Annotated in this window: 94 protein-coding genes and 24 pseudogenes (2 of these 118 cut by a window edge); 75 read left to right on the top strand and 43 right to left on the bottom strand. The window is 65.2% G+C overall.

Features of this window, described 5'->3' with window-relative positions; translation table 11 throughout:
- Positions 1 to 1,035: the 3' portion of an L-glutamate gamma-semialdehyde dehydrogenase gene (gene pruA, locus M5I08_RS19885; protein ID WP_219069932.1), read on the top strand. It extends 597 nt beyond the left edge of the window; only the last 1,035 of its 1,632 coding nucleotides appear in the window; its start codon lies off the left edge, out of view; the stop codon is at positions 1,033 to 1,035.
- Positions 1,032 to 1,997, top strand: a pseudogene (locus tag M5I08_RS19880) (proline dehydrogenase family protein); the annotation flags it as partial. The gene pruA and the pseudogene M5I08_RS19880, both read left to right, overlap by 4 nt.
- A gap of 111 nt (positions 1,998 to 2,108) precedes the next feature.
- Here the strand turns inward: M5I08_RS19880 and M5I08_RS19875 are convergent.
- Complete coding sequence (locus tag M5I08_RS19875) at positions 2,109 to 2,489, bottom strand: type II toxin-antitoxin system VapC family toxin (protein WP_219069929.1); 381 nt, start codon at positions 2,487 to 2,489, stop codon at positions 2,109 to 2,111.
- Positions 2,486 to 2,683: a type II toxin-antitoxin system VapB family antitoxin gene (locus M5I08_RS19870; RefSeq protein ID WP_219069927.1), complete on the bottom strand. Its 198-nt coding sequence runs from the start codon at positions 2,681 to 2,683 to the stop codon at positions 2,486 to 2,488. The genes M5I08_RS19875 and M5I08_RS19870 overlap by 4 nt, the downstream gene beginning before the upstream one ends.
- A gap of 364 nt (positions 2,684 to 3,047) precedes the next feature.
- On the opposite strand from M5I08_RS19870, the gene M5I08_RS19865 reads away from it, so the two are divergent.
- On the top strand, positions 3,048 to 3,479 hold the full coding sequence (locus tag M5I08_RS19865) for a hypothetical protein (RefSeq protein ID WP_249762923.1): 432 nt from the start codon (positions 3,048 to 3,050) through the stop codon (positions 3,477 to 3,479).
- 144 nt (positions 3,480 to 3,623) lie between these two features.
- Here M5I08_RS19865 and M5I08_RS19860 read toward each other — a convergent pair whose 3' ends face one another.
- From M5I08_RS19860 to M5I08_RS19850, 3 genes are read right to left on the bottom strand one after another with little or no spacing between them, the layout of a single operon-like run.
- Positions 3,624 to 4,436, bottom strand: a complete 813-nt coding sequence (locus M5I08_RS19860) for a universal stress protein (RefSeq protein WP_219069923.1) — start codon at positions 4,434 to 4,436, stop codon at positions 3,624 to 3,626.
- Positions 4,433 to 5,617, bottom strand: a complete 1,185-nt coding sequence (locus M5I08_RS19855) for a site-2 protease family protein (protein WP_219069921.1) — start codon at positions 5,615 to 5,617, stop codon at positions 4,433 to 4,435. The genes M5I08_RS19860 and M5I08_RS19855 overlap by 4 nt, the downstream gene beginning before the upstream one ends.
- Before the next feature lie 48 nt (positions 5,618 to 5,665).
- The gene (locus M5I08_RS19850) at positions 5,666 to 6,565 is read right to left on the bottom strand and encodes a universal stress protein (RefSeq protein WP_219069919.1); all 900 of its coding nucleotides are present in this window, start codon (positions 6,563 to 6,565) and stop codon (positions 5,666 to 5,668) included.
- 204 nt (positions 6,566 to 6,769) lie between these two features.
- Between M5I08_RS19850 and M5I08_RS19845 the strand changes: the two genes are divergently transcribed.
- From M5I08_RS19845 to M5I08_RS27340, 4 genes are all read left to right on the top strand, one after another.
- Positions 6,770 to 7,201 (top strand): Hsp20/alpha crystallin family protein, encoded by a 432-nt coding sequence (locus M5I08_RS19845; RefSeq protein WP_219069917.1) that lies wholly within the window; start codon positions 6,770 to 6,772, stop codon positions 7,199 to 7,201.
- A 97-nt stretch (positions 7,202 to 7,298) separates the two neighbouring features.
- Positions 7,299 to 9,335 (top strand): erythromycin esterase family protein, encoded by a 2,037-nt coding sequence (locus M5I08_RS19840; protein ID WP_219069915.1) that lies wholly within the window; start codon positions 7,299 to 7,301, stop codon positions 9,333 to 9,335.
- A gap of 390 nt (positions 9,336 to 9,725) precedes the next feature.
- Positions 9,726 to 10,187: a universal stress protein gene (locus tag M5I08_RS27345; RefSeq protein ID WP_440271466.1), complete on the top strand. Its 462-nt coding sequence runs from the start codon at positions 9,726 to 9,728 to the stop codon at positions 10,185 to 10,187.
- 41 nt (positions 10,188 to 10,228) lie between these two features.
- Positions 10,229 to 10,459 carry a universal stress protein gene (locus tag M5I08_RS27340; protein ID WP_440271465.1) on the top strand — a complete coding sequence of 77 codons (231 nt, stop codon included), beginning with the start codon at positions 10,229 to 10,231 and terminating at the stop codon, positions 10,457 to 10,459.
- Positions 10,460 to 10,679: 220 nt separating this feature from the next.
- On the opposite strand, the gene M5I08_RS19830 is transcribed toward M5I08_RS27340, so the two are convergent.
- Entirely contained in the window at positions 10,680 to 12,170 is a 1,491-nt protein-coding gene (locus M5I08_RS19830; RefSeq protein ID WP_219069913.1) for a bifunctional aminoglycoside phosphotransferase/ATP-binding protein, read from the bottom strand.
- 196 nt (positions 12,171 to 12,366) lie between these two features.
- Here M5I08_RS19830 and M5I08_RS19825 point away from each other — a divergent pair, with 196 nt between their 5' ends.
- A complete protein-coding gene (locus tag M5I08_RS19825) occupies positions 12,367 to 13,347 on the top strand; it encodes an Acg family FMN-binding oxidoreductase (protein WP_219069911.1) in 981 nt (326 codons plus the stop codon).
- Here M5I08_RS19825 and M5I08_RS19820 read toward each other — a convergent pair.
- Positions 13,229 to 14,401 (bottom strand): ISL3 family transposase, encoded by a 1,173-nt coding sequence (locus M5I08_RS19820; RefSeq protein ID WP_249762922.1) that lies wholly within the window; start codon positions 14,399 to 14,401, stop codon positions 13,229 to 13,231. The genes M5I08_RS19825 and M5I08_RS19820 overlap by 119 nt on opposite strands.
- A 146-nt stretch (positions 14,402 to 14,547) precedes the next feature.
- Between M5I08_RS19820 and otsB the strand changes: the two genes are divergently transcribed.
- The 3 genes from otsB to M5I08_RS19805 all read left to right on the top strand — a co-directional run bounded on the left by otsB (position 14,548) and on the right by M5I08_RS19805 (position 22,764).
- Positions 14,548 to 18,177 carry a trehalose-phosphatase gene (gene otsB / locus M5I08_RS19815; RefSeq protein WP_249763409.1) on the top strand — a complete coding sequence of 1,210 codons (3,630 nt, stop codon included), beginning with the start codon at positions 14,548 to 14,550 and terminating at the stop codon, positions 18,175 to 18,177.
- 750 nt (positions 18,178 to 18,927) lie between these two features.
- The gene (gene ppsA, locus M5I08_RS19810; protein ID WP_219070116.1) at positions 18,928 to 21,336 is read left to right on the top strand and encodes a phosphoenolpyruvate synthase; all 2,409 of its coding nucleotides are present in this window, start codon (positions 18,928 to 18,930) and stop codon (positions 21,334 to 21,336) included.
- Between the two features lie 96 nt (positions 21,337 to 21,432).
- Positions 21,433 to 22,764 carry an alpha/beta family hydrolase gene (locus M5I08_RS19805; protein WP_219070115.1) on the top strand — a complete coding sequence of 444 codons (1,332 nt, stop codon included), beginning with the start codon at positions 21,433 to 21,435 and terminating at the stop codon, positions 22,762 to 22,764.
- Between the two features lie 871 nt (positions 22,765 to 23,635).
- Here the strand turns inward: M5I08_RS19805 and M5I08_RS19800 are convergent.
- Positions 23,636 to 24,091: a DUF5709 domain-containing protein gene (locus M5I08_RS19800; protein ID WP_219070113.1), complete on the bottom strand. Its 456-nt coding sequence runs from the start codon at positions 24,089 to 24,091 to the stop codon at positions 23,636 to 23,638.
- A 531-nt stretch (positions 24,092 to 24,622) separates the two neighbouring features.
- On the opposite strand from M5I08_RS19800, the gene M5I08_RS19795 reads away from it, so the two are divergent.
- Positions 24,623 to 25,501, top strand: coding sequence for a CBS domain-containing protein (locus M5I08_RS19795; protein ID WP_219070111.1), 879 nt, complete (start codon positions 24,623 to 24,625; stop codon positions 25,499 to 25,501).
- A gap of 69 nt (positions 25,502 to 25,570) precedes the next feature.
- Here the strand turns inward: M5I08_RS19795 and M5I08_RS19790 are convergent, their stop codons facing one another.
- Both M5I08_RS19790 and M5I08_RS19785 read right to left on the bottom strand, forming a co-directional pair.
- Positions 25,571 to 26,005 (bottom strand): pyridoxamine 5'-phosphate oxidase family protein, encoded by a 435-nt coding sequence (locus M5I08_RS19790; RefSeq protein WP_219070120.1) that lies wholly within the window; start codon positions 26,003 to 26,005, stop codon positions 25,571 to 25,573.
- Positions 26,006 to 26,343: 338 nt separating this feature from the next.
- Complete coding sequence (locus tag M5I08_RS19785; protein WP_219070109.1) at positions 26,344 to 26,550, bottom strand: hypothetical protein; 207 nt, start codon at positions 26,548 to 26,550, stop codon at positions 26,344 to 26,346.
- A 132-nt stretch (positions 26,551 to 26,682) separates the two neighbouring features.
- Here M5I08_RS19785 and M5I08_RS19780 point away from each other — a divergent pair.
- A pseudogene (locus tag M5I08_RS19780) lies at positions 26,683 to 27,214 on the top strand (serine hydrolase domain-containing protein); the annotation flags it as partial.
- Between the two features lie 26 nt (positions 27,215 to 27,240).
- Here the strand turns inward: M5I08_RS19780 and M5I08_RS19775 are convergent.
- Together M5I08_RS19775 and M5I08_RS19770 are read right to left on the bottom strand one after the other, a co-directional pair.
- Positions 27,241 to 29,145: a pyruvate kinase gene (locus tag M5I08_RS19775; protein ID WP_219070107.1), complete on the bottom strand. Its 1,905-nt coding sequence runs from the start codon at positions 29,143 to 29,145 to the stop codon at positions 27,241 to 27,243.
- Positions 29,146 to 29,279: 134 nt separating this feature from the next.
- A complete protein-coding gene (locus M5I08_RS19770) occupies positions 29,280 to 29,546 on the bottom strand; it encodes a hypothetical protein (protein WP_219070105.1) in 267 nt (88 codons plus the stop codon).
- A gap of 584 nt (positions 29,547 to 30,130) precedes the next feature.
- Between M5I08_RS19770 and M5I08_RS19765 the strand changes: the two genes are divergently transcribed.
- From M5I08_RS19765 to M5I08_RS19750, 5 genes and pseudogenes are all read left to right on the top strand, one after another.
- Positions 30,131 to 31,357, top strand: coding sequence for an IS110 family RNA-guided transposase (locus M5I08_RS19765; protein WP_249763288.1), 1,227 nt, complete (start codon positions 30,131 to 30,133; stop codon positions 31,355 to 31,357).
- Positions 31,358 to 31,467: 110 nt separating this feature from the next.
- Positions 31,468 to 32,409 carry a universal stress protein gene (locus M5I08_RS19760; RefSeq protein WP_219070839.1) on the top strand — a complete coding sequence of 314 codons (942 nt, stop codon included), beginning with the start codon at positions 31,468 to 31,470 and terminating at the stop codon, positions 32,407 to 32,409.
- 357 nt (positions 32,410 to 32,766) lie between these two features.
- Positions 32,767 to 33,189, top strand: coding sequence for a DUF4277 domain-containing protein (locus M5I08_RS19755; RefSeq protein WP_219070841.1), 423 nt, complete (start codon positions 32,767 to 32,769; stop codon positions 33,187 to 33,189).
- Positions 33,190 to 33,777: 588 nt separating this feature from the next.
- Positions 33,778 to 33,975: pseudogene (locus tag M5I08_RS27045) on the top strand (ISAs1-like element ISMul1 family transposase); the annotation flags it as partial.
- Positions 33,976 to 34,004: 29 nt separating this feature from the next.
- Positions 34,005 to 34,541, top strand: coding sequence for an ISAs1 family transposase (locus M5I08_RS19750; protein ID WP_249762921.1), 537 nt, complete (start codon positions 34,005 to 34,007; stop codon positions 34,539 to 34,541).
- Here the strand turns inward: M5I08_RS19750 and M5I08_RS19745 are convergent, their stop codons facing one another.
- From M5I08_RS19745 to M5I08_RS19735, 3 genes are read right to left on the bottom strand one after another with little or no spacing between them, the layout of a single operon-like run.
- On the bottom strand, positions 34,542 to 35,531 hold the full coding sequence (locus M5I08_RS19745) for a tyrosine-type recombinase/integrase (RefSeq protein WP_219070835.1): 990 nt from the start codon (positions 35,529 to 35,531) through the stop codon (positions 34,542 to 34,544). It abuts the gene before it with no gap.
- The gene (locus M5I08_RS19740; protein WP_249762920.1) at positions 35,528 to 36,460 is read right to left on the bottom strand and encodes a tyrosine-type recombinase/integrase; all 933 of its coding nucleotides are present in this window, start codon (positions 36,458 to 36,460) and stop codon (positions 35,528 to 35,530) included. The genes M5I08_RS19745 and M5I08_RS19740 overlap by 4 nt, the downstream gene beginning before the upstream one ends.
- Positions 36,457 to 37,659, bottom strand: a complete 1,203-nt coding sequence (locus M5I08_RS19735; RefSeq protein WP_219070837.1) for a site-specific integrase — start codon at positions 37,657 to 37,659, stop codon at positions 36,457 to 36,459. The genes M5I08_RS19740 and M5I08_RS19735 overlap by 4 nt, the downstream gene beginning before the upstream one ends.
- Before the next feature lie 213 nt (positions 37,660 to 37,872).
- Here M5I08_RS19735 and M5I08_RS19730 point away from each other — a divergent pair, with 213 nt between their 5' ends.
- A complete protein-coding gene (locus tag M5I08_RS19730; RefSeq protein WP_370328660.1) occupies positions 37,873 to 38,259 on the top strand; it encodes an ISAs1 family transposase in 387 nt (128 codons plus the stop codon).
- A gap of 36 nt (positions 38,260 to 38,295) precedes the next feature.
- On the opposite strand, the gene M5I08_RS19725 is transcribed toward M5I08_RS19730, so the two are convergent.
- From M5I08_RS19725 to M5I08_RS19715, 3 genes and pseudogenes are all read right to left on the bottom strand, one after another.
- Positions 38,296 to 39,345, bottom strand: a complete 1,050-nt coding sequence (locus M5I08_RS19725) for a tyrosine-type recombinase/integrase (protein WP_219070888.1) — start codon at positions 39,343 to 39,345, stop codon at positions 38,296 to 38,298.
- Positions 39,346 to 39,420: 75 nt separating this feature from the next.
- A complete protein-coding gene (locus M5I08_RS19720) occupies positions 39,421 to 40,668 on the bottom strand; it encodes an ISL3 family transposase (protein ID WP_249762783.1) in 1,248 nt (415 codons plus the stop codon).
- Between the two features lie 111 nt (positions 40,669 to 40,779).
- Positions 40,780 to 42,024, bottom strand: a pseudogene (locus tag M5I08_RS19715) (IS256 family transposase); the annotation flags it as partial.
- Positions 42,025 to 42,270: 246 nt separating this feature from the next.
- Between M5I08_RS19715 and M5I08_RS19710 the strand changes: the two are divergent.
- From M5I08_RS19710 to M5I08_RS19680, 7 genes and pseudogenes are all read left to right on the top strand, one after another.
- The gene (locus tag M5I08_RS19710; RefSeq protein WP_249762919.1) at positions 42,271 to 42,510 is read left to right on the top strand and encodes a transposase family protein; all 240 of its coding nucleotides are present in this window, start codon (positions 42,271 to 42,273) and stop codon (positions 42,508 to 42,510) included.
- A pseudogene (locus M5I08_RS19705) lies at positions 42,510 to 42,863 on the top strand (ATP dependent DNA ligase); the annotation flags it as partial. The gene M5I08_RS19710 and the pseudogene M5I08_RS19705, both read left to right, overlap by 1 nt.
- 164 nt (positions 42,864 to 43,027) lie before the next feature.
- Positions 43,028 to 43,534 carry a site-specific integrase gene (locus M5I08_RS19700; protein ID WP_249762917.1) on the top strand — a complete coding sequence of 169 codons (507 nt, stop codon included), beginning with the start codon at positions 43,028 to 43,030 and terminating at the stop codon, positions 43,532 to 43,534.
- 4 nt (positions 43,535 to 43,538) lie between these two features.
- On the top strand, positions 43,539 to 44,243 hold the full coding sequence (locus M5I08_RS19695) for a tyrosine-type recombinase/integrase (RefSeq protein ID WP_249762916.1): 705 nt from the start codon (positions 43,539 to 43,541) through the stop codon (positions 44,241 to 44,243).
- Positions 44,240 to 45,757 carry a hypothetical protein gene (locus tag M5I08_RS19690; protein ID WP_249762915.1) on the top strand — a complete coding sequence of 506 codons (1,518 nt, stop codon included), beginning with the start codon at positions 44,240 to 44,242 and terminating at the stop codon, positions 45,755 to 45,757. Before M5I08_RS19695 ends, M5I08_RS19690 begins: the two co-directional genes overlap by 4 nt.
- Positions 45,758 to 45,939: 182 nt before the next feature.
- On the top strand, positions 45,940 to 47,187 hold the full coding sequence (locus tag M5I08_RS19685; RefSeq protein ID WP_249762783.1) for an ISL3 family transposase: 1,248 nt from the start codon (positions 45,940 to 45,942) through the stop codon (positions 47,185 to 47,187).
- A 187-nt stretch (positions 47,188 to 47,374) separates the two neighbouring features.
- Positions 47,375 to 48,187, top strand: a complete 813-nt coding sequence (locus M5I08_RS19680; RefSeq protein ID WP_219070829.1) for a universal stress protein — start codon at positions 47,375 to 47,377, stop codon at positions 48,185 to 48,187.
- 161 nt (positions 48,188 to 48,348) lie between these two features.
- Here M5I08_RS19680 and M5I08_RS27040 read toward each other — a convergent pair whose 3' ends face one another.
- From M5I08_RS27040 to M5I08_RS27330, 3 genes and pseudogenes are all read right to left on the bottom strand, one after another.
- The gene (locus tag M5I08_RS27040) at positions 48,349 to 48,588 is read right to left on the bottom strand and encodes a hypothetical protein (RefSeq protein WP_370328513.1); all 240 of its coding nucleotides are present in this window, start codon (positions 48,586 to 48,588) and stop codon (positions 48,349 to 48,351) included.
- Positions 48,589 to 48,602: 14 nt separating this feature from the next.
- Entirely contained in the window at positions 48,603 to 48,827 is a 225-nt protein-coding gene (locus M5I08_RS27335) for a P-loop nucleotide/nucleoside kinase family protein (protein ID WP_440271464.1), read from the bottom strand.
- Positions 48,828 to 48,838: 11 nt separating this feature from the next.
- Positions 48,839 to 49,171 (bottom strand): annotated as a pseudogene (locus tag M5I08_RS27330) (hypothetical protein); the annotation flags it as partial.
- A gap of 209 nt (positions 49,172 to 49,380) precedes the next feature.
- Between M5I08_RS27330 and M5I08_RS19670 the strand changes: the two are divergent.
- Both M5I08_RS19670 and M5I08_RS19665 read left to right on the top strand, forming a co-directional pair.
- A complete protein-coding gene (locus M5I08_RS19670) occupies positions 49,381 to 50,370 on the top strand; it encodes an Acg family FMN-binding oxidoreductase (RefSeq protein WP_219070828.1) in 990 nt (329 codons plus the stop codon).
- 374 nt (positions 50,371 to 50,744) lie between these two features.
- Positions 50,745 to 51,992, top strand: coding sequence for an ISL3 family transposase (locus tag M5I08_RS19665; protein ID WP_249762783.1), 1,248 nt, complete (start codon positions 50,745 to 50,747; stop codon positions 51,990 to 51,992).
- A 116-nt stretch (positions 51,993 to 52,108) separates the two neighbouring features.
- Here the strand turns inward: M5I08_RS19665 and M5I08_RS19660 are convergent, their stop codons facing one another.
- Positions 52,109 to 53,233: a wax ester/triacylglycerol synthase domain-containing protein gene (locus M5I08_RS19660; protein WP_219068905.1), complete on the bottom strand. Its 1,125-nt coding sequence runs from the start codon at positions 53,231 to 53,233 to the stop codon at positions 52,109 to 52,111.
- Between the two features lie 21 nt (positions 53,234 to 53,254).
- Here M5I08_RS19660 and nifJ point away from each other — a divergent pair.
- The 3 genes and pseudogenes from nifJ to M5I08_RS19640 all read left to right on the top strand — a co-directional run bounded on the left by nifJ (position 53,255) and on the right by M5I08_RS19640 (position 58,233).
- A pseudogene (nifJ, locus tag M5I08_RS19655) lies at positions 53,255 to 56,628 on the top strand (pyruvate:ferredoxin (flavodoxin) oxidoreductase).
- A pseudogene (locus tag M5I08_RS19645) lies at positions 56,628 to 57,633 on the top strand (dihydroorotate dehydrogenase-like protein). The pseudogenes nifJ and M5I08_RS19645 overlap by 1 nt, the downstream one beginning before the upstream one ends.
- Before the next feature lie 165 nt (positions 57,634 to 57,798).
- The gene (locus M5I08_RS19640; RefSeq protein ID WP_219068934.1) at positions 57,799 to 58,233 is read left to right on the top strand and encodes a pyridoxamine 5'-phosphate oxidase family protein; all 435 of its coding nucleotides are present in this window, start codon (positions 57,799 to 57,801) and stop codon (positions 58,231 to 58,233) included.
- Position 58,234: 1 nt separating this feature from the next.
- Here the strand turns inward: M5I08_RS19640 and M5I08_RS19635 are convergent, their stop codons facing one another.
- Positions 58,235 to 60,634 carry an HAD-IC family P-type ATPase gene (locus M5I08_RS19635; protein ID WP_219068906.1) on the bottom strand — a complete coding sequence of 800 codons (2,400 nt, stop codon included), beginning with the start codon at positions 60,632 to 60,634 and terminating at the stop codon, positions 58,235 to 58,237.
- A 120-nt stretch (positions 60,635 to 60,754) separates the two neighbouring features.
- Between M5I08_RS19635 and M5I08_RS19630 the strand changes: the two genes are divergently transcribed.
- Entirely contained in the window at positions 60,755 to 63,607 is a 2,853-nt protein-coding gene (locus tag M5I08_RS19630; protein WP_219068907.1) for a cation-translocating P-type ATPase, read from the top strand.
- A 521-nt stretch (positions 63,608 to 64,128) separates the two neighbouring features.
- Here the strand turns inward: M5I08_RS19630 and M5I08_RS19625 are convergent.
- Positions 64,129 to 64,716 carry a GNAT family N-acetyltransferase gene (locus M5I08_RS19625; protein ID WP_219068908.1) on the bottom strand — a complete coding sequence of 196 codons (588 nt, stop codon included), beginning with the start codon at positions 64,714 to 64,716 and terminating at the stop codon, positions 64,129 to 64,131.
- A 395-nt stretch (positions 64,717 to 65,111) separates the two neighbouring features.
- Between M5I08_RS19625 and fdxA the strand changes: the two genes are divergently transcribed.
- The 3 genes and pseudogenes from fdxA to M5I08_RS26240 form a co-directional block, all read left to right on the top strand.
- Complete coding sequence (gene fdxA, locus M5I08_RS19620; protein WP_219068909.1) at positions 65,112 to 65,480, top strand: ferredoxin; 369 nt, start codon at positions 65,112 to 65,114, stop codon at positions 65,478 to 65,480.
- Positions 65,481 to 65,600: 120 nt separating this feature from the next.
- Positions 65,601 to 65,738: pseudogene (locus M5I08_RS26245) on the top strand (universal stress protein); the annotation flags it as partial.
- Positions 65,739 to 65,812: 74 nt separating this feature from the next.
- Positions 65,813 to 65,980, top strand: a pseudogene (locus M5I08_RS26240) (universal stress protein); the annotation flags it as partial.
- 11 nt (positions 65,981 to 65,991) lie between these two features.
- Here the strand turns inward: M5I08_RS26240 and M5I08_RS19610 are convergent.
- Positions 65,992 to 66,168 (bottom strand): hypothetical protein, encoded by a 177-nt coding sequence (locus M5I08_RS19610; RefSeq protein ID WP_219068910.1) that lies wholly within the window; start codon positions 66,166 to 66,168, stop codon positions 65,992 to 65,994.
- A 76-nt stretch (positions 66,169 to 66,244) separates the two neighbouring features.
- Between M5I08_RS19610 and M5I08_RS19605 the strand changes: the two genes are divergently transcribed.
- Positions 66,245 to 66,490, top strand: a complete 246-nt coding sequence (locus M5I08_RS19605) for a hypothetical protein (RefSeq protein WP_219068911.1) — start codon at positions 66,245 to 66,247, stop codon at positions 66,488 to 66,490.
- 243 nt (positions 66,491 to 66,733) lie between these two features.
- Positions 66,734 to 67,424, top strand: a pseudogene (locus tag M5I08_RS19600) (peroxiredoxin).
- A gap of 237 nt (positions 67,425 to 67,661) precedes the next feature.
- Here M5I08_RS19600 and arsM read toward each other — a convergent pair.
- The gene (gene arsM, locus M5I08_RS19595) at positions 67,662 to 68,483 is read right to left on the bottom strand and encodes an arsenite methyltransferase (protein ID WP_219068912.1); all 822 of its coding nucleotides are present in this window, start codon (positions 68,481 to 68,483) and stop codon (positions 67,662 to 67,664) included.
- A gap of 84 nt (positions 68,484 to 68,567) precedes the next feature.
- Between arsM and M5I08_RS19590 the strand changes: the two genes are divergently transcribed.
- The gene (locus M5I08_RS19590) at positions 68,568 to 68,951 is read left to right on the top strand and encodes an ArsR/SmtB family transcription factor (protein ID WP_219068938.1); all 384 of its coding nucleotides are present in this window, start codon (positions 68,568 to 68,570) and stop codon (positions 68,949 to 68,951) included.
- A 67-nt stretch (positions 68,952 to 69,018) separates the two neighbouring features.
- On the opposite strand, the gene M5I08_RS19585 is transcribed toward M5I08_RS19590, so the two are convergent.
- Positions 69,019 to 70,251 carry a S1C family serine protease gene (locus tag M5I08_RS19585; protein ID WP_219068913.1) on the bottom strand — a complete coding sequence of 411 codons (1,233 nt, stop codon included), beginning with the start codon at positions 70,249 to 70,251 and terminating at the stop codon, positions 69,019 to 69,021.
- 223 nt (positions 70,252 to 70,474) lie between these two features.
- Here M5I08_RS19585 and M5I08_RS19580 point away from each other — a divergent pair, with 223 nt between their 5' ends.
- From M5I08_RS19580 to M5I08_RS19570, 3 genes and pseudogenes are all read left to right on the top strand, one after another.
- A complete protein-coding gene (locus tag M5I08_RS19580) occupies positions 70,475 to 70,909 on the top strand; it encodes an Hsp20/alpha crystallin family protein (protein ID WP_219068940.1) in 435 nt (144 codons plus the stop codon).
- A gap of 191 nt (positions 70,910 to 71,100) precedes the next feature.
- Positions 71,101 to 71,484: pseudogene (locus M5I08_RS19575) on the top strand (phosphoribosyltransferase family protein); the annotation flags it as partial.
- Between the two features lie 51 nt (positions 71,485 to 71,535).
- Entirely contained in the window at positions 71,536 to 72,504 is a 969-nt protein-coding gene (locus M5I08_RS19570; RefSeq protein ID WP_219068915.1) for a 1-phosphofructokinase family hexose kinase, read from the top strand.
- 419 nt (positions 72,505 to 72,923) lie between these two features.
- Here M5I08_RS19570 and M5I08_RS19565 read toward each other — a convergent pair whose 3' ends face one another.
- The 5 genes and pseudogenes from M5I08_RS19565 to M5I08_RS19545 all read right to left on the bottom strand — a co-directional run.
- Positions 72,924 to 73,379, bottom strand: coding sequence for a hydrogenase maturation protease (locus tag M5I08_RS19565; RefSeq protein ID WP_219068916.1), 456 nt, complete (start codon positions 73,377 to 73,379; stop codon positions 72,924 to 72,926).
- Positions 73,376 to 74,668: pseudogene (locus tag M5I08_RS19560) on the bottom strand (Ni/Fe hydrogenase subunit alpha). The gene M5I08_RS19565 and the pseudogene M5I08_RS19560 overlap by 4 nt, the downstream one beginning before the upstream one ends.
- Complete coding sequence (locus M5I08_RS19555; protein ID WP_219068917.1) at positions 74,665 to 75,423, bottom strand: NADH-quinone oxidoreductase subunit B family protein; 759 nt, start codon at positions 75,421 to 75,423, stop codon at positions 74,665 to 74,667. Before M5I08_RS19555 ends, M5I08_RS19560 begins: the two are co-directional and overlap by 4 nt.
- Positions 75,424 to 76,164, bottom strand: a complete 741-nt coding sequence (locus tag M5I08_RS19550) for an FAD/NAD(P)-binding protein (RefSeq protein ID WP_219068918.1) — start codon at positions 76,162 to 76,164, stop codon at positions 75,424 to 75,426.
- Positions 76,157 to 76,603, bottom strand: a pseudogene (locus tag M5I08_RS19545) (4Fe-4S dicluster domain-containing protein); the annotation flags it as partial. The gene M5I08_RS19550 and the pseudogene M5I08_RS19545, both read right to left, overlap by 8 nt.
- 214 nt (positions 76,604 to 76,817) lie before the next feature.
- Here M5I08_RS19545 and dosR point away from each other — a divergent pair.
- Entirely contained in the window at positions 76,818 to 77,468 is a 651-nt protein-coding gene (gene dosR, locus M5I08_RS19540; RefSeq protein WP_219068920.1) for a hypoxia response regulator transcription factor DosR/DevR, read from the top strand.
- Between the two features lie 34 nt (positions 77,469 to 77,502).
- Positions 77,503 to 79,215 (top strand): GAF domain-containing sensor histidine kinase, encoded by a 1,713-nt coding sequence (locus M5I08_RS19535; RefSeq protein ID WP_219068922.1) that lies wholly within the window; start codon positions 77,503 to 77,505, stop codon positions 79,213 to 79,215.
- A 390-nt stretch (positions 79,216 to 79,605) separates the two neighbouring features.
- Here the strand turns inward: M5I08_RS19535 and M5I08_RS19530 are convergent, their stop codons facing one another.
- The 4 genes from M5I08_RS19530 to M5I08_RS19515 all read right to left on the bottom strand — a co-directional run bounded on the left by M5I08_RS19530 (position 79,606) and on the right by M5I08_RS19515 (position 82,950).
- Complete coding sequence (locus M5I08_RS19530; RefSeq protein ID WP_219068923.1) at positions 79,606 to 80,358, bottom strand: universal stress protein; 753 nt, start codon at positions 80,356 to 80,358, stop codon at positions 79,606 to 79,608.
- A gap of 28 nt (positions 80,359 to 80,386) precedes the next feature.
- Positions 80,387 to 81,205 (bottom strand): ATP-binding protein, encoded by an 819-nt coding sequence (locus M5I08_RS19525; protein WP_219068925.1) that lies wholly within the window; start codon positions 81,203 to 81,205, stop codon positions 80,387 to 80,389.
- Positions 81,165 to 82,691, bottom strand: a complete 1,527-nt coding sequence (locus tag M5I08_RS19520) for a Mu transposase domain-containing protein (RefSeq protein WP_219068927.1) — start codon at positions 82,689 to 82,691, stop codon at positions 81,165 to 81,167. The genes M5I08_RS19525 and M5I08_RS19520 overlap by 41 nt, the downstream gene beginning before the upstream one ends.
- Positions 82,692 to 82,809: 118 nt before the next feature.
- Entirely contained in the window at positions 82,810 to 82,950 is a 141-nt protein-coding gene (locus M5I08_RS19515; protein WP_219068929.1) for a hypothetical protein, read from the bottom strand.
- Between the two features lie 164 nt (positions 82,951 to 83,114).
- On the opposite strand from M5I08_RS19515, the gene M5I08_RS19510 reads away from it, so the two are divergent.
- Positions 83,115 to 83,711 (top strand): Rv1733c family protein, encoded by a 597-nt coding sequence (locus tag M5I08_RS19510; RefSeq protein ID WP_219068930.1) that lies wholly within the window; start codon positions 83,115 to 83,117, stop codon positions 83,709 to 83,711.
- 36 nt (positions 83,712 to 83,747) lie between these two features.
- A complete protein-coding gene (locus M5I08_RS19505; RefSeq protein ID WP_219068932.1) occupies positions 83,748 to 84,635 on the top strand; it encodes a universal stress protein in 888 nt (295 codons plus the stop codon).
- A 36-nt stretch (positions 84,636 to 84,671) separates the two neighbouring features.
- On the opposite strand, the gene M5I08_RS19500 is transcribed toward M5I08_RS19505, so the two are convergent.
- A protein-coding gene (locus tag M5I08_RS19500; protein ID WP_370328484.1) for an IS3 family transposase occupies positions 84,672 to 86,107 on the bottom strand; the annotation gives its coding sequence in 2 pieces (ribosomal slippage) (positions 84,672 to 85,747 and positions 85,747 to 86,107; 1,437 coding nt in all).
- Positions 86,108 to 86,360: 253 nt separating this feature from the next.
- Between M5I08_RS19500 and M5I08_RS19490 the strand changes: the two genes are divergently transcribed.
- Both M5I08_RS19490 and M5I08_RS19480 read left to right on the top strand, forming a co-directional pair.
- Positions 86,361 to 87,341, top strand: a complete 981-nt coding sequence (locus tag M5I08_RS19490) for an Acg family FMN-binding oxidoreductase (RefSeq protein WP_219070827.1) — start codon at positions 86,361 to 86,363, stop codon at positions 87,339 to 87,341.
- Between the two features lie 87 nt (positions 87,342 to 87,428).
- Positions 87,429 to 88,174: pseudogene (locus M5I08_RS19480) on the top strand (catalase).
- A 164-nt stretch (positions 88,175 to 88,338) separates the two neighbouring features.
- On the opposite strand, the pseudogene M5I08_RS27030 reads toward M5I08_RS19480, so the two are convergent.
- Positions 88,339 to 88,485, bottom strand: a pseudogene (locus M5I08_RS27030) (catalase); the annotation flags it as partial.
- Between M5I08_RS27030 and M5I08_RS27025 the strand changes: the two are divergent.
- The 4 genes and pseudogenes from M5I08_RS27025 to M5I08_RS19450 form a co-directional block, all read left to right on the top strand.
- Positions 88,483 to 89,252, top strand: a pseudogene (locus M5I08_RS27025) (catalase-related domain-containing protein); the annotation flags it as partial. The pseudogenes M5I08_RS27030 and M5I08_RS27025 sit on opposite strands and share 3 nt — an antisense overlap.
- Positions 89,253 to 89,825: 573 nt before the next feature.
- A complete protein-coding gene (gene tnpC / locus M5I08_RS19460) occupies positions 89,826 to 91,322 on the top strand; it encodes an IS66 family transposase (protein ID WP_249762911.1) in 1,497 nt (498 codons plus the stop codon).
- Positions 91,323 to 91,478: 156 nt separating this feature from the next.
- Positions 91,479 to 91,925, top strand: a complete 447-nt coding sequence (locus M5I08_RS19455; protein ID WP_219070949.1) for an anti-sigma factor antagonist — start codon at positions 91,479 to 91,481, stop codon at positions 91,923 to 91,925.
- 96 nt (positions 91,926 to 92,021) lie between these two features.
- Complete coding sequence (locus tag M5I08_RS19450; RefSeq protein WP_249762910.1) at positions 92,022 to 92,822, top strand: transposase family protein; 801 nt, start codon at positions 92,022 to 92,024, stop codon at positions 92,820 to 92,822.
- Positions 92,823 to 92,963: 141 nt separating this feature from the next.
- Here M5I08_RS19450 and M5I08_RS19445 read toward each other — a convergent pair whose 3' ends face one another.
- The gene (locus tag M5I08_RS19445) at positions 92,964 to 94,352 is read right to left on the bottom strand and encodes an ISL3 family transposase (protein ID WP_249763296.1); all 1,389 of its coding nucleotides are present in this window, start codon (positions 94,350 to 94,352) and stop codon (positions 92,964 to 92,966) included.
- A 61-nt stretch (positions 94,353 to 94,413) separates the two neighbouring features.
- Here M5I08_RS19445 and M5I08_RS19440 point away from each other — a divergent pair, with 61 nt between their 5' ends.
- From M5I08_RS19440 to M5I08_RS19430, 3 genes are all read left to right on the top strand, one after another.
- A complete protein-coding gene (locus M5I08_RS19440) occupies positions 94,414 to 95,361 on the top strand; it encodes an esterase family protein (protein WP_219065556.1) in 948 nt (315 codons plus the stop codon).
- 205 nt (positions 95,362 to 95,566) lie between these two features.
- Entirely contained in the window at positions 95,567 to 96,316 is a 750-nt protein-coding gene (locus tag M5I08_RS19435) for a cutinase family protein (RefSeq protein ID WP_219065555.1), read from the top strand.
- Between the two features lie 8 nt (positions 96,317 to 96,324).
- The gene (locus tag M5I08_RS19430) at positions 96,325 to 97,023 is read left to right on the top strand and encodes a PhoU domain-containing protein (protein ID WP_219065554.1); all 699 of its coding nucleotides are present in this window, start codon (positions 96,325 to 96,327) and stop codon (positions 97,021 to 97,023) included.
- A gap of 231 nt (positions 97,024 to 97,254) precedes the next feature.
- On the opposite strand, the pseudogene M5I08_RS27020 reads toward M5I08_RS19430, so the two are convergent.
- Positions 97,255 to 97,320, bottom strand: a pseudogene (locus M5I08_RS27020) (hypothetical protein); the annotation flags it as partial.
- 369 nt (positions 97,321 to 97,689) lie between these two features.
- Here M5I08_RS27020 and M5I08_RS19420 point away from each other — a divergent pair.
- Both M5I08_RS19420 and M5I08_RS19415 read left to right on the top strand, forming a co-directional pair.
- Positions 97,690 to 98,229, top strand: a complete 540-nt coding sequence (locus tag M5I08_RS19420; protein ID WP_249762909.1) for an MPT63 family protein — start codon at positions 97,690 to 97,692, stop codon at positions 98,227 to 98,229.
- 109 nt (positions 98,230 to 98,338) lie between these two features.
- A pseudogene (locus tag M5I08_RS19415) lies at positions 98,339 to 99,048 on the top strand (lysophospholipid acyltransferase family protein).
- Positions 99,049 to 99,128: 80 nt separating this feature from the next.
- Here M5I08_RS19415 and M5I08_RS19410 read toward each other — a convergent pair.
- A complete protein-coding gene (locus M5I08_RS19410; protein ID WP_219065551.1) occupies positions 99,129 to 99,374 on the bottom strand; it encodes a CsbD family protein in 246 nt (81 codons plus the stop codon).
- A 122-nt stretch (positions 99,375 to 99,496) separates the two neighbouring features.
- Between M5I08_RS19410 and M5I08_RS19405 the strand changes: the two are divergent.
- The 14 genes and pseudogenes from M5I08_RS19405 to M5I08_RS19340 all read left to right on the top strand — a co-directional run.
- A pseudogene (locus M5I08_RS19405) lies at positions 99,497 to 100,543 on the top strand (NAD(P)/FAD-dependent oxidoreductase); the annotation flags it as partial.
- A pseudogene (locus M5I08_RS26370) lies at positions 100,540 to 100,932 on the top strand (carbamoyltransferase N-terminal domain-containing protein); the annotation flags it as partial. The pseudogenes M5I08_RS19405 and M5I08_RS26370, both read left to right, overlap by 4 nt.
- A 39-nt stretch (positions 100,933 to 100,971) precedes the next feature.
- Positions 100,972 to 101,145: an HAD hydrolase-like protein gene (locus M5I08_RS26365; RefSeq protein WP_305883656.1), complete on the top strand. Its 174-nt coding sequence runs from the start codon at positions 100,972 to 100,974 to the stop codon at positions 101,143 to 101,145.
- A 96-nt stretch (positions 101,146 to 101,241) separates the two neighbouring features.
- A pseudogene (locus M5I08_RS19390) lies at positions 101,242 to 101,532 on the top strand (SIS domain-containing protein); the annotation flags it as partial.
- Positions 101,529 to 101,699: a hypothetical protein gene (locus M5I08_RS19385; protein ID WP_249762907.1), complete on the top strand. Its 171-nt coding sequence runs from the start codon at positions 101,529 to 101,531 to the stop codon at positions 101,697 to 101,699. The pseudogene M5I08_RS19390 and the gene M5I08_RS19385, both read left to right, overlap by 4 nt.
- Before the next feature lie 54 nt (positions 101,700 to 101,753).
- Positions 101,754 to 102,242, top strand: coding sequence for a PfkB family carbohydrate kinase (locus M5I08_RS19380; protein ID WP_249763407.1), 489 nt, complete (start codon positions 101,754 to 101,756; stop codon positions 102,240 to 102,242).
- A pseudogene (locus M5I08_RS19375) lies at positions 102,233 to 102,955 on the top strand (nucleotide sugar dehydrogenase); the annotation flags it as partial. The gene M5I08_RS19380 and the pseudogene M5I08_RS19375, both read left to right, overlap by 10 nt.
- A 40-nt stretch (positions 102,956 to 102,995) precedes the next feature.
- Complete coding sequence (locus tag M5I08_RS19370; RefSeq protein WP_249762906.1) at positions 102,996 to 103,394, top strand: UDP binding domain-containing protein; 399 nt, start codon at positions 102,996 to 102,998, stop codon at positions 103,392 to 103,394.
- A 129-nt stretch (positions 103,395 to 103,523) separates the two neighbouring features.
- On the top strand, positions 103,524 to 104,315 hold the full coding sequence (pyrH, locus tag M5I08_RS19365) for a UMP kinase (protein ID WP_219065548.1): 792 nt from the start codon (positions 103,524 to 103,526) through the stop codon (positions 104,313 to 104,315).
- Positions 104,316 to 104,386: 71 nt separating this feature from the next.
- Positions 104,387 to 104,944, top strand: a complete 558-nt coding sequence (frr, locus tag M5I08_RS19360; RefSeq protein ID WP_219065547.1) for a ribosome recycling factor — start codon at positions 104,387 to 104,389, stop codon at positions 104,942 to 104,944.
- A gap of 22 nt (positions 104,945 to 104,966) precedes the next feature.
- Positions 104,967 to 105,887, top strand: a complete 921-nt coding sequence (locus M5I08_RS19355) for a phosphatidate cytidylyltransferase (RefSeq protein WP_219065546.1) — start codon at positions 104,967 to 104,969, stop codon at positions 105,885 to 105,887.
- A 208-nt stretch (positions 105,888 to 106,095) separates the two neighbouring features.
- Positions 106,096 to 107,247 (top strand): dual-specificity RNA methyltransferase RlmN, encoded by a 1,152-nt coding sequence (rlmN, locus tag M5I08_RS19350; protein WP_219065545.1) that lies wholly within the window; start codon positions 106,096 to 106,098, stop codon positions 107,245 to 107,247.
- Complete coding sequence (gene dsbE / locus M5I08_RS19345; RefSeq protein ID WP_219065544.1) at positions 107,244 to 107,753, top strand: disulfide bond-forming protein DsbE; 510 nt, start codon at positions 107,244 to 107,246, stop codon at positions 107,751 to 107,753. Before rlmN ends, dsbE begins: the two co-directional genes overlap by 4 nt.
- Before the next feature lie 15 nt (positions 107,754 to 107,768).
- On the top strand, positions 107,769 to 108,626 hold the full coding sequence (locus M5I08_RS19340) for a cytochrome c biogenesis CcdA family protein (protein ID WP_219065583.1): 858 nt from the start codon (positions 107,769 to 107,771) through the stop codon (positions 108,624 to 108,626).
- Here the strand turns inward: M5I08_RS19340 and M5I08_RS19335 are convergent.
- The gene (locus M5I08_RS19335; RefSeq protein ID WP_219065543.1) at positions 108,619 to 108,876 is read right to left on the bottom strand and encodes a DUF2631 domain-containing protein; all 258 of its coding nucleotides are present in this window, start codon (positions 108,874 to 108,876) and stop codon (positions 108,619 to 108,621) included. The genes M5I08_RS19340 and M5I08_RS19335 overlap by 8 nt on opposite strands.
- 92 nt (positions 108,877 to 108,968) lie before the next feature.
- Between M5I08_RS19335 and dxr the strand changes: the two genes are divergently transcribed.
- Genes dxr through M5I08_RS19315 form a run of 4 tightly spaced genes read left to right on the top strand, consistent with a single transcriptional unit; the run spans position 108,969 to position 113,389 of the window.
- Positions 108,969 to 110,138 carry a 1-deoxy-D-xylulose-5-phosphate reductoisomerase gene (dxr, locus tag M5I08_RS19330; protein ID WP_219065542.1) on the top strand — a complete coding sequence of 390 codons (1,170 nt, stop codon included), beginning with the start codon at positions 108,969 to 108,971 and terminating at the stop codon, positions 110,136 to 110,138.
- A complete protein-coding gene (locus M5I08_RS19325) occupies positions 110,138 to 111,331 on the top strand; it encodes a M50 family metallopeptidase (RefSeq protein ID WP_219065541.1) in 1,194 nt (397 codons plus the stop codon). The genes dxr and M5I08_RS19325 overlap by 1 nt, the downstream gene beginning before the upstream one ends.
- Entirely contained in the window at positions 111,328 to 112,485 is a 1,158-nt protein-coding gene (gene ispG / locus M5I08_RS19320; protein ID WP_219065540.1) for a flavodoxin-dependent (E)-4-hydroxy-3-methylbut-2-enyl-diphosphate synthase, read from the top strand. Before M5I08_RS19325 ends, ispG begins: the two co-directional genes overlap by 4 nt.
- 49 nt (positions 112,486 to 112,534) lie before the next feature.
- Entirely contained in the window at positions 112,535 to 113,389 is an 855-nt protein-coding gene (locus M5I08_RS19315; RefSeq protein ID WP_219065539.1) for a GNAT family N-acetyltransferase, read from the top strand.
- Between the two features lie 13 nt (positions 113,390 to 113,402).
- On the opposite strand, the pseudogene vapC reads toward M5I08_RS19315, so the two are convergent.
- Positions 113,403 to 113,799, bottom strand: a pseudogene (vapC, locus tag M5I08_RS19310) (type II toxin-antitoxin system VapC family toxin).
- A gap of 244 nt (positions 113,800 to 114,043) precedes the next feature.
- On the opposite strand from vapC, the gene M5I08_RS19305 reads away from it, so the two are divergent.
- On the top strand, positions 114,044 to 115,343 hold the 5' portion of the coding sequence (locus M5I08_RS19305) for a penicillin-binding transpeptidase domain-containing protein (RefSeq protein WP_219065538.1). It continues 512 nt past the right edge of the window; only the first 1,300 of its 1,812 coding nucleotides appear in the window; it begins with the start codon at positions 114,044 to 114,046; the stop codon falls past the right edge of the window.

Below are 115,343 nucleotides of genomic sequence, written 5' to 3'. Positions count from 1 at the left end.
ACCGCGCCGGCGTTGATGGGCAACACGGTGGTGTGGAAGCCGTCGATCACGCAGACATTCGCCGCATACCTGACCATGCAACTGCTGGAGGCGGCCGGGTTGCCGCCTGGCGTGATCAACCTGGTTGCCGGCGACGGCTACGCGGTTTCTGATGTGGCGCTCGCGGATCCGCGGCTGGCCGGTATCCACTTCACCGGATCGACGGCGACCTTCCAGCGGCTTTGGCGCGAGGTCGGCGCCAACATCGAGCGCTACCATAGCTATCCGCGCCTGGTCGGCGAGACCGGCGGTAAGGACTTCGTGCTCGCGCACGCCTCGGCGCAGCCGGATGTACTGCGCACCGCGCTGATCCGCGGTGCGTTCGACTACCAGGGGCAGAAGTGCTCTGCGGCGTCGCGGGCATTCATCGCCCACTCGGTCTGGCAGCAGATGGGCGACGACTTCCTGGCGGCCACCGCCGAACTGCCGTTCGGCGACATCACCGACTTCTCCAACTTCGGCGGCGCGCTGATCGACGAGCGTGCCTTCGTCAAAAACGTCGACGCGATCGAACGTGCGAAAGGTGCGGCCGGTGTCACGATCGCGGTCGGTGGTGAATACCACGACAGCGAAGGCTATTTCGTACGCCCGACGGTGCTGCTGTCCGACGACCCGACCGACGAGGCCTTCATATCCGAGTACTTCGGCCCGCTGCTGTCGGTGTACGTCTATCCCGACGACCAGTACGAGCGGATCCTCGACGTCATCGACACCGGCTCACGTTATGCGTTGACCGGCGCGGTGATCGCCGACGACCGCGACGCCGTTTTGGCCGCGCAGGATCGGCTGCGGTTCGCGGCCGGCAACTTCTACGTCAACGACAAGCCGACCGGTGCGGTGGTAGGTCGCCAGCCGTTCGGCGGTTCGCGCGGCTCAGGCACCAACGACAAGGCGGGATCGGTACTCAATCTGCTGCGCTGGACATCGGCACGCTCGATCAAGGAGACATTCGTCCCGGCCACCGATCACAACTATCCGCACATGGCGCAGCGATGAAACCGGGCCTGTTCGCCAAAACGCTGCGCCCGGCGATCCTGGCGGCCAGCCATTCCGACGGGTTGCGGCGCACCGCCGAGCGGCTGCCGGTCACCCGCAAGGTGGTCGACCGATTCGTACCCGGGTCGTCGCTCGACGGGGTACTAGACAGCGTTGCTGCACTGCGGAATTCGGGCCGGCTGGTCAGCGTCGACTATCTGGGCGAGGATGTGGCCGACGTTGACGGCGCGAACGCCACCGTCCATGCCTACCTGCAGCTGCTCGACGCGTTGGGCCGCCGGCCGGATGCCACCCACTATGGTGTGCGCCCGCTCGAGGTATCCGTCAAGCTTTCGGCGCTCGGACAAGCGCTGGAACGCGACGGCGAGAAGATCGCTTTGGCAAATGCGCACACCATCTGCGGTCGCGCCGAGCAAGTCGGCGTGTGGGTGACCGTGGATGCCGAAGACCACACCACGACGGATTCGACATTGTCGATCGCAACCGATCTGCGGACCGATTTCCCTTGGGTGGGCGTGGTTCTGCAGGCCTATCTGCGGCGCACACACGGCGACTGCGAACAGTTCGCCGGCTCTGGGACAAGGGTGCGGCTATGCAAGGGCGCCTATGACGAGCCGGCGGCGGTGGCCTACCGGGATGCCGCGGCGGTCACCGACTCGTACCTGCGCTGCCTTCGAGTGCTGATGACAGGCTCAGGGTATCCGATGGTGGCCTCCCATGATCCCGTGGTCATCGGCGCAGTGCCGGCATTGGCGAGCGAATCCAGGCGCAATGCGGGCGATTTCGAATACCAGATGCTGTACGGCATCCGCGACGACGAGCAGAGGCGGCTGGCCTCCACCGGCAACCGGGTTCGGGTGTATGTGCCGTTCGGCACCCAGTGGTACGGGTACTTCATGCGTCGGCTGGCCGAGCGGCCAGCCAACCTGACGTTTTTCATGCGTGCGCTGGCCGAGCCGCGACGGTCGCAAGCGCGGCGAAGGCGGGCGCAGCGGGCCCTCACTACAGTCGCGGTCACTGACCGCGGACACAACCTGCGCCACAATCGAAGCGGCAGCAGCCGGTGAGATAGATCACCTAGCGCCGTCATCGTCGACGTATGACGCCCCGATGTGGCGGCACGCAGAGATCAACCGTTTGTCGCGCGTCCACAACCGCGCTCCGCCCGTGACTGACACTGAGCCCAACAGGTGAGCGTCGACGGCGCTCAGTCCCCGCCCAAACAGCCGGCGGCTGTCGACGAGTGCCATCACCTCGGCGTGACTGAGAACAGGGAATTGGTGCAGGTTGCCGAGCAACTCCAAAACGACTGCCCGCCGCCTGATCGATCCAAGACCCAATTCCTCGATCACGTGTGCGTGAGACCCGACCTCATCCGCGCCCAGCAGGGCGACCAATTGCGGGTCGGTTTTGTGGAGATGATCGATCCACACCGAAGTGTCGACCAGGATCACTCCGGGGAGCGCCTTCGCCGCGGCGCAGCGGACGCCCGCTTATCCGATCCTCCGAGCGCGGCCAGCCGACGGGCGCTCTCGACGCGTATCAGGGTTACCAACCCGTCGCGCAGCAGCGCCGACTTCTCGGTGATACCGGTCAGTTCACTCGCGCGGGCCAGCAGTTCGTCGTCAATTGTCACTGTCGTCCGCATCAAGGGTCTCTCTGCATCAATAGCTGCATCATAAGATGATAATAATGATGCCTACCGCAACCCTCAAGCCAACTGGACTTTTCATGCGTGCGCTGCGTCTGGGCGCAGTCGGCGCTGCGGTCGCCCAATCGGCGACGGTACTGGTCATTGTGGTACGTGCGGGATAGCGCACTAGCTCGCAATAGCTTTCGATCCGGCATACGTGGTGACGAACGTCCCAGTGCTGCCGGGACTTCGGTCTCTATCGGCATGTAACGCTCTAATGATCGGATAGTCGCGCGAGATCAACACATCTCGCCTGACGATGACCTTCAACGGAGGTAGTGGAATGAAATCTTCACATCAACCGGAGAACAGGACACGCATGTTCGCACGCGTGATGGGCCCGTACTTGGCGATCATTGCCGCCACAGCCGCGTTGCGGCCGAACGACATGCGGGCGATGCTTTCCGCATTCGAGTCAGATCCGTTGTGGTCCTGGGTAACTGGGGCATTCATCTTGTTGTTTGGTCTGGTAGTCATCGCTCTCCATCCGTACTGGCGCGGCGCGGCAGCGATCATCGTGTCCGGTCTGGGTTGGCTCGTCGCGCTCAAGGGACTGTTTCTGGTGGCCGGCTCTCACACCTACTTTTCGATGGCTAACAGCGCAGTTGACGCAATGGGTTGGTGGCGCGCCGGCGCCGCTGTCGAGGTTCTGATTGGGCTGTATCTAGCCTATGTTGGCTGGAACCCGGCGCGGACTCGCCCGATGTCACAACGGGCGACCTCAGCTCCGGACCTGCCGCGGACCGCCTGAGTAAAAGCTCACACGTGTGGCCGGCGGCGACGGCGACAACCCGTCTGGGAAAGCGGCATCCCGATCGAACCGGGTCCCGAGCCGCCCACAACGGAGTCGGGACGCCGGGCGAAATGGTTCACCGGCGGGGCCTTAGCCTTAGCTTCACTCCCGAACGATGAGCGCTGAGGACTGGGCATGCCGAAAGACGGGATGATCGTGCGGCCCGACGATCTGCGCAAGTTGGCCCGCGTCGGCGCCGCCGATGACAGCTAGCGGGACCAGGTCATCGTTGCTCTTGAGGAAATGCGCAACGTTGCCGCCCGCTGCCACGGGATAGATGTGGACGTCCGGATACCACCGCCTCCATGGCCATAAACGGTTGTCGAGTTCGTGAGACGGAGCCTCGGCCGCCTCTGCTTGCGCAGTGCCGATAGCCAGCACTGGCAGGTTGCGCAGCTGTGCTTCCCTCATCGCCTGATCGATGACTGTATCGCGTCCGGGCGCGTCGCTGACCTTCACCACGATCCAGTTGATGTCCGGGCTTGGCCGGTCCGGTCGGTAGCGGATTACCGCGACCGGGCAATGAGCCTTTTCTGCGACTTCGGTTGCGGTCGAACCCAACAACGCCCGAGAATAGCGACCGATCCCGATAGATCCGACGCAGATCATTTCGGCATCGTCGGATTCGGAAACCAGAATGGCACCCGCTGGCCCGCGCAGAATATCTGTTTCGACTTTGACCGGTCTTCCCATCGCCTCGACCGCGAGTCGCGCCGCGTGAAGCGATGTCTCGGCGTGTGCGACGTCGCGGTGGTAGTCCTCCGCGGAGGGATGAGTGGCCTTGATGATCGCAAGCATAAGTAACGAGATCGCACGGCCGAGGGCCTCATCTGCGGCCCATTCAGCGGCATGGACCGCCGCCTGTGAACCATCTATGCCGACGATGACAGCCGGCCGAATTCGCCTGTCGCTCATAGTATCCTCCGTACTCCGCCACCTTCAGAAGGGCGTCGGTAACCATGCGCGACGGTCACGTCGGGCTTTGCGAGCCGGTACACGTCGACCAGACGAGTGAGATCGCTTGGGGTGACGATGCCTACGACAAGCGCCCCCTCGACAACAAGAGCACGGTTGCCGTGACCGGACGCCAGCCGTTCCAGCAGCGTTGTGACCGGTTCGTCAGGTGTTGCGATGGGGACCTGGCTCAACGGCATGGCGATATCACCGACAAGGGTGCTGGAGCGATTACTCGGCTCCACTTGACGCAACTGGGTCAGTGTTATCAGCCCCGAGATCGACCCATTACGGTCCTTCACCGGATAGCCCGAATGCCGGTCGCCGAGCAGATAACGCTCGATGAAGTCCTGCACGGTGATCCAGGCTGGCGCCGTATGCGGTTGGCGAGTCATTACCTCGGCGACACGTACACCCGTCAACGCATTCCGGGTCAGCGCTGACGCCTCATCTGTGTGCGCGGCGGTAAAGATGAACCAGCCGATGAACGCCAGCCATACGCCGGCGACCATAGCTCCGGCCAGAAACTCGAGCAGCCCGAACGCGATCAGGACGAAAGCGAGGGTGCGCCCCGCCCGCGCAGCGCCTACGGCAGCGCGCATCGGATCGCCGTGGCGGCGCCAGAGCCACGCCCGCAGAACTTGACCACCGTCCAACGGCGCACCGGGCATCAGATTGAAAATGCCCAGCAGCGCATTGATCCCAGCCAGCCACCAAGCGACGCCGAGGATCATGTGCCCTACTCCCAAAGCCCGCAATCCCACACCGGTGCCGGCAAATAACGCGGCCAGTAGCAGGCTCGTGGCCGGGCCCGCCACCGCAATCCGGAACGCGGTCTGCGGTGTCTTCGCTTCACCACCCAGACGGGTGACGCCTCCGAAGATCCACAGCGTTACACCGAGAACCTTGACACCGGCGCGTCGGGCCACAATCGCATGCGCAAGCTCGTGGGCCAACAGGGATGCCAGCAACACGGTGGCGCCGCACGCACCGGCCACCCAGTAGGCCGTTGGCGAATAACCCGCGGCGGTGGTGGGCAGAGTCGACGCCAGGCTCCAGGTAAACAGCCATAGGATGACCAGCACACTCCAGTTGACGTGTAACGGAAACCCTGCGATACGCCCTAACGGGATGCCGCCCATGCTTGGACCTCCAAAAAGGTGGGGGAACAGATCTCTGTCTTCTGATCACTACTGTCGGGCGACGATTACCGGCACGCGGGCCGCTTGCACCACGGCCGTGCTCACCGATCCCAGCAGCATGCCGGAATATCCGCCGCGACCGTGACTGCCGACGACGAGGAGCTGTGACGACTCGGCCTCCTCGAGGAGATGACGAGCCGGAGCGTCCAACACAATCCGACGCCGGACGGCAACGTCGGGATAGCGTTCTCGCCAGCCGGCCAAGCGTTCCGCCAAGGCTTCCTCCCCGACCGCTTGCTGCGCCGACCACTCAATGCTGGGAATGTCGGATACGTGTGCGTCGGACCACCCGTGCAGAGCGATTAGCTCCACACCTCGCCACGACGCCTCGTCGAAAGCGATCGCGGTCGCCAGCTCCGAGGCAGGCGACCCGTCGATACCGACCACCACCGGCAGCTGCGAAGCGTGCGGCGCAAGGGGTATTTCGTCGTGGATCACGGCCACCGGACAACGCGCATGATGGATCAGCCCGGTGCTCACCGATCCAAGCAAAACGCGACCCACCTTGCTGCGCCCGCGGCAGCCGACCACCATCATTTGCGCGTGAGTGGATAGATCGAAAAGCGCCGGACCGGGTGCCGAGAAGTACACCTCGACGTGTAGTTGCGGAAGACTCCCGTTGTGGACGCTCTCCTTCGCGAGCTTGACTGCGTCCGAGATAATCTCCTCGCCTTCTGTTTTCCGCGATTCACCGATTTCTGACGGAGGTGCAACAGCGCCCCCGCCCAAGGCCAACAAACCCCATGGGGATCTCTCGATGACATGGACGAGGCTCAGCGGAACGTTGCGCATCCCCGCTTCACGTGCGGCCCAGCGCACCGCCATGTCCGATGACGGCGATCCGTCGACGCCGACAACAATTCCCTGATGTTCCAAGCGCTGGGGCATTGCTGTCCTTCTGTTGCCGGGTTCGTTGCTGCCAACACTAGGAATCTGATAGGCGCCGCGCAGGAGTCTTTAGTCCCAACATCCTGCCGGAACGCATGCCGGCAAATGACCCCACAAACGCAGGACTTCCGTCCCTACCACGGCGCCGGACCGCGTGTTGGAATCGTCAATATAAGTAACCCAAACCCTCAGCAGGAGGCCAATATGAGTACCCTTCCCGTTCGACGTCAGCCCCGCTCACTGTTTCCCGAGTTCTCTGAGCTGTTCGCCGCATTCCCGTCGTTTACTGGACTGCGCCCAGCTTTCGACACTCGATTGATGCGGCTCGAGGACGAGATGAAGGATGGCCGCTACGAAGTCCGTGCCGAGATCCCCGGCGTCGACCCGGCTAAGGACATCGACATCACCTTGCACGAGGGCCAGTTGACGATCAAGGCCGAGCGCAGCGAGAAGAAGGAATTCGACGGACGTTCGGAGTTTTCCTACGGCTCGTTCGTCCGCACTGTGTCGCTGCCGGCCGGTGCCGACGAAGACGACGTCAAAGCTACGTACGACAAGGGCATCCTGACGGTTTCCGTTGCCGTCAAGCAATCCAAGCCAGCCGAAAAGCACGTGCCGATCGCGTCGGCCAACTGACCAGATGGCGAGGCGGACCCGCAGCAATACACGCTTTCGGCTGCGGGTCCGCCGCACATCAACCTGTCGACCCGCGAATCAGTAAGGACTTGTCAAAATGAGTAGAGCGGTCATCCTCGGCAAGGACACGCCAGACCGGCTGTTTCGCAACCGTCGTGAGGCCGGCCAGGTGCTGGCGGGTTTACTCCAGGCCTATCGTGACAGGCCCGGCGTCGTGGTCTTGGGTCTGGCCAGAGGCGGAGTGCCGGTCGCATGGGAGGTCGCCGCCGCACTGCACGCGCCGCTCGATGCATTCGTCGTGCGCAAGCTCGGTGTGCCGGAGCATGAGGAATTCGCGGCCGGCGCACTCGCCAGTGGCGGTCGCGTCGTGCTGAACGACGACGTGGTGCGGGGCCTGCGGATCAGCCCTCAACAGTTGCGGGACGTCGCCGAACGCGAGGGGCGTGAGCTGATCCGACGAGAAGCGGCCTATCGCGACGGTCGCCCGCCGACCGACGTGACCGGAAAAACCGTCATCCTCGTCGACGACGGGCTGGCCACCGGTGCCAGCATGTTCGCCGCGGTGCAGGCTTTGCGCGAGGCGGAACCGGCACAAATCGTGATCGCGGTGCCCGCGGCGCCGGAGTCCACCTGTCGCGAATTTGCCGGTCTAGTCGACGATATGGTCTGCGCATCGATGCCGACCCCGTTTCTGGCGGTAGGCGCATCGTTCTGGGACTTCAGCCAGGTCAGCGACGAGGAGGTCCGTACCCTGCTCGCAACCCCGACGAGCGGGCCGGCGCTGGCCCTCGCCGCAGAGACAGCAGCCGACGTCCTCCGGCGCGTCGCCGTCGACGCCCCGGCCGGTGTGCCACCACGAGAAATGTTGTCCGAGTTGATCGGTGACGCGCGGATTGTGCTGATCGGTGAAAGTTCGCATGGAACCCAGGAGTTCTATCGGGCCCGAGCCGAGATCACCAAATGGCTGATCGAGGAGAAGGGGTTCTGCGCGGTGGCCGCGGAGGCCGACTGGCCGGACGCCTACCGGGTCAACCGGTACGTCCGCGGGCAGGTTACCGACACCACCGCCACGGAGGCGTTGCGCGGGTTCGAGCGCTTCCCGTCGTGGATGTGGCGCAACACCGTGGTCCGTGACTTCGTCGAATGGCTGCGGGCCCACAATCGGCGCTCTAGTTCGCAGCATCGCCGCCAAGCCGGTTTCTACGGGCTGGATCTCTACAGTCTGCATCGGTCGATGGACGAGGTGGTCAGCTATCTCGAAAAAATCGACCCGGTTGCCGCGGCCCGCGCGCGAGCCCGCTACGCCTGTTTCGACCATGCATCATCCGCCGATGACGGCCAGGCCTACGGGTTCCGGGCAGCATTCGGCGCCGGCCTGTCGTGTGAAAAGGAGGCCATCGATCAACTGGTCGACGTGCAGCGCAACGCGTTGCGCTACGCTCGCCGCGACGGGCTGCTCGCCGAAGACGAACTGTTCTACGCGGAACAGAACGCACAAGTGGTGCGCGACGCCGAACAGTATTACCGGGCGATGTTCAGCGGACGGGTAACATCGTGGAACCTACGCGATCAGCACATGGCCCGGACGCTGCAGGCGCTGCTGGACCATTCGGACCGCCGCCCTGGCGCGACACCAGCACGAATCGTGGTGTGGGCGCACAATTCCCATGTCGGTGACGCCCGGGCGACCGAGGTGTCCGCGGACGGCCAGCTGACTTTGGGCCAACTCGTCCGCGAACGCTACCGCGACAACTGTCGGCTGATTGGGTTCAGCACCTACAGCGGCACCGTGACTGCTGCCAGCGAATGGGGAGGCGTGGCAGAACGGAAGATGGTTCGGCCTGCATTGCCGGGCAGCGTCGAGGAGCTGTTCCACGAGACCGGGAACCCAGCGTTCGTCGTGTCATCCGGCGGCGCCGCGGGCGCGGCGTTGGACATGGTCAGATTGGGCCGCGCGATCGGCGTGATCTATTTGCCGGCGACTGAAAGACAAAGCCACTACTTCCATGTCCGCCCGGCGGATCAGTTCGACGCAATGATTCACATCGAGAACACGGAGGCACTCGAGCCGCTCGAAGTGACCAGCCAATGGATTGCGGGCGAGACACCCGAAACCTACCCGACTGGCCTCTAGCTAGGGCCGAAAGCGGCACGGTGAGCACACCCAGATCGCCCAACGGAAACCGGGCCGCGATCAGTGACATTGACGATGAATCCGACACCGTGAAGGCCGTTGATTCAGCTGACACCACTGGCTATTTCGTGTCGGCAACGGCATGGCCACCGGGGCATGTCGCGTTTGGGGCTGTTGAGGGTAGTTCTGGGCCGCACTTGCCGTGAGTGTTTGTGCCTAGCACCGTCAACGCGTCATCCGCGAACGGGTAACGAGCGCCTGACCTGCCCGAGAGGCGAACGGCCTGTCGAGTAGGGACTAAATCCTCCTGACTGACGACAGCTCAGCAAATTAGCGTCATCGACGTCGGGAGGCGTGCCTGAGTCGTGACCACACGGAGGAATCAGCGAAATGCCGAATTCTGCAACAGATCTGGGCATCGTCGTTGGGGTCGATGGGTCACTGTCGTCCAATAGCGCTGTTCAGTGGGCCGCGCACGAGGCAATGATGCGCGATGTGCCGCTCACTGTCGTCCACGTCGTCGTCACACCGGCTTGGGGACCGACGCCTTGGCTGCTGTCCGATCAGCCACTTCCCCTGCCCGCCGAGGACGACCCCGCGCTAGAAGAGACCGGGCGAAAGATTATCGCCGAGGCGACCAAGATCGCCGAAGACAGCGCCGGCGACCAAGCTCTTGACGTGACGGCGTTGCATCCGCGCCGAAGCTGGCGAATCTTCCCGTCGTGGTTGGTGTCGACGGATCACCGGCGTCGGAATTGGCCACTGAGATCGCGTTCGACGAGGCGGCACGACGAGGCGTGGACTTGGTTGCCTTGCATGCCTACAGAGACGCTGACCTACCGCAAGTCTTGAATATTCAATGGTCACGCGACAATCCGATTCCACCGCAAGCCTTGGCTGACCGTGTGGCCCGTTGGCTGGAACGCTATCCGGACGTCAGCATTCATCCCCGGATTGTGTGCGACAACCCTGCCCGTCACCTGCTCGACGAGTCCGAGTCGGCCCAATTGGTCGTTGTCGGCAGCCGCGGCCGCGGCGGCTTCGCGGGAATGCTGTTGGGGTCGGTCAGCACCGCGGTTGCCCATGCGGCGCGCGTTCCGGTCATCGTGGCCCGCCAGGGTTAGCCAGAAAAATCCAGATAAAGTCGTTCAGCTTTTGTGGTTGAAACTGTCGGCGATGCCCTGCAGTACCTCCGGACTCCGCAGGGGCTGTCGCTTCGTGAAACCTGTGATCGATCGCCGCCGCGCCTTCACACCCAGCGTCATCAAAGCCCAGTCGCCGGTGCCAGAAGCCGCGATGCGGGATGCGCTCGCCGCCGAAGGCGGTCTGCTCTTTGATATCGGTCTAATGCACGTTGCGCCAGAGCGTTTCAGCCCGGTCGGTGCAATCGCATAACGCTTGGCTCGTGTCGATGGGGTGGGCAGTCTCCCACGCATCGTCACGCATGGCCAGCGCCCGGGCGATGTGCGGAGTCGCGTCCGAGGCGCCGGCGGCACGGTGCTCGACGCGCCCGACCGCTGCGCCCACTGACGTCCAGCAGACGATCTCGAGCAGTATCGATGCGGTCTGGCTGGCCAGTGCATGGGCTAGGCGGCGCTGGCGGGGGTCTCGCCAGGTGCCGTCGAGGATCACGGACCGCCCGCTGGTCAGGGATAAGCGTGCGCGCCGGATGACGTCGTGGTATACGGCGGCGACCTGGTCCGGCCGATAGAGACCCTCGTCAAGGAGGCCGCCCTCACCATCTATCGTGCCCTGCCGTCGCAGTTCGCGCCGCACATCGTCGGTGGAGATAACCTCTGCGCCAACACGATTGCCGAGTGAGTGGGCGAGTGTGGTCTTGCCGGTTCCGGGTGCGCCGCCGATAAGGACCAACCGAGGCGCCCCCGCCATTAGGTGTTCGAGCGCCAGCGTCAAATGACGCGATGCATCGCCCGAAGCCTCGGGGTGTCCCTGCTCGAACCGTATACAGTCGACCTTCGCACGGACCACCGCGCGATAAGCGATGTAGAAATGCTTCAGCGAAGCCGGGGCATCGTCCTTGGCCGCGGTGCTGTAGGTATCCAGGAAGTAGTCGGCAAGGTCGTTGCGTCCGAGGAACTCTAGATCCATTGCCAAAAATGCCGCATCGTCGATGCGGTCGACGTACCGCAGACGATCGTCGAAATCCAGGCAATCGAGCAGCACCGGACCGTCGGGCATGCAGAAGGTGTCTTCGGCCATCAGGTCACCGTGCCCGTCGACGACACACTTATCAGCGATGCGCCGCCCGAACAGCGCTGTACGACCGGCGATGTATTGTCTTGCCAAAGCTTCGACTTGCTCGATTAATTCGAGCGGCACCACGGTTCCTGCGAAATCTTTCAGTTCGGCGAGGTTCTCTTCCCACCGTGCGCTGATGGCGCCAGCCTTGCCCTGCGCGTCCACGGCTCGGCTGTGGCACGCGCGGGTGTGAAAGGTCGCCAATGCTTCGGCGATGTCGGCCAGTTCGCTTTCCGCCGCGGCGCCGTGTTTGACGAGCGTGCTCAGCCGCCGCGAGTCGGGATAGCGACGCATCACGACGATGGGCTCAGCGGGGCCTCCGGCCGGGTCGCTCCAGTGTCCGACTCCCAGATAGCTCTCGGGTGCTAGCCGGCTGTTGAGCAGGACCTCCCGGGCGCAAGCTCGCTCACGGCGGTCGGCGGTGCTGAAGTCGAGAAAATCGGTTACAACGGGTTTCTTTGCCTTGTAAGCCTTGTCGCCGACGAGCACCACGACACCCGTATGTGTCTCATGCACCTCTACATACGGGCTGATCCGTCCCGCGGACACTGCAGCGAGCTGACGGGCATGTTCCATGGCACGATCTTGTGCCGGCGTAATCGCCGGGTCTAGCGTCGGAGGGCCACGGTCGTGGCGGTGAAGGTCACCACATGCCAGGGCCAAAAGTCCCGGCCGCGCAGACGGTGCCGGAGCGGGCCACCGGGACTAACGACTCTAGCGGCCCACGTTTGCCTCAGTAGGGTCGATCTCAGACCGACGTGGAGGAACTGACATGCCGCAAACGATGCCGGACATCGATGTGGTTAAGAAGGCGGTGCTACTGGCGTGCCGCGCGCCGTCCGTGCACAACAGCCAGCCCTGGCGCTGGGTGTCTGAGGGCGTGGTGTTGCACCTGTTTGTTGATCGGCACCGCTGGGTACACCGTGCCGACCGTTCCGGCCGGGAGGCGATCATCAGTTGCGGGGCTGTCCTCGACCACCTTCGCGTCGCCATGGTGGCAGCCGGTTGGCAGGCGCACGTCGAGCGCTTCCCAAATCCGAACGATCTAGATCATTTGGCATCAGTCGAGTTCAGCCCACTTGAATTCGTCACCGAAGCGCAGCACAAGCGCGCGGAGGCAATTCTGCAACGCCGAACCGACAGACTTCCGTTTAGCCGCCCAACCTTCTGGGCATGGTTGGAGCCGGTGTTGGGCAGCAGCCTCGACAGCGACATCGCGATGCTGGATGTGCTCTCCGATGAATTGCGCCCGAAATTGGCGAAAGCCTCCTATCTTACCGAGACGTTGCGCCAAAACGACGTCTCCTACCATGCCGAATTGCAGTGGTGGACATCGCCGTTCGCGCTATCGGAAGGCATACCTCCGGAGGCGCTGGCATCCACGTCAGAACGGTGGCGCGTCGATCTGGCGCGAGATTTCCCCGCCCGGGGCGATGCCGACCGGCGTGCGGACGTCGCTGTGGACTGCTCCAAGGTTCTTGTGCTGTCCACCGAAGGAGACGCCCGAGCGGAGGTATTCGGTTGCGGCGAGGCCTTATCCACCGTGCTGCTGGAGTGCACGATGGCCGGTATGGCGACCTGCGCTCTGACGCATCTGATCGAGTTGGACGAGAGTCGCGATATCGTGCGCAGGCTCATCGGTGAACGTGGTGAGCCACAAGTGTTGATCCGTGTCGGCATCGCACCGCCCATGGAAGACCTGCCCGCGGCAACGCCACGGCGGCTGCTTGACGACGTGCTGGAAATCCGATAGCGAAGCCGGGTCTTTGGCGATGGTGATGACGGCGCCGGTGGCTTGCCCACGACAACCAGCCGGCCAGCAGTTGGTGTCCGGCGCGGCCTTTGACTCGAAACACTTCGCGGAGTTGCTCTTTGAGCAGATACGCCCGGTAGAGAGCGCGGTTGGTGTCGGCGATCGCTGCGAGGCTGCTGCGTTGCTCGCCGGTCAAATCGGCCGGGTTTTTGCGGGTTGCCCACATCGCGTGCCGGTCGCGGACACCGGCTTTGGTCATGGTCCGCGCCCGCACCTTGTCTAGCGCTTTGAGCGTCCAGGCCACTACATGGAATGGATCTAGGCAGATCAGCGCCTGCGGGGCACGCGCTCGCACCACGGCGTGGATCCATTCCGCACCGTCGCAGCTGACATGGCTCAACTGCGCGGCGCGTTGGGTTCCCAGCTGGTCAAAGAACGCCCCCAGGGTGTCCTGGTTGCGGCCCTCACGAGCCCACACCAGCCTGCCTGTCGTGTGGTCCACGATCACCGTTAAATAGCGGTGCCCCTTGCGGTACGAAATCTCGTCGATACCGATCCTGGTCAGCCCGACCAGCAGGTCGTTGGTGTCGCGACCGTCGGCGACCACCCGGGTCACGATCGCCGCCACGGTGCGCCACGCTATCCGCAACAGCACGGTCAGCACGCTGAGCGCGGTATGGGCGGCCAGCCATGCGCAGGTGTCCTCGAATGCCCAGGTGTGGCGGGCGCCGGCTCGCGCCCACGGCACATGAGCCACCACCACTCCATGCTCACTGCATTGCACCCGTGGTGCGGCGGCCTGCAGGTATGCCTTGGTGGCGCCCACGTCCAGGGTGCGCCACCGCCGCGAGCTCTCTCCGCCGTCATATCCGGGGCAGCGGCGGCGGCAGCGTGAACAGCGGCTAGTCTGCGAGGCCTTGGGACGCACCGAAAACACCAGCACTTCGCTGCTCACCGGCGTCTTGGCGCGTGAGGTCTCGACCTCTATCGATACGTCCTCGACCACCATGTCTTGGCCACCGAGAGCCCTCGCGAATACCCTGGAATTGCGCAACGCCGTACCCCTTCTTCGTCTTGAACCTCCAACAGTCCAAAACGTAAGCAGGACACGGCGTTGCGCCCAAACCCTTCAGGTCGCAGACCCACAACTATGTCAGAAGAGCCGCGCCGGTGGTGGTTGACCCGCGCTACTACGACGCGGTGATCTTCGATCTTGACGGTGCGGTGACTGATACGGCCGCGTTCGATTCCACCATTGCGTTAGCACGCAAGTTGCAAGATGCGCAGATGCGCACGGGCGCTTATTCATCGAGCGCTGACTGCAAGCGGGCTTTTGCTGCTGGCGGTATCGGCGACATTTCCGCCGTTCCGTTCGATGACGTCGTCAGCGGCCAATCTGGCCTGCCGGGGGCACCAGACCCGGCCGTTTTGCTGGAAGCAGCGCGGCGGCTCGATTGTCGGCCCGAACGGTGCGTCGTCATCGAAAGCTCCGAGGACGGGGTAATCGCCGGCCGTGTCGGTGGATTTGCCCTCGTTATCGGTGTCGATCAAGCGGGGCATGCCGACAAGCTGTGCCGCAACGGCGCCGATGTGGTGGTGACCGACCTCGCCGCGGTTACGGTGCGCTGCGGGGATCGCCGGATGTCTACCCTTCCTGATGCGCTGCAGTCTTACGGCCAAATCGTCGCGGTGGTTGCCGCTCGACGACCGGCGGTGCTGCTCGACTTCGACGGCACGCTGTCTGCCATTGTCGATGACCCCGGCGCCGCCACGTTGGTCGAAGGTGCCGCCGACGCGCTGAAGGCGTTAGCCGCACAGTGCGATGTCGCCGTGCTCAGCGGACGCGACCTGGCTGACATAGTCGCCCGCGTCGGTCTGCCGGGCATCTGGTACGCGGGCAGCCACGGCTTCGAGTTGGTAGCCCCCGACGGCACCACCCACCACAACGAGACCGCCGCATCAGCGGTCGACGCGCTCGAACAGGCGGCAGCCGAACTGCGCGAGGGGTGCGCGCACCTCGCCGGTGTCCGTGTCGAGCACAAGCGATTTGCCGTCGCGGTCCACTACCGCAATGCCGCGCCCGGGGCTGTGCGCGAGGCGACCGCCACCGTTCATCGCGTCGGGCAGCGCAGCGGCCTTCGGGTCACCAACGGACGCAAAGTCATCGAATTGCGGCCGAATGTTGCATGGGACAAAGGGAAGACGCTGGAGTGGATCCTGCACCGGATCGCCGAACCCGACCCGCTACCCATTTACATCGGCGATGATCTCACCGACGAGGATGCGTTTGATGCGGTACGCCACGACGGCATCGGGGTCGTCGCGCGGCATGACGAGGACGGGGACCGCCCGTCGGCGGCCCGGTTCGCCCTTGATGGTCCCGACGCCGTCCGCGAATTCATCGAGCGGTTGGCGCGAGCAATCACCGCTGAGCGGGATGAACCCGGCAATCCATGGTCGTTCGTCTTCGTAGGCTATGAGCCCCGAGGTGAAAGGCTGCGCGAAGCGCTGTGCACGATGGGCAACGGTCATTTCGCCACCCGTGGCTGCGTGCCCGAGTCGTCGGCGGGGGAGGCTCATTACCCGGGCACCTACGCCGCTGGCATCTACAACCGGCTGACCGACCGCATCGGCGGCAGCACAGTCGACAACGAGAGTCTCGTCAACCTGCCGAACTGGCTGCCGCTGACGTTTCGGATCGACGGCGGCCCGTGGTTCGATATCGACTCAACCGAGCTGTCGTCCTATGTGCAAACGCTCGATCTGCGCCGAGCGGTGCTGATTCGGGAGTTTCGCTTCTGCGACCCTGCCGGGCGTACCATCGCGGTGACCCAGCGCAGATTCGCGGCGATGCATTTGTCCCACGTGGCCGCCTTGGAGACCACGGTGGTGGCCGAAAACTGGTCGGGCACACTCGAATTTCGATCCGCCATACACGGTGACGTCGAGAACCGACTGGTGGAACGCTACCGCGAGCTTTCCAGCAAGCACCTTACGGTGACCCAGCTGCGTGAGCTCTCCGATGACTCCGTGCTTTTGGGGGTTGCCACGGTGGAATCCCAGATACCGGTCGCGGTGGCCGTGCGAGCAACTGTGTGGCGCGATGAGGCACCGGTGTGGGCGGACTACCGGCTTGTGCAGGATGCGGCCCGCATCGGGCACGACATCGCGGTCGACATGGCAGTCGGGCAATCGGTGACGCTGGAAAAGGTCGCCACCCTTGCCACCGGGCGTGACCCAGCAGTATCAGAACCGGCGGACGAGGCTGAGCGGCAGCTGCACCGTCTGGGCCGGATCAGCGAACTATTGCACGGCCATTCGCTCATGTGGGCACACCTGTGGGAACGATTCAACATCGACATGGGTGGCAACTCTGACGAACTGCGGATTGTGCGCCTGCACCTGCTGCATCTTCTGCAGACGCTGTCGCCGAACACCGCCGATCTGGATGTCGGGGTACCTGCGCGCGGTCTGCACGGTGAGGCCTACCGCGGTCACATCTTCTGGGACGAGCTGTTCGTCTTTCCCGCACTGAATATTCATCTCCCCGCGGTGACCCGATCCTTGCTGCAGTATCGCTATCGGCGACTGCCACAGGCTCGCCGGGCCGCCCGAGAAGCGGGCTATGGCGGCGCGATGTTTCCCTGGCAGTCGGGCAGTGATGGTCGTGAGGAAAGCCAGCAGCTGCACCTGAACCCGCGTTCGGGTAGGTGGAATCCCGATCCGAGCGCACGCGCGCACCACAGCGGCATCGCCGTGGCCTACAACGTCTGGCAGTACTATCAGGTGACGGGCGACGTCGATTACATCGTCGATTACGGTGCCGAAATGCTGGCTGAAATCGCTCGCTTCTTTGTGAGTTTGGCCGGCTTCGATGCTGCGCGTGGACGCTATGTGATCCGCGGGGTCATCGGACCCGACGAGTTCCACTCGGGCTACCCCGGCCGGGTCTACGACGGCATCGACAACAACGCCTACACCAACGTGATGGCGGTTTGGGTAATCGTCCGCGCAATGGACGCCCTTGAGCTACTGCCGTTGTCGGACCGGCTCGATCTGCTGGAAAGGCTGGGCGTAGATGGCCCGGAACTTGACGTGTGGGACGACGTAACCCGACGCATGTTCGTCCCATTTCACGACGGCGTGATCAGCCAGTTCGAGGGTTATGAGCAACTGGCCGAGCTGAATTGGTACGCATATCGCCAGCGATACGGCAACATTCAGCGTTTGGACCGTATTCTGGAAGCCGAGAACGACAACGTCAACCACTACAAGGCATCCAAGCAGGCTGATGCGTTGATGCTGTTCTACCTGCTTTCCTCCGACGAATTGCGTGAATTGCTCAACCGGCTGGGCTACCGGTTCGATCCCGACCAGATCCCGAAAACCATTGACTACTACCGATCCCGCACCTCACACGGGTCCACGTTGAGCGCCATTGTGCATTCTTGGGTCTTGGCCCGCGGCGACCGGGAACGGGCCATGAAGTATTTTCAGCAGGTCCTGTTCTCCGACATCGCAGATGTGCAGGGAGGCACCACCTCCGAGGGCATTCACCTGGCCGCCATGGCCGGCAGCGTCGATCTGCTGCAGCGGTGCTTCACGGGTCTCGAATTCCGCGCCGACCGGATCGTGCTCAATCCGCTGTGGCCCGAAACGCTTGGGAAGCTTACTTTTCCGCTCAGGTACCGCGGTCATCGCCTTCACCTCGAGGTCAGCGGGCGCCAAGCAAAGATCAGCTCGGATTCAGAACAGGCCAACGCGCTCGACATCGAATACCGGGGCCGCGTCCAGCGCCTCATGCCTGGACACACCATCGAGTTCTGCTAGTGAGGTTGCGAATGATGAACGCCGAGGCAATGCCGGCGCCGAACGACACATTGACGGGGCCGGCGTGCCTCGACCGGGCGGCGATCGCGCGGTACGTGCTCGGGCGGCGCACGCCCGAAGGGGGCTACTGCTTCTACCGCACACCGCAATGGGCCGTCGAGGAGCCTAACGCTCCGGATACGCTGGCCGCGCTCGAATTGCTCAAGCTGCTCGGCGTCGACATTCCCGCGACTCGGCAGACCGGCGATTGGCTACGCGGCCTGCAGGACGAGCGCGGCGGATACCCGACCTTGACGATCGGCTGGGCGGCGCTTCGCGCGCTCGACCTGCTCACCATGGTGCCGAAGTTCTCCCCGGATCAGTGGCTGCGTGGCCGAGTTGAGGCGTTCTGCGATCGCGGCGGGCCGCGGGACTGGCGTGCGGCGATCGTCGACGCGGCGCATCTGTGCGAGCTAATGCATCTGCGGCACAACGATCTTCGTGGATCAGAACGTGACAGCGCGGCCGCGTTGCTGGATGCAGCGCGTGCCGCCGACGGAGGATGGGCGTCTCCCGGTGCGGACTTGGAGGAGCGGATCGGGTTGCCAGGGCGGGTACTGGCCCCCGACGCGGGAACCACCTCGGTCGGGGCGCTCTGCAGCGCCCGGACGGCGGGCTGGGCGCGCGCCACCGAGCGATCTCATCTTTGCAGGCCACGTGGCTTGGCCTGCAAGCCATGGCTCTGCTCAACCGGCTACGAGAGGGGTAACCATGAACACGCCGAAATACATACGGTTCTTCGAGGAATTCGGCATCGAGGACGTTCCGCTGGTCGGCGGAAAGAACGCCTCCCTTGGCGAGATGTACTGCAAGCTCTCCGACGAGGGGGTGTTGGTACCGAACGGCTTCGCCATCACCGCGGACGCCTACTGGCGGATGCTCGAGGCGGCGGGGGCTATGGAGCCGCTGCGTGCCGCTCTCGACGGGCTCGATCCCAGCGACGTCGCCGACCTGGCACGCCGCGGCAAGCAGGCCCGCGAAATCGTGTACGGCGCAGGGCTGCCCAACGACGTCGCCGACGAAGTGCTCGCCGGGTACCGACGGTTGCAAAGCGAGTACGGCGAAGATGTGAGCCTGGCGGTGCGCAGCTCGGCGACTGCGGAGGACCTGCCGACGGCAAGCTTCGCCGGCCAGCAGGACACTTTTCTGAACATCCGCGGCGAACAGATGCTGCTCGACGCCTGCCGGCGTTGCTTCGCGAGCCTGTTCACCGACCGGGCCATCCACTACCGCATCGACCAGGGCTTCGATCACTTCAAGGTCGCCCTGTCGATCGGTGTGATGAAGATGGTCCGCTCCGACCTCGCGTCCTCGGGCGTGATGTTCTCCCTCGACACCGAATCCGGTTTTCGTGACGTCGTGTTGGTCACCGGCGCCTACGGCCTCGGCGAAAACGTCGTACAGGGCGCGGTCGACCCAGACGAGTACTACGTCCACAAACCCACTTTCGCCGCGGGCCACCGTGCCGTGTTGCGCCGCATGCTCGGCGACAAGGCGGTGAAGATGGTCTTCGTCGAAGGCTCGACCAAGCAGACCACCCGCAACATCCCCGCGCCCAAGGCCGACCGCGAGCACTTCTGCCTCGCCGACGAGGACGTCCTCGAGCTGGCCGATTATGCGATCAAGATCGAGCGCCACTACGGGCGGCCGATGGATATGGAGTGGGCGAAAGACGGCATCGACGGGCGGCTCTACATTGTGCAGGCCCGGCCGGAGACCGTCGCCTCCCAGCACACGGTGACCACCGTGGAGAGCTATGTGCTCGAAGGCTCCGGTGAAGTGCTTGTCGAGGGCCGTTCGGTGGGCGAGAAGATCGCCTCGGGTACAGTCCGCAAGATCGAAAACCTGGCCCACCTCGCGGAGTTCAGGCCTGGCGAGGTGCTGGTGGCCGACACCACCACACCGGACTGGGAGCCGGTGATGAAGACCGCGGCCGCGATCATCACCAACCGGGGCGGGCGCACCTGCCACGCAGCGATCATTGCCCGCGAACTCGGGGTCCCCGCCGTGGTGGGTACCGGTAACGCGACCTCGCGCGTGGCCAGCGGCCAAACCGTCACCGTGTCCTGTGCCGAGGGTGAGACCGGGCGCGTCTACGCCGGAGAGATTCCGTTTGCGGTCGACCAGACCGAGATCACCAGCCTTGCGCGCCCGGCCACCGAGATCATGATCAACCTCGGCAATCCGGACCTGGCATTCAAGAGCTCGTTTTTGCCCAACGACGGTGTGGGCCTGGCGCGGATGGAGTTCATCATCAGCGAGTCGATCAAGGGCCACCCGCTCGCGCTGCTGCACCCCGACAAGGTCACCGACCCCGAGGCGCGCTCTCAGTTGGCACGTCTGACTCGCGGCTATCCCGACGGGGCGAGTTTCTTCGTGCAGCGGCTCTCCGAAGGGATCGGCACTATTGCCGCGGCGTTCTGGCCCAAGCCCGTTGTGGTGCGCATGAGCGACTTCAAGACCAACGAGTACGCCAGCCTCATCGGCGGCGCCGACTTCGAGCCTGACGAGAACAACCCGATGCTCGGCTTCCGCGGAGCCTCTCGTTACGCCCACCCCGCCTACGCGGACGGTTTCGCGCTCGAATGCAAGGCGATGAAGCGGGTCCGCGAGGAGATGGGGCTGACCAACGTGATCCTTATGCTGCCGTTCGTGCGCCGCGTCGCCGAGGCCCAACAGGTGCTTGACCGGATGGCGGAACTCGGGCTGCGGCGCGACGAGAACGGCCTGAAGATCTACGCGATGTGCGAGATTCCCAACAACGTCCTGCTGATTGACGAATTCTCCAAGCAATTCGACGGCTTCTCCATCGGCTCCAACGATCTCACCCAGCTCACCCTGGGCGTCGATCGGGACAGCGAGATCGTGGCGTTCGACTTCGACGAGCGCGACGAGGGTGTCAAGGAGATGATCCGGCTGGCCGTGGATGGCTGCCACCGCAACGGCATTCACTCCGGACTGTGCGGACAGGCGCCGTCCGACTACCCGGACATGGCCGAATTCCTCGTCGAGGTCGGCATTGACTCGATGAGCCTCAACCCCGACACCGTGCTCAAAACCACCAAACAGGTGCTGCGGCTCGAGCAGCGGCTGGGGCGCGCCCCGCGGGCCACCCCTTGAAGCCTGCGTGGATGAGGAAGTGCACGAGGAATTAGTCACCACATGAGCGGCCGGAGGACCCTTTGATGTGCCAGCGCCTCCCTCACGCTCGAGAACATGATGCACTTCGCTGACCGTGCCGACGCCGGCCGCAGACTGGCCCAGCGCATGAAGTCCGTCGATGGCCGGGACGTCGTCGTGCTCGGCCTGCCGCGAGGCGGAGTGCCGGTAGCCTTCGAGGTCGCCAAGGCGTTGCGGGCCCCGCTGGACATCCTGGTAGTGCGTAAGCTCGGCGTGCCGTTTCAGCCCGAACTCGCCTTCGGCGCAATCGGTGAAGGCGGCGTGCGGGTGATCAACGAATCCGTCGTGCGTGATGCGAACCTCACCGAGCACGACATGGCCGCAGTCGAACGCAAGGAGCGCGCCGAGCTGCAGCGCCGGTTAGAACGCTTCCGCCACGGACATGACCGGATCCCATTGGCAGGGCAGACCGCCGTGATCGTCGACGACGGCGTCGCAACCGGCGCGACGGCCAAGGCAGCGTGCCAGGTTGTGCGCGCCCAAGGCGCGGCCGGGGTCATATTAGCGGTTCCCATCGGCCCGGCCGATATCGCCGAGAGCTTCGGCGAATATGCCGATGAGGTGGTGTGTCTGGAGACACCCGCGCTTTTCTTCGGGGTCGGTCAGGGATACCGCAATTTCGCGCAGACCTCCGACGACGAGGTGATTGCACTGCTCGATCGTGCTAGCGGCGGCTATCAGGATGTGGTCACCAGCGCCAGCGTGGACGATCCCCCGCTGCGCGAGGAGGACGTCCGGATAGCCGCCGGGTCCATGACGTTGTTGGGGCATCTCACGATTCCGGAGCATCCGAGGGGCATCGTCGTCTTCGCCCACGGCAGCGGGAGCAGCAGGCACAGCCCGCGCAACCGCTATGTTGCCACGGTGCTGAACGGCGCCGGTTTCGCCACGCTGCTGTTCGACCTGCTCACGCTCGAGGAAGAACGCAACCGCGCCAACGTCTTCGACATCGGGCTACTCGCCGGCCGGCTGGTCCACGCCACCGAGTGGCTGGCCGGTCAGCCGGACACCGCATCGCTGCCGGTGGGCTACTTCGGTGCCAGCACGGGAGCCGGCGCGGCGTTGGCTGCGGCTGTCGATCCCCGGGTGAAGGTGGCAGCGGTCGTTTCCCGCGGGGGCCGGCCCGATCTCGCGGGCGAACACCTGACCAGGGTTCACGCGCCGACCCTGCTGATCGTCGGAGAGCGTGACGAAGCGGTCCTCGACGTCAATCGGCGTGCCCGGGACGCGATACCGGGCAAATGCCGAATCGTGGTGGTCACGGGAGCGACTCACCTCTTCGAAGAGCCGGGCGCTCTCGGGAAGGTTGCGCTGCTGGCCCGCGACTGGTTCATGATGTACCTCGGACAGGCACCCGCAGGCCTTTGAGTAGCGCGAGAATCCTTGCGCTCGTGCCCGGGCAGCTTTCCTTCAGTAGCTCGTCAGCGCCCGCCCGCTCGTCGTAGTCCTCCGTACGCGCTTTCGCAGTCTCGGCATCAGACGGTGGCGACCAGGACCTTCGGCTCTCTTTCTCGCCGTCTTCTGCGCGGGTCAGGGAGCTCAGCGCCTGGAGATCGCGCAGCATGGTCGGTGATGGACTCACGACCAACGGCCTCGACAGGCGGGACTTCAGACCCCTGTCGCCGGTGCTGGTCAACCGGTGAGATACCCGATGGGGGATCTGTGCATCCCAAATGTGAAAGCTCGTCTTTACCGATGACATGACAGGCGCAAACGGAGGTTTGGCAATGAGCTTTACACCGCAGTCGCAGATCAGGACGCGCATGTTCACCCGTGTAGTGGGTCCGTACCTTGTCATCGGCCCGGTTACGGTCGGTTGTAGCGCACGCCTCGCGCATGCGTGAAATGCTTTCGGACTTTCAAGCAAACATATTGTGGCCGTGGGTCCCGTACTCACCTACGCCGGACGCCGGGCATACGACCATCTCCAAGGGCGCCCGTCAGATGGCGCCGAGGTTGTGGTGCGCCACCTGGACCGCCGCGATGCTACTGCTGCAGTAGGGTGCGGATGTCTGGCGGGAGCTGATCCAGGACAACCGCCGAGCAGAAAGACTACTTCACATCAGTCTGGTCAAGGAGACGCACGCCGAGAACGTCGAACTCGTCCAAGCCGGGTGGCCAGGCTGGGCAAGCCACCGGCCACCCTGCTGACCGTGCGACCGGCGTCTAACTAATGGACGTGAGGTGCCGCTGGCCCCGCCGACGAAGGACCGCCCACCGCGGTTCCGGAGGACCCCGGCTACTCCCCTTCTTCTATGATGTGAACTGCGGCTTCCTCAGCGGATGCTGCGCCTCCGCTGATACCGACGTCCTCTGCGACCAGTTCGGCCTCGCTATCTTCACCAAATCCCATGTCCGGTGCGACAAGTCGGCCTGCCCGCGCGCGTCCAACCTCGTCTCGCCGGGGAAATTCGGTTTCACGCTCGGCTTCGTCTGAGTGTTGTTGCTCGTCCTTGTCGAGCGGGACATTTATCCGCGATGTCGGGTCTTGTTCTTCCTCTGCGAGCAGCTGGTCCATGCTTTCAGACGGGCCAAGGGCGCCAGGTCCGTATAGCCGCTCGGGTGGCGAATATCCCTCATCGAGCACGTCATCGACGCCGCGGTCGATGAGAGTGTCCTCCGGCTGAAGCTGGTTGTCGTCCTCCACGCTGTATTCGCCTGCCGCCGGGCCGGTACCGCCATAGGGAGTACTCATGACTTGCTGGCCAAGTTGTCGAGGGTCGGTGGCTGGCGATGGCTCAGGGGCGCAGATCGCTTTGACGAGTCGGCCGGTTGCGCGTTCGGTCGCAGTCGGTGATCATTCCGCGCAAGCGCATAGTCCCGGCAGGTCGGCAGCATGCCCATGCCTAAATCCCCATATGTTGGACCGCGGCGGTGGAAGCCTCGCCCTATCCCACACACGTTGCTCCCGATATGCATAACGTCGCGGCCCGTGGTCATTGTGCACTCCTGAATCGTGACGGTGCTGTGGTATTCGGCTCTCAGACACTCCAAACATAAAGGCGGCGATATTGCCCCGCCTAGGGCCATTCGTCCTTTCAGCCAACGACCTTGGACCGCCGACCCGCGGATCACACTCTCCGGCACCGCCACCGACACTGATCACAGGTGAGGTGGGGCCAAATCAGACCGTCACAACGACACCCTGTCGCCACACAAATGGGGCCATTTCAAGCCGGGCGGATTCCAGTGAACGTCGCAACACGGATGCTATTCGGAGGTTGCGGTGGGAACAGAGCGGAAGACCCGACACGGCAAGATGCTCGTGGAGAAGCAGGAGTGGTTCGTTCGGCTGATTGCCCAAGGGGTAAGCAACGCCCAGGCGTGCCGGATCGTGGGAATCAACCGCAGGACAGGGACACGCTGGCGCTATGGGCGCACAATCCTGAACAAGGCCGGCGAGCAGGTGCACTATCCAGCGGTGAGTCTTGCAGAACACAAGCCGCGACATCCCCGATACCTGTCGCTGGCCGAGAGGACGACGATCGCCGACTTGCACCGCGCGGGTGTCAGTGTGTGCGCCGTCGCCGAGGAGCTGGGCAGGGCGGCCTCGACGGTCTCCCGGGAGCTGCGCCGCAACGCTGACGATCAGGGCCGCTACCTGCCCGCCACGGCGCAGCGGCTTACGGTCGAGCGGCAATCCCGGCCGTCGCGGACGCGCCGCGTAGCCCGTGACGAGCAGCTCCATGGTGTCGTCGCCGACGTCATGACTCCCGATCCGCACATGGCTCCAGCCGACATCACCGTCGAGGATTTCATTCATCGTTACCTGCTTGGCGACCGCCACTCGGCGTATCCGGTCGCCGACCGCGACGGATCGATCATCGGGCTGATCACCCTGGCGCAACTGCGCGGCATCGCACCGAGCCAGCGCGCCGCCACCTTAGTGCGCGAGGCCGCGATACCCCTACCCCGGGTGCCCACGGCGGCACCACACGAGCCGCTCACCGTACTACTGGAGCGGCTGGGATCAGACGCCGGCAACCGTGCTCTGGTCGTCGATGAGGGCCGTCTGGCCGGCATTGTCACCGCAAGCGACCTCAGCCGATTGATCGACGTGTATCGGCTCGCGTCTCCACAGGCGGATGTCGCCTACCGGCGCTGATTATCGATTTTGTCCACCGTTCCAGTAACTACTTACCTTCCGTCCGGGACAAGGACTGTCGACGGGTGGTTAGGCGAAGGTGGATTCGCGGTCGGGTTCGGGGCCGAAAAGGAATCTCCGGCCGCTAATGGTTGAGGCGTGTATGCGAACATAGTTGAGCTTCAAGGTTGCGACCCAGGGCCGCAGCCCGGCACGGTCCGCCTCGTCGATCTCCGCAGCGGTCGACAAAACGTCGGCGGTGCCTTGGACGATGACACTCCAGCCTTCATCGAGTGAGTGTCCATCGGCTTCGAATACAACGTTTTTGTTGATGACCACGCTCAACAGCTTGGTGCCCTCGGCAGTCCGAAACAGCACGGTGGGTCGCTGGACGACGAAGTTAACCGGAAAGATTTCGGGGCGTGAACCAACGCATACCACCAATCGGCCCAGTGCCACACTGGCCAGCAGCCCCCAGCTCTCATCCTCACCGAGAATTGTCACCGACTCATCGCTGACGGCCATGGCCAACCCTGGCATGGGCCGCACTGGTCTTGCTTGCGCACAACGGTTTTGGTCACCCGATCTCACCCGCCCGTAATACTGAAACGATGACCAGGGCATCGGATCCTCAACTGATGCAGTGCAACCGGGTAGTGCGATCGTCGTCGGGCGCACGGGAGCGTGCGGCGGCTATGAAGCCGGCGCGCTGTCGGTGTTGGTGCCACGGCTGCGCGCTGCGGGCTGCGAACCTCGGGTGTACGTCTGCGCGCCGGCGCGATCTGACGTGTGTCTGACTCAATGAGGCATTCGTGGTTCGAAATACCAGCCAAGAGCGGTGCGTGTTCATGGTTGGGTTTCCTTCAGGTGCCGGCGGTAGTCGATGCGGTCGCCGCAACAGTCGGCCCGTAGCCGGCGCGTGACGCGATGATAACTTTCAGGGTGTAACCGTCCGGGGCATAACCGAATTGGTTGGGATGCCGGAAGCCGTCTCGTTCCATGACGTACCAGGCCCCAGTGGCGCCACAGGTCAGCCGCTGCAACTCTTCGGGCAGGATCGACTCCCACAATGAGCACTAATCGCCTACAGTACGAAACACGATGGCCTCAATCCCTTCCGCTACAAGGGCTTTGAGGCCATCTTCCCAGGTCAACGCCAACAAACCGGGGATCGACGCGCCGACTTTTTCAGGTCGAAGTAGCTAGTCGACGTGTGGACCGGGTGGGCCGACCGGCGTGGCACGGTGCCGTGGTCGGCGGATTCCGGTGCGATGGTGTTTTCGGTAACCAAGGACTTGGCTTCGACGGTCATCCATCGGCTTGTCGACCCGAGGTTGCTTGCCTACGACGCGCCGGTCGCCGAATACTGGCCTGCGTTCGGCGCGAATGGCAAGTCGGCTATCACCATTCGTGACATGATGCGGCACCGTGTCGGGCTGTCTCTCGGCTGCTTTCGGCGCAATGCACGCCCCGGGCATGAAAGCATTTGTGCAAGGTGACATCCCCATGCTCGACAGCGAAGTACCCGCAGCCAACGGGGTTTGCACCGCACGGACGCTGGCGCGGCTATACGGGGCGATCGCCAACGGCGGCCAGTTCGATGGAACACATTTCCTGGCATCGGTGGCCATTTCGGGTGTGCTGCCGAGATTCGGTCACATTGGTTTAGGCGGATCGATCGGGTGGGCCGACCCGGCCAGCCGAATAGCGTCCGGCTTTGTGCACGCTAGGCTAGCGCGCTGTCACGGCTGGCCCCGCGATCAGTGCGGCGCGGTGCTGGGGTGCCAGGAGCGCAGCGACCGTAGCAGGCTGGTTCTTTTTTGGTGGTGTCCTGTCATGCGCCGAAGAATCTTGTCGAGGACCACCACGGCCTCACCGATGTAGGGGCCCTTGTTGAGCATTACGCATTCGGCCCGCTCGCTCATCGCGGCATCGCTGATCTCCGCGCGTGACGGGTTGCCGGTTTTGGCCAGTTGTTCAAGGACCTGGGTCGCCCAGATCACCGGGAGATGCCCGGCCTCGCACAGCCACAGGATCTCCTCCTGTAGTTCTGCCAACCGGTCGAAGCCGGACTCGACAGCGAGATCTCCGCGCGCGATCATTACCCCCGCCCGCGGACGGCGCATGGCGGCGAGCAGCAGTTGAGGCAGATGCTCGAACGCCTGGCGGGTTTCGATTTTCAGGATGATTCCCAAGTCTTGCGCGCCGAGCCGGTCCACCTCGTTGAGCAGTCCCTCGACATCGGAGGGTTCGCGAACGAACGACATCTCCACCATGTCGGCTAATTCCGCCACCACCGACAGGTCGGCGATGTCTTTGGCGGTCAGCGCCGGAATCGGAAGGCGGGTGTCGGGAACATTGATGCCTTTGTCGGCGCCCAGCCTGGATCCGCCGTCGGCGGCGCGATCGATGCGGATGCTCAACATCCCATCATTGACGCCCACGATGTGGCCGCCGATACGGCCGTCGTCGAATTGGACGGTTTCCCCGGCACGGGCGTGGTCGAAGATCTCCGGCAGGGTACAGCCGATCTGTGCCACACGGTCGGGTTGCACTGGGGCGGCAGCACAGTCACGGGTCAGCTTGAGAATGTCCCCGCGGTACAGCCGCAGGCTCTGCGGAACATGTGCCAGCTCACCGACCCCGGCCGGATCGTCGGCCCCGTCGACATGCAACACCGTTCCGGTACCCAGGTACGTTGTTTTGTCCGCGTCGATGACGAATCCTGCTGCGGCGGGTGTTCGCTCGTCGGCATACAGGGTGTGGCGACGGTTGGCACCGCGGGTGTCGCGCGTCAGCAGCACATCCCCCGCATGGCGGCGGCTCAGCCAGTCCCGGGGTACGGGGATGGTTGCCATATCGGCCCGGGGTGGGCTCACCGGGTCGTCGGCTGCGGTAAGCCACGCCTGCGCTGGGGCGATGACCTCGCCCAGGACGTTCCTTTGTGGACGAAGTTTGATGACCCGCGGACCGGGCTGCACTGGGCCGGTGCGCAGTTTGGGACCAGCCAGATCCATGGCGACCAGGCATATTCGGCCGGTCGCCTCGGCGGCATGTCGCACATTTCGGGCCATCGCCCGCCACGCCGCGGCGTCATCGTGGGCACAGTTGATCCGTGCGACGTTCATGCCACGTTGCACCAGTTCGAGCACCAGGCCTTCGTTGTCGGCGGCTTCGGAGGGAAGGGTGACCATGATGCGGGTCACCCGCCCCATCGGTTGCGGGCCGAGGAGGTCGATGGTTCGCTGGCGAAGCAGCCGCGCCCCCTCCTCGATCCCCACCGTCGGCAGCGGCGGCGGTGGGCGCCATCCGTTGCCGAGCATCGCACCGATCGCCGAGTGCACCAGCGACAGGGTTGCCTCAACATGGGCCTCGCTGCGCCCCAGCGATGACAAGCCGAAGGCGGCCAGGCGAGACTGCAGATCACGCAAATCGCTTTGCCGGATCGCCCAGTAGTGCACGAGGTTTCGCGCGCTGATGCGCTGCTCTGCGGCGACCTCCGTCAGCCACTGCGACCACAGCGATTCCGCCTCGCCCAAGTTGGCCAGCAGCTGATTTACTTCGTGTTCCAGCCGCAGCAGCTGTGAAACGGGATCCGGTCCCGCTCGGTGCGAGCGGCCTTCATGGTGGCCGGGCGGCCGGGGCTGGCTGGGCAGAACGGACATACACAACTCCTTCCATACCGCCAGCCAAGAGCGCGCAGTGGCGGCATACCAGCATTCCCGCCTATGACCGTTTGCTCGCCGCTCATGTCGAGGTTACGAATCTGGCGGCGCACGAACTCAGCCGGTTCGCCGGCTCACTCCTTGCTCAGGGTTTGGCCCGCGCTTCGTACAACGCTGCGCAGGAATTCGATTCGCACCTTGACGAGTTCCTCGGCCAAGTCAAGGGCCGCATCGACGACCTTCTTGCGCCGCCCCGGCTCGGCGACCACGGGGGTCACTTCGTCGACGAACTTGCGTACCGCCTCGATCGCTGTCGTGCGTCCGGTTTCCAGCGATTCGAGCACGTCGTCGGACAAGCCGGCCAGCCGCTCTGCCACCGTTTTCTGCGACGTCTCGGTCATGATCACGCTCCTCATGGGGTTTGGTGTTGCGTAGTTCGCTACATGCGGACACGAACCCGTGCAACGTCCTGACGGAGTCGACGCTATGGCGTCCAACGCCCACTCCAATAGTGGCTAAAGTCCTCCCTACCGACCGGACCGCGCCCACAGCCGGCGGGCGACCGGTAGCCGACACCGGCCAGCATGCGAGGAACCAGATCCCGCCCGTCCGGCCGGACAAGTACGCGGCTATCGGGCCGGGCAACTGTTACCCCGGCAACGGCCAACAATGGCCAACTACATCAGTAACGGTCCTAGTGCCCTTTGGTTAGGGACCAAAGCCTCCTAATGAGTATTAGCGGGTGCGGCCTTCGGGCAGACTTGCTACCGGTAGCGGCCGGTGGGTGAGCACTGATGCCTCCTGGATTTCGAGTCCTGATGTCAGATCGTCGCCCCCACCGGTTCGCCCGGGAGAAGGGATCGCTGATGGGATGTCGTGCCCGCCCGCGTGGCGTGAGCACTGCTTCATTAGGTCGCCGAGAGCTCTCCCGCACGCTGCCGGCTGTAACCCGGACAACTGCAGACAGGAGCGAGGAGTGGCGAAATTGCTGTACGTGGGCGACGATTGGGCGGAAGATCATCACGACGTCGAACTGATGGACTCGGCGGGACGCAGGCTGGCCAGGGCGCGGCTGCCCGAGGGCGCGGCCGGGATCGCGCGGTTGCACGCGATGATCGGCGCCGAGCTGGGCGCCGACGCCGACATGGCCGAGGTGGCGATCGGAATCGAGACCGACCGGGGCCCGTGGGTGGCCGCGCTGATCGCGGCCGGATACACCGTGTACGCGGTGAACCCGCTGTCGGTGGCCCGGTACCGGGAGCGGCACAGCGTCTCCGGCGCCAAGAGCGACCCGGCGGACGCACACACGCTGGCCGACATGGTCCGCACCGACTCGCACCAGCTGCGCCCGGTGGCCGGCGACAGCGCGGCAGCCGAGGCGGTGAAAGTTGTTGCCCGCTCGCACAAGACGATGATCTGGGACCGCACCCGCCACACCCAGCGGCTGCGGCACGCGCTGCGCGAGTACTTCCCCGCCGCGCTGGAAGCCTTCGACGATCTCGACGCGGCCGATGCGCTGGAACTGCTCGGCAGAGCCCCCGACCCCGCGTCGGCGGCGAAGCTGAACCGCAGCCAGATCCGGGCCGCGCTCAAACACGCCGGTCGCCGCGACATCGACACCAAGACCAGCCGGATCCAGGACGCGCTGCGCGGCGAGCAGCTCGGCCGCGACCCGGTGATCACCACCGCGTACGCGGCTGCCACCCGCTCGATCGTGGCCGTGCTCACCACCCTCAACGAGCAGATCGCGATCCTGCAAGAGCAGGTGGAGGAGCATTTTCACCGGCACCCGGACGCTGAGATCATCCTGTCGCAGCCCGGCCTGGGACCGATCCTCGGCGCCCGGGTGCTCGCCGAATTCGGCGACGACCCAGCACGGTACGCCGACGCGAAGGCCCGCAAGAACTACGCCGGAACCAGCCCGATCACCCGCGCCTCCGGCAAGAAGAAGGTCGTGCTCGCGCGGTTCGTGCATCAGGACAGGCTCATCGACGCGCTGATGACGCAGGCGTTCTCCGCGCTGCGCGCCTCGCCCGGCGCACGCGCCTACTACGACAAGCAACGCGCCCGCGGCCTCGGCCACAACCCCGCGCTGCGCCAGCTCGCCAACCGGCTCGTCGGAATCCTGCACGGCTGCCTCAAGACCCGCACGCTCTACGACGAAGCCACCGCCTGGCCGTCCCACAATCAAGATCAACAAACCGCCGCTTGACATTTAAGCTCCTGGGATGTCTGACCCGATGCCGACGGTTGCCTAACGTCAGCAGCGTCCGCGGAGCGGTCATGACTTGGTTCAGTTGTCGGCTCGAAAAGGAGACTCGGATGTCGCGGCAACCAACGCGGCTAGGGACTGTGGTCGGCGCCGATGGTTCACCCTCCTCGACCGTGGCGGTCGAATGGGCCGCACGAGATGCCGAGATGCGCAACGTGCCGCTCAGGTTGGTGCACGTCTTGGCGCCGGAGCTGGCCGCCCCCGAGGGGTGGGCAGAGATCCGGGGGCCTTCTGACTATTCAGCGTGGCGGGAAGACCAGGCGCGCCAGATCATCGAGGCGGCCCATAAGCTCGCTGCCGAGACCACCTCGCCAAGTCGCGCATCACAAATGGAGAGCGAGGTGCTCCACGGCCCGATAGTGCCCACCCTGGTTGACCTCTCCAAGCGGGCCGACATGGTCGTGGTGGGCTGCCGCGGCCAGGGCGCGGTAGCTCGTACGTTGCTGGGATCGGTCAGCTCCGGCCTGGTCCACCACGCACATTGCCCGATCGCCGTCATCCACGATGAGGACCCGCTTACGACGCGCTCGCCTCAGGCGCCTGTGGTGGTGGGCGTCGACGGTTCACCGACGTCGGAGTTGGCGACCGAGATCGCCTTCGATGAAGCCTCGCGCCGCGGCGTGGGTTTGGTGGCGCTGCACGCCTGGAGCGACATGGGCCCACTCGACTTCGGGCACCCCGGTCGGGCGCCGATCGAATGGGCAAATTTCGAAGTCCGTGAAGAAGAAGTTCTGGCCGAACGTCTGTCGGGATGGCAGGAACGGTACCCGGATGTCGTCGTGCACAAAGTCGTCGTGTGCGACCGACCGGCGTTTCGACTGCTCGAGCAGGCAAACACCGCCCAGCTTGTGGTGGTCGGCAGCCATGGCCGCGGTGGGTTCCCCGGCATGCTGCTGGGCTCGGTGAGCAGGGCAGTAGTGAACTCTGCTCAGATTCCGGTGATCGTCGCCCGAATGCCTCAGCAGCATGGCGGGGCGCCGGAATCGAAATAGAACAAGGAAGGGGAAACGCTGATGAGTTGTTGGTGCGGTCACGGTCCGTGGCACTACCACGGGTATCCCTATGGGCCCCCGGCGTATGCGCCGCCCCCGGCAGCTGAAGGGTACGGTCGCCGTCGGCGCTACCGGGCAAATGCCGAGGAATTATCGGACTATCTGCAGGAGCTCGAAACAGAAGTCGCGCGCATGCGCCGCGAACTCGATGAGCTACGTGGAACGGATACGACCTGAGAGCTGATTCCGACAGCCACGTGCCGCGCCGGATGACCACACGCGCGGGGCGAGGGGGCGGCAGGGGCAGGGTCGACCTACTGCACCTGCGCTAGCCCCGTAATTCGCACATGAGGTGCGGTGGGTCGGCTCGTCATCTGGATCCTATGGTCGCCGGTGCTGGGCATAGTCGATCGCGGCCAGCTCGGCGACGTGACATGCCAGCAGGCGACGGTGCGGGTTCGGTACGGTCCGGCCAGCACCGAGCAGGTGCTGGGGGCGTTGCCGGTGGCGGCCGGGTTGTGCCGACGGCTGGACATCGCGGGCATCATCGACCGGGCGGTTCCGGCGCGCGAGATCGCCCACGCCACACACGGGCAGGTGATCGAGGCGCTGATCGCCAACCGGCTGACCGCACCGTCGCCGATGATCCATGTCGGGGCCCTCGCCACACTACGGCTGCGAACCGCCACCACCGACGCCACACCAGAAATAGCGCAGCCTGACGCCCTCCAGCTACGCCTCCTCCACCTACTCGATATCGATCCACGGCGCACGCGCTAACCCGATCCAGGGCGCACGCGACGACACCGACCCACCGCACCCCCATGTGCGAGTTACGGGGCTAGCGCTAGCTGTTTCATCTGCGTTCCTTAGGAGTGAGCAACCCCGGGATCGGCGCAATATAGAGGCAGTGGCCCTGGTAATGAGCATCGCTAACCGGTCAATGAACACGGTGGAGGCCTTCCGGTCGCGGTTGCGCGGCGTGCCTGTTTCGGAGTCCCTGCCCGCGGAAATCGTGATCACCTCAGGACTGGTTGCCGTCTCTCCTACCTTGATCCCCGTGCTCTCAGTTCTGCTTCGCAAATCCCCCCGGCGACTGCTTCGTGAGTTGCACGCGTATTCCGCCGGCGTTTCGCCAGATGCGGCGTAGGCGGAAAACGAAGGCCTGGATCGGCGATCTCGATATTGTTTGGCGGCATCAGCGTGTCTCCCTCACGACCTCAGGGTCTCGGCAAAGTCGTGTTGTGGGGGTTTGAGCTGGGCTGATGCGGTGGTGTGACACGCGGGACTGGTGTGATTACGAGACGGGCACGGCTGGTCACGGGATGATCACAGTTCTCACACCAGTCACATCCCAGGAGTTCTGCCGTGCCCGCTGTGTCATCATCGCCCACGCTGTGCCTCGTTGACGATTCCGACCCGCTGGTGGGTGAGTTGGCCGACGTCCCGGCCGCACCCGGTGGTTTGCTGGAGTTGATTGCGCAGGTGCCCGATCCGCGCAAGCCGCGCGGGAAGCGCCACGGGCTGGCCGCCATCCTGGGGATCGCGCTGGCCGCCACGCTCACTGGCGCGCGGTCGTTCGTCGCGATCGCCGAATGGGCAGCCGATACTGCGCGCCGCTGCTGGCGGCGTTGGGCGTCACCGGCGCAGTGCCGTGTGAATCGACGATCCGGCGCTGTCTGCAGCGTCTGGCCGCTGACGACTTGGACGCGCTGATCGGCGGGTGGATGTGGTTGCACACCCACACTGCCGGTGGGCGCCGGGTGATCGCGTTTGACGGCAAGACCCTGCGCGGCGCCCGCGACGCGGCCGGTCGCCTCAAGCATCTGCTGGCGGGGCTGTGCCACACCACCGGAACCGTGCTCGCCCAACTCGCCGTCGACGGCAAGACCAACGAAATCCCCATGCTGCGCACACTTCTGGACGGCATCGACATCACCGGGGCGGTCATCACCGCCGACGCGCTGCACTGCCAGCACCAGACAGCCCAGGCCATCACCGCCCGAGGCGGTCACTACATCTTGACCGTCTTATGCCGTTGCTGGGACTATGCCGAGTCTGTGGGTGTTCGGGCGGAGAGTGGTTGTGGGGCGGCATGTCTGGGGTCGGTACCGGATCGAGCATCGGCATAGTTACAGGCCTTCGAGGAAGGCGAGGACGGTGTCGGAGGGCCGGTAGCGTCCCGGTGCGACGGTCGGTTGGGCGGTTATGGCGAGGGCTTTTTCCTTGATGGTCAGGTCAGCGTGCAGGTATGGGTTCGTTGATCGGACGTCGGCGTGACCAAGCCAGAGAGCGATCACGGAGGTGTCGACACCGGCTTGGAGCAGTGCGACGGCGCAGGTGTGCCTGAGGACGTGGGGGTGCAGGTGTCTGGCCTTCAGGGAGGGGCAGCTCTGGGCGGCCTTGTGGGCGTGCACCGCGATGCGCTGCTCGATCGCGTCCCTACTCAGGCGCCGCCCACTGCGGGTCGGGAATAGCGGATCGCCGGGCCTGCCGGCGAGCTCGGCGATCCAGTTCGCGAGTACCGCCTGGATGGTGGCGGTCAACGGAACGGCGCGTTGCTTGCGGCCTTTGCCTTCGCATCTCAGGTGCGCTCCGGGGCCCAACGTGATGTCGCCACAGTTCAGCCCGATCAGTTCGGAAACCCGCAGTCCAGTCTGGATGTCCAACGCCAGCCAGGCGTGGTCGCGGCGGCCTTCCCAGCGAGCGCGGTCCGGGGCGTCGATCAGGGCTGCCGCTTCATCGCCGGCCAGGAATGTGACGGTGCGCTTGTCGGCCCGTTTGGCCGGGATGGCCAGTACTCGTTGGATGACGGCGGCGTGCTCGGGGTGGCGGAACGCGGCGTAGCGGAACAGCGCCCGGATCGCGGTCAGCCGTAGGTTGCGGGTGCGTGCGCTGTTTCCCCGCCGGGTTTGCAGATGGTCCAGGAACGATGAGATCACCGGCTCGTCCAAGTCGGCCCAGTCCAGGGTGCACGGTTCCTTGCCGGTCTGTTCGTTCACGAAGCGCAGCAGCAGTTGCAGCGAGTCCCGGTAGGAGGCGACGGTTTGCGGGCTGACTTGTCGCTGCCGGGTGAGCCGCTCGATGAAGAACATCTCCAGCGTGGTGGCGACGGCGGTCATCGGCCCGCTGCCTTCGATGCGGCTTCTTCGAGCCGGACGGCGGCCTGGGCGAGAAGATCGGGAGTGGCGGTCAGATACCAGTAGGTGGAGACCGGATCGCGGTGCCCGAGGTAGGTCGACAGCCGGGGCAACAGCGCCTGGACATCGCGGCCTTGGCTATACCAGCCGGTCACGGTGCTGATCGCGAATCGGTGTCGGAGATCATGAATGTGTGGCGGGCTCGGTCGGCCGTGCGCGATGCCGGCGGCGTCGACTGCTTTGCGGAACGTTGCGCGGAAGTGGTTGTAGTCGACCGGGGTGCCGGCTAGCGACACGAAGAACCGGTCGATGTCGACGCTGCCCCGCCGATCGCGGCTGTCTGCGTAGCTGCGCAGCGCCGCGATGGTCGAAGGGGACACCGGCAGGTCCCGGCCCTTGCCGAATTTGCTGTCCCGGATCCGGATGACAGCCTCATCCCAGTCGATGTCGCCGCGGCCAAGGCGAATCGCCTCACCTACCCGCATGCCCGTGATCATCAGCAGCCTGATCATTGTTTCCAGGGTGTTCGCCCGGAACGGCGACCGTGTGCCGGCCCGCGCGCAGCGCACCAAGGCCTCGATATCGCAGTCGGTGAACAGGTACGGATTCCGGCGGCGGGCACGGTAGGCGACCAGGCCGGCTGGCGGGATCTCGGTGCGCGGCTCGGCTGCGCCCAGGTAGCGGGCGAAGCCGCGTACTGCCATCAGCCGGTGCTGCGCAACGACGGAGCCCGGGGCAAGTCGCGGATCAGACACGAACGCCAGCACGTCTGGCATCGTGATCACTTGCGTGCCGGCCGCGTCGAGCCTTGCGATGAACTGTCGTAAATACCGCTCGGCGCCGGCTAGCTTGTGCCCGAAGGCGCGCCGTAGCCGCAGATAGTCGTCCAAGGACGTTTCGAGGGCGCTCATCGTGCCGCCGCCGTCCATGCCGGTGCCAGCTCCCGTAGCGCCGTGTAGTCGACCTTCGCGTAGATCGCGGTCGTGGCTAGATCGACATGCCGTAACAGTTGGCCGATCTCGGGCAGGCGCACCCCGCGGTCAAGCAGGTTCGTTGCCAGTGCATGACGCAGTGCGTGCGCCCGCACCCCAGGCAGCCCGGCCTTGTCACACTGCCGCCACACCGTCTGGCTGACCGCTGCCGGACACAACGGCCGGTGCGGTGCGCGCACGGTCACGAATACGGCCCTGGTCTGCGCCGTGGGGCGGGCCGCGCGCAGATACTCCGCAACAGCGGCGCCGACGTCGACGGGCAGTGGGATGCGGTCGGTGCGCCGCGACTTGCCGCGCACCACCACCTCGCCGTCACGCCACCGCAGGTCGTCCAGGGTCAACCCGGCCACCTCGCAGGCCCTCAGCCCAAGGCGTGCCAGCAGGGTCAGCATTGCGAAATCCCGGGTCCCCGCCGCAGTGCTGCGATCACAGCTATCCAGCACTTCCTGAACCAGCCCGGCCGGCATCCGCGCAGGGACCGCCACACCCTTCCAGCCGGGCACCGGCGGGATCGCCTGTACCAGCGGCGCGTCGATCAGGCCGTTGACGTACAAGAACCGCAGCACCGAGCGCAACTCGGAAACGTTCGCACGCAGCGACCCGGTGGACAACCCCCGCGACACCACGCCGAGCAGGAAATCGGTCACCGACCGCGCCGTCAGCGATCCGATCCCCACATCCGCAGATCCGCACTGCTCGAGGAACCGCCGGGCCGTCCTCTCGTAGCGTTCCATCGTGCGCACGGCAAGACCACGCTGATCCACCATCCAGCCCCGATAAGCGGCCATCAGCCCGTCAAGTCTGTCCGGCTCGGCGACAGTGCCGGGCACTCCGGCGCCCCGCGAGCGCAGAAACCGCAGTAGCTGCTCGAACCTCCCGCGGCTCGGCGGCGTCTTCCGTGATGCCGCGAACTCAGCGACGAAGGCTGCCAGATGATCACCGTCGAGCCCACTCGGCGGCAGGCCTCGCGCGGTCATCCACCGGCTCAGCCGGCTCGCGTCGTTGATCTTCCACTCGATCGACGAGGGCGTATACCCCAACGATGCCAGCTCGACCCTGAACCCGAACTCGTATTCGGCCAGCACGCCCCGGATACGGCAACACGACACAGTTCCCATCTCGACCTCCTCGTTGCAGGCACCGTGCCCGCAACAATGAGCATCAACCGGGAACCGCAACTATGCCGATGCTCGATCCGGCACCGACCCCAGACATGCCGCCCCACAACCACTCTCCGCCCTGAACACCCACAGACTCGGCATAGTCCCAGCAACGGCATAACGCCGTCTATGCCGATATCGGCATAGACCGTCAAGGCCAACCAGCCCAGCCTGCACGCCCGCCTCAAATCCCTGCCCTGGAACCAGATCCCGGTGTGCGCCCGCAGCACCGAACGCCGCCACGGCCGCACGACCACCCGCACACTGAAGGCAGCCGAGATCAGCGCAGGGATCGGCTTCCACGGCGCCGCGCAAGTGCTCAAACTGATCCGCACAGTCACCGCCAAGACCGGCAAACGCTACACCGAGACCGTCTACGCGGTGACCTCCCTCTCGGTTACCGACACCACCCCCACCGACGTTGCTGGCTGGCTGCGCGGCCACTGGTCGATAGAGAACCGGCTGCACTGGGTCCGAGACGTCACCTACACCGAAGACCACTGCCAAATCCGCGCTGGCGCCGGCCCCCAAGTCATGGCCACTCTGCGAATTCTCTGAACTTGACCGTTGTGCTTGGTGATCCGTTTGTTCCAGTCAGGATTTCGTTGGTAGTGGGGGTATTCCGAGTTCAGTGTTCGTTGGGGTTCGCCGGGAGATCTGGGCGAGCTTGTCCTGCGCTGCGGCGAGGCTGACCTGTAGGCCTTCGACCTCGCCGAGCCAGCCTTCACGCTCGGCCTCGGCGATACGAGCGGTCAGGTTGTCGCGAATCTCGAGCAGTCGGTCCCGTTGGGCGGGGTCAGGCCAGAGCAATGCGCAACGGACACAAGCATGTTCATGAATACAGGGTGAGCCGAAGGCTCGTCCGCAGGTGCCGATAGAGACCTTGCGGCGTTCGAAGTGGCCGAGGAACTCGGCCCATTCTTCGTCGGTGGGTACGCGATATTCCTCTGAGGGGCGCAGTGCGCGGCGACGGGCGAGGAACGCCAGGTGGGCCTGGATAGCTTCGTCAGGGTAGACGGCCTTGTAACCAAGAGTGACGTTGATGTCGCGATGCCCGGCGATGATCTGCGCGATGTGCGGCGGTAAGCCGCTCATGATGGTGTCGGTGATGAAGATCCGGCGAAAGTCGTGCGGCGTGAAGCGCAGCGGGCCGCCTTCGCGGTCGGTGAGGCCGGTGCGGGCCAGAGCGGCGTTGAGGATGTTGCGTACCGCGCCGTCAGACATTCTGCGTTGCTCGCCGCCGAACCGGCGTTGGAACAGCCACGGCATGGGCGGATGCCACACGCATTCGCGTCGGTCGTAGGCGGGCACGAGCGGGATCGCGGCGGCGTCACCGCGGACGCGGCTGATGACGGCCGACAACACGTCCGCCGACTCTGGGGAGACGACCAGCAGTCTTTCCTCGTCGGTCTTGGACGGGGCGATCTGTAGCAGCGGCACCAGTTCACCAGTGGTGGGCAGTCGGTACTGCACCATGCTGTGGTGGCTGATCTCCAGCAGTTCCTCGACGCGTATTCCGGTGGTGCGCAACACTTCCACCACGGCCCAGGCCCAGAAGGCGAGATCTTCTTCGGTGGTCATGTCGCGTCGTTTGCCGGTGGTGGGATCCTCAGCCCAGATCCGGTCGCCGGTCGTGCGTGTCACGCTTGATCGGGTGTTGCGCGACGCTGAAAATGACGACCAACGGACGGATCTCCTGACGTTTCCGTGGGTCGGGTTTCATGCTGCTCGGCCGGGTAGTGCGGGGCACAGGCCGCCGCGGGTGAGCATGGCCATGCCGATCAGCGCCTCAGGGCTGTGAAACCCGTACGCACGCTTGGTCAAGGCCCGCAGGTGGGTATTGGTGGCTTCCGAGCGGGCATTCGACAGTTGGTGGTCGAGGGTGTTGCCGATGAGCTCCTTGTGACGGCGGACGGTGCGGGCTACGGCGACGAACTCCGGGATGCGCGAGTGCGACGCCCAGGACAGCCAACCGGCCAGCAGACGACGGCCGTCGCGCCCTTTGACCCGGAAGACTTCGCGGAGTTGCTCTTTGAGCAAATACGCCCGATACAGCGTGGCGTTGGTAGCCGTGATTGCGGCCAGGCTGGTGCGTTGCTCACCGGTCAAGTCGGCCGGGTTCTTGCGCACCGCCCACATCGCATGCCGGTCGCGGACGCCGGCGCGGGCCATGGTACGCACCCGCACCTTGTCGAGGGCCTTGAGCGCCCAGGCCACGACATGAAACGGATCCAGGCAGATCACCGCGGCCGGGGCCCGGTCCCGCAGCACGGCGTGAATCCATTCCGCCCCATCACAGCTGACGTGAGTCAACGCCGCGGCACGTTCGGCGCCGAGCTGGTCGAAGAACCGGCCCAGGGTGTCTTTGTTGCGGCCTTCGGCGGCCCACACCAACCTGCCTGTCGTGTGGTCGATCACGCACGTCAAGTAGCGGTGGCCTTTGCGGTAGGCGATCTCGTCGATGCCGATGCGGGTCAGTCCGACGAGCAGGTCGTTGGTGTCGCGGCCATCGGCGACCACCCGGCCCACGATCGCGGCGATGGTGCGCCAGGCCACCCGCAAAAACACCGCGACCACACTGATGGCGGCATGCGCGCTCAGCCACGCGGCTGTGTCCTCAAACGCCCAGGTGTGGCGGGCGCCGGGCCGCGCCCAGGGCACATGCGCCACCACCACTCCATGCTCGGGGCAGGCTACCCGCGGTGCGGCGGCCTGCAGATAGGCCTTCGTCGTCCCCAGATCCAGGCTGCGCCAGCGCCTGATCGCGTCCCCGCCGTCATAGCCCGGACAGCGTTTCTGGCACCGCGAGCACCGGCTGGCCTGGTTTGCCTTGGGCCGCACCGCAAACACCAGCGCTTCGCTGGTCACCGGCCGCTTGCCGCGCGAAGTCTCGGTCTCGATCATCACGTCGTCGATGACCATGTCCTGGCCACCGAGGACCGTCGCGAATACCCTGGATTTGCGCAACGCCGTACACCCCTTCCGTCTTGAACCCGATTGCAGTCCAAAACGTAAGCAGGACACGGCGTTGCGCCCCAAAACCCCTGGTCACGAACCCACGACTATGGCAGAAGAGCCACCCTTGGGATCCAGTGACCGGGTCACCAGGTAGAGCGCCTTGAGTGCCGCCTGCTCGTTTGGGAAGTGTCCACGTGCTCGCACCGCCCGTCGGTAGCGCGCGTTGAGGCTCTCAATTGCGTTGGTAGAGCACAACACTCGACGGATCTCGACGTCGTAGTCCAGGAAAGGGATGAACTCGTCCCACGCGTTGTCCCACAGCCGCTTGATCGCCGGGTAGGGCTTGCCCCACTTCTCGGCGAACTCCTCGTAACGCATCCGGGCCTCGGTCGCGTTGGCCGCGGTGTAGATCGGCTTGAGGTCGACGCTGATCTTGTCCCAGTACTTGCGCGAGGCGTACCGGAAGGTGTTGCGGATCAGGTGAATGATGCAGGTCTGCACCGTGGCCAGCGGGAACGCCGCAGACACGCTGTCGGGCAACCCTTTTAGCCCGTCGCAGACCAAAAAGAAGATGTCCTTGACACCGCGATTCTTCAGGTCGGTCAGCACCGCCAGCCAAAACTTGGCTGACTCCCCGTCGCCGTCGCCGGCCCACATCCCCAGGATGTCCTTGTTGCCGTCGAGGTCCACACCGATCGCGGCGTAGACCGGCCGGTTGCGGACCTGGCCGTCGCGGATCTTGACCATGATCGCATCGATGAACACCGCGGCGTACACCTTCTCCAGCGGCCGTGACCACCACGTCTGCATCTCCTCGATCACCCGGTCGGTGATCCGTGAGACGGTGTCCTTGGACACCGAGGCCCCGTAAACGTCGGCGAAGTGAGCCGAAATCTCGCCTGTGGTAAGGCCTTTGGCGTACAGCGACAGCACCACCCGATCCACGTCGGAGACCCGACGTTTACCCTTGCCGACCACTACCGGCTCGAAGGTCCCGTTGCGGTCGCGGGGCACCTCGATCTCGACTTGCCCGCACGCATCGGTGATCACCTTCTTGGTGCGAGAGCCGTTGCGCGAGTTGCCACTTCCGCGGCCGGCCGCGGCGTGCTTGTCGTAACCGAGATGCTCGGTCATCTCCTCTTCGAGTGCCGCTTCCAGCACCGTCTTGGTCAGCGCTTTGAGCAGCCCCGCCGGACCGGTCAGCGCGACCCCCTCGGCGCGCGCCTGGCGTACCAGATCGCCCACCAGCACCCGCTCGGCCCCGGACAGCTCACGGGCCGCAACGGCCGCCTCATCCACGTTCTCGCCAGCCTGGGCCGGCGACTCCTTCACCTGGGCATCCACGCCCTTGAGTGTGTTCGTCATCACAGCGATTCCTTCTGCCCCACGCCGGGGCGGTCAGAACCACTTACATTCGGCTAGCGCCGCTATGTGCTGCTGTCGATGCGACACATCCCCGCCGCACTGGTAATTCGGCTCTTCAATTTTGACCGGGCAGTTGTGATGTCGCTCTCATGGGGCGTGTCGCTGCATGCCGAGGCCCTGGGAGGCCCTTGGCCTTCCGAAGTCTGAAGTTTGCGGATTTCAGGCGGAAGGAAGGAACCAAGGGCCGTGTGTGACGGTACGACATTGTTGTTTGGGCTGCCAGGTGTCGAGGTTGAGCGTGTCGAGCGGCTCGCCGACGGGACGCGGGTGGTGCATGTGGTGACTGCCGAGCAGACGGCGGCGGCATGCCCGGGATGTGGGGTGGTGTCCACCTCGGTGAAGGAGCGGGTGTCCACCTCGCCGCGCGACATCCCCTACGGCGAAGACCGAATCATCGTGCGCTGGAACAAGACCCGGTGGCGCTGAAGGGCAGCCGAGTCGGGCTGGGCGCGCTGTTGGTCGACTACTACGAGGGGTCCGACCTCGTCTACGCCGGCAAGGTGGGAACCGGCTTCGATACCGCCACGCGGCGAAGCCTGCACGAGCGACTGTCGGCCATCGAACGGGACACGTCGCCGTTCACCCGTGGACCAGTCCGCCAAGTCGGTATTCATTGGGTACGTCCGAAGCTGGTCGCCCAGGTCGGCTTTACCGAGCGGACGCGCGACGGCAAGCTGCGCCACCCGCGTTACACTGGCCTGCGCACCGACAAAAACCCCGAGCAGGTCGTGAGCAGGGCCTCGGCAAAGTCGCGTTTCATGAGGTCAGGAGTAGTTTGATGGCCCTTTGAGGGTGTCGGGCGTTGTGGCGCAGGGATTTTGCGATGTTTTCATGGTCGTCGAGCCGGAGCAGGCTGATCGCGATGTTTCCTGTTGACTGAACTACGACACGCGTTTGCCCAGCGTGACGGGCGATTGGCGGTTTGTTTGTTAGTGTCCGGCTCGTGGGTGAAGGTGACGAGGGTGTTCGTGATCTGGCCGCGTTGACGGTGCCGTTGACGGGCTCGTTGCAGGACACCGGGGATCCGTGGCTGCCGTACCGTCTGGTCGATCCGGCCGGGGAGCCGGTGGAGGCGGTGTCGGCGTATTTTCGTGATTTGCAGGCGGCTGGCCGGTCGGCGGCAACGATGCGTTCCTATGGTCTGGATCTGTTGCGCTGGTTTCGGTTCCTGTGGGTGATCGAGATTGCGTGGGATCAGGCCACCCGGGTAGAAGCACGTGACTTCTGCCGCTGGATGTTGGTGGCGGGCAAGCCTTCTCGTCCGCATTGGCGGAGACCGCACGAGATACCTGATCGTGCTGGGGTAGTGGCGTATGCGCCGTCAGTGCGTGCGCACGCTGAAACGGTGTTGCGTAGCTTCTACGGCTTTCACCTCGAAGCGGGCAGCGGGCCGTGTCAATCCGTTCCCGCTGGCTCGGTCGCGTACCGGTCGGGCGCATCCGCACCATAATCCGATGGAGCCGTACCACAACGAGCGGACAGGGTTGTATCGGCCGCGGGTGCCGTCTCGGGTTCCGCGCAGCGTGCCGGATGCGGAGTTCAACGAGATCTTTGCCCGGCTACCTTCGCATCGGGATCGGGCGTTGGTCGCGTTTTACGTGTCGACTGGTGCTCGGGCCTCGGAATTGTTGTCGGTGAACCAAGGTGGTGTCGACCCGGGGCGGCAGCTGATCACAGTGATTCGCAAGGGAACTGGCGAGATTCAGCAGTTGCCGGCATCGCCGGACGCGTTCGTGTGGTTGCGGCTTTACCAGGTGGAGATGGGCGCGATGATCCCGAAGGGGAAACGGCAGCCGTTGTGGTGGACTGCGCGAATGCCGTTGCGGCCGTTGACTTATCACGCGGTGCATCGCATGTTTGAGCGGGTCAACGATCGGGCTGGTACCACGGCGACGCTGCACTCGTTGCGGCATACCGCGGCCTACCGGATGGCCGAGGACCCGAAGCTTCCGTTGACCGATGTGCAGCTGGTTCTTGGCCACTCCCAGTTGACGACAACGCAAATCTATTTGACGCCTCGCCAGGAGGATGTGGTGCGCCGGGTGCTGGCCCATCACGACGAACAGACCAGGCATGCCTCCGCACGCAGCAAACCAACCCCGGCGCCGGGATACCGGCCCGAGTCACTGGAGGTGTTGTTTGGAGGCCAGCTCAGATGACGGTTGAGCTTGTCGAACCCACGCTGGGTGAGCCGATCTGCGCTGTAGCGCCAGACGAACCGGCGGGTGACACCCGGTTTGCCGCGCGTGTGCCGGCCGTGGTGTGGCCGGCGACCACCGCCAGCCGACACGAAGTCACAACACGGCTGAGTCGCCCGCCGTTTGTGCTCGACAGCGCGGGCAGTCAAGAACATCGGGTGCGGGGGCTGGGGTTGCTGCTGGACTGGTTAAGCGACTACCCGGGGCATAGTTGGCAGCAGCGGTGGATGGCCAGCGGCGCCGATGCCGCCGCGGCGCACTGGCGAGCAGTTCCCGCCAAGTGGCTGCGCCGGCGTGGGGACTTCAATTCGGGCCGCCAACGCGCACTGTGTGCGGCGGTTGTGGTGGCGATCGCCGCCGACGTTTTTCGTCCATCACTAGACTGGCTTGTCGGGGCGGGGATACGTTCGCTGGCCACCGCGCACGATTTGATGGAAACCCGCGACCCCGACGGGTTTACTCGGCTGCGCAAGCTTTGTGACAGCGATCGGCTCGTCTCGGCGCGGGGGCGTGATTACACCCTGCGCCGCGCTGCTTTGATCCTGGCCGCCCAGGGCGGCACGGTGGGCGAGATCACCATCGGCGACGTGCTGGAACTGCTGGCCACCGAGGCCCGCATCTACCGCCAACCCAGAACCCACGGCGCCGACTTCTATCGGATGATGCGCGGAATCGGGGTATTCGACGCATCCGCCCCGCACCGGCTGGGTGAGCTGCGCCGCGCTGGGCAGCGCACGCCGGCCGAACTGATCGACCGCTACCAACTCGCCTGCCGGCCGGTTCGTGACTTGCTGGTCGATTATCTGAAGGAACGCCAGCCGGGGATGGACTACAGCAGCCTGCGCAAACTAGCCACCTACCTGGGCAACACGTTCTGGAAGAACATCGAGACTCATCATCCCGGCATCGACAGCCTGCACCTGACCGCCGACGTCGCCGAGGCGTGGAAGAAGCGGCTACGCACCATGTCCCAGACCGCCGGCACCGCCGAGGACAAGCACACCGTCACCGTCGAACGCATCAGCTACCGACAGTGTCTGACCCCGGTGCGGGCCTTCTACTTGGACTTGGCCCAGTGGGCAATCGAGGAGCCCGGCCGCTGGGCTAGGTGGGTTGCGCCTTGCCCAGTCAAAGACGAGGAGATCAATCAACGCAAGCTGACGCGGCACCGTAAGGCACGCATGGATGCCCGCACCCGTGAACGACTGCCGGTACTTGCCGAGCTAGGCCGCAGCCTTGTCGAACGGCGCAACGCAACACAAGCCTTGCTGCGCGCGGCGCAACAAACTCAACCCGGCCAGAACTTCGCCGCCGCCGGGCAGACCCTGACCCGATTGTTGGGCGTCAGTCCGAATGCACACGGATTGGTCATTGAAGGCGATCATGTCCATTCCTCGATACGTGCCGCTTCCTGCCGCCGGGAGGAGGGAGTCAAGGTGGAGTCCCCGCAGCGTAGCGAGGAGAACCGACCTTGACGCCCGACGAATGGTGGCGATGATCGGCAGCGAGGAATGGCCTTGAAGGTGGTCGCCTTGAGTGTCCGAAAGGCTCTTCTGCCATAGTCGTGGGTTCGTGACCAGGGGTTTTGGGGCGCAACGCCGTGTCCTGCTTACGTTTTGGACTGCAATCGGGTTCAAGACGGAAGGGGTGTACGGCGTTGCGCAAATCCAGGGTATTCGCGACGGTCCTCGGTGGCCAGGACATGGTCATCGACGACGTGATGATCGAGACCGAGACTTCGCGCGGCAAGCGGCCGGTGACCAGCGAAGCGCTGGTGTTTGCGGTGCGGCCCAAGGCAAACCAGGCCAGCCGGTGCTCGCGGTGCCAGAAACGCTGTCCGGGCTATGACGGCGGGGACGCGATCAGGCGCTGGCGCAGCCTGGATCTGGGGACGACGAAGGCCTATCTGCAGGCCGCCGCACCGCGGGTAGCCTGCCCCGAGCATGGAGTGGTGGTGGCGCATGTGCCCTGGGCGCGGCCCGGCGCCCGCCACACCTGGGCGTTTGAGGACACAGCCGCGTGGCTGAGCGCGCATGCCGCCATCAGTGTGGTCGCGGTGTTTTTGCGGGTGGCCTGGCGCACCATCGCCGCGATCGTGGGCCGGGTGGTCGCCGATGGCCGCGACACCAACGACCTGCTCGTCGGACTGACCCGCATCGGCATCGACGAGATCGCCTACCGCAAAGGCCACCGCTACTTGACGTGCGTGATCGACCACACGACAGGCAGGTTGGTGTGGGCCGCCGAAGGCCGCAACAAAGACACCCTGGGCCGGTTCTTCGACCAGCTCGGCGCCGAACGTGCCGCGGCGTTGACTCACGTCAGCTGTGATGGGGCGGAATGGATTCACGCCGTGCTGCGGGACCGGGCCCCGGCCGCGGTGATCTGCCTGGATCCGTTTCATGTCGTGGCCTGGGCGCTCAAGGCCCTCGACAAGGTGCGGGTGCGTACCATGGCCCGCGCCGGCGTCCGCGACCGGCATGCGATGTGGGCGGTGCGCAAGAACCCGGCCGACTTGACCGGTGAGCAACGCACCAGCCTGGCCGCAATCACGGCTACCAACGCCACGCTGTATCGGGCGTATTTGCTCAAAGAGCAACTCCGCGAAGTCTTCCGGGTCAAAGGGCGCGACGGCCGTCGTCTGCTGGCCGGTTGGCTGTCCTGGGCGTCGCACTCGCGCATCCCGGAGTTCGTCGCCGTAGCCCGCACCGTCCGCCGTCACAAGGAGCTCATCGGCAACACCCTCGACCACCAACTGTCGAATGCCCGCTCGGAAGCCACCAATACCCACCTGCGGGCCTTGACCAAGCGTGCGTACGGGTTTCACAGCCCTGAGGCGCTGATCGGCATGGCCATGCTCACCCGCGGCGGCCTGTGCCCCGCACTACCCGGCCGAGCAGCATGAAACCCGACCCACGGAAACGTCAGGAGATCCTTGCATCATCTGGGCCTCGCACGTGGTGCCAGTAGGGACCAATGCCAGCCAAATCGGGGCCGAACAGCCCCTGCGAAAACGCAGCGACACCGATTAACTTGTGCCGGTGAACGCCGAGGGTATCTCATCCTCGGTCCAGCCGTGCCGGGAGGACGCGATGAACCAATCGCAGCCGAAATCGATCGTGGTGGGCATCGACGGTTCAGACGCTGCGATCAACGCGGCCAAATGGGCGGTACCCGAGGCCGTCAGCCGCGACGTTCCCCTGCGCTTGCTCTATGTCACCCGCAGCGAGCGCCCAGCGTCACCCGCGGCGGGCCTTGACCTCGATATGGAATACGCGGAAACCGCGCTGCGCACTGCAGCCGCCGCTGTGCATGCCATGGGCAAGCCGGTCAAGGTCGAAACCGCTATTGCCCACGGGTCGCCCGAAAATGCCCTAATCGGCGAATCGCGTGGCGCGGCAATGATTTGCGTGGGATCTGTGGGGATCGGACATCTCGCCCAGATCGTGCTCGGCTCGACCGCCGCTGCGCTCGCCCGGAAAGCGCACTGCCCGGTGGCGATCATCCGGCCCGCTCACCAGTTGTCAGGTTCTTTCTGGATCGCGGTGGTCGTGAACGATTCACCCGACAATGACGCGGTGCTCGCAGAGGGTTTCCGAGAGGCACGGCTGCGCGATGCGCCGATATTGGCGCTGGGAGTCTGGCGGTGGGGTGTCGGTGAAATTCCTTACAGCCGACTGCATCGCCGTCTGGGCCGCTGGGTCGATCGGTATCCTGAGGTGCACGTCCGGCCGGCTGCCGCACGAGCCGGTGCTGCCGAATTCCTCACTCGCGCCGACGAACCCGTTCAGCTGACCGTGGTGGGCAGCGCCCAGGCAGGCGAGGTGGCCCGGATCGTGGGTCCGGTCGGCGACTCGTTGCTCCACCGGTGCCCCGCGTGTTCGGTGCTGGTGGTCCGCAGCTAACTGCGACGCTCGAGGTATCACACGGGCCTAGCTTGGATAATCTTGGTTTGCATCTTGCTAATTCCCCTTCGGAATGCCATGTGAACTCAAAGCGGCTTCGGTGGATCGGTGGTCTAACGCAACCTCGTGCCACAGCTTTTCGGCCTGGCCGGTGCAGTCCTTCAGCGCTTGGCTGGTGTCGATGGGTGCGCGGTGTCCCATGCGTCGTCGCGGATCGCTAACTCCCTCGCGATCTGTGGCGTCGCGTCCGAGCCGCCGGGCGGCCTGCCCTGCACCCGATCCACCGCCGCGTCCACCGACGTCCAGCAAACGATTTCGAGCAATGTCGATGCGGTCTGGGCGGCCAACTCGTGGGCCAGACGGCGCTGACGGGAATCTCGCCAGGTGCCGTCCAGGATCACCGGTCGCCCGCCGGTCAGGGATGAGCGTGCGCGCCGGATGAGTCGTGATAGACGGCAGTGACCTGGTCCGGCCGATACAGGCCGGCGTCGAGAACGCCGGCCTCGCCGACTATCGCGCCGCGCTGTTGCAGCTCTCGCCGCACGTCGTCGGTAGAGATGACTTCGGCGCCAACCCGATCGGCGAGCGAATGGGCGAGGGTGGTCTTGCCGGTCCCGGGTGCGCCGCCAATGAGGGCCAACCGAACCGCCCCAGTGTGGCCAGCCGGCGCGAGTCTGGGTAGCGGCGCATGACGATAACGGGCTCGGCGGGACCGCCGGTGGGGTCGCTCAAGTGCGCGACGCCCAGATAGCTTTCGGGCGCCAGCCGGCTGTTGGCCACGACCTCCCGGGTGCACGCCCGCTCACGGCGGTCGACGGTGCTGAAATCCAAGAAATCGGTCTTAACCGGTTTCTTCGCTTTGTGCGCTTTGTCGCCGACGAGCACGACGAGACCCGTGTGTGTTTCGTGTACCTCGGCGTACGGGCTCGTCGGCTCTTCGGACACGTCAGCGGCCTGACCGGTGGTCGTAGAGTCCTGTGCCATAACTCGATCGTGTGTCGGGGCGGGCACCGGGCGTAGCGTCCGAGGACCACGGTCGGTGCGGTGAAGGTCACTGCCTGCCAGAGCCAAAGGTCCCTGGCACATGAGCCGGCCCTAAGTGGACCGATGACAGCGCCACCGGGATCAACGATCCTACTGGCCTACGGCGCTCTCGGTAGGGTCGTTCGCATACCGGAAGCGGAGGAAGTGCCATGCTCAAAACGACGCCGGACATCGAGGTTATTAAGAAGGCGCTGCTGCTGGCGTGCCGCGCGCCCTCGATACACAACAGCCAGCCGTGGCACTGGGTGTCCGAGGGCGGCGTGCTGAACCTGTTCGTCGATCGGCGCCGGCGGGTGCACAGTGCCGATCGCTCCGGCCGGGAAGTGATCATCAGTTGTGGGGCTGTGCTGGATCACCTTCGCATCGCCATGGTGGCGGCCGGTTGGCAGGCGAACATCGACCGGTTCCCCAACCCGAACAATCAAGATCATTTGGCGTCGATGGAATTCAGCCCTCTCGGATTCGTCACCGACGCTCAGCGCAAGCGTGCGGAGGCGATTCTGCAACGGCGAACCGATCGGCTTCCACTGGGTCGTCCGACGTATTGGGAGTCGTTCGAACCGGTGCTGCGCAGCAGCGTCGACGAGAGCGTCGCGATGCTCGATGTGCTCCCCGATGAGGTGCGACCGCAACTGGCCGAAGCCTCGCAGCTAACCGAGGCGCTGCGCGGCGGCGACGCTTCATACCACGCTGAACTAGAATGGTGGACGTCGCCTTTCGCATTATCCGAGGGGATGCCCCCAGACACGCTGGCATCCGCCTCAGAACGGCAACGGGTCGATGTCGCGCGCGATTTCCCCGCCCGCGGCCATGCCGAGCGTCGTGTCGAGGTCGGGATGGATTGGTCGATGATCCTTGTGCTGTCCACCGCCGAGGACACCCGGACGGACGTGTTGGGCGCGGGCGAGGCCCTGTCCACCGTGCTGCTGGAATGCACGATGGCCGGCATGGCGACCTGCACGCTGACCCATCTGATCGAGTTGGACGAAAGCCGCGACATCGTGCGCAAGCTCATCGGCGGGCGCGGGGAGCCACAAGTGTTGATTCGTGTCGGCATAGCGCCACCCATCGAAGAGCTACCGGCCGCGACGCCGAGGCTGCCGCTCGATGCTGTGCTGGAAATCCGCTCGCCGCGCTGACCCCCGCACTGATCATGAGGCGACGGTCATGACGGCGCCGGTGACGATCGATCCGCGCTACTACGACGCGGTGGTCTTCGACCTCGACAGTGTCGTGATCGACACGGCCCGCATCGAGGCGGCGGCCTGGACGCAACTGTTCGACGACTACCTGGCGTGTCGGCGTGCTCGTGAAGGCGAAGACTACTCACCCTTCACCGGCGACGATTACCGCCGCTTTGTCGGTGGAAAACCGCGCTGCGATGCGATAACCGACTTCCTGAGGCTCTTCTGCCATAGTCGTGGGTTCGTGACCAGGGGTTTTGGGGCGCAACGCCGTGTCCTGCTTACGTTTTGGACTGCAATCGGGTTCAAGACGGAAGGGGTGTACGGCGTTGCGCAAATCCAGGGTATTCGCGACGGTCCTCGGTGGCCAGGACATGGTCATCGACGACGTGATGATCGAGACCGAGACTTCGCGCGGCAAGCGGCCGGTGACCAGCGAAGCGCTGGTGTTTGCGGTGCGGCCCAAGGCAAACCAGGCCAGCCGGTGCTCGCGGTGCCAGAAACGCTGTCCGGGCTATGACGGCGGGGACGCGATCAGGCGCTGGCGCAGCCTGGATCTGGGGACGACGAAGGCCTATCTGCAGGCCGCCGCACCGCGGGTAGCCTGCCCCGAGCATGGAGTGGTGGTGGCGCATGTGCCCTGGGCGCGGCCCGGCGCCCGCCACACCTGGGCGTTTGAGGACACAGCCGCGTGGCTGAGCGCGCATGCCGCCATCAGTGTGGTCGCGGTGTTTTTGCGGGTGGCCTGGCGCACCATCGCCGCGATCGTGGGCCGGGTGGTCGCCGATGGCCGCGACACCAACGACCTGCTCGTCGGACTGACCCGCATCGGCATCGACGAGATCGCCTACCGCAAAGGCCACCGCTACTTGACGTGCGTGATCGACCACACGACAGGCAGGTTGGTGTGGGCCGCCGAAGGCCGCAACAAAGACACCCTGGGCCGGTTCTTCGACCAGCTCGGCGCCGAACGTGCCGCGGCGTTGACTCACGTCAGCTGTGATGGGGCGGAATGGATTCACGCCGTGCTGCGGGACCGGGCCCCGGCCGCGGTGATCTGCCTGGATCCGTTTCATGTCGTGGCCTGGGCGCTCAAGGCCCTCGACAAGGTGCGGGTGCGTACCATGGCCCGCGCCGGCGTCCGCGACCGGCATGCGATGTGGGCGGTGCGCAAGAACCCGGCCGACTTGACCGGTGAGCAACGCACCAGCCTGGCCGCAATCACGGCTACCAACGCCACGCTGTATCGGGCGTATTTGCTCAAAGAGCAACTCCGCGAAGTCTTCCGGGTCAAAGGGCGCGACGGCCGTCGTCTGCTGGCCGGTTGGCTGTCCTGGGCGTCGCACTCGCGCATCCCGGAGTTCGTCGCCGTAGCCCGCACCGTCCGCCGTCACAAGGAGCTCATCGGCAACACCCTCGACCACCAACTGTCGAATGCCCGCTCGGAAGCCACCAATACCCACCTGCGGGCCTTGACCAAGCGTGCGTACGGGTTTCACAGCCCTGAGGCGCTGATCGGCATGGCCATGCTCACCCGCGGCGGCCTGTGCCCCGCACTACCCGGCCGAGCAGCATGAAACCCGACCCACGGAAACGTCAGGAGATCCCTTCCTGAGATCACGGGGTATCTCGCTACCGGTCAGTACAGCCCCCAGAGGTGACATCCGGGCGACGACTCCGCCTGCCAGTTGCCTTACGCGGCACCGGGTTTGCGTCTGCGATGGCGCGCCCGGCTGATCGCCGCCAGTTGTGCGACACCTTGCTCGATGCCTGAGGCGATTTGGTCGACGTCGGGCGCGGCGTCGTGGTCGCCAGTAATGCCGAAAACGAAACTGTCGGCGTAGCTCACCATCGCGATGCCGGTGCGCAGCTGGAGCGCAATCGGCGGTACCGGCAGGACTTCGAGCACCTCACGACCCATCAGCGTCTGTCGACCACGAGGTCCGGGAACGTTAGTGGCTAACGCGGTGACGGCATGTTGCGGCAAACGAGTCAGCAGTCGAATCATCCGTGCCGAGAAGTGGAACGGGATGTTGTTGACAGCCGCCATGAATACGGTGCCGCCTTCACGCTGACCACTGCCCTTGGCCACCGTCAGCCGGGAGTGTACGAGTTCCAATTGCTTAACCGCGTCCGCCTCGTCGATGGGCAGTAGCGGCAGCATGGCCGAGACCCGGTTGCCGATTTGGTGGAGGTCTTTCATCGACCGCACCGACACCGGAACCAGGGTGCGCAGTGAATCGTGATGGGGCTGTTCGCCGCGGTTGAGCAGAAGATTGCGGTAGCTGTCGGTGATCGCGGCCAGCGCCACGTCGTTGAGCGTGACATCAAAGGCTCGGGACACCTTCTCCATATCAGCGAGCCTGACTCGCGCCGCCGCGTAGCGTCGCATCGTTGTCACCGGCCCGGTCAGCGACGATTCGGGCGGTGGGCTCAGCAGGCCCGCCGTCAGCTCGGCGACGCCTACGGCTGCGTGTTCGGCGGCAGTGGCGGCGGCGACCGCGCTTCGCCACAAGCCGCTCAGCCAGGTTAATGGGTTAATGGTCATGGGCGGCAAACGCAGTGCATCCGTATCCGACTCCTTAGCAGCGCGAATACTTTTCGCGAAGGTATCGCCGCCGCCGGTGTCGCTGAGGTTAGCGAGCATCTGCGTGGTGCCGATGCCGTCAGCGATGCAGTGATGGATTTTCGTCAGGACGGCCCACCGGTCGTCGCTGAGGCCCTCGATGATCCAGCACTCCCACAATGGACGTTCGCGGTCGAGCCGATGCTGCACCGGTTGTGCTGCCTGCTTTGAGCAGTGTCCGGTGCACGTCATCGAGATGGTGCCGGAGCCGAGATGACACGCGCCACGGTAGACGGCAACGAGGCAGCGGTATCGGTGGCCTATCGGCTCAACGAAGTGTGCTGCATCTACCCGATCACCCCGTCCTCGCCGATGGCCGAGCTTGCCGATGACTGGTCGAGCCGGCATCGGCCCAATGTATGGGGCACCGTGCCAACCGTGGTGGAGATGCAAAGCGAGGGCGGGGCGGCCGGCGCGCTGCACGGCGCATTGCAGGGCGGAGCGCTCACAACGACGTTCACTTCGTCGCAGGGCTTGCTGCTGATGATCCCGAACATGTACAAAATCGCCGGCGAGCTGACCTCCGCAGTGATCCATGTTGCAGCAAGATCCCTTGCAGCACAGGGTCTCTCAATCTTTGGTGACCACCAGGATGTGATGGCAGTGCGCCCGACCGGCTTTGCGCTGCTGTCGTCGGCATCGGTTCAGGAAGCCCACGACCTGGCCCTGATCGCGCAAGCGGCCACGCTGCGCACCCGGATCCCGTTTGTGCATTTCTTCGACGGTTTCCGTACCTCTCACGAGCTCAACACCATCGAGTTGCTCACCGATGACGACTTGCGGGCGCTGGTTCCCGAGGAGTTGATCCTGGCCCACCGCGATCGTGCATTGTCGCCGGCGCGGCCGTTCATCCGTGGCACCGCGCAGAATCCGGACACCTATTTTCAGGCCCGCGAGACGGTGAATCCGTTCTATGCGCGGGTGCCCGCGGTGGTGGATGAGTTGATGGCGCAGTTGGGGCGTCGCACCGGACGGCAGCTGCACATCGTCGACTACGCCGGGCATCCGCAGGCCGCGCGGGTGCTGGTGCTGATGGGATCCGGTGGCCAGACCGCAGCGGAGACCGTGGCGGCTCTCACCGCTCGCGGCGAGCGCGTCGGGGTGGTTCAGGTGCGGCTTTATCGGCCGTTTCCGGTGCAGGCGCTGCTTGCCGCGCTGCCGCAGACCGTTCACGCGATCGGCGTGCTCGACCGCACCAAAGAGCCGGGGTCGCTTGGAGAGCCGCTGTACCTCGACGTCGTTGCCGCCCTGACCGAGGCGTACCGCAGAGGTGAACGGTCGCAGCTGCCGACCGTATGCGGCGGGCGGTATGGACTGTCATCAAAGGAGTTCACCCCCGCCATGGTCGCCGGCGTGTTCGCCGAACTGGCCGGCGAGCAGCCGCGAGACCGCTTCACCGTCGGCATCGACGACGACGTTTCGGGCACCAGCATCGCCTACGACCCGTACTTCGACATCGAGTCCACCGATACGACGAGCGCGCTGTTCTTCGGTCTCGGTTCGGACGGCACCGTCGGCGCTAACAAGAACACCATCAAGATCCTCGGCGGCGAAGAGAACCTATGCGCGCAAGGCTATTTCGTCTACGACTCCAAAAAATCCGGCTCGCAGACCGTTTCGCATTTGCGGTTCGGCCCGCGCCCAATCCGGGCACCCTATCTGGTGCAACGAGCCAACTTCATCGGCTGTCACCATGCCCGGTTCTTGGAGAAGGTCGATGTGCTGGGTCGCGCGGCACCCGGGGCGGCACTGCTGCTCAACTCTTCACGCCCACCGGAGCGCGTCTGGGACGCGTTACCCCGCGCGGCGCAACAGCAGATCATCGACAAACACATCAAGCTGTATGTCATCGACGCGGGCGCCACTGCCCGCGAGGCCGGACTGGCCGGCCGGATCAACATCGTGCTGCAGACCTGCTTTTTCGCCATATCGGGCGTGCTGCCCATAGATGACGCGATCTCCCGGATCAAGGACAGCGTGGCCAAGACCTATGGCGTGCAAGGTGCCGACGTGGTGGAGCGTGAACTCGCCGCTGTCGATCGGGCCCTGCAAGGGCTGCACCCGGTCGAGGTCCCCGACCTGATCAGTTCCAGCTACCAGCCCGGACCTGTCGTTCCAGCCGATGCACCGGATTTCGTGCGGACCGTCACCGCCGAGATGATCGCCGGCCGCGGTGATGCGCTGCCGGTCAGCGCGTTACCAGTGGATGGAAGCTACCCCAGCGGCACCAGCGCCTACGAGAAACCCAACATCTCCGACCTCGTCGCCGTCTGGGATCCCGACACCTGCATCCAGTGCGGCAACTGCTCATTTGTATGCCCGCACAGTGTGATTCGCACCAAGTGTCTACGAGCAGGAGCGGCTCCACGACGCGCCCGCGATGTTCCTGTCGGCGCCGCTGGATGCCGTCGGTCTTCCCGACACCCGCTACACGTTGCAGGTGTATGTCGAAGATTGCACCGGATGCGGGTTGTGCGTGGAAGCCTGCCCGGCCGTAGTCCCGGGCACACCGATCACCAAAGCGATCAACCTCGCGCCCCGCGAGCCGCTCGTCGCCGCCGGTCGCGAGAACGTCGCATTTTTCGAGACCCTCGCGGTGACAGACCGATCTCGCGTGGACTTCGGCACTGTGCGGGGTGCCCAGTTTCTGCAGCCGCTGTTCGAATTTCCCGGCGCGTGTGCGGGCTGCGGCGAGACGCCCTACCTGAAACTGCTTTCGCAGCTCTTCGGCGACCGGTTGATAATCGCCAACGCCACCGGATGCTCGTCGATCTACGGGGGCAATCTGCCGACCACACCGTGGACGACCAATGCCGACGGGCGTGGACCCGCATGGTCCAACTCACTGTTCGAAGACAACGCCGAGTTCGGACTCGGTCTTCGGCTTGCCGCCGATACCCACACCCGCCAGGCCCAGCAGATCCTATCCGCGCACCGCGACGAGCTGGGCACCGATTTGGTCGACGACGTCCTGGCGGCACCGCAATGCCGGGAATCCGAACTGCAGGCCCAGCGCGAGCGCGTCGCCGAACTGCAAACCCGCCTCGAACGCCTCGAGCCCGCGGTGGCCGGGGAGTTTCGCAGCGTCATCGACCATCTGATCCGGCGCAGCGTGTGGATTGTCGGCGGCGACGGCTGGGCCTACGACATCGGCGCCGGCGGGCTCGATCACGTGCTGGCCAGTGGACGCAACGTCAACGTGCTGGTGCTCGACACCGTATGACGGGCCGTCGATCGTGATCGCCTACAGTCACTGCATCGCACACGGGTTCGAGCTGCGTTACGGCCTCGACCAGCAGTACCGGGCGGTGGCCAGCGGGCACTGGCCGTTGATTCGATACGACCCGATGCTGCGCGCTACCGACAGGCCACCGTTCCTGTTGGACTCCCACCGCCCGCGCCTACCGCTTGACGACTATCGCTATCGGGAGCTGCGCTACCGGAGTCTGGCCAACTCTGATCCCGACGAGGCCGAGCGCCTGCTGGCATTGGCGCAGGAGTCGATCTCTCAACACTGGAACACCTATGAGGACATGGCTTCTCGCGCTCCACAGCACTTCCCATCCGATCCTCGAAAGGATCATTGATGGACCTGACGACTCGCTACCTGGGACTCACCTTGCGCAACCCGCTGCTCGCCGCGGCTTCTCCCTTGAGCCGGAACGTCGACGGCATCCGGCGACTCGCCGACGCCGGCGTCGGCGCGGTGGTGCTGCACTCGTTGTTCGAGGAGCAGCTGCGCCGCGAAGCCGAGCACAACGTGCGGATGGCCGCGCAGGGCAGCGAGAGCTACCCGGAATCGCTGACTTATTTCCCATCGGCGGTGGATCCCGGCTACCGCGCCAACCGTTATTTGCGTCTGCTCGAATCCGCCGCCCGGCACGGTTGACATACCCGTGATCGGCAGCCTCAACGGCGTCACACCCGGCGGCTGGGCGCGTTATGCAAGCTCGATGCAGAATGCCGGTGCGGCAGCCATCGAGCTGAACACCTACTACCTGCCCGGTGACCCGCAAATCGACGGCCGACAGGTCGAGCAGCGGCATCTCGATATTCTGGCTCGCGTCAAAGCTGCGGTAGAGGTGCCGGTGGCGGTTAAGCTGAGCCCGTTCTTCAGCTCGATCGGCGAGATGGCACAACGACTTGACCAGGCGGGCGCCGACGGGCTGGTGCTGTTCAATCGATTCCTGCAGCCTGACATCGACTGCGAGACGCTCACGGCGGCACCCGACGTGCCTCTGTCGGCCGCTGCCGAGATCAGGTTGCCGCTCACGTGGATTGCGCTGCTGCACGGACGGTTGCGTGCCTCGCTGGCCGCCACCACCGGTGTGGTGGCCGCCGCCGACGTGGTCAAGTGCCTGCTCGCCGGGGCGGACGTCGTCCAGTCCGCATCTGCGCTGCTGCGACATGGTCCCGAGTACGCCAGCGTCCTGCTCGACGGGCTGCGTGATTGGATGCGACGCAAGGGGTTCACCACCCTCGACGAAGTGCGCGGCATGCTCGCTGTACATGAGGACGGGTCAGCGCGAGAACGTGGGGACTATGTCAGTGCGCTACGGGATGCCAACAGCGGCGCTGACGGCGTCTATTGACATCTGACGGTGCTGTTGCCGCGATACCGCCCAGCTTGGTTGTGTCGGTACCGGGGATCGTGTTTAAGTTAGCGGTGTGACCCTTGCCAGGAGAAAGCGTCCTATGCCGTTCGTATCATTGTGTGCGGTTGCGGCGCTACCGCCCCGAGGCTGGTGAGCGCCGCGATGTCCAAAACCGGTCAACCCGTCACCATTCTTTCGGCAAGTGAAAGCTGGGATTTGCTGGCAAGCGTGGCGTTAGGGCGTCTGGTCACGAGCGTCGAGGGCCAGCCCGAGATCTTTCCGGTCAACTTCGTTGTCCAGCACCGCACTGTGCTTTTTCGCACCGCGGAGGGCACTAAGTTGGTCAGCACCGCAATCAACAACCGTGTTCTTTTCGAGGCCGATGACCACAATGCTGCCGAAGGCTGGAGCGTCATCGTGCAGGGCACGGCCTGGCTGGTCTGTACCAATGAGGAGATCGAAGAGGCCGAGCGCGCACAGCTGTTGCCATGGACGGCGACGTTGAAGCAACATTATGTTCGCGTTCTTCCGGTCTCGGTCACCGGTCGCCGTTTCCGGTTCGGTCCGGAACCCAGCCGGGAATCCACATTCGCTTGATTCAGCCTTCCGGCTGGCCCCAGAAGCGAGGGACGTCTCCGCTCGGAGAGCCCGGCAACCACCACAGTGCTTCGACAATCGCGGCACCGAGAACACCGATCGCCAGCGCGGTTGTGGTCAACGCGATATTCGATGGATCCAGCATGAACTGTTGCCGCGCAAGCGGAATGCTGAAGATCACCACGTATGCCGCACCTGACCACACGACCAATATCACCCGCCACCATGTGTAGGGCCGGGCCACCACCGCCAGCACCCACACCGCGATCACCAGCAGAGTGATCAACGCTGACGTCGACGCCTGCATCTGCTGGGCCGGGCTGGCCGTAGCCCCTCGAAAGGCCAGCAGATAACACACGAACGTCGCGATGCCGGCGACCGCGCCGTTCGGCACCGCGGCCTTCATCACGCGGCGGACAAAACCGGATTGCGCGCGTTCGTTGTTGGGCGCCAGCGACAGGATGAACGCGGGGATCCCTATGGTGAACCAGGCGGCGGTGGTCACCTGGATCGGCTCGAACGGGAACGTCAACGCGTTGATGCCCAACACTTTGGCGGCCAGGCCGGTGAGGCCGATCAGCAACGCCAGTAGCACCGAATACACGGTCTTGGTCAAGAACAGGTTGGATACCCGTTCAATGTTGCCGATCACGCGGCGTCCTTCACCCACCACGTAGGGTAGCGTGGCGAACTTGTTGTCTAGCAGCACAATCTGGGCGACCGCTCGTGACGCCGAACTCCCCGTCCCCATGGCGACGCCGATGTCGGCGTCCTTCAGGGCGAGCACGTCATTGACACCGTCACCGGTCATCGCGACCGTATTGCCGAGAGATTGCAATGCGCGCACCATCACACGCTTCTGGTCCGGCCGTACCCGACCGAAAGTGGTGTACTTCTCCAAAGTTTCGGCCAGATCGCCCGGGTCGGTGGGCAACTTCCGGGCGTCGAGCGTCTCCCCGCCAAGGCCCAGCGCCGATGCCACTGCACTTACCGATACGGCGTTGTCGCCTGAGAGCACCTTAACCGAAATACCTTGTACTGCTAAATAATCCAACGTCTCGCGGGCATCTGGACGAACCTTTTGTTCCAGCATGATCAGAGCAGCCGGGACGACGCGCCCGGGGCCGTCGGGATGGTCAACCGGCCGGTCGGTGGACCCCAATAGCAGCACACGCAGCCCATGTGAACCGGCTGTCTCGGCCTGCTCGGCGGCCGCTGACGACGGGTCCAGCAGCACGTCCGGGGCGCCGAGAACCCAGTTGCCGTGCTCGCCGTAGGACGCCCCGCTCCACTTCGTGGCCGATTTGAACGGGGCGGTCGCCGTGGCGGTCCAGTCGGGCGGGTTGCGATAGGCCTCGGCGATGGCCTGGATGCTGGCGTTGGGTCGGGCATCGCCGGCGGCCAGTGACGCAAGCACATCGACGATCGCGTCCATGCCCGGCACGGAATCGAGCCGCTGCAGGGAGGCCACCTGCATCCGGTTCTCGGTCAGCGTGCCGGTCTTGTCGGCGCACACCACGTTGACCCGGGCCAGACCCTCGATAGCTGGAAGTTCCTGCACTAGACACTGGCGCCGACCCAGGCGGACCACGCCCACGGCGAACGCGATCGATGTCATCAGCACCAGGCCCTCGGGGACCATAGGGACCAGCGCGCCCACCGTGCGCAGCACCGACTGCCGCCAGCCGACGTGGGTGGTGAACATCTGGGTGTAGATGATCAGCAGCCCGGCGGGAATCAGCAGATAGGTGATGAGCTGCAGGATCTTATTGATTCCGGTGCGAAGTTCCGAGCGCACCAGGGTGAACCTGCTGGCCTGTGCGGCCAGCCTGGCGGCGTAGGCGTCGTGTCCCACTCTGGTGGCCCGGCAGGCGCCGGTCCCGGCGACGACGAAGCTGCCGGACATCACCGCGTCATCGATGCGCTTCAGGACGGGGTCGGCCTCGCCGCTCAGTAGCGACTCGTCGATCTCCAGGCCAGATTCCTCGACCACCACCCCGTCGACGACGACCTGATCCCCGGGACCCAGTTCGATGATGTCGTCGAGCACCACTGCACTGGGCAACAGTTCACGTGTCCCGTCCGCCCGGCGCACCAGCGGCTTGGCCTGCCCGACGATGGCCAGCCTGTCCAGTGTCTGCTTGGCACGCATTTCCTGCACCATGCCAACCACGCTATTGACGATGATCAAGAACCCGAACAAGCCGTTGATCACCGATCCGGTTGCCAGCACGATGGCGAACAGCACACCGAGGATCGCGTTGATCCGGGTGAACACGTTGGCCCGCACGATGTCGGCCACGCTGCGCGTCGCCCGGCTCGGGACATCGTTGACCTTGCCCTCGGCAACCCGCTGGGCCACTTCGGCGTGGGTGAGCCCGGTGGCCAGCGACGTGGTCATGAAGCGCAAGCGTATCCATTGGGAAGGCGGACCGTTTAGGTGTGCGTAGCGGTGCCCGGGTGGCGAACGCAAGGAGCTGCCAGCGAGACTAGGCGAGAGTGCCGAGCGTGTGAGGTGACGATGACCGATGCCGTGGACGTCGAAGCGGGCGTTGGTCTTGACCCCACCGAACACCTGGATCTGCTGTTGCGCGATCTCCGCAGTTCGCGCTCGGGACTGAGCACGCGCGCGGCGGCGCGGCGGCTGATCCATGTCGGGCGCAACGAGCTGCAGCGGCGCGGTGGCCCGACCTGGCCACGGGAGCTGATGCGGCAGTTCACCCACCCGCTGGCCCTGTTGTTGTGGGCAGCGGCGGGTCTGGCCTGGGCGGTGCACATCGAGGCCGTGGCTATCGCGATCGTGGTGGTGATCGTCTTCAACGCCGCGTTCGCCTTCCTGCAGGAGGTACAGGCGGAGAAGGCGGTGGAGGCACTGGCCGCCTACTTGCCTGCGCGGGCCAAGGCGGTGCGGGATGGCCGGGTGGTCGAGATCGAGGCCGCGGAACTGGTGCCCGGTGATGTGCTGGTCATCGAGGAGGGGGACCGGATCTCAGCAGATGCCCGGCTCTTCGACGGCGGCATCGAAGTTGACATCTCCGCGCTGACCGGGGAGTCGATGCCGGTGTTCCGGCGCGCCGATTATCTTGACACCGCCGTGCCAAAGCTGCAGGCGCGGGATCTGGTGTTCAGCGGCACCACATGCACCGAGGGGGAGGCGCGCGCGCTGGTGTTCGCCACCGGCATGCGCACCGAGTTGGGCAGGATCGCAGCGTTGTCGGAGCGGGTGCAAGCCGACGAAAGCCCGCTGGAACACCAGGTGCGGCGAGTCGCCTGGCTGATCGCCCTGATTTCGGTGCTGATGGGGGCGGCGTTCATTCCGGTGGCGATACTGGGCGCGGGCCTGTCGTTCCTCAACGCGGTGATCTTTGCCGTCGGACTGCTGGTGGGCAACGTCCCGGAGGGGCTGTTGCCGGTGATCACCTTGGCGCTGGCGATCGGGGTGCGCGCGCTGGCCCGCCGCGGCGCGGTAGTCAAACGGCTCAGCGCGGTGGAGACGCTGGGGTCCACCGATGTCATCTGCACCGACAAGACCGGCACTTTGACCGAGAACCGGATGCGGGTCACCGTGATCAACACCGCGACCGGATCCCGTGACCTCACCGGCGCTCGACCGCCGCAGCCGGGCGATGCGACGCTCGCCCGCGTGGCGACCGCCATGTCGGCGTGCAACAACGCGCAGGTCTCCGGGGAAACGGCCATAGGTGATCCCACCGAAATCGCGATGGCCAACGCGGCGGTCGTGGTGGGTGTGCGTCTAGACCCTGATGAGCGACAGCGCAGACGGCGCCGTCAGTTCCACTTCGACCCGACACGCAAACGCATGTCCACCATCGACGACGACGACGACGATCGCGTCTGGGTGCACACCAAGGGTGCCCCCGAAACCGTGCTGCCGCTGTGCACCACCGAACTCGGCGCCAACGGCCAGCCCCGCCCGCTCACACCGGCCCGGCGTGCCGCACTGGCGGACCTGGTGGATACCCAGGCCAGGCAGGGGCTACGGGTGCTGGCCGTCGCCGACCGCCTCCTGCGCGCCGACACCGCGTCGCTGCCCGACCGCGAGCAGGTCGAGCAGGACCTGACGTTGCTGGGCCTGGTGGCCATGATCGACCGGCCCCGCCGCGAGGTCGCCGCCGCTGTCGCCGATTGCCATGCCGCCGGCATTCGCATCATCGTCATCACCGGCGACCATCCGCTGACAGCGGCGGCCATCGCCGCCCAGGTCGGCATCATCCGCGGGGAGCCCACCGTGATCACCGGCGACAAACTCGACCAGATGAGCGAAGACGACCTCGACGCACTGCTGTCGGGGCCGTCAGAGCTCATCTTCGCGCGGTCCTCACCGGAGGCGAAACTGCGCGTCGCCGACGCGCTGCGCGCTACCGGACACGTGGTGGCCATGACCGGCGATGGGGTCAACGACGCGCCGGCGCTGCGGCGCGCCGACATCGGTGTCGCGATGGGTCGGTCGGGCACCGACGTCGCCCGGGAAGCCGCCACGATGGTGCTCACCGACGACAACTTCGCCACCATCACGGTCGCGGTCCAAGCCGGGCGGCGTGTCTATGACAACATCCGCAAGTTCATCCTCTACATCTTCGCCCACGCCACCCCCGAAGTGGCCCCCTTCCTGGTGTTCGCGCTTTCCGGCGGCGCTATCCCGCTGCCCCTGACCGTGCTGCAACTGCTGGCGTTTGACGTGGGGACCGAAACCTTGCCTGCGCTGGCGCTCGGGCGCGAACCCGCAGAACCCGGATTGATGCAACGTCCGCCGCGCCGACGCGGCGAGTCGGTGATCCGCGTCCCAATGCTGTTGCGCGCCTGGCTATTCCTCGGCATGATCGCCGCGGCACTCGCGATCACCGGGTTTTTCTACGTCCTGATCAATGCGGGCTGGCATCCCGGAGACCCGACCGGGACCGGCACACCGCTGAATCATGCCTACCGGCAAGCGACCACGATGACGTTTTTCGGCATGGTTGCCGGCCAGATCGGCACCGCATTCGCCGCGCGCACCGAACGCGCTTCTCTGTGGTCGATTGGGGTGCTGTCCAACCCACTGCTGCTGTGGGGCATCGTGTTCGAACTCGGCCTTGCCGCAATGATCATCTATGTGCCGCCGGTGCAGGATGTGCTCGGCACCGCTGCACTGACTCCGGACATGCTCGCACTCACCGCGGTGTATCCGGTGATCGTCTGGGGTGCAGACGAATTCCGTCGTTTCGTGCTACGCCGCCGCTTGTTTTACTGCCGCGGCAAGCGATGTCATCTCTGGCCGCGCCGCGCGTGTGTGACCGGCGAACCACAATTCCCCGTTGTCGGATGCCATGATGCGCCGCCAATAGGCGATGGCGAAACGCTTTGGCGCATATAGATCCAGCGCGAAAGTTGCGGGGATCTGGCTGTTACCGCACTCCTGCAAGGCCCGCAACGCTTGCCGTGTGGCACGCACCATCAGCCGGAGCGCGCTGGTACCGCGGGCCAGACGCTTTGGATCCACGCCGACGCGGTAGAGCGCAAACGGGATCGGCGCTGTTTCCGAACAACACCACACCGCCGCTCAATTGAGAATTAGTCAATGACGAAACTGCAGTACCGAACTGCTCGCGGCGGACCGCGCGAAGATCGCATCGAAATCGCGTTGCTGGTCGTCAACTGAGGCCAGTAACGGCAAGCGAAACCTAGTGCAGTGTCCAGCCCGGGCATTGTGCAAAACCAGCCCCAACGTTTGTAATTCGGCGAGTCGTCGGCCCCGCACGGCGTCGTCGCACGTGGACCACCGTGTGCGTCATACCAACACCGCCTCTCCTTCGACATCGACGTTAGAGCTTTCCCGACGAATCGCCAGGGCCGTTGGTCGTCGAGGAAATGGGCTTTCGGCCCCAGCAACGCGGTTTAGACCGCTGCGGCCAGGTCGATTTCGAGGTGAGTTATCGCGCCGTGGGTGATTCCCCGATAAGGCCATCCGGCATCTGACAGCGCCGTGAACATGAGGCGATTGGTGGACAAGACGTCGGTGACCAGGCGCTGTAGTCCGTGCCTTCGCGACAGGTGGCCTAAGTGTCTGAGAAGCGCGGCGCTCACCCCGCGCTGGTGATCGTCGCGAGCGATGACGATCGCCAGCGCGCCGGCTCGTGGGTCATCGGATATGGCGTAGATCGCCGCCCCAATGAGGCAGCCTTTGTCGAAGGCGCCGATCGCAGAGCTGTTAGCGTCAGGGGTGGTCAACGCGCTCGCCAGCCGCGGCAGATCCACCGGACTGAGCGTCAAGAAACGGAAATCGCGGTCGCCGTCGGGGAGGTTTTGGTGCAGCGCGAGGACGGCATCGGCGTCTTCAGCGTCCAGGCACCGCAGTGACACGACGCGCCCGTCGAGAAGCTTTGCGCGTGCTAGATCCGCATGACGATCGTCCGTCGGGACATCGACCGCGGCTTGCGAACCACCAATGCCCACCGCTACCGACGACGCGGGCAGCTGGATCATCACGTCTCCTGTTAAACGCGGCCGGTCGATCACCGGGATCGTCCCGGTACGAAGTTATTGGACCCCGCACCGGTGTCGGCAGGGCCGTTGGACCCAAGGCGCACTGCCTTTGGTCCCTTCACCCGGGTTCGCCGTGGGCTGTGCTGGCGGCGACTGGCGGCCGTAGCCGCGGTGCTCTGGCTCGGGATGGTGCTGGCCGCGGTGGCCACGGTGCCGCGACCCATTCCCGACTCGGCCGAATGCCCGACGCCGAGTGCCAAAGCGACATCAGATGATTTGGCGGATGGAGACCGTTCACCGGCTGGCTGACTTCCCGCCTTCAGGGCCTTTAGTCCCTACGAAAATAGGTCTTCTGCCTCAGCCTCCAATATGTCGATCGACAGTACTCTTCGACCATGACTTACGTGATTGGCAGAGGCTGTGTTGACGTGATGGACAAGTCCTGCGTGCAGGAATGCCCAGTCGACTGCATTTACGAAGGTGCTCGTTCCCTCTACATCAACCCGGACGAGTGCGTGGATTGCGGTGCCTGCAAGGCGATTTGCCGCATGGAGGCGATCTATTACGAAACCGATCTGCCGGCAGATCAGCAACAGCACCTCGCCGACAACGCTGCATTCTTCAGCGCGATATTGCCGGGCCGCGACGGACCACTCGGCTCCCCCGGTGGCGCCGGCAATCTTGGGCGGATCGGGGTTGACACGCCGTTGGTGAGCGCGCTGCCGCCGCAGGAATCGTGCTCGCGCCATGCATCGCATGGTTAGCGGTCGATCGATTTCCATGTAATCGGCAGCCAGCTCGAAAAGATGACGTCCACGCTATGTGTGTCTTGGAGATCAGAATCGCGGTAGCGTTCGATCCCAACACAACTAGAGGAAGGCGGAATGTTCGAGGCGGCAACGATGTACGGGATACTAGTTGCCGTCGACGGGTCGGTGGAGTCGGATGCCGCCATACGCTGGGCAGCTCGCGAAGCCGTCATGCGCAACCAGCCGGTCCCCTTCATGCACGTCGTCGCCCCGGTCCCCGACTGGTCCACGCCTTCCAGGCGAGTACAGGTCGCTGAGGCCTGGGAGCAGAACGCCAGCGGTGGCCTGTGTGTGACAAGCCAGCCCACTGGCTCATCGAGGAATCGCACCACGCGCAGGTCGTGGTGCTCGGCAGTCACGGCCTCGGCGGGTTCCCCGGGATGCTGTTGGGCTCGGTGAGTTCCGGGGTTGCGCATTCGGTGGAAGTTCCGGTGATCGTTGTACGTCCTCGGTGACGCAGTGAGAGCTACCGAATAGGCGGAACATGATGAGTGCCTTGCGTGCCCGGCCGCGGTCGCTGTCCCTCTAATACGAGGGCATTGCCGGCGGTGAGCACGGAATACGGTGCCGACGAATCCGAGATGGAGTCGATCGGTTCGATGCCGACCTCGCCCGCGGTGATGCTGTCCTCGTCGCCAATCATTTGTTACCTCCATCATCCACTGATCACAAGGGTACCCCTGGGGGTATATCGGTCCAGTTGGCGTTTCCGAAAGCCGATGAGGCTCGACAAACCCGGCCGGACCCGCTGCTACCACGTCCCGCCGGTGGCCGCGCGAACCATCGCCGCCCTGCTCACCCTCCGCGATCAGGTCGTCGCCCCGATCCTCGCCGGCATCCGCAGTCCGAAGATGGGACGCAAACCCGCGCACTGGGCCCGCGTCGAGCGCGGCTACGAACAGATCCGCATCGACATGCACACCCTGTTCACCGGTCTCGCGATCGAAACACCGCTAGCCGCTTGAGGATTCGGCGCATCCTGCGCCATCCCGCATCACCAACAAATTGTCGAAAGTTGACCCTCAAGCGGCTAGGAGCGGTCGCGCAGAAAGGACTTCCGGCCGCTGTCCTGTGACCATCGACCCTACGGCCGACGCCGGACGGGCTGTATCCTGAAGCCAAGTAGCGCACTGCACGCGCGGCAACTAGTCGAGAGGGGACGGTATGCCATGACCACCACCGCAGAGACGCCGACCGCCACAACACCCATGCCACGTATCGGGGACCCAGCCCCCGCATTCACTGCCGTCACCACCCAGGGCAAGATCAACTTTCCCGCCGACTACAAGGGCAACTGGGTGATCTTCTTCTCCCACCCAGCCGACTTCACCCCCGTCTGCACAACCGAGTTCATCACGTTCGCCTCGATGCGGCACCAGTTCGCCGCCTACAACACCCAACTGGTGGGACTCTCGGTCGGTCGACGGGCTCTACAGTCACATCGCCTGGCTGCGGACCATTAAAGAGAAAATCGCGTTCCATGATCTCAAAGACGTCGAAGTCACCTTTCCGGTAATCGACGATGTCTCAATGGATATCGCGGGCAAATACGGGATGATCATGCCCGGCGAGGATTCCACGAAGGCGGTGCGGGCGGTCTTTGTCGTCGACCCGAAGGGCACGATCCGCGTTATCATCTACTACCCGCAAAGCCTTGGGCGCAACTTCGAGGAGTTGCTGCGTGTCGTCAAGGCCTTGCAGACCGCCGACCACTTCGGCGTCGCAACCCCGGCGGACTGGCGGCCCGGTGACCCCGTCATCCTTTCCCCGCCCGGCTCTTCCAGCGACGCACAGAAGCGCATGGAGGGACACGCGGACGGCGTCGAGTGCGAGGACTGGTTCTTCTGCACCAAAGTGCTCTCCGCTGACGAGGTTGAATCCGCCATCCGGGTCCGATAGAGGGCCCGGCCAGCTGGTTGGCGTCGATCAGGGCGCTCATCAAGGAGCAACTCGCCGTGCACCCCGAGCGCCGAATGTTGTTGGTGTGGGGAGTGACCGACGTGGCCAATCTCCACGTACTTGACGTGATCGCAGGCTGGCTCGGCCGCGCCAACGCCGCCGCGCTGCACCGTCGCGGCGTCGCGGCCGGACACGTGTTCGTCGAGTCGTTCGGCCTGCGTGGTCGACGTCGCGGCTTTACGCTCGTGCGGCCGGTTTGGTGGCGCGGACGACGGCGGCGTGCATGCCTTCGGTCACTTGGTGGGTGAAGGCGATCGACGCGTCGGTGAACCCCGCCGCGGCAAGCCCGTCGAGGTACTCCTGGTGGGAGAGCGCACCGGCGATGCAGCCCGAGTAGGAGCCGCGTTCGGCTCGGTCCCGCGGGGTGAGGTGGTCCTCGGCAACGACGTCGGAGATGCCGATGCGCCCGCCGGGTACCAGGACGCGGAACATCTCACCGAGCACGGTGGGTTTGTCGACCGAGAGGTTGATCACGCAGTTGGAAATCACCACATCGACGCTTGCGTCCGGCAGCGGGATGTCTTCGATGGCGCCCTTGCGGAACTCGACGTTGGTGGCTCCTGCTTTTGCCTTGTTCGCCTCGGCCAGGGCGAGCATCTCGTCGGTCATGTCGACGCCGTAGGCGAATCCGGCCGGACCAACTCGGCGCGCTGAGAGCAACACGTCGATGCCGCCGCCGGAGCCGAGGTCGAGCACGCGCTCGCCCGGATGGAGGTCGGCGACCGCGATCGGGTTGCCGCAGCCGAGACTGGCCGCGAGAGCCTTGGCGGGTAGCTCCGACTGCTCGTCGGCGCTGTAGAGGCTGGCGCCGAATGCGTCGTTTATTTCGACGACCGCGTTGTGTGCCGTGGTGTCTGTCGCGCTGTAGGTGCTGGATGCACAACAGCTTTCGGCGGTGAGGACGTCGCTGTTGGTGGCACCCGCGGCCACCGCGGCGGCGGCCGCAGCGTAGCGGTCGCGGACCAGTTCACGCAGCTCGTAGTCGGTGGTCTCGCTCATTTGGATACTCCCTCACATCGATAATCATCTATGTCAGACCACTATGCGCCCATTCATCGATGGCTGTCAATGTTTGTGGCAGAAATGGCCCGCGTGACCGTCACCGCAACGCCTCCCTCCAGCTCGCTGCTGGTCGCCGACCTAGCCACGTGCTGTAGCCCTATCACCGGCGGCGTGCTGGATCGCACTTCCGCGGAACGGCTTGCCGCAGTACTCAGGGCGCTGGCCGAGCCGACCCGGCTACGGCTGGTGTCGTTGATCGCGGCACACGACGGGGCGCAGGCGTGTGTCTGTGCTCTGACCGATCCCGTTGGGCTGTCCCAGCCAACCGTCTCGCACCACCTCAAGACACTGGTGGAGGCCGGACTGCTGGAACGAGAACAACGCGGTAAGTGGTCTTACTACCGGCTCGTGCCGGGTGTGCTGGACGCACTGGCCGGCATGCTGTCCAGCGCTGGTCGCTGCTGAGCCAGGCTCGCCTCGCGCCGCCGGCGGTGTGCCGGCAGAAAAAAGCGGAACGTCCGCTTCGTCGAGGCTATGCGTGGCGCCACTGCCAATCCCGGTCGGAGGCAAGGGTTACCCGTGCCGTGCAGTTAACGCCCGCGGTGTCGATGTAGTTCAGCGTCGCTGTGTCGCCAGGAACCTTCGAGAGGACGGTCGCAACCAGGGCATCACCGTTAGCGATCTCTTGGTCATCCATCCTGGTGACCACCGTGCCGGGATTCAGCCCGCCCGCCGCGGCGGGGCTGCCGCTTTTCGTCTCGATGATCTTGGCGCCATGCGTGTCAGTGTCGCTGTCCAACTGCACACCCAGGTAGGCGTGCGAGGCTTTGCCGGTGGCGATCAACTCGCCTGCGATGCGCTTAGCTTGCCCGACCGGGACAGCAAAACCGAGCCCTATCGAACCGCTCGGCCCGAAGATCGAGCCGGCGCCGGTCGTGACGATCAGCGAATTCACCCCGATGAGCTCGCCGTTGCCATCGATCAGCGCTCCGCCTGAACTCCCGGGGTTGATTGCGGCGTCGGTCTGGATGGTGTCGAGCACAGTCTTGTGGCCGGTGGAGTCGGTAGCGGTGGGTATCGGGCGGTGCAGCGCGCTGATGACCCCGGTGGTGACGGTGTTCTCGAAACCGAATGGAGACCCGACCGCGAGGACTTTCTCGCCGACGCGGAGATTGGCCGAGGAACCGAGGGTGACCGGGGTGAGCCCGGAAATGCCTTGCGCGCGAACAACCGCCATGTCAGTGGCGGGATCCATACCAACCACACTGAACGGCGCGGTGCGGCCGTCGGCGAAGGTGGCCACGGTTTTCGTCGGGCCGTCGCCCCGTAGGCGGGCTTCGACATCAGACACGACATGGCTGTTGGTCAGGATCAGCCCGTCAGCGGTTAACACGATGCCTGAACCCTCTTCGGTGAGGTGACTGGCGTTCGTCTCGAGTTGGACGACGCTCGGCACCGCCTTGGCCGCAGCGCGCTCAACAGAGGAATTTGCAAATTCGGCCACACGCTGGGCGGCAGACACGCCGCCATGAGCCAGCTCGCTGCCGAAGGGATCGACAGCCAACACGGCGGATGCCCCGATGATCCCCGAGGTCACTGCCACCCCCAACGCGCCGGCGAACAGTTTCCAATCGGGACAAATGCCCTGCCGCTGTGCGTCCACCGTGGTTGCACCGACGTCAGCCGGGAGAACTTCGAGCACCCTGCCCGTACTGCGCTTTCCAGGTGCCCGCGCATGCAGCCAGTGCACAGCAACGTGGGTCATGGCGCTCCTTGGTTGGTATTGCGCTTCTGTTGGGGCGTACCGACTCCATCTTGAGCAGCGGCAGGCGGGCGGCAATAGGGACCGAAGTCCTCTGCACGAAGGGCGTTCGTCGCCCGGCTGGTGGTTTGACGAACGGCCCTGCAACGCAGGACTTCGGTCCCTACCGCGGAGATCGGTCGAGTGATCGGATCGGAGTTGTCAGTTCACCGAAGCCCTAGGAGGCATCATGACAACCCTTCCCGTTCGGCGTCGGACGCGTTCGCTTTTCCCGGAGCTGTTCGACGTGTTCGCTGGTTTCCCGTCATTCGGCGGAATCCAGCCGGTCTTCGAGACCCGGATGATGCGGCTGGAGGACGAGATGAACGAAGGCAAATACGAGGTCCGCGCCGAGCTCCCCGGTATCGACCCAGCTAAGGACGTCGACATCGCCGTGCGTGACGGCCTGCTGACGATCAAGGCGGAGCGCACCGAGAAGAAGGAATTCAACGGACGGTCCGAATTCGCGTACGGCTCGTTCGAGCGCACGGTGACGCTGCCGACGGGCGCCAACGAAGACGACATCAAAGCCACCTACAACAAGGGTGTTCTCACGGTGTCGGTGCCGGTTGCCCGGGCGAAGCCCACCGAAAAGCACGTCCGCATCCAGTCCGCGAATTGAGCGACTAAGCGGTCCCGGACCGTCGGCTCCGGGACCGCATGACGCTCAAGCACCTGCGGCGCGGCGGTTGACGAGGAAGGGAAAGGCTATGGGACGGCAGACATCGGATCTTTCGAGCAGCCAGCGATGGCCATGTCATGACCCACGCGGCTGATCTCAGGCGAGGCGCGCCTCGACGGGTGTTCCGTGACCGCCGTGAAGCTGCCTATCGCGGCGGCCGGCCCTCAGCCGATGTCGCCGGAAAGATGGTCATCCTTGTCGATGACGGGCTGGCCACTGGGGCAAGCATGCTCGCCGCGGTGCATGCATTACGCGAAGCCGGGCCGGCACAGATCGTGATCGCCGTGCCGGTGGCCCCGGAATCGATCTGCCGGGAGTTCGCCGGCATTGTCGACGACGTCGTCTGTGCCACCATGCCGACACCCTTTCTGGCTGTGGGCGAGTCGTTTTGGGACTTCAGCCAGGTCAGCGACGAGGAAGCCAGAGAACTGCTTGCCACCCCCACCACGGGTGCCGCAGTGTCTGTCGCCCGGTCGCAGACCACCGCAGCCGATGTGATCAGACGCGTGGCCCTTCCGACCGGCCTGTAGACACTGGGCCGCCAGCGAAATGGGGTGTGGTCCGAAATGAAGCCGCCGACTCGTCCTTCGACGTGTGGATCGCGGATTGTGACGTTGACAATGAACCCCGCGCTCGATATCACCACGACCGCCGATCACGTGCGCCCCACCGAGAAGATCCGTTGTCACGGCGCACGTTATGACGCGGGCGGCGGCGGCATCAACGTGGCACGCGTCGCGCATGTACTCGGCGCATCCGTGTTCGCGGTGTTCCCCGCCGGCGGTCAGACCGGCCAGGTCGTTGCCGATCTGGTGGTCGAGGCGGGGGTTCGGTTTCATCGCATCAACGTCGCCGAGTCCACCCGGGAAAGTTTCACCGTCAATGAGACCAGCAGCGGCCGGCAGTATCGGTTCGTTCTCCCCGGCCCGCGGTTGAGCTCCGCAGAGCAGGCGCGATGCCTCGACGAACTGCGCGCAGCGGCGCGATCGGCCCAGTTCGTGGTGGCCAGCGGAAGCCTTCCACCGGGTTTTCCCGCCGACTACTATCAGCGCGTCGCAGACATTTGCGCGGAGCTGGGGGCGCGACTGGTTCTCGACACATCCGGCAGCGGCTTGCGTCATATCGCCTCCGGTGTATTCCTGCTGAAAGCCAGCGTGCGAGAACTGCGCGAATGTGTGGAATGTGACCTTGTCGGCGAATCAGACCAGGTAGCCGCTGCCCAAGAGCTTATCCGATGCGGCCGCGCTGAAGCCGTCGTGGTATCGCTGGGGTCGCGGGGCGCGCTGCTCGCGACACGGCGTAGCAGCCAACGGTTTTCGGCGATCTCGATGCGCTCCGGCAGCGGTGTCGGCGCGGGCGGCGCGATGGTGGCCGCGATCACCGTCGGGCTCAGCTACGGATGGCCGATCGAGAAGTCGGTCCGCTATGGAATCGCTGCCGGCGCAGCGATGCTGATGACACCCGGCACGGCCGCCTGCAACCGTGCCGACGTGGATCGACTTTTCGAGATGGCGCCAGAGCCGACAGAGGTGTGATCGCGGGCCCACTGGCCCACTGCCGATTCTGCTCGGCGAGCTGATCGTTTTTGCCAGGACCTTCCGCTCCAACGCGGCGGTCTCGGTGTGCTGCGAGTGGTCAGGATGGTTGCCGCGCGGGTGATCATGGCTTGGCGCGCGACCGCCGCCGCCCGCGTTGACTGCCGTGTTCCTGTCCGCACCCGCACGTTGCGGACGCGATTGGCTCACGTCCATCGACGCACGCGCCGATCCGCGGCAGATTCGCAGACCGTGTCGACAACGCTTCGGGTGACCGCCATTTCGTGCACGTTCCGCTTCCGACTCAGGTCGCGAGTCGGGCCGCGATCACTAGCGACGCCCACGTCATGATCCGAAGCGCGCGCGGCACCGACTCGCCCGTACGCGGTATCGACTCGCTGTTGAAAATCATCTGGTGATCACCGTCGGATCCAACGATCGAGCTCGGCGAGGACAGCGGTGCCGAGCGTCGGTACAGCGGCCGCGACCGCGGGGGAAAGGCCGACGCCGTCGCCGGTATCAGCGACATCGACGGTGAACACGACGAGCGCGTCGGGTAGCTGCCCTAGCGCTTCGCCCAGCGCGTAGGTCTGGGGCAGTCCCAGGGCATGTGAGCTGACCACCGCTGTGCTGGCGGCATCGCCCGGTGTCCACCGGCGGACGCACCCCGGCGTCGAGCCCGCGTCGACCGCCGCGTCGATGACCACTGCGAGGGCGGCACCGGTCCAAGCGTCCAGGATCGCGCCCGGTTCGCCGATGGCCGTCAGCACCCGCACACCCGGCAGGCCGCGCTTGGCGATTTCGTCGGCGACCGCAAGCCCCACGCCGTCGTCGCGGCGGTAACTGTTGCCGATGCCGATCACCAAGCGGTTCAACGACGGTCAACGGTGAGGTTGAGGAAATGGGCAGAACAGGAGATGCACGGGTCGTGGTTGCGAATCGCCCTCTCGCACAACGAGGTCAGCGCCGCATCGTCCAGCGACAGGTTGGCGGCGACCAACTCGCCCATGTCGTGCTCGATAGCCGCTTGGTTCTGCGAGGTGGGCGGAATGATCGTCGCCGCGCGGACGAGGCCGTCGTCGCCGATCTGATAGCGGTGATACAGCAGCCCGCGCGGCGCCTCGCTGACCCCATGGCCGAAGCCGGCGCGCGCCGGGACCTCGACGAAAGGCCGGCGAGGCGGCTCATATTCGGCGATGATGCGCAGCGCCTCGTCGATCGCGTACACCACCTCGACCGCGCGAACAACGATGCTGCGGAAAGGGTTTCGGCATTCAGCCCCGAGCCCGGCATCGGCCGCAGCCTGACGCGCGATCGGCGAAAGCTGTGCCGAGTTCAGGGACTACCGGGCAAGCGGCCCAGCCAGGTAACGGGCCCCGTCCAATGTGGCGTGCAGCGCGGTAGAGTGCTGCACCTGTGTCTCGGCGACGTGATCGGTGAATTCTGGGACTTCGAACGCGGGTCCGCCGGTGCGCCGGATCGCCCCGTTCTCAATCGCATAGCGGGCCGGATCGGTGAGTGCGAGAAACTCGTGGTCGAATTCGGTATCCGGGAACTCGAACTCTGCCACCGAGCGCACCGTATACAAGGCGTCGTCCAGCGCTCGGCGCAACTGCTCTGCCAGCGGTTGCAGGTCGTCGCGACGCGGCACCGAGTAGAAGCCACCCAACCGCACGTTGATCGGGTGGATCGCCCTCCCGCCAAGCTGCTCCATCAGCCGGTTTCCGGCCTTTTTCAAAGCAAGTCCGCGTTCGACGACCTCGTGGTTGTCCCTGGCGAGGCTGATCGCATCGGGGTAGCCGAGAAAGTCCGGCACATGCAGCAGATAGATGTGCAGCGCGTGGCTGTGGATCCATTCCCCGCAGTACAGCAGCCGCCGCAGTGCCACCAGCGCCGGGTCGAGCGTTACCCCGCACGCGTTTTCGATCGCATTGCAGGCACTCACCTGATAGGCGACCGGGCAGATGCCACACACGCGGGCGGTGAGGTCCGGCGGCTCGGTGTAGGACCGTCCATGAAGGAACGCCTCGAAGAGCCGCGGCGGCTCATAGATGTTCAGCTAAACGGTCTCCACCGTTCCGTCGGTCAGGGTGACATGCAGTGCGCCTTCGCCTTCGACGCGGGTGAGCGCGCCGACCGATAGTGTGCGGATCTCGGAGCTCATTGGTCGTTTCGTTCGGTTGCGAAATTGGCGACGTTGAAGGTGGCGAACACACGGTCGACGTCGCCGCTGGACATCCCGTCATGGCGCAGGACCGGAATCAGCGCCGCGGTGTTGGGGGTGGCGGCCGGCCCGAAGCAGCCGTAGCAGCCGCGACGATGCCTGGGACACAACGCTCCACACCCGGCATGCGTGACCGGGCCCAGGCACGGGATGCCGTCGGCGACCAGGACGCACGTCACCCCGCGCAACTTGCATTCGGCGCACACTGTTTTGGCCGGCAGCCAGGGCTTGCGTCCGACCAGCAGAGCCGCGAGGGTGTCCAGCAGCTGACCGCGGTCGATCGGGCACCCCTGCAGCTGGTAATCGACCTTGACGTGCGCCGATGCCGGTGTGGACGTCGCCAGCGTGTCGATGTATTCGGGCTTGGCGTAGACCACCGACGCGAATTCGCCGACGTCGGCGAAGTTGCGCAGCGCCTGCACACCGCCCGCGGTGGCGCACGCACCGATGGTGACCAGCACCTTCGACTGCTCGCGGATCTCGCGGATGCGCCGCTCATCGGCGGTGGTGGTGATCGATCCCTCGACCAGCGACACGTCGTAGGGTCCGTCGACCACGGCGCTGGAGGCCTCCAGAAAGGTCGCGATCTGCATCTGGTCGGCGAGCGTCAGCAGCTCGTCCTCGCAGTCCAGCACGGTAAGCTGGCAGCCGTCGCACGAGGCGAACTTCCAGACGGCGAGAGTGGGTGCGCCCATCTACAGCTCCTTGACCCGCATCAGTGGATCGGCGACGTCGTACGTGACCACGGGTCCGTCGCGGCACAGCAGTAACGGACCGAGCTGGCAGTGGCCGCACCAGCCGATGCCGCACTGCATGTTTCGTTCGAGCGAGACACGAACATCCTTGGGCGCCATGCCTTTCTCCACAAGAGCTTGGGTGCAGAACCACATCATCCGTTCCGGCCCGCATAGCAAGGCGGTGGTGTGATCAGAGTCAAGGGTGAGGCGGCGCAGCGGCTCGGTGACCCGTGCGACCTGCCCCGACCAGCCCGGGCCCGTCGCATCCACGGTCAGCACCTGCAGCACAGCCCCCCGCAGCGGGGCCAGTCCGCAGCCTCCGCCGACGATGACCAGGTCACGGCCAGTGCAGGATTCGAGATCCCAGTGGGTGCCGAACGGCCCGCGAACACCCACGATGGTGCCCACTTCGGCATCGTGCAACGCCTGGCTGACCGCGCCGACGGCGCGGATGGTGTGTGTGATGGACTCGTCGGTCACGGTGGGATCTCCGCTGACCGACATTGCGATTTCACCGACACCGAAGGCATACAACATCGTGAATTGACCGGGGAGCGGTGCGGCCAGCCGCTGGCCCGCCGGCTCCAGGCAAATGGTTACCGCTTCGAAAGTTTCGGTGACCGTCGTGCGGACCCGATGGGGGACCGGTGCCATCGCCGACGACGGCGGCCGCACCCACGCGGTGGCGGTGTCAGTCATCCGCGGACCCCGGTTCTTCGCCGGATTTCTCATTGGCGAGGCGGTCGAGCGTCGTCATCTCCTCCGTGATGTCGATCCCGGTGGGGCACCAGGCAATACAGCGCCCACAGCCCACGCAACCGGTGCTGCCGAATTGGTCATGCCAGGTGCCCAACTTATGGGTGATCCAGTGCCGGTACCGCGACGGTCCGGATTGCCGCACGCTGCCCTCGTGGACGAACGTGAAGTCGAACTCGAAGCACGACGCCCAGTGCATCCAGCGCTGCGCGTGCTCGCCGATGAGATCGGTGACGTCCTCGACGCTGGTGCAGAAGCAGGTAGGACATACCATCGTACAGTTTCCGCAGGTCAGACACCGACTGGCTACTTCGTCCCAGTGCGGTGACTCCCGCGATCCCACCAGCAGCTCGCGTAGGTCGCCGCTGGGCATCTGGCGGTCCACGCTGCAGAGCTGCGGTTGCTTGTCGTTGGTGCACGCGGCACTGGTCATGTGCGAGAGGTTGTCGGACCGGCAGGCAATGCCGCCCTGGTCAACTCCGACTGCGCGGTGCTTGTCGTCGATCACCAACACCTCTGAGAGGGGGCGAGCATGATTAGCTGTCAACGTGCCGACGCCCGGAGTTGAACGGCAACGACCTCATGGAGGGTTCGCCATGGTTGTGAGGGTCTTTTTGGTCGACGATCACGAGATGGTCCGCCGCGGGATCATCGACTTGCTCGGATCGGATCCCGAGCTGGAAGTCGTCGGCGAAGCCGGCTCGGTCGCCGAAGCGTTGGCACGGATACCAGCGGCCCGGCCCGACGTTGCCGTGCTTGATGTCCGCCTGCCCGACGGCAGCGGAATCGAGTTGTGCCGTGATTTGCTGTCGGACATCCCCGAGCTGCGTTGTCTGATGTTGACCTCGTTCACTTCCGATGAGGCGATGCTTGATGCGGTTTTGGCCGGCGCTAGCGGATATGTTGTCAAAGACATCAAGGGCATGGAGCTGGCGCAGGCCATTAAAGACGTCGGAGCCGGCAAATCGCTGCTGGACAACAGGGCTGCTGCGGCGCTGATGGCCAAGCTTCGCGGCTCCGCCGAACGCGCTGATCCGCTGATCGGGCTCACCGACCAGGAGCGGACACTGCTCGGGCTACTCAGTGAGGGGCTCACCAATAAGCAGATCGCCGCGCGCATGTTTCTTGCCGAAAAGACGGTGAAAAACTATGTCTCGCGGTTGCTGGCCAAGCTCGGCATGGAGCGGCGGACCCAAGCGGCAGTCTTCGCGTCCAAGCTGACCACCACCAACCGGCCGGACAGATAGCTGAAAGGGACGTGCCGCGTGCCACCATGGTCGTGTGACCGGACCAGTTGAGCCCGTCGGTGGCCCGCATCCGCTACGGGACACGTTGCCGCAGCTGCGGCTGCGGGAGTTGCTGGCCGAGGTCCAAGAACGCGTCACGCAGATCGTCGAGGGGCGTGACCGCCTTGACGGGCTGGTCGAGGCGATGCTGGTGGTCACATCGGACCTCGACTTGGACACTACGCTGCGCACCATTGTGCACACCGCCATCGAGTTGGTCGATGCTCGGTACGGGGCGCTGGGTGTGCGGGGGGAAGGGCACGACCTGGTGGCGTTCATCTACGAGGGAATCGATGAAAAGATGCGCGAGCAGATCGGGCACTTGCCCGAGGGCCGCGGTGTGCTGGGGTTGTTGATCGACGATCCGAAGCCGATCCGGTTGGACGACATCGCGCAGCATCCGGCGTCGGTGGGATTTCCCCCGAACCACCCGCCGATGCGAGCGTTCCTCGGTGTGCCCGTCCGCATCCGCAGCGAGGTGTTCGGCAACCTGTATTTGACGGAGAAAACCAACGGGCAACCATTCACCGGGGACGACGAGGTGCTCGTTAAAGCCCTGGCTGCCGCTGCGGGGATCGCGATCGAGAATGCCCGGCTGTATGAACAATCCAGGGCTCGTCAATCCTGGATCGCGGCGACCCGCGATATCGCCACCAAGCTGCTGTCCGGTTCCGACCCGGCGATGGTCTTCCAGCTCATCGCCGAGGAAGCGATGAAATTGACCGACGCCCAAGCGGCTTTGGTGGCAGTGCCGGCCGACTACGAAATGCCGTCTTCCGACGTTGGTGAACTGCTGGTGGCCGAGGTGGCCGGTGAGCTGCCCGCGTTGACTGAGGCGCAGGTTATACCGGTCAGCGGGACACCGGTCGGAGAGGCTTTTCGGGACCGCAGACCGCGGCGATTCGACAACCTCGAGATCGGCGTCCTGGAGATGCGCCCCGGTCCTGCGCTGGCGCTGCCTCTTCGCGCCGCCGACAAGGTCGCCGGTGTGCTGGTCGCCTTCCGGCACGACGGTGCAACGCCATTCAGCCAAGACGAAGAAGACATGATGGCCGCCTTCGCCGACCAAGCCGCACTGGCCTGGCGGCTGGCCACCGCACAGCGCTTGGCCCGCGAACTCGATGTCGTTGCCGACCGTGACCGCATCGCTCGAGATTTGCACGACCACGTCATCCAGCGCTTGTTCGCCGTCGGGCTCGCCCTGCAGGGAACAATCCCGCGGGCCAGGTCGCCCGAAGTACAACAACGACTGTCGGAGTACGTCGACGACCTTCAAGCGGTCATTCAAGAAATCCGGACGACGATCTTCGATCTCCATGGGCCAGCTGGCAGCGCGACGCGGCTGCGTCAACGACTAGACGAAGCGATCGCCCAATTCTCGGACGGGAAGCTACGCATTACCACGCAGTTCATCGGACCACTCTCGGTGGTTGACGCGGGCCTGGCCGATCATGCCGAAGCCGTTGTGCGTGAAGCAGTCAGCAACGCCGCGCGCCACGCCAACGCCACCACGCTTGCCGTCACCGTCAAAGTCGAGGATGAGGTGTGCATCGAAGTGGTCGACGACGGGCGGGGCATCCCCGAACACGTCACCGGCAGCGGCCTGACGAACTTGCTTCAACGCGCTCAACAGGTAGGCGGCAGATTCACCGTTGACAGCCTTCCAACCGGGGGGACGCTGCTACGGTGGTCCGCTCCGTTGCCCTAGCTCTCGGTAGGGCGCGCAGCCGTACCCACGAGATCCGTATGCGAGACACGCAGCGGGAGCAGGACATTCGCTACCATGTCGGCAACGACGGCGGGAGCGCCAACCATTCACAATGATCAGCTTTGTTGAACGCCGGTCGGCGCTCCGATGAGATCCAAATGTCCGCTCCCGGTAACTCATCCGGAATCTTCGCCGCCGTCGACAGATCGCCTGTGCCGAGTGCCGGCTTGCCACAGTCGCAAAAGCCTTGCGCGTCCTGACCGAGGATGGCCTGATCGTGGTGACGGGCTTGGCGCGATACTCACAGATGGCATCGAGGCACCTCGACCAGTTCGTGCGATGTCTCTCGGGTGTGCCAGACACAGTGCTGACGTGACGCTGAGAGGGCGGTCATTGGTGTCTATCCCGTACGACGAGCACAGAGCAGTCGGCGTGAGGAAGGATTGGCGGGCTGTGCGGGCCCAGCAGTTGCACTACCCGGTTGGCATCCTCGTGATCGATAACCACCAGTTGAACTGTCCCGGTGCGGGTTTCCAGGCATCGGGCCAAACTCAAACGCGTGCTTACGACTTCGACCTCCACGTCAGGATACCGCCGCAACCAGTGGTCAATGCGCCGGTGGAACTTTTCATTGTCGATCTCGAAGTGCGCCCACTGCCCGATGCCCAGCGCGAGCACAGGAGCTCGCCGCACCCGGGCCTCTTCCATGGCCCATTGCACGACCTGGTCGTTGCCGGGCTGATCATCGACGACGACCGCGATGAAACCGGCCTCCGACAGCGGCCCGTCCTCAGTGCGGCGGATGATCGCCACCGGGCATGCGGCCTGCTCGGCAAGTGTCGCCGCGGTCGATCCGAGCACCCCGCGGGCCATTCGACCGATCCCCAGCGATCCGACGCAGATCATGGTCGCGCCGTTCGACTCGGCGATCAGCACAGAATCGACGTCTCCATGCCGCACCGCGGTGTCGATCTTCACCGGTAGACCAGTCGTCTCCACCACCAAACACGCAGCCCGCAACGAACACTCGGCAAAGTCTTCCTCGGCTGGATAAGCGCTCGGCGAAGCGATCGACTGGCCGGCCACCGGGATGACGTGGACGAGCCGGAGCGGAACGTCTTGATGGATCGTGTCATTTGCCATGAGGATGGGACCACCGGTTGGCCAGCAACTATGGACCGCCTGTTTGGCTTATTGGGGATGATCGGCGGTCGTTGGGGCTGGTGTCAACTGAGGGCTTTTGGCGGCGCCGGTAGGACTGGCCCTCGATGATCAGTTCGTGCGCTGTCGAGGTAATCCTGTCGATGGCCGATTGGGCGAGCAGCGGGTCAGTCATGACGGCCAGCCATTCATCGGGGCTGCGGTTGGAGGTGAGCACGGTCGAGCCGCGTTGGTGGCGGGCTACGACCAGCTCGTAGAAGTCGGCGGTCGCGGTGACGTCCATGGGCTTCGGTGCGAAGTCGTCGATTAGCAGCAGCCGGATTTGGGCCAGGCGGCGCATCTGGGCTTCGGTGCTGTTGTCAAGGCGGGATGCTTTGAGCCGCTTGAACATTGCATCAGCACGCAGCATCAAGGTGGGGATGCGCCGGCGCACGGCGATGTGCCCGAGCGTGGTGGCCAGGTGAGTTTTTCCTACCCCGACCGGCCCGAGCGGCAGGGCGCCGTGCGGGCCGTCGAGAAACCGCAGGCTGGTCAGGTCGGTCCGCAGGGCGCGGTCGTAGCGCACCGCGGCGGACTCGTCCCAGGAGTCGGGGCGCATGGCCGCATCCAGGCCTGCTTCGCGGGCGCGGCGGGCGGCTGAGCTGGTGTCTCGGCGGTGAGCCTCATCGGCGAGGACCAGCTCCAAAAACGCCGCGTGCGATAGGTGCTGCTGGTGGGCCAGGGTGAGCCGCTCGGGCAGGGTGTCGAGCATCCGCCCGAGTTTGAGCTGGCGCATCGCACGCTTAAGGTCAGTCGAGATCGGGCCGGTGACAACGGGTTTGGTCGCCATGATGATCACCGCCCCCGGCTCTCGCCGCCGCTGGCGGGGGTGGCGCCGCCGTCGATGACGGCCATCGGGTCCGGTCTGTTTCTGGCCGGGCTGCGGTATTCGCCGGGGCCGGGCCGTAGCGTTTGACCAGCCCCAACAGCCGATACACCTGCCGCATCCGCGTCCAGGGCGGCTGGTGGTCGAGCAGGCGTTCGGCGTCGATGCCGATATCGGGTCCGTGGCCGGCGGCGGTGGTGATCAGCCGGGTCAAATCCCGCATCGCGTAGCCGGTCTTGTCGGCGGGCAGATCAGCCGGGTCGGTGCAACGTCCGCCGGCGGGCTGGCGGGGATGGGTCTTGACCAGCTTTCCGCGGTGGAACGCCTTGACCAACTCCCCGTCGGCGCGAACCGAAACAGTTTGCCCCCGAAGGTGCTCAGGGATTGAATACAAGGCCCGGCCGACCTGAATGTGGTAGTCGCGGTGGACCTTGGCTTGGGCGTAGATCGGCACCTGGTAGACCGCTACCGGGGCGGGCAGCAGCAGCGCGGCCTCACACTCGGCGAACACCACCGCCGGTTGGGCGCAGGTGGTGCCGTGGATACGCTGGCCGGCCTTATCGGCACACCACGCTTGCGCTCGGGCCTGGGCGTCGGCCAGATCGGTGAAATCTTCACCGGCGAAAAAGTTGCCGCGCACATACTGCACCATGCGTTCCACTCGCGGCTTGTCGCACGGGTGGGCCACCCTGGCCGGGTCGGTGAAAAATCCGCGGGTCTGCGAGTACTCCGTCCATCCCACACTGAACTGCGGATCGGCCGAATCCGCCTTGGGCACAATAGGTGTCATGTTATCGGGGATCAACACCTTGAAGACGCCACCGAAGAATGCCCAGGCCGCCTCGCAGCCGGCGATGATCGCTTCTAGCGTCTGGTTAAACGTCAGCCACACGAACATGTGCCGCGAGTAGACCGCGGTGAAGATCAGCGCGTGCACCACCCGGTTACGCCCCGATTCGGCGTCGAAGATCTTGCCCATCTTCCCGAAGTCGATCTGGCACTCCACGCCGGGCTCACCGTCGATCACCGGCACCGTGCCAGCAGCCCCGCGGCCCCGATAGCCGGTGCACTGCGTGCAGCACCGGTGCAGGGTCCGCTGCGGCACCACGATGCCGCGACGCGCTAACAAATCGCAGACCTTGACCACCGTCAGATCTTCTTCCACCCACTTGACGATCTGATCATGGTTGGCGCGCAACACTTCCCACCTCTCACCGTGGCCATCCGGCCGGCCCGGACGCACCGCCTCGATCACCGCGCCGATCAACTCGTCGGTGAGCTGATCCAGATCACCGCCCCGGTCCAGCCCCGCCAACACCGCCGCGTTCGTATAGTCGCGTGCGGTCTTGCGGTCCACCCCGGCCAACGCACCCACCCGGCGCAAGCCGGCCCCCGACATCCACACCCGCAACAGCTCACGTACCTCGATCACCGAAACCTCCCGATACATTCAGCGGACCTCCCCCACATCGATCGACACGAAGCGATCCGACCCAGTAATCGAGCGGCCGCCGGCGCGACACGCCGGTGGTCCCATAACTGGCAAACGGGTGGCCCAATGAGGCTGGCTAAACCCTGGTCAAGGTGGTCCCATCATCGTGGCGGTCGACATGGATCGCCTCCTTGACTGCCCATTGGGCAGCTCCGAGCGCTGCATCCGAACCGTCGATGCCCACGACAACCGGCCCGGGTGGCTCTTCATTGCTCATTGAATGCTCCTGATCCGGGACTGAACATCGATGACGCTATCCAGAACCCGGCCGACCCACAGGGGCCATAGGGCCTAACACCAGGAGACATTGGACCCTACGGGCGCGACTTCTCAATTGCGATGCTCGAAGCAACGCCGCAAATAGCCCGGACTGAGGTTGCCATGAAGAGTTTCGTAATCCGGCCGATGACGTGGCCGGTTCTTCGGCTGTTCAGCCGCAATCCGTTGATCCGGATCAGCGATCGGATCGAAACAGCAATCGTCACGCTGGCCGTGTTGCTGGTTGTCATCGCCGCCGCGTGCGCGGGAGTACTGGGCACGGTCATTCACGACACCGAGGCCCAGAACTACCGTCAACAGGCACAGACGCGCCATGCCCTGGTGGCCACCGCCGTCGCCGACAGCAAACCAGCGGTTTCAGCTGAAACGACGGCCTACACGGTGCATGCCCGATGGCAGCTGAACGGCGTTGATCACGCTGATGTACTCGGCTGGGACTATGCTGTCAAAACCGGTGAGCCGTTGCCGATTTGGGTCGATGACCATGGCGAACGCGTCGGATGGCCAACTCCGGTCGAACGGGCAACCGCCGACGCGCTAACAGCGGCAGTGGTGGGCTGGTTGATCGTGGTCCTCGCCGCCGCACAAGTCGTAGGCGTTGTGCGTGCCCACGCCATCCGGATGCGCGACGTCCAGTGGGAAAAGGACATCCGCTCCCTCGTCGACGACGACGGCGGCCGCACGAACCATTCACAATGATGCGTCGTAGTTCGTCGATCCTGTGAGGAGACAAAGATGTCCGCTCCGACAAGCCATCCAGGCATCGTGGTCGGCGTCGACGGATCACCCGCCTCCAAGTATGCCGTCGATTGGGCGGCGCGCGACGCCGCGATGCGCAATGTTCGCCTCGCCCTCGTGCATGCCGTTCGGCCCATCAGGACCACCCTACCGGTAATGCCGGCGCCGACGGCCTTCTCGCGATGGCAAGTAGAGCAGGGGCAAAAGATCCTTGACGACGCCGTCGAGATCGCGCGGAGCGCCACTCCGGATGGTGATCCACCGCAGGTCGAAAGCGAGCTGTTGTTCTCACCCGTCGTTCCGACCCTGGTCGATTTATCCAAGGAAGCCCAGATGGTCGTCGTCGGTTCCCGGGGACGAGGCCCCGTCGCGCGCAGCTTGTTGGGATCGGTGAGCTCTAGCCTGATCCGCCATGCACACCGCCCGGTTGCGGTCATTCACGACGAGGACCCGCTGATGCCTCATCCCGCTGAGGCCCCGGTGCTCGTTGGCGTCGACGGTTCGCCGGTATCGGAGTTGGCCACCGCGATCGCGTTCCAGGAGGCGTCATGGCGAGGCGTCGAGCTCGTCGCGCTGCACGTCTGGAGCGACGTCGCAGTCAACGATTTCCCCGCCATCGATTGGCCGGCGGTGAAACCGGCCGCAGAGGAGATCCTCGCCGAGCGTCTAGCCGGTTGGCAGCAGCGCTACCCCGACGTGACAGTGCGGCGCGTGGTCGAATGTGACCATCCGACGTATCACCTCATCAAAAAGTCCGAATCGGCGCAACTAGTGGTCGTCGGCAGCCATGGACGGGGTGGATTCGCCGGCATGTTGCTAGGGTCGGTCAGCGCCGCTGTGGCTCACTCCGCCAGGATGCCGGTGATCGTCGCGCGTCAATCATAGGTGGGCGGAACATGTCAAGGCCGGTGAGACAGTTTCTTACGCGGATTTGATGAGTGCTTCGGGGGTTGGCTGGTTGATCCAGGCGATGGTGGGCAGTTTCGGCGGGGTGGGCCGGCGATGCCGGAACCTGGCGGGGTTGGCGGCATAAGCCGCGTCGAGTGTGGCGGCGCGTTGGGCCTGTACCTGGGTTGCAGTGCCGTAGTGCACCGAGGCCGCGGTGTGTAGCGCGACGCCGCTGTGACGATGTTCATGGTTGTAGTAATCGAAGAATGCGCTGCAGAAGGCGCGGGCGTCTTCGATCGAGCCGAACCGGCCCGGGAACGCCGGGCAGTACTTGAGGGTCTTGAAATTGGCCTCCGAGTAGGGGTTGTCGTTGGACACGTGCGGGCGGCTGTGGCTGCGGTCCACACCCAGGTCGATCAGCAGTTGGGCGACCGGCTTGGAGGTCATCGAGGTGCCGCGATCAGCATGTAGAGCCAGTTGACCGGGTTCGATGCCGTGGTGGGCCAAGGTGTCGTCGATGAACTGCTTGGCCAGCTCGCCGGTCTCGCTGGCAGCGAGGGTCCAACCGACGACGTAGCGCGAGAAGATGTCGATGATCACATACAGCTGATAGAAGATACCACGTTGTGGCCCTTGCAGTTTCGTTATATCCCACGACCAAACCTGGTTCGGCGCGGTGGCGATCAACTCGGGTTTCTTGCGCGCCGGGTGGGTGCGCTGACGGCGCCGCTCCCGGTTCTCCCCAGCAATGGCCAAAAGCCGGTACATGGTGCGAATCGAGCACAAGTAGATGCCGTCGTCGAGCAGGCGCGCCCACACCTGCGCCGGCGCCAGGTCGCAGTACTCGGCCGATCGCAGCACCGTCAGGATCTGCTGGCGTTCGGCCTCGGTGAGCTTGTTCGGCGGCTCGGGCCGCCTCCGCGGCGCCGGCCGCGGTGCTGGGTTGCGGCGCCGATAGAGCGTGGCCCGTGATGCACCCAGCAATTCACACGCCCGCTTGGTGGACGTCGCCGACTCCAGGGCGGGCAGGTGCTCGCCGATCACGGCTTCGACTTCGGCTCGAAATCCGCGCTCTCGCAGAGCATCTCCAAGAGCGCGTGTGCTTTTCCCGTGATCTCCAGGGCTAGCTTGGTCCGGTCCAGCTCGGCCTGCAATTGCTTGGTGCGCCGCCGCAGCTTGTCCAGCTCCACCTGCTCAGCGGTGCGTTTCGACTTGCCCTTGGGCGTCAGCCCGGCACGGGCACCGGCATCACGGGCCTTGCGCCATTCGGCGATGTGCGAGCTGTACAGGCCTTCGCGGCGCAGCAACGCACCACGCTCGCACGAGCCGGCCGGCAGGGCGTCGTACTCGTCGAGGATGCGGGCCTTGTACTCGGCGGTGAACGTGCGTCGCCGAGCCCGAGCACCCGGATCCGGCGTGCTGTCCACTTGGTCAGTATCGGCGCACCCCTGCAGGGATGCGATCGTCATAGTCACGGAGAATGGTGATCCTGTCTCGCCCTGTAGCGATGATCGGCTACTGCTGCTGTCTCACCTAACCCTGTCACACAGGGGGGCGCAGGCAGATTCGATCTTTGGTCCCGCTATTCGGCTGACGGCGGCGTCCGTCAAGCGCCCGCGGCTGGCAGGAAGTCCTCTGAAGCGGAGTCTTTCGGCTCTAGCGGCTGCTATGCCTACCGGGCGACCCTGGGTTCATTGTGTTAGTCAAGAAAGGGGTGACCCGATGAGCGTTCACTTCCCGGATCGCAACACGGTCCACGCGGCCTTGTCGCTGGCCATCCGTGCGCCGTCGGTGTACAACACACAGCCGTGGCGGTGGCGGGCGGGTTCGGACAGCCTGCACCTCTACCTCGACCGCAGGTTACATCTACCCAGCACGGACCCCGACGGCCGCGAGCTCATTTTGAGCTGCGGTATTGGCTTGCATCACTGCGTCGTCGCGCTTGCGGCGCTCGGGTGGCAGTCGAAGGTTCACCGGCTACCCAACCCCGACGAACCCGAACACCTTGCGGCCATAGAGGTTTACCGTCATCATCAGGCAAGTGAGGTTGACATCACGCTGGCGGCGGCGATCCCACGGCGGCGCACCGACCGGCGCAAATACAGCTCGTGGAGCGTGCCTGCCAACTACGTCGCCCAGATGGGTGCCCGCGCGGCGCGTGCCGGAGTGATGTTGCGCCAAATCGAATCATTGCCTCGATTGCAACATATCGTGGCACAAGCAGTTCGGCGACACGCGACGGACCACGATTACATGACCGAACTCACCACCTGGAGTGGACGATACGCGTCGCTGGCCGGCGTGCCGGCACGCAATACACCCGAGCTCGACCCGAGCGCGCCGGTACCGCCGCGACTGTTCGCCGGTCCCGCACTGGCGCAGCCCCCCGACACCGGCTCGGTCGACGACAATGCCGCAGTGTTGGCGTTAGGCACCAAAGACGACAGCACGCTGGCTTGGCTGCGCGCCGGCGAAGCCAGCAGTCTGGTGCTGCTGAGCGCAACCGCACTCGGTCTTGCGAGCTGCCCAATCACCGAACCGCTAGAGATCACCGAAACACGCGACGCGGTACGGGACGATGTTTTCGGAATCAGCGGATTCCCCCAGATGTTGCTGCGCATCGGCTGGGCACCGGTAAACGCCGACCCGTTACCGGCGACTCCGCGTCGCCCGCTGGAAGACGTCGTTGAATATCTGAACTGATCTACTTTCAACTGGTGTGATCTTCGCCCGCCGTGACCGGAAACCTATCAACCACTTGATCCATTGATTTGGGTTACATGACTGTCGATGGTGATCAGATGGTCCGACACGTCCGTGCTGGCCAGGGCGTTTGTCGGTGTTGTGAAGTTCTTGACCACGCCCGGCAAGCAGACACCGGTGTTCGTGCGGTTCTCGACCGTCGCGGGTTCCCGCGGATCGGCTGACACCGTTCGCGAGGTCCGGGGCTTCGCCACCAAGTTCTACACCGAGCAGGGCAACTACAGGGTCTCGGCAACAACTTCCCGGTTTTCTTCATCCAGGACGGTATTAAGTTCCCCGACTTCGTGCATGCGGTTAAACCCGAACCGCACAACGAAATTCCACAGGCGCAATCGGTGCACGACACCCTGTGGGACTTCGCGTCGTTGCAGCCGGAAACCCTGCACACGATTATGTGGCTGATGTCGGATCGGGCGCTGCCGCGCAGCTACCGAATGATGGAAGGCTTTGGCGTGCATAACGTTCCGCTTCGTCAACGCCGACGGCGAGGGCACGTTCGTAAAGTTCCATTGGAAGCCGCGGCTCGGGGTGTGCACTCGTTGATTTGGGACGACTGCCAGAAAGTCGCCGGCAAAGATCCCGACTTCAACCGGCGCGACCTGTGGGATTCAATCGAGGCCGGCCAGTATCCCGAATGGGAACTCGGCGTGCAGCTGGTGCCGGAGAGCGACGAGTTCGAGTTTGCCTTCGACCTACTCGACCCGACGAAAATCATTCCCGAGGAACAGGTTCCAGTCCGTCGAGTAGGCAAGATGGTGCTCAACCGCATGTAGTAGTCCTTGAAGCTCTCGGCCCGTTGCCGGATCTTGTGGCCATCCACCTTTTGCGTGTAGTGCCGGAAGACGCCCTCTTCGGCCAGAGCGGGGCAGCCCCCGCCCAACGAGTTCTTGTAGTAGCTGGTCTGGCCCTTGGGAATGGCGATCTGGCTGTAGCCGTCGTGTTGGTTGTTGTGAACGTCGGCGACCGGCCGGTTCACCGGCAACTGGGCGAAGTTCGGTCCGGCCAGGCGGATCAGCTGGGTGTCGAGGTAGGAGAAGTTGCGGAACTGCAGCAGCCGATCGTTGGTGAAGTCGATGCCGGGCACGAGTCAAGCGCGGATGTTTTGGAAGAGCATGTCCCCGGTGGAAGCCAAACACATCGTGGCCGCCTACGCCTTCGAGCTCAGCCGTGTGGAAACCGTCGAAATCCGTTCCCGTGTCGTCGATCAACTGAACCTGGTCGACCACGACCTGGCAACCCGGGTCGCTGGCGAGCTCGGCTTACCGGCGCCCCAGGGAAAGGCAGTCGACGACAAGCTGCCCGCATCGCCGGCGCTGTCGCAGCTGAATACGCCACCGACAGCATTGAAACCCGCAAGATCGCCGTGCTGGCTGCCGACGGTGTCGACGTGCGCGGCGTTGACCGGTTCATCAAGGCGATGCGTAAACGTGGCGCGATCCCGGAGGTGCTGGCGCCGATCGCGGGCGGCAGCCTCTCCGGTGGATCGGGGGGTGAGAATGCCGTCGACCGGTCATTCACCAGTGTGGCGTCGGTGCTCTACGACGCGGTCGTGGTGCCGTGTGGGCCACATGCAATGGAGACGCTGGAAAAGAACGGGTACGCAGTGCATTTCGTCACCGAAGCCTATAAGCACCTCAAAGCGGTGGCGGCGTTCGGCGCGGGAATCGACCTGCTCCGCAAAGCAGGGATCGACCAGCCGCTCGCCGACGGCCAGGATGTGGTGGCCGCCGCCGGCGTCGTGTCGACCACCGCGGCCCAAGACGACCTTTCCGACCAGTTCTTTGAGGAGTTCGCAGCCGCGCTGGCCAAGCATCGGCCTGGGGGCGCGAAACAGACTCGGTGCCAGCCTGATTCGGCTTTCTCCGAACCGTCGAAAGTGGCTGGGCGACAGACGGGCGACGGTTCGCCGCCCGTCTGATTGTTAGCGCAGTTAACCTAACGGGTGCCGGATAAATCGACGGTGAAAGCAGCTGCTTGGACGCCGCTGTGGGTAAACTTGAAATTTGCTGCCAAACTGGTTGCTGACCGGAAAATGTATGTAAGCAGCTCAATACACATGCAAACGGGCGGGTTTACGCCGGCGGCTTTTCTATGCTATAAATAGCCAACTATCGGTCTGTCTTCAGACTTAGGGCAGCCATCATCACCGCGGTAAACATTCAGCCGTTTCGCGGAGGCGGTGAGGTCGCGGCATCTGCGCCTGGGTGGTGGCGCCGAGGCCGTTACGGGTCGTAGCTATGGTCGGTGTTTGTGGCTATCAGGGAAGCTCGTGCAGTGGTCGATGCGCTGGCTGATTGGCAGCCGCGTCGACGTCAGGGGTGTGAACGCGCCGCTGCGACAGTGGTGACTGTCGGTGCTGGTGTGGCTGGTGTGGTCTCGGCGTGTCGCCGGTGATGTTGGTGGTGGGGCTGGTGTGATCTCGGAGTGGCCGCGCCCGAGGAGATGTCGCGTGAGGAGCTGATCGCGCTCGTCGCTGGCCAGGCGGCGCGGATCGCCGAACAGGACGCGCGGATCGCCGAACTGGCCGCGGCCAACGAGGAATCCGCGGCGAGGCTGGCCAGACTGGAGCATCTGCTCTCGCGCAACAGCGGCAACTCGTCGATGCCGCCGTCGCAGGACGATGCCCCAGGCCGCGTGGCGCCGGTGAAGCCGAAGCGTCGGAGCGGGTCGGGGCGGAAGAGGGGCAAGCAGCCCGGAGCCCCGGGGACGCATCTGGCCTGGACCGACGGCCCGGCTGAGCGAGTGGACCGGTTCCCGCAGGGGCGGTGCGGGTGCGGCGCGGAGCTGGCCGGGGCGGCGGATCTGGGGATCGTGGACCGCTACCAGCAGCACGAGATCCCCGCGATCGAAGTGCGGATCACCCAGTACGACCAGCATCGGGTGATGTGCGGCTGCGGCCGGGTGCACACCGCGACCCGCCCCGACGGTGCCCGGTCCGGGCCGGTCGGGTACGGGCCGAACCTGCAGGCTCTCGCGGTGTATCTGATGGTGGTGCAGTTCATCCCCGCGCACCGGGTGGTGGAGCTGCTGGACTCGCTGACCGGCGCCGCCCCCTCGGTGGGGTTCGTGCACGGCATGCTCGCGCGCGCCTCCGCGTTGCTGGCCGAGGTGGACAAACGGATCCGCGCCCTGATCACCCTGGCGTACGCGGTGTGCTGCGACGAGACCCCGCTGCGGGTCGGACCCAGGACCCCCAAGCTCGGCCGGAAGAAGGCCGAGAAGTATCTGCTGGTCGCCTGCACCGAGTGGTGCACCAGTTATCTGGTCGGCGACCGGGATCTGGACACGTTCAAGAGGTCCGTGATCACCGAGCTGGACGGCGCGGTGCTCGTGCACGACCGCTACCAGAACTACGACTCTGCCGCGCTCGGCGATCACACCCATCAGCTGTGCTGTCAGCACCTCGGGCGGGATCTGGGCGATGCCGGCGAGGTCTACCCCGACGCGGAATGGCCGCCCCAGGTCGCTCGGGCGCTGCGCTCGCTGATCCACCAGGCCAACCTCGCCCGCGCCGCCGGTGCCGACGGCATCGACCCCGCCGTGCGTGACAACCTTGTCGGCGAGTTCAAACACGGAGTGCTGGTAGGGCTTTCGGAGACAACCAGCGGCGGCGACCGTCCGGGCGAACGCAAGGCTCGGCTGCTGCTGGAAACCCTGCGCGACCGCGAGGCCGACACGCTGCGCTTCGCCTTCGACCTGCGTGTGCCGCCCACCTCCAACCAGGCCGAACGCGACCTGCGGCCGGCCAAGATCCAGCAGAACATCTCCGGGCGGCTCACCAGCGAGAAACGCACCGAAGACCGCTACCGCATCCGCGGCTACCTGTCCACCGCGGCCAAGCACGGCCGCAACACTTTCGGCGCGTTGCGCGAGGCCATCATCGGCCAACCCTGGATGCCACCCGACCCAGCCCCGGCCTGACCGCGGCGCGACAGCGGCCCGACCGCCACCACCGAATCCAACCATTCCGGCGGGGGCGCCGCGGGGCGCAATCACACAAGTCGAACCACAGGTCAACGTCGGGGCTGAATGTTTACTCACCGCGCGGCTGGTGCCGTTTGATGCTGGAGTCTGCCCATGAATCCTGTTCGTCGACTTTCTGTTTCCACACCACCATCGAGACCACCGTCGAGCTTCGGTGAGCCCAGACCGCTCCGCGGTGGAAGCACCGGATTACGGGCCACTAGCGTCCGCGACGGCTCAGCGGTGATCGTCTCTGTGGCAGGCGAGGTGGATGCCAGCAATGAAGACTTCTGGAGTCATCTGCTGAGCAAAATGGGAGCAGCCGCCACCGCGCCGGGTCCCTTCGTTGTCGACGTACGCGGTTTGCGGTTCCTGGCGTGCGGCGCATTTCCCATTCTCGCCCGAGAAGCGCAGCGATGCCGCCGTCGTGGTTTCAACTTGCATTTGGTCAGCAACCGCGCAGCAATTGCCCGAACGGCTGCCGCGTGCGGACTGCGTCCGGTCCTGCTCATATTTCCGACAGTGAGGTTTTCTCACTTGGGGCTTGTGAGTTTGTTGTGACTGGAGTTTCAGGCGTGTCGTAGTGGCTGGGCGTGGGGTCCTTGCTCAAGGATTCGGTTTCGACGAGGAAACCCGCTCCGCTGCAAAGGACCCCACGTGTTCACCTACTCTGCCATCTGCGACGTGCCGGAGGAAACCCTGCTGCATGTGACCGCGCTGCTGCACGTTCACCGGCGCGAGATCAGAACGCGGGCCGGGCGGCGGTCGGGTACGGTGCGCACGCAGGCCAAGCTGGTGCTGCGGTGGTTCCGCGACGACGCCCCGATCCGGTTGTTGGCGATGGAGGCCGGGCTGCCGATCTCCACCAGCTACCGCTATCTGCACGAGGCGATCGACGTGATCGCCGAACAAGCTCCTGACCTGCACGAAGTGCTCGACCGGGCCAAGGCCGAACAGTGGTCGCACGTGACGCTGGACGGGACGCTGATCGCCATCGACCGGGTGGACGAGCGCAACGAGGCCGGCCATCACCGGTGGTATTCGGGCAAGCACAAAACCCAGGGCGGCAATGTGCAGATACTGGCCGACCCGGGCGGGTTCCCGGTGTGGTCGAGCGAGGTCGAGCCGGGCAGCGTGCACGACATCACCGCCGCCCGCGCGCACTGCCTGGGCGCGCTGTACAAGTCCGCGGCCGACGGGGTGCCGACGCTGGCCGACAAGGGCTACGAAGGAGCGGGGATCGGGGTGCACACTCCGGTCAAGGGCCGCGGCCTGGCCGTGGAGAATCAGAGCTACAACATGCTGCTCACCGCGGCGCGTGCCATCGGTGAACGCGCCAACGCCGAACTCAAACAGCGTTGGCGCTGCCTCCGTCGAATCCGCCTGTGTCCAAACAGGATTGGCGCAGTTGTTGCCGCCGCGATCGTACTATCGACTCTCCAACGCGGAAATTACTGAGAAAACGTCAGTAGACGCGGCACTGTCGCGAAATCCCGCACCGCCTTGCCGCGAGCACCACCTCACGCTGGTGCGGCAATGACGCCAGGTTGGACACTGCAATGGAAGGAATATGGGGGCTCTTCGATTTTGACCGGGCAATCAGCATGAAGTCTGGGTTGCGGCCCGCTGTCTGCGGGTGCAGTGGAAGCGTATCCGGCGGGCCGAGTTTTCTGTGTTGCGGAATCCGCAGGCGGCCCGTTTGACCTGTTTGACCAGCCGGTTGTAGCCCTCGGTGGCCGCGTTGGTGATGCCGGTGGTGATGAAGGCGTTGATTTCGGACCACCAGGTGTCGACGGTGGTGGCCAGGGTGAGCAGTTCGGGGATTTGGGAGTCGATGCACCAACACAGGAAGCGGTGCAGCCGGTGCCGGGTCAGGTGCGGATCGCCGCCGACGCGCACGGTCGATAGCAGGGTGCGTAGTTCTTCTTTGGCGATCCACGCTGAGAGGATCTGGCCGGTGTTGTCCTCGGCGAGGATCGCGTTCCACATTTTGGCGAAGCTCTTGTCCGACAGGCGTTCCCGGGCACGCAGCAGGCGGCGCCGGTTGGCCCATTCGGGGTCGAGTGTGCGGCCGCGACGATCGCGTAGGTCCCAGGTGACGCGGCGGCGCACCTTGGTCAGCGCGTCGTTGCCGAGCTTGACCAAATGGAAATGGTCGACCACCAGCGTCGCATTGGGCAACAACCCCGGCGTGCGGATCGCCGCCGCGTAGACCGCCGCCGGGTCGATCGCCACGAACTCGATCCCGGCGCGGAACTCCTCGCTGCGTTCGCGCAGCCAGTCGATCACCGCGGCGCCGGTGCGGCCCTCGCGCTGCCCCAGCAGGCCCTGATCGCCGGCCACATCGACGAACCCGGTGTCCCACGGGTCGACCCGCACCCAGCGGCCCGTGGTGGCGCACCGCTGCCAGCGGGGCTTTCCGCGCCGTGTTTCGTCGATGCCGAGCACCCGGACCGGCTCGGGCTCGGCCAGCAGCGCCTCGGCGTGGGCGACGAAGGCGCGGTGGGCGGTCGGCCACGACACCTGATGGGCGGAAGCGACCTCGGCCACCGAGCGGGCCGCATCCCCGATCGCCTTACCGATCGCGGCGCGCAACCGCCCGGTGGTGCGCGCCCGCGGCGGCACCTGCGCGATGGCCTCGGTGAACGAGGACTTCTCGCAATAGTCTTCCCGGCAGCGCCACCGGGTCTTGTTCCAGCGCAGCATGATTCGGTCTTCGCCGTAGGGGATGTCACGCGGCGAGGCGCTCACCCGCTCCTTCACCGAGGTGGACACCACCCCGCACGACGGGCACGCCGCCGCGGTCTCGCTCGCGGTCACCACGTGCACCACCCGCGTCCCATCTGCCCAGCGCTCGACACGCTCAACCTGTACACCTGGCAGCCCAAACAACAATGTCGTACCGTCGATCACGGCCCTTGGCTTCCTTCCTTCGCCTGAGTAATTCGCAACTTCAGACTTCGGAAGGCCAAGGGCCTCCTTATGCAGCGACACGCTCTATGTGAGCGAAATCACAACTGCCCGTTTAAAATTGAAGAGCCAATATGGGATGGCCGTGAATAGTTATCGCCGGGCGCGCCGGTTGCTGACCGCCGCAATTGTGGCGGCCGCCACGCCGGGACTGATCAGTGCGGTTTCGGCTGCGCCACGGGCGCAGGCGGCTGCGCCCGAATTCCTGCAAGTGCCCTCGCCGTCGATGGGCCATAACATCACCGTGGAATTCCAAAGTGGCGGCGCACCGGCCGTCTACCTGCTCGACGGTCTGCGCGCCCGCGACGACCGGAGCGGTTGGGACATCGAAACAAATGCCTTCGACTCCTACGCCGGTTCGGGCATGTCGGTGGTGGCGCCGGTCGGTGGCCGCTCCAGCTTCTACACAGACTGGTACGGGCCGGCCAACGGGCAAACCTATAAGTGGGAAACTTTTTTGACCAGCGAGCTGCCCGGCTACCTATCGAGTCGGGGAGTGCGGTCGAATCGCAACGCCGTGGTCGGCGTGTCAATGTCGGGATCCTCGGCGTTGATCTTGGCCGCTTACCACCCGGGGCAGTTCGCCTATGCCGGCTCACTGTCGGCGTACCTGACTCCCTCGAGCGGCAGTGGGCCGATGCTGATCCACTTGGCGATGAACGACGAAGGCGGCTTCAACCCCAACGACATGTGGGGGCCCGACGGCGGGCCCGGCTGGCAGCGCAACGACCCGACCGTGCAGGCCGGGCGACTGGCCGCCAACAACACTCGGTTGTGGATCTACAGCGGCAACGGCACACCCTCCGAAATCGGTGAGGGCAGCGTCCCGGGCCAGGTCATCGAGGAAACCGTGCTGCAGAGCAACGTTGCCTTCCAAAACGCCTACACCGCGGCCGGGGGCCACAACGCGACGTTCAACATCGACCAAAACGGCGTGCACAGTTGGGGCTACTGGGGTGCCCAGCTTAACGCCATGAAACCGGACATCCAGCGCACGCTGGGCGCCGGCGGGTCGACTGCCTCATAAGACAGCCAAATCCAAACTTTTCCGAGCCGATTAGCCGATTTCTCAAAAGGGACGGACGACGTGACGCAGGAAGACCGAGCGATGTCAGGCTTCCCGCGTTCCGTCAACGCGCCCCGCACCGGCGCATCACCTACGATATGAAACTGTTCGTCCGGCTTCGAAAAATCATTGTTTGTACAGCAACTCGGATGGGAACCTCGGCCGCATGACTACACTTAACCTCCTTCGTTCCTTTGGTCTCACGGTATTGGCGGCGCTGAGCCTCGGTGCTTTTGGCGCCGCCGCTCCCTCGTCGTCCGCTCAGCCTTGCCCCGCCACCCAAGTGGTGTTCGCTCGCGGTACCGGTGAGCCGCCGGGCGTCGGTCCGACGGGGCAGGCGTTTGTCGACGGCCTGCAGTCGCGGTTGGGCGGACGGTCGATGAACGTCTACCCGGTCAACTACCCGGCCAGCGACCAATGGTCCACCGGCATGGACGGCATCCGCGACGCCGGCTCCCACATCGTTTCGATGGCGAACAGCTGCCCCAACACCAAGATGGTGCTCGGCGGCTACTCGCAAGGCGCCGCCGTCATGGGCTTTGTCACCTCGCCTGCCGTCCCCGATTCGATACCACCCGACATCGATCCCGCGACAATCCCGAAGCCGCTGTCGCCCGACATCGCCAACCACGTCGCCGCGGTGGTGCTGTTCGGAACGCCCAACGTGCGGGCCATGAACTTGCTCGGCCAACCGCAGATTGTCATCGGCCCGCTGTATCAGGACAAGACGATCAAGGTGTGCGCCCCCGAGGACCCGGTCTGCTCGGACGGGATCAACTTCGCCGCGCACGATACCTACATCTCTGACGCGAGTGTGATAGACAAAGGGGCGGACTTCGCCGCTGCGCGCCTTGGTGCCGGAGGAAGCGCAGAGGTCGCCGCGACGACATCTCCGCGCCAGCATCTCGGAAGCTGAGCTGCGCGGTGGAAAGCGCATTTCGGTACCAGTTCGGGGCGCTTACCGCGCAGCTTGCCGAGATGTGTGCGATGGCCGCCCAGGCAATGAACGACGCCACGTACGCCTTACTGGATGCGGACCGCAGCATCGCCGACGCTGTCATTGCGGGCTACGACGAGACCGCCGCGATGAGCTCGAGTGCGCACGAAACCACATACTTGCTGCTGTCAATGCCGGCCCCGGTCGCCACGAATCTGAGTGCGGTGGTCGACGCCGTCCAGATTGCCGTGGATGCAGAACGGATGGGCGAATTGGCAACGCAGGTAGCAAGGATCGCTTGCCGTCGGCATCCTGATCGAGCGGTGCCGACGCAGGTGGTCAAACCCATAGCCGATATGGGCGCGTTGGCGGTGTCGCTGGCCGGCGACGCGCGCGACACGTTGTTGTCCGGGGACTCCGCCTTAGCAGCACACATCAGCCGCGGTCGCGATGCCATGGAGAATCTGCACCGCGAGCTGGTAACTCTACTGGTCGACGAACGCTGGGCACACGGGGTAGCCGTCGCTGTGGACGTCACCCTGCTGGGCGGGTGCTATCAGCGCTTTGCTGATCACACGGTGCAGATCGCCCGACGCGTCGCCTTCCTCACAGCCGGCCGCTACGGACGAACGCAACCGGCGACTAAGGGCAGACCTGTCAGCCCTCTACCAAAACGATCCGCCTGAATTCGGAAATAAGTCCTGGGTGGCATCATGGCGGCGTCTCTGCTGGCTTGGTTGTCATGGTTGCCGCGTCGTGGGCCCAGCGTTGGGCACATCCGGGTCGTCGTCGGCCGGAGGCTCCGGGCCGCGCCACTCCTCGGCCCGGATCGAGCGGTTGCCCTGCAGCGTGCCGCGTAGACGCTTCTGCAGAATCTGCAACACCCGACGGCCAGTCTGGGCGCCGGCCTGATCAGGCAGGGCCTCGGTACTTTCCCCGGCTGAGTGCGTCTGCAGCCACTCCCTCAACTCCCGGGAAGGCATGTTGACCACACGATGAAACTCCTCCCATAGACCTGGATCCACCTCGACGTGCTGAGCCATCGCCTGCCTCCTGGTTGGTTCGAACTCGGCAACGGTCTTCGGCTACCCGGGCGGGTCAGCGCCTAATCGGGCCTGCCGTTCGCCCGCGGCAGCTTTTACCGGTTATCGGCAGGGTGAAGAATTTCGCATGTCTAATTCATTCCCAACACCTATGGGAGTGTTTCCCCAGCTAATACGCCTGCACGGGAGCGTGTGGTTTTGACGCTGACGGGAATGGGTATCGCAAACGGTCGTGCGAGCCCGCCCGGGGCCGGTGTGGGCAATCGCCTGAAGAGAAGAAACGAGCATCACGAAACGAGAGGAGTTAGCGTGAAGTTCACCCCGACTACGGCAAAGGCGGCGATTGGAGCTGCGGCAATCGCGACAGCCGGCCTTTTCACTGCGGCGACCGCGGTTGCCGCTCCTCCCACCATCCAGGGATTCGGCACCAGCGAGCAGCTCAACGACGGTAATCTCTCAACCGCCTACACGGTGAGCAACTTGCGCCCGTCCAACGTGGTCATCCCCGGCTATACGCCACAGGGCCACCTCTACCAAGCCGACATCACCGCGCAGGCGAATAGCGGGACCGTCACGCCGATGGTTACCGACTTCAGCGCCCGATCCACCGTCGGGCCTGCGGCCAACGTCCCTCCGGGCGCCCCGCCCGTGGGTAACGGCACCACCGAGAACGGCGCGACGTACCACGTCATCAACAGCGTGCCGGTTCCCAACGGGCTGAGCCCGGCGCCGATCACTCAGGGCAACCAGGCAAGCGGCATGCTGTACTTCGACGTCACCGGGCCACCGCCCACCCAGGTGGTGTACAACGACGGAGTGCAGGACATCCTCGTCTGGACCAACTCCTAACACCAGCCTCGAGTAGGCGCTAGCCAAATTGTCGGCCTCCCCGCGTCGTCATCGACGCGGGGAGGCCGCATTTTCGAATCGCTTCGCGCAGCAATCGATTGGGGCCAGCATGAGTTCTACCGACCACAGATCCGCCGATATACGCCAGCAGGCGCGTGAACAGGCTGATCAGGCTCAGGGCGCAATGGAGGATCGGCGTCGGGCACAACAGGGCGGTCTGAGCGGCTGGGTGGCCGAACGTGCAGGAGAATGGGACCTTCGCGGCTTCGATGAGACTACGATGCAGCGCCAGAAGTACTTCTGGAATACGTTGGTGGACTAGTGGTTTCGGATGGAGATCGACGGCTGGGAAAATATTCAAGACCCGCCGGTGTTGCTGATCGGCATCCGCTCCGGTGCACCGTTCGTCTGGGATGCCTGGACTGTCGGCCTGCAATGGTGGCGACGGTTTGGCCGAGAGCGTCAACTACACGGCACCGTTCACGATGCGCTGATGGCCATCCCGGGTTTCAGGCGGTATTTCCTAGCAATGGGTGTGACCGACTTTGACGGGCGTTGCGGCTGGACCGGCTGTTGCGGCTCAAAGTGTTTCCACTCGCCATCTCGCTGCCCTGGGGAATTGCCCCGGCTGCACTGCCACAGCTGCCGCTGCCGGCCAAGATCAGGACCCGGTTCATGCCGCCAGCCGAGTTCGACCATGCCCCGCAGCGCGCCGATGACGACGATTACGTCGAGCGCAAATACCACGAGGTGCAAGAAAGCATTCAGCGCGGGACGAATGCGCTGGCGCGCAAGCGCGCATTCCCCCTGTTCGGCTGAAAGCCGCTATGTTGAACAGCTTTTAGCTGAAGATTAGGATGGCCCGGTCCACCGGACCGGGCCACCAATAGTTCCAGCTATTACTTCCGCTGGTGCGATTCTTCCTTCCGTTCGGCCACCTCAGCGCTACCGCGGGCCGCGTCGGCTTCAGCCTCCCGCTTGGCGGCGTCGCGCTGAGCCTCGGCCTTGTCCTGCTGAGCCCTGCCCTCGCGCGCGAGGTCGTCTTGACCGAGTACGCTTCCGGCCGCTTCCTTGTATTTCTTGACCGGTTCGACAGGGGAAACCGTGGCATTGGCTTCCCGCGCCGCGCTTCGGCGGATTCCCATGCCACCGAACGGTCAAACCTCTTTGGCCGCCTAGAGATCCCCGCTTCCTTGCTCATCGCTGCTGAGAGGCCGGAACTGATCCCCTGTGATGCCCACCACCGGTTTCCGGCTGCCGATGGCGGTTGGTGCTCGAAGCCCGCAAAGCCGGCGAAGTGACCACAGGCAACACGACCGGAAAAATCAGTCTGCTGCAGGGCACCACGTTGTCGAGGATCCTGGCCCGCCACGGCGCTGACCTTGCCCGCGACTACGTGAAAGGCAATCGCGAGGGCCAAGATTGGCTACTGCGATATTGTGCGGAAAACGATGTCTCGGTGCAGCGCGAAGACGCCTACACGTATGCGCAATCCGCGAACGAAGTGCCGTCGGCGCGCGCCGAGCCGGCAGCTTGCCGATTGGCCGGTCTGGACGCCGATTGGGACAACGACGCCGGCGTTCCGTTTCCCTATCACGGCGGTGTGCGCCCTGCCGATCAAACTCAGTTCGATCCAATGCCTTTGTTGGATAGTCTGATTGGAGAACTCGCCAGCCGTGCAGGTCGGATCGCGGAGGGCGCCCGGGTGGGGTCGGTGTCGCAGCATCACGGCCGGGTACAACTGCGGGTGCATACCGGCCAGGGCGACGCGCGCGTTGATGCCGGGCAATGCGTGCTTGCTACCGGCATTCCGATTCTTGAGCGTGGCGGATGTTTCGCGAGACTCAAACCCAGCAGGTCCTACTCGTTTGCGTTCGACGTTCCGGGGGAGCTCACCCGGCCGATGTTCATCTCTGCCGGTTCGCCGACCAGGTCGCTGCGCTACGCCCCGGTCGACGGCGGCGAGCGTCTCGTGGTGGCGGGCGCCGGTCACACCGTGGGGCGCAAGAGTCCCACTGCCGAGCTGGACGAGTTGTTGTCGTGGGCGCTCAAGTACTTTCCGGGTGCTGCGGTGACGCACCAGTGGTCGGCGCAGGACTACACGCCAATCGACCGGCTGCCGTATGTTGGCCCGATCTTGCCGGGCGGTGAAAAGATTTTTGTCGCAACGGGTTTCAACAAGTGGGGGCTCGCCGCGGGTGTCGCCGCGGGCCTTCTGCTCAGTAGCCGGATTCTCGGAGGGCGGATGGACTGGGCGCGCGCGTTCGCCGCCTGGAGCCCGCACGAGGTAACCGGCATCACCACGGCCATGCAATGCCTGGGCTCGACCCCGGCATAGTCCGCCATGTGCGCCATCACGTTGCGCACGCGGCGTCGGCCTCGCTGGTCTCCCCGCAGCCCGACAGCGCCGTGCTCGTCGTCGACGGTCGCGGCGAGTCGACGTCCATGCTGGCTGGCAAGTACCGCGACGGAAAGCTGGACATCCTCGCGTCCTAACAGCTTCCGCATTCGCTGGGGTTGCTCTACGAAAGCCTCGCCGAGCATTTGGGATTCAAGCGATCCAGCGACGAATACAAGGTGATGGCCATGGGCTCCTACGGGCGCCCGACTTATGCCGAGCGGCTGGCCGAACTGGTTTACGCGTGCGGCGAAGGCACATTCCGCACCGAGCCGATCGGCTGGACCGCTTTCACCGATCCCCGCCTGGCCGACGCTCTTGGCGTGCACACCTCCCGCTGCGTGATGATCGGCGACACCGGCGGTGACGTCGCAGCTGCCCAGGCCGCCCAGGCCAAAGCCGTTCTGGTGCCCACCGAAAGGACCCGGTGCACAGAGATCAGCGACGCCCGGGTCAACGCGAAAGTGGCCGCCTCGCTGGACGAGGCAGTCACCCTGGTGCTGGAGGGGCTGGATTGACAACAGCGTTGGTGGCCCGAGTCTGGACGGCATCGCCGCCCGCGACGTCGTGTTGGCGGTCGCTGAGCTAGTCAGCCGAGGTGCAGCATGATCGACGCCCGCGGCGTGCGCGCGCATGGTCGGTTCGGCGACGTGCTGGTCGCGTTGTCTACCAGCGGCACCAGTGCCAATGTCTTGGCCGCGGTCAAGGTGGCCAGCGAAATCGGGGTGACGACCTGGGGGCTGACCGGTCCGGCGCCCAACCCGCTGCAGGCCATGTGCGACGACGCAATCTGCGTGGAGGCCGAATCGACGGCGACCGTGCAGGAAATCCATCTGGTATTGCTACACGGACTGTGCAGAGCGCTCGACGAGTCGCTGCCTCGGGCAGGAGCCGGATCGACATGAAACCGCTTGTGATCGTCGGCGATTCGTTGCCCGACATCGACATCGACATCGACGGTACGGCTGATCGACTTTCACCCGAGGCGCCGGTGCCGGTGGTGGAACCCGAGCGGATCTGGCATCGGCCGGGAGGCGCCGGTCTGGCAGCAGTGTTGGCAGCTCGTGGCTAGGCCGGCCACCCGCAATTGCGCGGCTTGCTGCAGTCGGCGACCGCGCACGTTCCGATGGTGTGGGACCCTCATCCCCGGGGCGCCCGCCCGATCGGCGATTGCGCTCTTGTCACTCCGAACCAGGCTGAAGCGCAAAGGTTTTCGCTGTCGGCCGCTGGCGGTCAACTGGCCGGTACGCTGCGCCAGGAGTGGGGCGTGACCGCGGTGAGCGTCACGCTCGGCGCCCGTGGCGCCATGTTCGCCGACCAGCACCACGGCGCCCGTCACATTGCGCCGCCGGAAACGGCCGCTGCTGGTCGCAGCGATACCTGCGGTGCCGGTGATCGGTTCTCGGTGGCGGCCGCGATCGCGCTCAGCGAAGGTGCCGACGAACTGGCGGCCGCCACCGCGGCGGTGGCGGCCGCGTCGAGGTTCGTCGCCACCGCGGTGTGGGCCGGTGATTGTGGCGACCCGCATAGTGACCGGCCGCACCGTGGGCTGTTGCTCATCACCGCGTCGCGGGTGATCGAGGCTGCTCGACGGATTTTGGAGGAATGCGCGTGAATCTCAAGGTCGGAGTGGTCGGCGCCGGCTATGTCGGCTTGACCACGGCGGTGTGTTTGGCCGCCAAGGGAGCCGACACCTTTTGCATGGACAACGACGCGGGCCGGTTGGCCGAGTTGCGGAGTGGCCGCGCCGGGATCGACGAGCCGGGGCTGGACGAATTATTGTGCAGCGGTGTCGAGCTCGGCACATTGCGCTTCACCCGTCACTGCCGTCGACTGGGAGATCGTGATGTCGTGTTCATCTGCGTTCCGACACCGGCCAACGACGGCGGCAGCACCGATCTGAAAGCGGTCGAGAACGCGGTAGGCGAACTGGCGCAGAGCTTGCGGCCCGACGCGGTGATCGCCGTGAAATCGACTGTGCCGGTGGGTACCTCTCGTCGGCTCAGCCAGATGCTGGCTGGACGCGGCATCCATACGGTGGTGAATCCGGAGTTCTTGAGAGAAAGCCATGCCGTCCACGACTTCTGCCATCCCGAGCGGGTGGTGATCGGTGCCGTCGCCGATGGGGATGAGGCCGCCGAGCGGGTGGCCTCCCTCTGCGCTGACCAGGCTGTTCTGCGGATGAGCCTGGAAAGCGCCGAGCTGGCCGAATATGCCAGCAACGCGTTTCTGGCCGTCAAGCTGTCGTTCGTCAACTCGATGGCCGAACTGTGCGCGCGGGTGGGCGCGGACATCCGCGACATCACCGGCTGCATGGGCGCCGACGAGCGAATCGGCCACCATTTCCTGGCGCCCGGCCCGGGTTGGGGTGGTTCGTGTCTGCCCAGACGAGGTCAAGGTTGCCGCGCTGGGACTGACTTTCAAGGCGGGGACCAGCGATATCCGGGATTCGCCGGCCGTGGCCATCTGCAAGGGTCTTCAAGACGCCGGCTCCCAGGTGACCGCCTACGACCCCCGCCCGGACAGCCTCGAAGGGGCACGATTACCGGTCGGCACCGCTCGGGACCCCTACGTTGCCGCCAAGGACGCCGACGCGATCCTGGTGCTGACCGAGTGGCCGGAATTCGGCGAGCTGGACTGGGGCTACATCGAGCGGTGCGTGGCCCCGGGCGCGGTCGTGATCGACACCCGCAACATCCTCGACCGCGAGGCCGTCATGGGGTCGCGGCTGGTGTGCCTCGGCAACGGCACCGCGGGCGGCTACTGACCCGCGCTACCCGACCATCCGGTCGACTCCCGGGACGCGCCGCCTGGCCGTAAGGCAGGATGGATCCTGCCCTTTGGGATAGCCGTCTTGGGGGTTAGCCGGATGGTGCCCTCCCGTGCTAGGAGTGTGATGACGGAGCAGGAGCCGACCAGCCCCAACGGCGCTGGGGCATTTCCGCGTGCCGAGGGATACCCGGGCGCTAAATCAGCAGGCCGCCCGAAGTACACCCGAGTGTTGCTCAAGCTGGGCGGCGAGATGTTCGGCGGCGGACAGGTCGGGCTGGATCTCGATGTGGTCGCGCTCGTCGCGCGCCAGATCGCCGAGGTGGTCCGCACCGGTGTGCAGGTCGCTGTCGTCATCGGCGGCGGCAACTTCTTCCGTGGTGCCCAACTTCAGCAACGCGGGATGGAGCGCACTCGTTCGGACTACATGGGAATGCTCGGCACGGTCATGAATAGCCTTGCCCTGCAAGACTTTTTGGAAAAAGAGGGCATCGTCACCCGGGTGCAGACCGCGATCACGATGGGCCAGGTCGCCGAGCCCTACATTCCGCTGCGGGCCCGGCGTCACCTGGAAAAAGGACGTGTGGTGATTTTCGGTGCCGGCATGGGGCTGCCGTATTTCTCGACTGACACGACGGCCGCACAGCGGGCATTGGAGATCGGCGCCGACGTGGTCTTGATGGCCAAGGCCGTCGACGGCGTGTTCGCTGAGGACCCGCGCGTCAACCCGCGGGCCGAGCTGCTCACGGCGATCACCCACCGGGAAGTCATCGACCGGGGCCTGCGGGTGGCCGATGCCACCGCGTTCAGTTTGTGCATGGACAATGGCATGCCGATCCTGGTGTTCAACCTGCTCACCGACGGCAATATCGCTCGCGCGGTTGCGGGTGAGAAGATCGGAACACTGGTCACCAGCTGAGCGGAGCGGCGCAGACATGCGCGCCGCGACGATGCACAGCGCATAGCGCGATGAGGAGGAGCGGCGCGGACATGATTGACGAAACCCTCTTCGACGCCGAGGAGAAGATGGAGAAAGCGGTGGCGGTGAGCCGTGACGACCTATCGACCATCCGCACCGGCCGCGCCAACCCCGGCATGTTCTCCCGCATCGTTGTCGACTACTACGGCTCGTCTACCCCGATCACTCAGCTGGCCAGCATCAACGTCCCCGAAGCGCGCCTGGTCGTCATCAAGCCTTACGAGGCAAGCCAGCTCCGTGCCATCGAGACGGCGATCCGCAACTCCGACCTGGGCCTCAATCCGACCAACGACGGCACGCTGATCCGCGTCGCGGTGCCCCAGCTGACCGAGGAACGCCGTCGCGAACTCGTCAAGCAAGCCAAGGCCAAGGGCGAAGACGCCAGGGTCTCGGTGCGCAACATCCGCCGCAAGGCGATGGAGGAACTGCACCGCATCCGCAAGGACGGCGAGGCCGGCGAGGACGAGGTCGCGCGCGCCGAGAAGGACCTGGACAAGGCCACGCACCAGTACGTGACCCAGATCGACGAGCTGGTCAAGCACAAAGAAGGCGAGCTGCTGGAGGTCTAACGGCCCTCAGCAAACCACGGCGGTGGCAGACACTGAGACCGGCGCAAATACCCCGGCCAACGGTTCGGTGCGACAGTCCTTGACGAAGAAGCCGAAGAAGAAGTCGCGGGCCGGCCGAAATCTGCCGGCTGCGATCGCCGTCGGCGCGGCCATCGGGTTCACGATTATCGCGATCTTGATATTCGATCGGTACCTGTGGGTCCCATTGGTCGCGGCCGCCATCGCGATTGCCTCTCATGAGGTGGTGCGACGGCTGCGCGAGGCCGGTTACCTCATTCCGGTCATTCCGCTGCTGATCGGCGGCCAGGCCACCGTCTGGCTGACCTGGCCGTTTCATGCAGCCGGCGCGCTGGCCGGTTTCGGCGCCACGGCTGTGGTCTGCATGTTTTGGCGGCTGACGCTTGAGGGCGCGCCCTCGCCGCACGGCCCCGGCAACGCCGACTCGTCGTCGAACTTCCTGCGGGATGTCGCCGCCACGGTCTTCCTGGTCGCCTGGGTGCCGTTGTTCGCATCGTTTTCTGTGCTGCTGGTCTATCCGCATGACGGATCGGGCCGGGTGTTTTGCCTGATGATCGGCGTGGTGTGTTCGGACATCGGCGGATACGCGGTAGGCGTGCTGTTCGGAAGGCATCCAATGGTCCCGTCGGTCAGCCCGAACAAGTCCTGGGAGGGACTGGTCGGTTCGCTGTTGCTCGGGGTCACCGCGACCGCGCTGACGGCCGTGCTGTTGGTGCACAAACCAATCTGGGTCGGAGTGCTGCTGGGTTTCACGCTGGTGGCCACCGCCACGCTCGGCGACCTGGTGGAATCGCAAATCAAGCGCGACTTGGGCATCAAGGACATGGGCCGGATCCTGCCCGGGCACGGCGGCCTGATGGACCGACTGGATGGAGCCTTGCCGTCGGCGGTCGCGACCTGGGTTGTCTTGGCGCTGGTGCCCTGAACACCTGCCCGTCTCCTCCTCACGCCGTTGCACGGCGCGCATCGTCGCCGGGCGGAACACCTGCCCGTCTCCTCCTCACGCCGTTGCACGGCGCGCATCGTCGCCGGGCGGAACACCTGCCCGTCTCCTCCTCACGCCGTTGCACGGCGCGCATCGTCGCCGGGCGGAACACCGCTGGTCTGCGAAACAGGCCCATACTGGTGCTGGGATGAAGCAAGAGTTGGTGTTCGAGGCACCGCGCCGGGGTCTGCCGCCGCGGCACCTGGCCGATCTCGACGACGCCGAGCGCATCGACGCCGTCGTGGCACTGGGCCTGCCGCCGTTTCGCGCCAAACAACTCGCCCACCAGTACTACGGTCGGCTGATCGGCGACCCGCAGCAGATGACCGATCTGCCGGCTGAGGTTCGCGGCGCGGTGGCCCAGGCGCTGTTCCCCAACCTGCTGACTGCGAGCCGGGAACTCGCTTGCGACGCGGGCTCAACCCGCAAGACGCTGTGGCGGGCCGCCGACGGCAGCACCTTCGAGTCGGTGCTGATGCGTTACCCGCGGCGCAACACCATCTGCATTTCGTCGCAGGCCGGCTGCGGCATGGCGTGCCCGTTTTGCGCCACCGGGCAGGGCGGGCTGACGCGCAACTTATCGACCGCCGAGATCGTCGAACAAGTACGTGCGGCGGCTGTGGCGCTGCGTGACGACTGGGCAGACCGGTTGTCGAACGTGGTGTTCATGGGGATGGGGGAGCCGCTGGCCAACTACTCCAGGGTGCTGGCGGCGGTGCGCGGCATCACGGAAGGCTTCGGGATTTCGGCCCGGTCGGTGACGGTGTCGACGGTCGGGCTGGCCCCGGCGATCCGCAAACTTGCCGACGAGCGGCTGCCGGTGACGTTAGCGCTGTCGCTGCACGCCCCTGACGACGAGCTGCGTGACATGCTGGTGCCGGTCAACAACCGGTGGAAGATCGCCGAAGCGCTGGACGCCGCCCGCTATTACGCCGACGTGACCGGTCGGCGAGTTTCGGTGGAATACGCGCTGATCCGCGATGTCAACGACCAGCCGTGGCGCGCCGACCTGCTGGGCAAGCGGCTGCATCGCGCGCTGGGCCCGCTGGTGCACGTGAACCTCATTCCGCTGAACCCGACACCCGGCAGCGACTGGGACGCCAGCCCGAAGCCCGCGCAGCGCGAGTTTGTCCGGCGCATCCGCGCCGCCGGCGTGCCCTGCACGGTGCGGGACACCCGCGGCCGCGAGATCGCCGCCGCGTGTGGCCAGCTCGCCGCCGACGGCTCGGCGCACCCACGTGAACCGGCCGGGGGACAGCAACGTCTTCCCGGTGGCGACCAGCAAAGGAGACGAGCATGAGAATCCGATTCCGGCTTGGCAGGTTGGCGCTCGGCGTGGCCACAATCGCCACAGCCGCCTCGGTTGTCGGGCTGAGCGGTGCGCCGCGGGCGCTGGCGGGCGATGACCGTCTGCAGTTCAGCGGGACCACAATCAGCGGTGCGCCCTTCGACGGGGCAAGTTTGGTGGGAAAGCGCTCTGTGCTGTGGTTCTGGACGCCGTGGTGCCCGTTCTGCAACGCCGAAGCGCCCGGTCTGAGCCACGTGGCCGCCGCTAATCCCGCGGTGACGTTCGTGGGCGTCGCGGCGCACTCCGACACCGGCGCGATACAGGACTTCGTCTCGAAATACCACCTGAACTTCACCCAGCTCAACGACGCCGACGGCTCGATCTGGGCCCGCTACAACGTGCCCTGGCAACCGGCGTGGGTGTTCTACAACTCCGACGGGACGTCCACGTTTGTGAACAACCCCACCGCGGCGATGTCGCAGCAGGAGTTGTCCGATCGGGTGACGGCGCTGAAGTAGCTCGTGGACTTGGGCGTGGATTCAGGCCTGGTCAGTCTGGCGTTCGCCGCCGGATTGGTCGCGGCGCTCAACCCATGCGGGTTTGCCATGCTGCCGGCCTACCTCGTTCTGGTGGTACGCGGGGAGCGCGCCACGGGATTGGCCGCGGCCGGCCGGGCCGTGGCGGCGACCGCCGGGATGGGGCTGGGATTTTTGACCGTGTTCGGGCTGTTCGGAGCGCTGACCATATCGGTGGGCGCGACCGTGCAGCGGTATCTGCCGTACGCGGTCGTGGTAATCGGCATTGTGCTTGTCGCCCTGGGAATTTGGCTTCTATCAGGCCGGGAGCTGACGCTGTTGGCCCCGCGGTATCGGGGCGGGGGAGGGGCTCCGACTGCTCGGCTCGGGTCCATGTATGGCTACGGCGTCAGCTATGCGATCGCCTCGCTGTCGTGCACGGTCGGGCCGTTCCTGGCGGTCACCGCCGCCGGCTCGCGCCGCGGCTCGCTGATCGGCAGCGCGTCGATCTATCTCGCCTATATCGCGGGCCTCACCCTGGTCATCGGCGTGCTGGCCATTGCCGCCGCCGTCGCGACCGCGGCGGTGGTGAATCGGCTGCGGCGAATCCTGCCCTATGTGAATCGGATCAGCGGCGTGCTGCTGATCCTCGTTGGGCTGTATGTCGGTTACTACGCCCTCTACGAGATCCGGCTGCATACCGCCCATGGCCTGCCGTCCGATGCGCTGCTCGCAGCAGCGGGCCGCGTGCAGGGCTGGCTGGCCGGCTGGGTGCACCTGCATGGCGCGTGGCCGTGGGTGCTGGCGCTCGCCACCCTGGTGGCAGGTGCGCTGGTCGGCGGCTGGTACCGGCGGCGCGATAAGCGCGCTACCTGAGCCAGCCGCGCCGGCGGCCCCACCAGTCACGCACCACGAAGAAGAGCACCAGGGCCGCGAAACCGATCAAGTAACAGTTCTCGATGTGGCCGACGTGATTGCCGTCCAGCATTGCGAGCAAAAGGCCGACGATGCACAGCCCGGTGATGTGCCAGGTGCGGTGGTTGATTTTGCTCCAGCCCCACTGCGCCGACGGCACATCAGCGACGTCGACCCCTTCGCTGTAGCGCTCCACCTCGGTACTGGCCACGGCGACTCCTCCGGTAGGGGCTCGGTGTTGCTGGAAACGATTGCGGCCATTCTGGCATATCGCGGGTTGCGGGGCCGCGGCACAATGACTAGGTGACCGACCGCCGTCTCAAGATCCTGGTGCTGGGCAGCACCGGGTCCATCGGCACCCAGGCGCTGGAGGTCGTCGCCGCCAACCCCGACCGCTTCGAGCTGGTCGGCCTGGCCGCCGGCGGCGGGCACCCGGAGCTGCTGGCTTGCCAGCGCGCCGAAACCGGTGTGATCAATGTCGCCGTCGCCGACCAGCGCGCCGCCCAGACCATCGGCGACGTCACCTACCACGGGCCCGACGCAGTCGTCCGGCTGATTGAGAACACCGACGCCGACGTCGTGCTCAACGCGCTGGTCGGCGCGATGGGGCTGCAGCCCACGCTGACCGTGCTGGCCTCGGGTGTCCGACTGGCCCTGGCGAACAAGGAGTCGCTGATCGCCGGCGGTCCGCTGGTGTTGCGGGCCGCGCAACCGGGCCAGATCGTGCCCGTCGACTCCGAGCATTGCGCGCTGGCGCAATGCCTGCGCGGCGGATCTGCCGACGAGGTGGCCAAGCTGGTGCTGACCGCCTCCGGCGGACCGTTCCGCGGCTGGTCGGCCGCCGACCTCGAGCACGTCACACCCGAGCAGGCCGGTGCCCATCCGACCTGGTCGATGGGCCCGATGAACACCTTGAACTCGGCGTCGCTGGTCAACAAGGGGCTCGAGCTGATCGAAGCCCACCTGCTGTTCGGCATCTCCTACCGGCACATCGACGTCGTCGTGCACCCGCAGTCGATCGTGCATTCGATGGTCACGTTCACCGACGGCTCGACGATCGTGCAGGCCAGCCCGCCGGACATGAAACTGCCCATCGCGCTGGCGCTCGGCTGGCCGGAGCGGGTGCCTGCGGTGGCCGCCGCCTGCGATTTCTCCACCGCGACGAGCTGGGACTTCGAGCCGCTGGACAATGAAGTCTTCCCGGCCGTCGAGCTGGCCCGCAACGCCGGTGAGATCGGCGGCTGCATGACCGCCGTCTACAACGCCGCCAACGAAGAAGCGGCCGAGGCGTTCCTGGCGGGCCGGATCGGCTTCCCGGCCATCGTGCGCACGATTGCCGAGGTCTGCAGCGCCGCCGACCAATGGAGCGGCGCACCCGCTACCGTGGAAGACGTACTCGACGCGCAGCGCTGGGCCCGCGGTAAGGCCAGACGTGCGATAGAGCGAGCCACACAGGAGGTCTTACCAAGCTGATGATGTTCGTTATCGGCGTCGTGCTGTTCGCGTTCGCCATCCTGCTCTCGGTGGCGTTGCACGAATGCGGTCACATGGGCGTCGCCCTTGCGACCGGGATGAGGGTGCGCCGCTATTTCGTGGGCTTCGGCCCGACGCTGTGGTCGACGCGCCGCGGCGAAACGGAGTATGGCCTCAAGGCCATTCCGGCCGGCGGGTTCTGCGATATCGCCGGCATGACGTCGGTCGAGGAACTCGCGCCCGACGAGCATGACCGCGCGATGTACAAGCAGAAGACCTGGAAGCGCGTCGCGGTGCTATTCGCCGGTCCGGGCATGAACTTCGTCATCGGCTTGGTGCTGATCTACGCCATCGCGGTCAGCTGGGGACTGCCGAACCTGCATCCCTCCGCGGTCATCGGTCAAACCGCTTGTGCGGCCTCGGAATACAAGCAGGGCCAATTCGAGAAGTGCACGGGTGACGGGCCGGCGGCCGCGGCCGGAATCCGGGCCGGCGATGTGGTGCTCAAGGTCGGCGAAACTCCGGTCACCGACTTCTCCGAGATGGCCGCCGCCGTGCAGAAAATGCACGGAACCGTTCCGATCGTCATCAAGCGCGACGGCCAAACGATGACCAAATACGTCGACATCGTCCAGCGGCAACGCTGGGTCACCGGCGCCAAGCCTACGACGATCGGGGTGATCGGCGTGATGGGCACGGCAGCCGGCCCCACGCAGTACAACCCCGTCAGCGCGGTGCCGGCCACGTTCTCCTTCACCGGCAACCTGACGGTCCTGCTGGGCAAGTCGCTGGTCGCCATCCCGACCAAAGTCGGCGCGCTGGTCCACGCGATCGGCGGCGGCCAGCGCTCGCTCGATACACCGATCAGCGTCGTCGGTGCCAGCATCATCGGCGGCGACACCGTCGACCACGGCGTCTGGATGGCGTTTTGGTTGTTCCTCGCGCAGCTGAACTTCATCCTGGGCGTCATCAACTTGGCGCCGCTGCTGCCGTTCGACGGCGGGCACATCGCGATCGCGGTGTTCGAGAAGCTGCGCAACATGGTTCGGTCGGCCCGCGGCATGGTCGCGGCCGCGCCGGTCAACTACCTCAAGCTCATGCCCGCAACCTACGTAGTGTTGGTCCTCGTGGTCGGCTACATGCTGTTGACGGTGACCGCCGACGTGGTCAACCCGATCAGGTTGTTCCAGTGACCACAGGTCTGGGTATGCCGGCAGCCCCGGCGCCCACGCTGGCGCCACGACGAACGACGCGGCAGCTGATGGTCGGCGATGTCGGGGTGGGCAGCGATTGCCCGATTTCGGTGCAGTCGATGTGCACCACCAAGACCCACGACATCAACTCGACCCTGCAGCAGATCGCCGAGTTGACCGCCGCCGGCTGCGACATCGTCCGGGTGGCCTGCCCGCGTCAGGAGGACGCCGACGCGCTGCCGGCGATCGCCAAGAAGAGCCAGATCCCGGTCATCGCCGACATTCACTTCCAGCCGCGCTACATCTTCGCTGCGATCGATGCCGGCTGCGCCGCGGTTCGGGTAAACCCCGGCAACATCAAGGAATTCGACGGTAGGGTCGGCGAGGTCGCCAAGGCGGCCGCAGCTGCCGGGATCCCGATCCGCATCGGCGTCAACGCCGGCTCGCTGGACAAGCGGTTCATGGAGCGCTACGGCAAGGCCACGCCCGAGGCGCTGGTCGAGTCGGCGCTGTGGGAGGCCTCACTGTTCGAGGAGCACGGCTTCTCCGAACTCAAGATCAGCGTCAAGCACAACGACCCGGTGGTGATGGTCGCCGCCTACGAGCAGCTGGCCGCGCGGTGCGACTACCCGCTGCACCTCGGCGTCACCGAGGCCGGTCCGGCCTTTCAGGGCACCGTCAAGTCCGCGGTCGCCTTCGGCGCGCTGCTGTCACGGGGCATCGGCGACACCATCCGGGTGTCGCTGTCGGCGCCGCCCGTCGAAGAGGTCAAGGTCGGCGCCCAGATCCTCGAATCGCTGAATCTGCGGCCGCGCTCGCTGGAAATCGTGTCCTGCCCGTCATGCGGTCGCGCACAAGTCGACGTCTACACCCTGGCCAACGAGGTCACCGCCGGACTCGAGGGCCTCGACGTGCCGCTGCGGGTTGCCGTGATGGGCTGCGTCGTCAACGGGCCGGGGGAGGCGCGCGAGGCCGACCTCGGTGTTGCGTCGGGCAACGGCAAGGGCCAGATCTTCGTGCGCGGCGAGGTGATCAAGACCGTGCCCGAGGCGCAGATCGTCGAGACGCTGATCGAGGAAGCGATGCGGCTGGCCTCGGAAACAGACTCGGAGATAGGCACAGCGAGCGGTTCGCCGGTCGTGACCGTAAGCTGAGACGTGGCCCACTCGGGCCCCAATTGTCTGGTGGCAGAAAGAGTCTTTTATGTCGGCTCCGCCCACCCGTCGCATGGTCAACGAGCGACGGGTGTCGGTAGTGCGCGACGGCGCCGCGGTGCGCCGCGTCTTCGACGACGATCCGATCGGATCGTGCATGGTCGCCGCCCGGGTGGCCGATCACGGCCTCGACTCCAACTCGATCGGCGGCGAGTTGTGGACGCGCCGCGGGCCTGAGGAGTCGCTGTGCTATGCCGGCGCGAACCTGATTCCGTTGCGCGGCCAACTGACCGACCTGTATGCGTTCGCCGATGCGGCGCTGACCGCGTCGCGGCGATGTTCGTCGCTGGTCGGCCGGGCCGAGTTGGTGATGCCGATGTGGCAGCGTCTCGAGCCGGCCTGGGGCCCGGCCCGCGACGTGCGCGAGCACCAGCCGCTGATGTCGCTGGCTCGGATGCCGACGTGTGAGATCGACCCTGGTGTGCGCCAAGTGCGGCCCGACGAGATCGACACCTACCTGACGGCCGCGATCGACATGTTCATCGGCGAGGTGGGAGTCGACCCGCGAATCGGCGACGGGGGCCGCGGCTACCGACGACGGGTCGCCAACCTGATCGCGGCGGGCCGAGCCTGGGCCCGCTTCGAAAACGGCCAAGTGGTTTTCAAGGCCGAGGTCGGCTCCCAGTCACCGGCGGTCGGCCAGATCCAAGGAGTCTGGGTGCATCCGGAGTGGCGCGGCAAGGGGCTGGGCACCGGCGGTACCGCGACGCTGGCGGCGGTGATCGTCGGCACCGGGCGCATCGCCAGCCTGTACGTCAACGACTTCAACACGGTGGCCCGGGCCACCTACGACCGTGTCGGCTTCGTCGAAGTCGGCACCTTCGCGACGGTCCTGCTGGACTAACGCGCGAGCGTCGTCAGAACAAAGACAGCGTCCGCAGGCCGCATTGCGCTGCGATGGCCTCGATGTCGCGGTCACGGTGCGCCACTGGCAGATCCAAGCGCAGTGCCGTCGCTGCGACGAGGCAATCGATGAGGCTACGGACAGTCTTTCCGCTACGCCGACAGCGCCGTGGATCGCTGCGGCGTCCTCGGCGTCGCGCACCGGAGCCAGCGGCTGAATTGCGAAGCGCTGCAGGAAACGGCGTCGCACCGAAGTGGTTGCCTCGTCGGTGGCGCCAATAGCAACTCCATCAGCACCACTTCGGGTACGACCAGCGACGTTTGATCGGCAATGCGGTCGGCGACCCAACGACTCGCCGTCGATTCGGCAGATTTGAAGAATTCGATCCACACCGAGGTGTCGACGATCATTCCGCCTCGTCGCTGTCGCGCTCAAGCGCGGAGAAGGTTTCAAGCTCGTCATTGGTGTAGTCGAAGCCCGTGCCATGGAACCGCCCTACTGCATGCTGTCTCGTGCGCCGAGATCGACGTTAGAGCGGCCGCTACTCGCACTTCTGGCGCTAACGTCGATCTCGACGCAAAGGAGCTTGCGTAACGATTTAGTCTCGGTGCGCCTCCGCCGATATGGGCGCACAGTTCCATAACATCTGCCTCAATGGCAACAAAAACCACAGTGGTATCAGCCGCGACGCTGGCGGTGCTTGTCGCGGCGACAGCCGTGTCCGCCTGTACGCCGCGCGCCGAAGGCCCCGCGCCGGCCGCAGAACGGTTCTTCGCTGCGTTGTCCACAGGCAACACGGCGGCGGCCGCCGACCTCAGCGATGCTCCCACCGACGCGCGCGAAGCGCTCAACGCGGCGTGGGCGGGCCTGCAAGCCAGCCACCTCGACACCCAGAGCCTCGGCTCGAAATACATCGAAGACATCGGCGCGGTGAGCTACCGCTATACCTGGCACCTGCCGAAGAACCGGACCTGGACCTACGACGGCCAGCTGAAAATGGCCCGCTACGAGGGCCATTGGCAGGTGCGGTGGAGCACCACCGACGTGCATCCGCGCCTCGGCGAGCACCAGACGTTCGCGCTGCGGGCCGATCCGCCGCGACGCGCGGCGGTCAACGAAGTCGGCGGCACTGACGTGCTGGCTCCCGGCTACCTGTATCACTACATGCTGGACGCATCTCGGGCGGGCGGCTATCTGATCAGCACCGCCCACGCGGTGATCGATGCGCTGCATCCGTTCGACGACACGCTGGGCGACCCGCAGCGGCTCGCCGAGCAGGCCAGCTCGCTGGGCAAGCCGATGGATTTGATCACGCTGCGCACCGACGACAACAACCGGGTCGCCCCCGCGATCGGCAACCTGCCCGGGGTGGTGATCACACCGCAGGCCGAGCTGTTACCAACCGACGACCACTTCGCTCCGGCGCTGATCAGCCAGGTGAAGAAGGCGGTGATCGACCAGCTCGACGGCCAAGCGGGCTGGCGGGTGGTCGCGGTCAACCAGAACGACGTGGACGTCGCGGTGCTGCACGAGGTGGAGCCGTCGCCGGCCGCGTCGGTCTCGATCAGCTTGGACCGGCCGGTGCAGAACGCCGCTCAGCGCGCGGTGGACAACCAGAGCCGTCAGGCGATGATCGTGGCGATCAAACCCTCGACCGGCGAGATACTGGCCGTCGCGCAGAACGCCGCTGCCGACGCCGTCGGCCCGCTTGCCACCACCGGACTCTACCCGCCGGGGTCGACGTTCAAGATGGTCACCGCCGGCGCGGCCCTCGAGCGTGACTTGGCAACTCCGAACACGCTTTTGGGCTGTCCCGGGGAGGTCGACATCGGGCATCGCACCATTCCGAACTACGGCGGGTTCGATTTGGGTGTGGTGTCGATGGCACGGGCATTCGCCAGTTCGTGCAACACCACGTTCGCCGAGTTGGCCAGCAAGTTGCCGCCACGCGGTT

Origin of the sequence: Candidatus Mycobacterium methanotrophicum (genome assembly GCF_023515995.1) — a bacterium.
Taxonomy (GTDB): Bacteria; Actinomycetota; Actinomycetes; order Mycobacteriales; family Mycobacteriaceae; genus Mycobacterium; species Mycobacterium methanotrophicum.
This window is presented reverse-complemented; position numbering and strand designations above follow the sequence as displayed.

Coding starts and splice junctions, on each gene's coding strand:
- M5I08_RS19630 (WP_219068907.1), top strand. CDS start 60,755: ATGACCGATGCCGTGGACGTCGAAGCGGGCGTTGGTCTTGACCCCACC.
- M5I08_RS19770 (WP_219070105.1), bottom strand. CDS start 29,546: ATGACCGAGACGTCGCAGAAAACGGTGGCAGAGCGGCTGGCCGGCTTG.
- M5I08_RS19440 (WP_219065556.1), top strand. CDS start 94,414: ATGGCCGTGAATAGTTATCGCCGGGCGCGCCGGTTGCTGACCGCCGCA.
- M5I08_RS19315 (WP_219065539.1), top strand. CDS start 112,535: ATGTCGGCTCCGCCCACCCGTCGCATGGTCAACGAGCGACGGGTGTCG.
- dsbE (WP_219065544.1), top strand. CDS start 107,244: ATGAGAATCCGATTCCGGCTTGGCAGGTTGGCGCTCGGCGTGGCCACA.
- M5I08_RS19550 (WP_219068918.1), bottom strand. CDS start 76,164: ATGACTGACACCGCCACCGCGTGGGTGCGGCCGCCGTCGTCGGCGATG.
- arsM (WP_219068912.1), bottom strand. CDS start 68,483: ATGAGCGAGACCACCGACTACGAGCTGCGTGAACTGGTCCGCGACCGC.
- M5I08_RS19735 (WP_219070837.1), bottom strand. CDS start 37,659: ATGGGAACTGTGTCGTGTTGCCGTATCCGGGGCGTGCTGGCCGAATAC.
- fdxA (WP_219068909.1), top strand. CDS start 65,112: ATGACTTACGTGATTGGCAGAGGCTGTGTTGACGTGATGGACAAGTCC.
- M5I08_RS19800 (WP_219070113.1), bottom strand. CDS start 24,091: ATGAGTACTCCCTATGGCGGTACCGGCCCGGCGGCAGGCGAATACAGC.
- M5I08_RS19640 (WP_219068934.1), top strand. CDS start 57,799: ATGTCCAAAACCGGTCAACCCGTCACCATTCTTTCGGCAAGTGAAAGC.
- ppsA (WP_219070116.1), top strand. CDS start 18,928: ATGAACACGCCGAAATACATACGGTTCTTCGAGGAATTCGGCATCGAG.
- M5I08_RS19625 (WP_219068908.1), bottom strand. CDS start 64,716: ATGATCCAGCTGCCCGCGTCGTCGGTAGCGGTGGGCATTGGTGGTTCG.
- M5I08_RS19490 (WP_219070827.1), top strand. CDS start 86,361: ATGAGCGTTCACTTCCCGGATCGCAACACGGTCCACGCGGCCTTGTCG.
- M5I08_RS19740 (WP_249762920.1), bottom strand. CDS start 36,460: ATGAGCGCCCTCGAAACGTCCTTGGACGACTATCTGCGGCTACGGCGC.
- M5I08_RS19610 (WP_219068910.1), bottom strand. CDS start 66,168: ATGATTGGCGACGAGGACAGCATCACCGCGGGCGAGGTCGGCATCGAA.
- M5I08_RS19865 (WP_249762923.1), top strand. CDS start 3,048: ATGTTCGCACGCGTGATGGGCCCGTACTTGGCGATCATTGCCGCCACA.
- M5I08_RS19850 (WP_219069919.1), bottom strand. CDS start 6,565: ATGCCCCAGCGCTTGGAACATCAGGGAATTGTTGTCGGCGTCGACGGA.
- M5I08_RS19585 (WP_219068913.1), bottom strand. CDS start 70,251: ATGACCCACGTTGCTGTGCACTGGCTGCATGCGCGGGCACCTGGAAAG.
- M5I08_RS19855 (WP_219069921.1), bottom strand. CDS start 5,617: ATGGGCGGCATCCCGTTAGGGCGTATCGCAGGGTTTCCGTTACACGTC.
- M5I08_RS19325 (WP_219065541.1), top strand. CDS start 110,138: ATGATGTTCGTTATCGGCGTCGTGCTGTTCGCGTTCGCCATCCTGCTC.
- M5I08_RS19775 (WP_219070107.1), bottom strand. CDS start 29,145: ATGTCCGTTCTGCCCAGCCAGCCCCGGCCGCCCGGCCACCATGAAGGC.
- M5I08_RS19750 (WP_249762921.1), top strand. CDS start 34,005: ATGGGCAGCCGATACTGCGCGCCGCTGCTGGCGGCGTTGGGCGTCACC.
- M5I08_RS19410 (WP_219065551.1), bottom strand. CDS start 99,374: ATGGGAATCCGCCGAAGCGCGGCGCGGGAAGCCAATGCCACGGTTTCC.
- M5I08_RS19525 (WP_219068925.1), bottom strand. CDS start 81,205: ATGGCGACCAAACCCGTTGTCACCGGCCCGATCTCGACTGACCTTAAG.
- M5I08_RS27345 (WP_440271466.1), top strand. CDS start 9,726: ATGCCGAATTCTGCAACAGATCTGGGCATCGTCGTTGGGGTCGATGGG.
- M5I08_RS19845 (WP_219069917.1), top strand. CDS start 6,770: ATGAGTACCCTTCCCGTTCGACGTCAGCCCCGCTCACTGTTTCCCGAG.
- M5I08_RS19385 (WP_249762907.1), top strand. CDS start 101,529: ATGAAACCGCTTGTGATCGTCGGCGATTCGTTGCCCGACATCGACATC.
- M5I08_RS19680 (WP_219070829.1), top strand. CDS start 47,375: ATGAACCAATCGCAGCCGAAATCGATCGTGGTGGGCATCGACGGTTCA.
- M5I08_RS19510 (WP_219068930.1), top strand. CDS start 83,115: ATGAAGAGTTTCGTAATCCGGCCGATGACGTGGCCGGTTCTTCGGCTG.
- M5I08_RS26365 (WP_305883656.1), top strand. CDS start 100,972: ATGATCGGCGACACCGGCGGTGACGTCGCAGCTGCCCAGGCCGCCCAG.
- pyrH (WP_219065548.1), top strand. CDS start 103,524: ATGACGGAGCAGGAGCCGACCAGCCCCAACGGCGCTGGGGCATTTCCG.
- M5I08_RS19530 (WP_219068923.1), bottom strand. CDS start 80,358: ATGGCAAATGACACGATCCATCAAGACGTTCCGCTCCGGCTCGTCCAC.
- M5I08_RS19515 (WP_219068929.1), bottom strand. CDS start 82,950: ATGAGCAATGAAGAGCCACCCGGGCCGGTTGTCGTGGGCATCGACGGT.
- M5I08_RS19805 (WP_219070115.1), top strand. CDS start 21,433: ATGATGCACTTCGCTGACCGTGCCGACGCCGGCCGCAGACTGGCCCAG.
- M5I08_RS19745 (WP_219070835.1), bottom strand. CDS start 35,531: ATGACCGCCGTCGCCACCACGCTGGAGATGTTCTTCATCGAGCGGCTC.
- M5I08_RS19840 (WP_219069915.1), top strand. CDS start 7,299: ATGAGTAGAGCGGTCATCCTCGGCAAGGACACGCCAGACCGGCTGTTT.
- M5I08_RS19520 (WP_219068927.1), bottom strand. CDS start 82,691: ATGTATCGGGAGGTTTCGGTGATCGAGGTACGTGAGCTGTTGCGGGTG.
- M5I08_RS19825 (WP_219069911.1), top strand. CDS start 12,367: ATGCCGCAAACGATGCCGGACATCGATGTGGTTAAGAAGGCGGTGCTA.
- M5I08_RS19635 (WP_219068906.1), bottom strand. CDS start 60,634: ATGACCACGTCGCTGGCCACCGGGCTCACCCACGCCGAAGTGGCCCAG.
- M5I08_RS19555 (WP_219068917.1), bottom strand. CDS start 75,423: ATGGGCGCACCCACTCTCGCCGTCTGGAAGTTCGCCTCGTGCGACGGC.
- rlmN (WP_219065545.1), top strand. CDS start 106,096: ATGAAGCAAGAGTTGGTGTTCGAGGCACCGCGCCGGGGTCTGCCGCCG.
- M5I08_RS19660 (WP_219068905.1), bottom strand. CDS start 53,233: ATGACGTGCACCGGACACTGCTCAAAGCAGGCAGCACAACCGGTGCAG.
- M5I08_RS19590 (WP_219068938.1), top strand. CDS start 68,568: ATGGCCCGCGTGACCGTCACCGCAACGCCTCCCTCCAGCTCGCTGCTG.
- M5I08_RS19690 (WP_249762915.1), top strand. CDS start 44,240: ATGACGGTTGAGCTTGTCGAACCCACGCTGGGTGAGCCGATCTGCGCT.
- M5I08_RS19790 (WP_219070120.1), bottom strand. CDS start 26,005: ATGGCCGTCAGCGATGAGTCGGTGACAATTCTCGGTGAGGATGAGAGC.
- frr (WP_219065547.1), top strand. CDS start 104,387: ATGATTGACGAAACCCTCTTCGACGCCGAGGAGAAGATGGAGAAAGCG.
- M5I08_RS19695 (WP_249762916.1), top strand. CDS start 43,539: ATGGAGCCGTACCACAACGAGCGGACAGGGTTGTATCGGCCGCGGGTG.
- M5I08_RS19380 (WP_249763407.1), top strand. CDS start 101,754: ATGGTGTGGGACCCTCATCCCCGGGGCGCCCGCCCGATCGGCGATTGC.
- M5I08_RS19505 (WP_219068932.1), top strand. CDS start 83,748: ATGTCCGCTCCGACAAGCCATCCAGGCATCGTGGTCGGCGTCGACGGA.
- M5I08_RS19435 (WP_219065555.1), top strand. CDS start 95,567: ATGACTACACTTAACCTCCTTCGTTCCTTTGGTCTCACGGTATTGGCG.
- M5I08_RS19760 (WP_219070839.1), top strand. CDS start 31,468: ATGTCGCGGCAACCAACGCGGCTAGGGACTGTGGTCGGCGCCGATGGT.
- M5I08_RS19830 (WP_219069913.1), bottom strand. CDS start 12,170: ATGGAACATGCCCGTCAGCTCGCTGCAGTGTCCGCGGGACGGATCAGC.
- M5I08_RS19570 (WP_219068915.1), top strand. CDS start 71,536: ATGAAGCCGCCGACTCGTCCTTCGACGTGTGGATCGCGGATTGTGACG.
- M5I08_RS19870 (WP_219069927.1), bottom strand. CDS start 2,683: ATGCGGACGACAGTGACAATTGACGACGAACTGCTGGCCCGCGCGAGT.
- M5I08_RS19605 (WP_219068911.1), top strand. CDS start 66,245: ATGAGGCTCGACAAACCCGGCCGGACCCGCTGCTACCACGTCCCGCCG.
- dosR (WP_219068920.1), top strand. CDS start 76,818: ATGGTTGTGAGGGTCTTTTTGGTCGACGATCACGAGATGGTCCGCCGC.
- M5I08_RS19670 (WP_219070828.1), top strand. CDS start 49,381: ATGCTCAAAACGACGCCGGACATCGAGGTTATTAAGAAGGCGCTGCTG.
- M5I08_RS19860 (WP_219069923.1), bottom strand. CDS start 4,436: ATGAGCGACAGGCGAATTCGGCCGGCTGTCATCGTCGGCATAGATGGT.
- M5I08_RS19455 (WP_219070949.1), top strand. CDS start 91,479: ATGAATCCTGTTCGTCGACTTTCTGTTTCCACACCACCATCGAGACCA.